The organism is Citrobacter sp. FP75 (genome assembly GCF_018342065.1).
In the GTDB taxonomy this organism is placed as follows: Bacteria; Pseudomonadota; Gammaproteobacteria; order Enterobacterales; family Enterobacteriaceae; genus Citrobacter.
In genome coordinates, this window is sequence record NZ_JAFDOE010000010.1 from 1 (window position 1) to 109,309 (window position 109,309).

At 50.2% G+C, this 109,309-nt stretch carries 103 protein-coding genes, 2 tRNA genes, 1 rRNA gene and 3 pseudogenes; 65 read left to right on the forward strand and 44 right to left on the reverse strand.

The window, feature by feature from the left end:
- Both JQ822_RS21805 and dkgB read left to right on the forward strand, forming a co-directional pair.
- Positions 1–194 (forward strand): 23S ribosomal RNA (locus JQ822_RS21805); the annotation flags it as partial.
- Between the two features lie 300 nt (positions 195–494).
- Complete coding sequence (gene dkgB, locus JQ822_RS21810; protein WP_213135216.1) at positions 495–1,298, forward strand: 2,5-didehydrogluconate reductase DkgB; 804 nt, start codon at positions 495–497, stop codon at positions 1,296–1,298.
- Here dkgB and yafC read toward each other — a convergent pair.
- Positions 1,295–2,206, reverse strand: coding sequence for a DNA-binding transcriptional regulator YafC (gene yafC / locus JQ822_RS21815; protein WP_213135217.1), 912 nt, complete (start codon positions 2,204–2,206; stop codon positions 1,295–1,297). The genes dkgB and yafC overlap by 4 nt on opposite strands.
- 104 nt (positions 2,207–2,310) lie before the next feature.
- Between yafC and JQ822_RS21820 the strand changes: the two genes are divergently transcribed.
- From JQ822_RS21820 to JQ822_RS21830, 3 genes are all read left to right on the forward strand, one after another.
- The gene (locus JQ822_RS21820) at positions 2,311–3,486 is read left to right on the forward strand and encodes an MFS transporter (protein WP_213135218.1); all 1,176 of its coding nucleotides are present in this window, start codon (positions 2,311–2,313) and stop codon (positions 3,484–3,486) included.
- 131 nt (positions 3,487–3,617) lie between these two features.
- Positions 3,618–4,418 carry an endonuclease/exonuclease/phosphatase family protein gene (locus tag JQ822_RS21825; protein WP_213135219.1) on the forward strand — a complete coding sequence of 267 codons (801 nt, stop codon included), beginning with the start codon at positions 3,618–3,620 and terminating at the stop codon, positions 4,416–4,418.
- Positions 4,419–4,494: 76 nt separating this feature from the next.
- Complete coding sequence (locus JQ822_RS21830) at positions 4,495–5,265, forward strand: class I SAM-dependent methyltransferase (protein WP_213135220.1); 771 nt, start codon at positions 4,495–4,497, stop codon at positions 5,263–5,265.
- 48 nt (positions 5,266–5,313) lie between these two features.
- Here JQ822_RS21830 and mltD read toward each other — a convergent pair whose 3' ends face one another.
- Positions 5,314–6,672 (reverse strand): murein transglycosylase D, encoded by a 1,359-nt coding sequence (mltD, locus tag JQ822_RS21835; protein WP_213135221.1) that lies wholly within the window; start codon positions 6,670–6,672, stop codon positions 5,314–5,316.
- A gap of 71 nt (positions 6,673–6,743) precedes the next feature.
- Complete coding sequence (gene gloB, locus JQ822_RS21840; RefSeq protein ID WP_213135222.1) at positions 6,744–7,499, reverse strand: hydroxyacylglutathione hydrolase; 756 nt, start codon at positions 7,497–7,499, stop codon at positions 6,744–6,746.
- A 33-nt stretch (positions 7,500–7,532) separates the two neighbouring features.
- Between gloB and JQ822_RS21845 the strand changes: the two genes are divergently transcribed.
- Entirely contained in the window at positions 7,533–8,255 is a 723-nt protein-coding gene (locus JQ822_RS21845; RefSeq protein WP_213135223.1) for a class I SAM-dependent methyltransferase, read from the forward strand.
- Here the strand turns inward: JQ822_RS21845 and rnhA are convergent.
- Positions 8,252–8,834: pseudogene (gene rnhA / locus JQ822_RS21850) on the reverse strand (ribonuclease HI). The gene JQ822_RS21845 and the pseudogene rnhA sit on opposite strands and share 4 nt — an antisense overlap.
- On the opposite strand from rnhA, the gene dnaQ reads away from it, so the two are divergent.
- Both dnaQ and JQ822_RS21860 read left to right on the forward strand, forming a co-directional pair.
- Positions 8,782–9,510, forward strand: a complete 729-nt coding sequence (gene dnaQ, locus JQ822_RS21855; protein ID WP_075551413.1) for a DNA polymerase III subunit epsilon — start codon at positions 8,782–8,784, stop codon at positions 9,508–9,510. The pseudogene rnhA and the gene dnaQ overlap by 53 nt on opposite strands.
- 134 nt (positions 9,511–9,644) lie before the next feature.
- Positions 9,645–9,721, forward strand: a tRNA-Asp gene (locus tag JQ822_RS21860).
- Between the two features lie 49 nt (positions 9,722–9,770).
- Here JQ822_RS21860 and JQ822_RS21865 read toward each other — a convergent pair.
- From JQ822_RS21865 to fadE, 8 genes are all read right to left on the reverse strand, one after another.
- On the reverse strand, positions 9,771–10,721 hold the full coding sequence (locus JQ822_RS21865) for a phosphoglycerate dehydrogenase (protein WP_213135225.1): 951 nt from the start codon (positions 10,719–10,721) through the stop codon (positions 9,771–9,773).
- A 73-nt stretch (positions 10,722–10,794) separates the two neighbouring features.
- Complete coding sequence (locus tag JQ822_RS21870) at positions 10,795–11,391, reverse strand: KpsF/GutQ family sugar-phosphate isomerase (protein ID WP_213135226.1); 597 nt, start codon at positions 11,389–11,391, stop codon at positions 10,795–10,797.
- Positions 11,384–12,568, reverse strand: a complete 1,185-nt coding sequence (locus JQ822_RS21875; RefSeq protein WP_213135227.1) for a MalY/PatB family protein — start codon at positions 12,566–12,568, stop codon at positions 11,384–11,386. The genes JQ822_RS21870 and JQ822_RS21875 overlap by 8 nt, the downstream gene beginning before the upstream one ends.
- Positions 12,568–14,154 (reverse strand): PTS transporter subunit EIIC, encoded by a 1,587-nt coding sequence (locus JQ822_RS21880; RefSeq protein ID WP_213135228.1) that lies wholly within the window; start codon positions 14,152–14,154, stop codon positions 12,568–12,570. Before JQ822_RS21880 ends, JQ822_RS21875 begins: the two co-directional genes overlap by 1 nt.
- Before the next feature lie 31 nt (positions 14,155–14,185).
- Positions 14,186–15,010: a PRD domain-containing protein gene (locus JQ822_RS21885; RefSeq protein WP_213135311.1), complete on the reverse strand. Its 825-nt coding sequence runs from the start codon at positions 15,008–15,010 to the stop codon at positions 14,186–14,188.
- A gap of 287 nt (positions 15,011–15,297) precedes the next feature.
- Complete coding sequence (locus JQ822_RS21890; protein WP_213135229.1) at positions 15,298–15,708, reverse strand: Spy/CpxP family protein refolding chaperone; 411 nt, start codon at positions 15,706–15,708, stop codon at positions 15,298–15,300.
- 152 nt (positions 15,709–15,860) lie between these two features.
- Positions 15,861–16,628: an amidohydrolase gene (locus JQ822_RS21895; protein ID WP_213135230.1), complete on the reverse strand. Its 768-nt coding sequence runs from the start codon at positions 16,626–16,628 to the stop codon at positions 15,861–15,863.
- A gap of 111 nt (positions 16,629–16,739) precedes the next feature.
- Positions 16,740–19,184 (reverse strand): acyl-CoA dehydrogenase FadE, encoded by a 2,445-nt coding sequence (gene fadE, locus JQ822_RS21900; protein WP_213135231.1) that lies wholly within the window; start codon positions 19,182–19,184, stop codon positions 16,740–16,742.
- A gap of 239 nt (positions 19,185–19,423) precedes the next feature.
- Between fadE and lpcA the strand changes: the two genes are divergently transcribed.
- The gene (gene lpcA / locus JQ822_RS21905) at positions 19,424–20,002 is read left to right on the forward strand and encodes a D-sedoheptulose 7-phosphate isomerase (RefSeq protein WP_096758199.1); all 579 of its coding nucleotides are present in this window, start codon (positions 19,424–19,426) and stop codon (positions 20,000–20,002) included.
- Positions 20,003–20,285: 283 nt separating this feature from the next.
- Complete coding sequence (locus JQ822_RS21910; protein WP_213135232.1) at positions 20,286–21,053, forward strand: class II glutamine amidotransferase; 768 nt, start codon at positions 20,286–20,288, stop codon at positions 21,051–21,053.
- Here the strand turns inward: JQ822_RS21910 and dpaA are convergent.
- On the reverse strand, positions 21,024–21,764 hold the full coding sequence (gene dpaA / locus JQ822_RS21915; RefSeq protein WP_213135233.1) for a peptidoglycan meso-diaminopimelic acid protein amidase: 741 nt from the start codon (positions 21,762–21,764) through the stop codon (positions 21,024–21,026). The genes JQ822_RS21910 and dpaA overlap by 30 nt on opposite strands.
- Positions 21,765–22,112: 348 nt before the next feature.
- On the opposite strand from dpaA, the gene JQ822_RS21920 reads away from it, so the two are divergent.
- The gene (locus JQ822_RS21920) at positions 22,113–22,874 is read left to right on the forward strand and encodes a C40 family peptidase (protein ID WP_213135234.1); all 762 of its coding nucleotides are present in this window, start codon (positions 22,113–22,115) and stop codon (positions 22,872–22,874) included.
- Between the two features lie 38 nt (positions 22,875–22,912).
- Here JQ822_RS21920 and JQ822_RS21925 read toward each other — a convergent pair whose 3' ends face one another.
- From JQ822_RS21925 to JQ822_RS21955, 7 genes are read right to left on the reverse strand one after another with little or no spacing between them, the layout of a single operon-like run.
- Positions 22,913–25,006, reverse strand: a complete 2,094-nt coding sequence (locus JQ822_RS21925; protein ID WP_213135235.1) for a flagellar biosynthesis protein FlhA — start codon at positions 25,004–25,006, stop codon at positions 22,913–22,915.
- The gene (gene flhB / locus JQ822_RS21930) at positions 24,990–26,129 is read right to left on the reverse strand and encodes a flagellar type III secretion system protein FlhB (protein WP_213135236.1); all 1,140 of its coding nucleotides are present in this window, start codon (positions 26,127–26,129) and stop codon (positions 24,990–24,992) included. Before flhB ends, JQ822_RS21925 begins: the two co-directional genes overlap by 17 nt.
- Positions 26,119–26,901 carry a flagellar biosynthetic protein FliR gene (gene fliR / locus JQ822_RS21935; protein WP_213135237.1) on the reverse strand — a complete coding sequence of 261 codons (783 nt, stop codon included), beginning with the start codon at positions 26,899–26,901 and terminating at the stop codon, positions 26,119–26,121. The genes flhB and fliR overlap by 11 nt, the downstream gene beginning before the upstream one ends.
- Before the next feature lies 1 nt (position 26,902).
- A complete protein-coding gene (locus JQ822_RS21940) occupies positions 26,903–27,175 on the reverse strand; it encodes a flagellar biosynthetic protein FliQ (RefSeq protein ID WP_045440110.1) in 273 nt (90 codons plus the stop codon).
- A 2-nt stretch (positions 27,176–27,177) separates the two neighbouring features.
- A complete protein-coding gene (fliP, locus tag JQ822_RS21945) occupies positions 27,178–27,936 on the reverse strand; it encodes a flagellar type III secretion system pore protein FliP (RefSeq protein ID WP_213135238.1) in 759 nt (252 codons plus the stop codon).
- Complete coding sequence (locus JQ822_RS21950; protein WP_213135239.1) at positions 27,933–28,304, reverse strand: FliM/FliN family flagellar motor switch protein; 372 nt, start codon at positions 28,302–28,304, stop codon at positions 27,933–27,935. Before JQ822_RS21950 ends, fliP begins: the two co-directional genes overlap by 4 nt.
- Complete coding sequence (locus tag JQ822_RS21955; RefSeq protein ID WP_213135240.1) at positions 28,297–29,160, reverse strand: FliM/FliN family flagellar motor switch protein; 864 nt, start codon at positions 29,158–29,160, stop codon at positions 28,297–28,299. Before JQ822_RS21955 ends, JQ822_RS21950 begins: the two co-directional genes overlap by 8 nt.
- Before the next feature lie 592 nt (positions 29,161–29,752).
- Here JQ822_RS21955 and JQ822_RS21960 point away from each other — a divergent pair.
- From JQ822_RS21960 to JQ822_RS22005, 10 genes are read left to right on the forward strand one after another with little or no spacing between them, the layout of a single operon-like run.
- Entirely contained in the window at positions 29,753–30,739 is a 987-nt protein-coding gene (locus JQ822_RS21960) for a sigma-54 interaction domain-containing protein (RefSeq protein WP_213135241.1), read from the forward strand.
- Between the two features lie 47 nt (positions 30,740–30,786).
- Positions 30,787–31,149, forward strand: coding sequence for a flagellar hook-basal body complex protein FliE (locus tag JQ822_RS21965; protein WP_213135242.1), 363 nt, complete (start codon positions 30,787–30,789; stop codon positions 31,147–31,149).
- 4 nt (positions 31,150–31,153) lie between these two features.
- On the forward strand, positions 31,154–32,833 hold the full coding sequence (gene fliF / locus JQ822_RS21970) for a flagellar basal-body MS-ring/collar protein FliF (RefSeq protein ID WP_213135243.1): 1,680 nt from the start codon (positions 31,154–31,156) through the stop codon (positions 32,831–32,833).
- Entirely contained in the window at positions 32,811–33,827 is a 1,017-nt protein-coding gene (locus JQ822_RS21975; RefSeq protein WP_213135244.1) for a flagellar motor switch protein FliG, read from the forward strand. The genes fliF and JQ822_RS21975 overlap by 23 nt, the downstream gene beginning before the upstream one ends.
- Positions 33,828–33,830: 3 nt before the next feature.
- Positions 33,831–34,541 carry a flagellar assembly protein FliH gene (gene fliH / locus JQ822_RS21980; RefSeq protein WP_213135245.1) on the forward strand — a complete coding sequence of 237 codons (711 nt, stop codon included), beginning with the start codon at positions 33,831–33,833 and terminating at the stop codon, positions 34,539–34,541.
- On the forward strand, positions 34,534–35,874 hold the full coding sequence (gene fliI / locus JQ822_RS21985) for a flagellar protein export ATPase FliI (protein ID WP_213135246.1): 1,341 nt from the start codon (positions 34,534–34,536) through the stop codon (positions 35,872–35,874). The genes fliH and fliI overlap by 8 nt, the downstream gene beginning before the upstream one ends.
- A 2-nt stretch (positions 35,875–35,876) precedes the next feature.
- Positions 35,877–36,320 (forward strand): flagellar export protein FliJ, encoded by a 444-nt coding sequence (fliJ, locus tag JQ822_RS21990; protein ID WP_213135247.1) that lies wholly within the window; start codon positions 35,877–35,879, stop codon positions 36,318–36,320.
- Positions 36,317–36,775, forward strand: coding sequence for an adenylyltransferase/cytidyltransferase family protein (locus JQ822_RS21995; protein ID WP_244849084.1), 459 nt, complete (start codon positions 36,317–36,319; stop codon positions 36,773–36,775). The genes fliJ and JQ822_RS21995 overlap by 4 nt, the downstream gene beginning before the upstream one ends.
- 20 nt (positions 36,776–36,795) lie before the next feature.
- Complete coding sequence (locus JQ822_RS22000) at positions 36,796–37,989, forward strand: sulfatase-like hydrolase/transferase (RefSeq protein ID WP_213135248.1); 1,194 nt, start codon at positions 36,796–36,798, stop codon at positions 37,987–37,989.
- Positions 37,990–38,042: 53 nt separating this feature from the next.
- On the forward strand, positions 38,043–38,879 hold the full coding sequence (locus JQ822_RS22005; RefSeq protein WP_213135249.1) for a methyltransferase domain-containing protein: 837 nt from the start codon (positions 38,043–38,045) through the stop codon (positions 38,877–38,879).
- Positions 38,880–38,936: 57 nt separating this feature from the next.
- Here JQ822_RS22005 and JQ822_RS22010 read toward each other — a convergent pair whose 3' ends face one another.
- The 8 genes from JQ822_RS22010 to flgA form a co-directional block, all read right to left on the reverse strand.
- Positions 38,937–40,205 (reverse strand): ATP-grasp domain-containing protein, encoded by a 1,269-nt coding sequence (locus JQ822_RS22010; RefSeq protein ID WP_213135250.1) that lies wholly within the window; start codon positions 40,203–40,205, stop codon positions 38,937–38,939.
- The gene (locus JQ822_RS22015; protein WP_213135251.1) at positions 40,202–41,317 is read right to left on the reverse strand and encodes a DegT/DnrJ/EryC1/StrS family aminotransferase; all 1,116 of its coding nucleotides are present in this window, start codon (positions 41,315–41,317) and stop codon (positions 40,202–40,204) included. Before JQ822_RS22015 ends, JQ822_RS22010 begins: the two co-directional genes overlap by 4 nt.
- The gene (locus tag JQ822_RS22020; RefSeq protein ID WP_213135252.1) at positions 41,314–42,390 is read right to left on the reverse strand and encodes a glycosyltransferase family 2 protein; all 1,077 of its coding nucleotides are present in this window, start codon (positions 42,388–42,390) and stop codon (positions 41,314–41,316) included. The genes JQ822_RS22015 and JQ822_RS22020 overlap by 4 nt, the downstream gene beginning before the upstream one ends.
- 31 nt (positions 42,391–42,421) lie before the next feature.
- A complete protein-coding gene (locus tag JQ822_RS22025) occupies positions 42,422–44,977 on the reverse strand; it encodes a glycosyltransferase (protein WP_213135253.1) in 2,556 nt (851 codons plus the stop codon).
- A gap of 57 nt (positions 44,978–45,034) precedes the next feature.
- The gene (locus tag JQ822_RS22030) at positions 45,035–45,979 is read right to left on the reverse strand and encodes a lysine-N-methylase (protein WP_213135254.1); all 945 of its coding nucleotides are present in this window, start codon (positions 45,977–45,979) and stop codon (positions 45,035–45,037) included.
- A 129-nt stretch (positions 45,980–46,108) separates the two neighbouring features.
- Positions 46,109–46,537 carry a flagellar export chaperone FlgN gene (flgN, locus tag JQ822_RS22035; protein ID WP_213135255.1) on the reverse strand — a complete coding sequence of 143 codons (429 nt, stop codon included), beginning with the start codon at positions 46,535–46,537 and terminating at the stop codon, positions 46,109–46,111.
- Between the two features lie 12 nt (positions 46,538–46,549).
- Positions 46,550–46,837 carry a flagellar biosynthesis anti-sigma factor FlgM gene (flgM, locus tag JQ822_RS22040; RefSeq protein WP_213135256.1) on the reverse strand — a complete coding sequence of 96 codons (288 nt, stop codon included), beginning with the start codon at positions 46,835–46,837 and terminating at the stop codon, positions 46,550–46,552.
- Between the two features lie 96 nt (positions 46,838–46,933).
- Positions 46,934–47,704 (reverse strand): flagellar basal body P-ring formation chaperone FlgA, encoded by a 771-nt coding sequence (gene flgA / locus JQ822_RS22045; protein ID WP_213135257.1) that lies wholly within the window; start codon positions 47,702–47,704, stop codon positions 46,934–46,936.
- 82 nt (positions 47,705–47,786) lie between these two features.
- Here flgA and JQ822_RS22050 point away from each other — a divergent pair, with 82 nt between their 5' ends.
- From JQ822_RS22050 to JQ822_RS22105, 12 genes are all read left to right on the forward strand, one after another.
- Complete coding sequence (locus JQ822_RS22050; RefSeq protein ID WP_213135258.1) at positions 47,787–48,134, forward strand: flagellar basal body protein; 348 nt, start codon at positions 47,787–47,789, stop codon at positions 48,132–48,134.
- A 2-nt stretch (positions 48,135–48,136) separates the two neighbouring features.
- Entirely contained in the window at positions 48,137–48,568 is a 432-nt protein-coding gene (gene flgC / locus JQ822_RS22055) for a flagellar basal body rod protein FlgC (RefSeq protein WP_213135259.1), read from the forward strand.
- Positions 48,568–49,431, forward strand: coding sequence for a flagellar hook capping FlgD N-terminal domain-containing protein (locus JQ822_RS22060; protein WP_213135260.1), 864 nt, complete (start codon positions 48,568–48,570; stop codon positions 49,429–49,431). The genes flgC and JQ822_RS22060 overlap by 1 nt, the downstream gene beginning before the upstream one ends.
- Before the next feature lie 26 nt (positions 49,432–49,457).
- Entirely contained in the window at positions 49,458–50,690 is a 1,233-nt protein-coding gene (gene flgE, locus JQ822_RS22065; protein WP_213135261.1) for a flagellar hook protein FlgE, read from the forward strand.
- Between the two features lie 11 nt (positions 50,691–50,701).
- Positions 50,702–51,439: a flagellar basal body rod protein FlgF gene (locus tag JQ822_RS22070; protein ID WP_213135262.1), complete on the forward strand. Its 738-nt coding sequence runs from the start codon at positions 50,702–50,704 to the stop codon at positions 51,437–51,439.
- A 30-nt stretch (positions 51,440–51,469) separates the two neighbouring features.
- On the forward strand, positions 51,470–52,255 hold the full coding sequence (gene flgG / locus JQ822_RS22075) for a flagellar basal-body rod protein FlgG (protein ID WP_003838810.1): 786 nt from the start codon (positions 51,470–51,472) through the stop codon (positions 52,253–52,255).
- 67 nt (positions 52,256–52,322) lie between these two features.
- Positions 52,323–52,988 (forward strand): flagellar basal body L-ring protein FlgH, encoded by a 666-nt coding sequence (gene flgH / locus JQ822_RS22080; RefSeq protein ID WP_213135263.1) that lies wholly within the window; start codon positions 52,323–52,325, stop codon positions 52,986–52,988.
- Positions 52,989–53,002: 14 nt separating this feature from the next.
- Complete coding sequence (locus tag JQ822_RS22085) at positions 53,003–54,124, forward strand: flagellar basal body P-ring protein FlgI (RefSeq protein ID WP_213135264.1); 1,122 nt, start codon at positions 53,003–53,005, stop codon at positions 54,122–54,124.
- Between the two features lie 8 nt (positions 54,125–54,132).
- Positions 54,133–54,435 carry a rod-binding protein gene (locus tag JQ822_RS22090; protein WP_213135312.1) on the forward strand — a complete coding sequence of 101 codons (303 nt, stop codon included), beginning with the start codon at positions 54,133–54,135 and terminating at the stop codon, positions 54,433–54,435.
- Between the two features lie 98 nt (positions 54,436–54,533).
- The gene (gene flgK, locus JQ822_RS22095) at positions 54,534–55,910 is read left to right on the forward strand and encodes a flagellar hook-associated protein FlgK (RefSeq protein ID WP_213135265.1); all 1,377 of its coding nucleotides are present in this window, start codon (positions 54,534–54,536) and stop codon (positions 55,908–55,910) included.
- Positions 55,911–55,927: 17 nt separating this feature from the next.
- Positions 55,928–56,857, forward strand: a complete 930-nt coding sequence (gene flgL / locus JQ822_RS22100; RefSeq protein ID WP_213135266.1) for a flagellar hook-associated protein FlgL — start codon at positions 55,928–55,930, stop codon at positions 56,855–56,857.
- Positions 56,858–56,882: 25 nt separating this feature from the next.
- Entirely contained in the window at positions 56,883–57,884 is a 1,002-nt protein-coding gene (locus JQ822_RS22105) for a flagellar hook-associated protein (protein ID WP_213135267.1), read from the forward strand.
- On the opposite strand, the gene JQ822_RS22110 is transcribed toward JQ822_RS22105, so the two are convergent.
- Positions 57,881–58,360 carry a hypothetical protein gene (locus JQ822_RS22110; protein WP_213135268.1) on the reverse strand — a complete coding sequence of 160 codons (480 nt, stop codon included), beginning with the start codon at positions 58,358–58,360 and terminating at the stop codon, positions 57,881–57,883. The two genes, JQ822_RS22105 and JQ822_RS22110, sit on opposite strands and share 4 nt — an antisense overlap.
- Entirely contained in the window at positions 58,338–59,300 is a 963-nt protein-coding gene (locus JQ822_RS22115; protein ID WP_213135269.1) for a winged helix-turn-helix domain-containing protein, read from the reverse strand. Before JQ822_RS22115 ends, JQ822_RS22110 begins: the two co-directional genes overlap by 23 nt.
- 567 nt (positions 59,301–59,867) lie before the next feature.
- Between JQ822_RS22115 and lafA the strand changes: the two genes are divergently transcribed.
- The 13 genes from lafA to prfH all read left to right on the forward strand — a co-directional run bounded on the left by lafA (position 59,868) and on the right by prfH (position 71,155).
- The gene (lafA, locus tag JQ822_RS22120) at positions 59,868–60,770 is read left to right on the forward strand and encodes a lateral flagellin LafA (protein WP_213135270.1); all 903 of its coding nucleotides are present in this window, start codon (positions 59,868–59,870) and stop codon (positions 60,768–60,770) included.
- Positions 60,771–60,966: 196 nt separating this feature from the next.
- Positions 60,967–62,307 (forward strand): flagellar filament capping protein FliD, encoded by a 1,341-nt coding sequence (gene fliD, locus JQ822_RS22125; protein WP_213135271.1) that lies wholly within the window; start codon positions 60,967–60,969, stop codon positions 62,305–62,307.
- A gap of 33 nt (positions 62,308–62,340) precedes the next feature.
- Positions 62,341–62,733, forward strand: coding sequence for a flagellar export chaperone FliS (fliS, locus tag JQ822_RS22130; protein ID WP_213135272.1), 393 nt, complete (start codon positions 62,341–62,343; stop codon positions 62,731–62,733).
- 4 nt (positions 62,734–62,737) lie between these two features.
- Positions 62,738–63,055 carry a flagellar protein FliT gene (locus JQ822_RS22135; RefSeq protein ID WP_213135273.1) on the forward strand — a complete coding sequence of 106 codons (318 nt, stop codon included), beginning with the start codon at positions 62,738–62,740 and terminating at the stop codon, positions 63,053–63,055.
- Complete coding sequence (locus tag JQ822_RS22140; protein ID WP_213135274.1) at positions 63,052–64,227, forward strand: flagellar hook-length control protein FliK; 1,176 nt, start codon at positions 63,052–63,054, stop codon at positions 64,225–64,227. The genes JQ822_RS22135 and JQ822_RS22140 overlap by 4 nt, the downstream gene beginning before the upstream one ends.
- A gap of 7 nt (positions 64,228–64,234) precedes the next feature.
- Positions 64,235–64,705: a flagellar basal body-associated FliL family protein gene (locus tag JQ822_RS22145; RefSeq protein ID WP_213135275.1), complete on the forward strand. Its 471-nt coding sequence runs from the start codon at positions 64,235–64,237 to the stop codon at positions 64,703–64,705.
- 20 nt (positions 64,706–64,725) lie between these two features.
- Positions 64,726–65,442 (forward strand): FliA/WhiG family RNA polymerase sigma factor, encoded by a 717-nt coding sequence (locus JQ822_RS22150; protein ID WP_213135276.1) that lies wholly within the window; start codon positions 64,726–64,728, stop codon positions 65,440–65,442.
- A 29-nt stretch (positions 65,443–65,471) separates the two neighbouring features.
- Positions 65,472–66,335 (forward strand): flagellar motor stator protein MotA, encoded by an 864-nt coding sequence (gene motA, locus JQ822_RS22155; RefSeq protein WP_213135277.1) that lies wholly within the window; start codon positions 65,472–65,474, stop codon positions 66,333–66,335.
- Between the two features lie 2 nt (positions 66,336–66,337).
- Positions 66,338–67,336: a putative lateral flagellar export/assembly protein LafU gene (lafU, locus tag JQ822_RS22160; protein ID WP_213135278.1), complete on the forward strand. Its 999-nt coding sequence runs from the start codon at positions 66,338–66,340 to the stop codon at positions 67,334–67,336.
- Positions 67,337–67,392: 56 nt separating this feature from the next.
- Positions 67,393–68,040, forward strand: a complete 648-nt coding sequence (locus tag JQ822_RS22165; protein WP_213135279.1) for a DNA primase — start codon at positions 67,393–67,395, stop codon at positions 68,038–68,040.
- A 67-nt stretch (positions 68,041–68,107) separates the two neighbouring features.
- Positions 68,108–69,163: a DNA polymerase IV gene (dinB, locus tag JQ822_RS22170; protein ID WP_213135280.1), complete on the forward strand. Its 1,056-nt coding sequence runs from the start codon at positions 68,108–68,110 to the stop codon at positions 69,161–69,163.
- A 244-nt stretch (positions 69,164–69,407) separates the two neighbouring features.
- Positions 69,408–70,544: an RNA ligase RtcB family protein gene (locus tag JQ822_RS22175; protein WP_213135281.1), complete on the forward strand. Its 1,137-nt coding sequence runs from the start codon at positions 69,408–69,410 to the stop codon at positions 70,542–70,544.
- Positions 70,541–71,155 carry a peptide chain release factor H gene (prfH, locus tag JQ822_RS22180; RefSeq protein WP_213135282.1) on the forward strand — a complete coding sequence of 205 codons (615 nt, stop codon included), beginning with the start codon at positions 70,541–70,543 and terminating at the stop codon, positions 71,153–71,155. Before JQ822_RS22175 ends, prfH begins: the two co-directional genes overlap by 4 nt.
- Before the next feature lie 61 nt (positions 71,156–71,216).
- Here prfH and pepD read toward each other — a convergent pair whose 3' ends face one another.
- Positions 71,217–72,674, reverse strand: coding sequence for a cytosol nonspecific dipeptidase (pepD, locus tag JQ822_RS22185; RefSeq protein WP_213135283.1), 1,458 nt, complete (start codon positions 72,672–72,674; stop codon positions 71,217–71,219).
- Positions 72,675–72,935: 261 nt separating this feature from the next.
- On the opposite strand from pepD, the gene gpt reads away from it, so the two are divergent.
- The 3 genes from gpt (at position 72,936) to crl (ending at position 75,197) form a co-directional block, all read left to right on the forward strand.
- Positions 72,936–73,394: a xanthine phosphoribosyltransferase gene (gene gpt, locus JQ822_RS22190; RefSeq protein ID WP_115259349.1), complete on the forward strand. Its 459-nt coding sequence runs from the start codon at positions 72,936–72,938 to the stop codon at positions 73,392–73,394.
- Between the two features lie 99 nt (positions 73,395–73,493).
- On the forward strand, positions 73,494–74,738 hold the full coding sequence (gene frsA, locus JQ822_RS22195) for an esterase FrsA (protein WP_213135284.1): 1,245 nt from the start codon (positions 73,494–73,496) through the stop codon (positions 74,736–74,738).
- Between the two features lie 57 nt (positions 74,739–74,795).
- Positions 74,796–75,197 (forward strand): sigma factor-binding protein Crl, encoded by a 402-nt coding sequence (gene crl, locus JQ822_RS22200; RefSeq protein WP_213135285.1) that lies wholly within the window; start codon positions 74,796–74,798, stop codon positions 75,195–75,197.
- Positions 75,198–75,253: 56 nt separating this feature from the next.
- Here crl and phoE read toward each other — a convergent pair whose 3' ends face one another.
- Positions 75,254–76,309 carry a phosphoporin PhoE gene (phoE, locus tag JQ822_RS22205; protein WP_213135286.1) on the reverse strand — a complete coding sequence of 352 codons (1,056 nt, stop codon included), beginning with the start codon at positions 76,307–76,309 and terminating at the stop codon, positions 75,254–75,256.
- A gap of 289 nt (positions 76,310–76,598) precedes the next feature.
- Here phoE and proB point away from each other — a divergent pair, with 289 nt between their 5' ends.
- The 3 genes from proB (at position 76,599) to JQ822_RS22220 (ending at position 79,156) form a co-directional block, all read left to right on the forward strand.
- Entirely contained in the window at positions 76,599–77,702 is a 1,104-nt protein-coding gene (gene proB / locus JQ822_RS22210; protein WP_213135287.1) for a glutamate 5-kinase, read from the forward strand.
- Between the two features lie 11 nt (positions 77,703–77,713).
- Entirely contained in the window at positions 77,714–78,967 is a 1,254-nt protein-coding gene (proA, locus tag JQ822_RS22215; protein ID WP_213135288.1) for a glutamate-5-semialdehyde dehydrogenase, read from the forward strand.
- A 113-nt stretch (positions 78,968–79,080) separates the two neighbouring features.
- Positions 79,081–79,156: transfer RNA gene (locus JQ822_RS22220), tRNA-Thr, on the forward strand.
- Positions 79,157–79,275: 119 nt separating this feature from the next.
- Here the strand turns inward: JQ822_RS22220 and JQ822_RS22225 are convergent.
- The gene (locus JQ822_RS22225; RefSeq protein WP_213135289.1) at positions 79,276–79,812 is read right to left on the reverse strand and encodes a tetratricopeptide repeat protein; all 537 of its coding nucleotides are present in this window, start codon (positions 79,810–79,812) and stop codon (positions 79,276–79,278) included.
- Between the two features lie 162 nt (positions 79,813–79,974).
- Complete coding sequence (locus JQ822_RS22230) at positions 79,975–81,087, reverse strand: agmatine deiminase family protein (protein ID WP_213135290.1); 1,113 nt, start codon at positions 81,085–81,087, stop codon at positions 79,975–79,977.
- Between the two features lie 396 nt (positions 81,088–81,483).
- Here JQ822_RS22230 and JQ822_RS22235 point away from each other — a divergent pair, with 396 nt between their 5' ends.
- Entirely contained in the window at positions 81,484–82,053 is a 570-nt protein-coding gene (locus JQ822_RS22235) for a DJ-1/PfpI family protein (RefSeq protein WP_135322968.1), read from the forward strand.
- Between the two features lie 57 nt (positions 82,054–82,110).
- On the opposite strand, the gene JQ822_RS22240 is transcribed toward JQ822_RS22235, so the two are convergent.
- Positions 82,111–82,857, reverse strand: a complete 747-nt coding sequence (locus tag JQ822_RS22240) for an SAM-dependent methyltransferase (protein ID WP_213135291.1) — start codon at positions 82,855–82,857, stop codon at positions 82,111–82,113.
- Between the two features lie 10 nt (positions 82,858–82,867).
- Positions 82,868–83,125, reverse strand: a complete 258-nt coding sequence (locus JQ822_RS22245; RefSeq protein WP_213135292.1) for a YjhX family toxin — start codon at positions 83,123–83,125, stop codon at positions 82,868–82,870.
- 1,310 nt (positions 83,126–84,435) lie between these two features.
- Here JQ822_RS22245 and pepT point away from each other — a divergent pair.
- From pepT to foxA, 7 genes and pseudogenes are all read left to right on the forward strand, one after another.
- Positions 84,436–85,692 (forward strand): peptidase T, encoded by a 1,257-nt coding sequence (gene pepT / locus JQ822_RS22250; protein ID WP_213135293.1) that lies wholly within the window; start codon positions 84,436–84,438, stop codon positions 85,690–85,692.
- The gene (dcuC, locus tag JQ822_RS22255; protein WP_213135294.1) at positions 85,689–87,050 is read left to right on the forward strand and encodes a C4-dicarboxylate transporter DcuC; all 1,362 of its coding nucleotides are present in this window, start codon (positions 85,689–85,691) and stop codon (positions 87,048–87,050) included. The genes pepT and dcuC overlap by 4 nt, the downstream gene beginning before the upstream one ends.
- 127 nt (positions 87,051–87,177) lie before the next feature.
- Positions 87,178–87,807, forward strand: coding sequence for a DUF2913 family protein (locus JQ822_RS22260; RefSeq protein ID WP_213135295.1), 630 nt, complete (start codon positions 87,178–87,180; stop codon positions 87,805–87,807).
- Between the two features lie 91 nt (positions 87,808–87,898).
- Positions 87,899–88,096, forward strand: a pseudogene (locus JQ822_RS24715) (HAMP domain-containing protein); the annotation flags it as partial.
- Positions 88,097–88,153: 57 nt separating this feature from the next.
- Positions 88,154–88,876, forward strand: a pseudogene (locus tag JQ822_RS22265) (methyl-accepting chemotaxis protein); the annotation flags it as partial.
- Between the two features lie 201 nt (positions 88,877–89,077).
- Positions 89,078–90,061, forward strand: coding sequence for a helix-turn-helix transcriptional regulator (locus tag JQ822_RS22270; protein ID WP_213135296.1), 984 nt, complete (start codon positions 89,078–89,080; stop codon positions 90,059–90,061).
- Between the two features lie 121 nt (positions 90,062–90,182).
- The gene (foxA, locus tag JQ822_RS22275; RefSeq protein WP_213135297.1) at positions 90,183–92,291 is read left to right on the forward strand and encodes a ferrioxamine B receptor FoxA; all 2,109 of its coding nucleotides are present in this window, start codon (positions 90,183–90,185) and stop codon (positions 92,289–92,291) included.
- A 92-nt stretch (positions 92,292–92,383) separates the two neighbouring features.
- Here foxA and JQ822_RS22280 read toward each other — a convergent pair whose 3' ends face one another.
- The 4 genes from JQ822_RS22280 to JQ822_RS22295 all read right to left on the reverse strand — a co-directional run bounded on the left by JQ822_RS22280 (position 92,384) and on the right by JQ822_RS22295 (position 96,392).
- A complete protein-coding gene (locus JQ822_RS22280; RefSeq protein WP_244849095.1) occupies positions 92,384–92,893 on the reverse strand; it encodes a hypothetical protein in 510 nt (169 codons plus the stop codon).
- A gap of 184 nt (positions 92,894–93,077) precedes the next feature.
- Complete coding sequence (locus tag JQ822_RS22285) at positions 93,078–94,172, reverse strand: 4Fe-4S binding protein (protein ID WP_213135299.1); 1,095 nt, start codon at positions 94,170–94,172, stop codon at positions 93,078–93,080.
- A gap of 118 nt (positions 94,173–94,290) precedes the next feature.
- Positions 94,291–95,679: a diguanylate cyclase gene (locus JQ822_RS22290; RefSeq protein WP_213135300.1), complete on the reverse strand. Its 1,389-nt coding sequence runs from the start codon at positions 95,677–95,679 to the stop codon at positions 94,291–94,293.
- 80 nt (positions 95,680–95,759) lie between these two features.
- Positions 95,760–96,392: a LysE family transporter gene (locus JQ822_RS22295; protein WP_213135301.1), complete on the reverse strand. Its 633-nt coding sequence runs from the start codon at positions 96,390–96,392 to the stop codon at positions 95,760–95,762.
- 284 nt (positions 96,393–96,676) lie between these two features.
- Between JQ822_RS22295 and yahO the strand changes: the two genes are divergently transcribed.
- Positions 96,677–96,952: a DUF1471 family periplasmic protein YahO gene (gene yahO / locus JQ822_RS22300; RefSeq protein ID WP_213135302.1), complete on the forward strand. Its 276-nt coding sequence runs from the start codon at positions 96,677–96,679 to the stop codon at positions 96,950–96,952.
- A gap of 48 nt (positions 96,953–97,000) precedes the next feature.
- Here yahO and prpR read toward each other — a convergent pair whose 3' ends face one another.
- Positions 97,001–98,596, reverse strand: a complete 1,596-nt coding sequence (gene prpR / locus JQ822_RS22305; RefSeq protein ID WP_213135303.1) for a propionate catabolism operon regulatory protein PrpR — start codon at positions 98,594–98,596, stop codon at positions 97,001–97,003.
- 250 nt (positions 98,597–98,846) lie between these two features.
- Between prpR and prpB the strand changes: the two genes are divergently transcribed.
- From prpB to prpE, 4 genes are all read left to right on the forward strand, one after another.
- The gene (prpB, locus tag JQ822_RS22310) at positions 98,847–99,728 is read left to right on the forward strand and encodes a methylisocitrate lyase (protein ID WP_213135304.1); all 882 of its coding nucleotides are present in this window, start codon (positions 98,847–98,849) and stop codon (positions 99,726–99,728) included.
- Positions 99,729–99,808: 80 nt separating this feature from the next.
- Complete coding sequence (prpC, locus tag JQ822_RS22315) at positions 99,809–100,978, forward strand: bifunctional 2-methylcitrate synthase/citrate synthase (protein WP_213135305.1); 1,170 nt, start codon at positions 99,809–99,811, stop codon at positions 100,976–100,978.
- A 38-nt stretch (positions 100,979–101,016) separates the two neighbouring features.
- A complete protein-coding gene (locus tag JQ822_RS22320) occupies positions 101,017–102,468 on the forward strand; it encodes a bifunctional 2-methylcitrate dehydratase/aconitate hydratase (protein WP_213135306.1) in 1,452 nt (483 codons plus the stop codon).
- A gap of 26 nt (positions 102,469–102,494) precedes the next feature.
- A complete protein-coding gene (prpE, locus tag JQ822_RS22325; RefSeq protein WP_213135307.1) occupies positions 102,495–104,381 on the forward strand; it encodes a propionate--CoA ligase in 1,887 nt (628 codons plus the stop codon).
- Positions 104,382–104,418: 37 nt separating this feature from the next.
- Here prpE and JQ822_RS22330 read toward each other — a convergent pair whose 3' ends face one another.
- From JQ822_RS22330 to JQ822_RS22340, 3 genes are all read right to left on the reverse strand, one after another.
- Positions 104,419–104,691 carry a YceK/YidQ family lipoprotein gene (locus JQ822_RS22330; protein WP_213135308.1) on the reverse strand — a complete coding sequence of 91 codons (273 nt, stop codon included), beginning with the start codon at positions 104,689–104,691 and terminating at the stop codon, positions 104,419–104,421.
- A gap of 155 nt (positions 104,692–104,846) precedes the next feature.
- Positions 104,847–106,100 carry an MFS transporter gene (locus JQ822_RS22335; RefSeq protein ID WP_213135309.1) on the reverse strand — a complete coding sequence of 418 codons (1,254 nt, stop codon included), beginning with the start codon at positions 106,098–106,100 and terminating at the stop codon, positions 104,847–104,849.
- A gap of 54 nt (positions 106,101–106,154) precedes the next feature.
- Positions 106,155–109,232: a beta-galactosidase gene (locus tag JQ822_RS22340; RefSeq protein WP_213135310.1), complete on the reverse strand. Its 3,078-nt coding sequence runs from the start codon at positions 109,230–109,232 to the stop codon at positions 106,155–106,157.
- Positions 109,233–109,309 lie beyond the last annotated feature (77 nt).

Genomic DNA, 109,309 nt, shown 5'->3' on the forward strand with positions numbered 1-109,309 from the left:
ATTGCCCGGTAGCTAAATGCGGAAAAGATAAGTGCTGAAAGCATCTAAGCACGAAACTTGCCCCGAGATGAGTTCTCCCTGACCCTTTAAGGGTCCTGAAGGAACGTTGAAGACGACGACGTTGATAGGTCGGGTGTGTAAGTGTAGCGATACATTGAGCTAACCGATACTAATGAACCGTGAGGCTTAACCTTACAACGCCAAAGATGTTTTGGTGAAGAGAAAGACATCAATCTCAGCTTGATACAGATAACATCAGAACGCAAAAAGCGGTCTGATAACAGAATTTGCCTGGCGGCTGTAGCGCGGTGGTCCCACCTGACCCCATGCCGAACTNAGAGCCCTGAGCTAACGCTCAGGGCTTTTTCTTTACCTGCGATTTAATTGTTGCTCAATCCGCAAAAATCCTCTGCATTTTACACCCTTTTTCTCTCTAAATTAGAAGGTCATACTCCTCCCAGTTAACGAATACTGTGATTAAAAAGAGGAATTTTATGACTATCCCTGCATTCGGTTTAGGTACTTTTCGCCTGAAAGACGACGTGGTTATTGCTTCTGTTAAAACGGCGCTTGAGTTGGGCTACCGTGCTGTCGACACCGCGCAAATCTATGATAATGAAGCCGCTGTTGGTCAGGCTATCGCTGAAAGTCAGGTACCCCGTGATGAATTATTTATCACCACTAAGATCTGGACGGAGAACCTGGGCAAAGACAAGCTGATCGCCAGCCTTAAAGAGAGCCTGCAGAAGCTACGTACCGACTACGTTGACCTGACGCTGATCCACTGGCCATCACCAAATGATGCCGTGGAGGTTGAAGAGTTTATGGCTGCGCTGCTGGAAGCGAAAACGCTGGGTTTAACTCGTCAGATTGGCATCTCTAACTTCACCATTACGTTGATGGAACGTGCAATCGCTGCCGTTGGTGCCGAGAATATCGCGACTAACCAGATTGAGCTGTCGCCGTATCTGCAAAACCGTAAGGTTGTTGATTGGGCTGCCGAACACGGTATCCACATCACTTCCTATATGACATTAGCCTATGGCAAGGCATTGAAAGACGAAGTGATTTCACGTATTGCAGTGAAACATAACGCGACGGCAGCACAGGTTATTCTGGCTTGGGCAATGGGAGAAGGATACGCGGTGATCCCATCTTCCACTAAACGTGAAAACCTGGCGAGCAACCTGCTGGCGCTGGATTTGAAGCTTGATGCAGAAGATAAAAAAGCGGTCGCTGCACTGGAGTGCAACGACCGCCTGGTGAGCCCGGAAAGCCTCGCGCCAGCCTGGGATTAATAGCCTGATGTGCGGGTGGCAAAGCTGCCCGCATATTCACTCAGAAAATCGATAAATGCGCGGATCCTCGGACTTACCGCTTTGTCGCTGTAATAGACTGCGCTGAATGGCATTTCTACCGGAATGCGTTTATCTGCCAGCAGTTCGATAAAATCTCCCCGCTCTAACTCCCTTGCAATCATATAGTCTGACAAGCATGCGATGCCATTGCCAGCCAGGCATAGCTGCTTAATGGTTTCTCCGCTATTGGATGATAACCCACTCGTAATTTCAAAGAGTTGCCCATCGCAACAGGATACTGGCCAGGTATTTAATGAAGCCGGTTCGGTGAACCCTAAGCAGATATGATCTTTAAGATCGGCCACGGTTTCAGGTTTGCCGCAGCGATCGATATAATCCGGCGATGCGATGATTTTCCGATAGCTGGTAAATAAAGGACGAGCTCGAAGGCTGGAATCACTCAATGCGCCAGCGCGGATCGCGACATCCACTTTTCTCTCGATCAAATTGATAAACGTTTCGGATGACACCAGAGAAAGGGTGATCTCCGGGTAACGTTCACGAAAAGGTTTGATCAACGGCGTCAGGAAGTTCAACGTCACCGGTGTGGCCGCATCTACGCGCAGCAGGCCGCGCGGAACACGACGCGTCTCCATTACCTCATCTTCCGCTGCTGCCATCTCCTGCAAAATCACCTGAACGCGACGGAAATAACGTTCACCTTCTTCCGTCAGGCTAAGCTGTCGGGTTGTGCGATTGAGTAACCCTACGCCAAGCTTTGATTCCAGCTTTTTAACGGCGCGGCTAACCGCGGAGTTAGCCTGCCCCAGTTGTTCGGCAGCACGACTAAAGCTGCCGCTCTCGACCACAGCGACAAAAATGGCAATTTCTTCTGATGTAGCTTTCATTTTTGCACCTGAAGCAAAATTATATTGAGATTTTGAATATTTTTGTTATTAAAACATCCCGGCATACTGCGTGTCATCTGATTACTGATGATATGGAGTTAATTATGCCTCTCGCTTTATTTGCGCTGACAATAAGTGCCTTCGCTATTGGCACGACTGAATTTGTGATTGTTGGCCTGGTGCCGACCATTGCTGAACAGCTGGCGATCTCTTTGCCTTCTGCGGGGATGTTGGTTTCAATTTATGCGCTGGGTGTGGCAATTGGCGCGCCGGTACTGACCGCCCTGACCGGGAGCCTGCCACGAAAACAGTTGCTGGTTGCGTTGATGGTGTTGTTTACCGCCGGTAATTTGCTGGCATGGCAGGCGCCGGGCTATATGACATTAATTATTGCCCGTTTGCTGACCGGCCTTGCACACGGCGTGTTCTTCTCGATTGGTTCTACCATCGCGACAAGCCTGGTGCCAAAAGAGAAAGCGGCTTCCGCTATCGCCATTATGTTTGGCGGCTTAACGGTCGCACTGGTGACGGGGGTTCCGCTGGGCACATTCATTGGTCAGCATTTTGGCTGGCGCGAAACCTTCCTTGCAGTATCAATGTTAGGTGTGATTGCGCTGATCAGTAGCCAACTGCTGATTCCGGCCAATATTCCTGGCCGGGCAGCTGCCAGCATTCGCGATCAGGTGAAAGTCTTAACCCATCCTCGTTTGTTGTTGATCTATGCGGTAACAGCGCTGGGCTATGGTGGTGTCTTTACGGCGTTTACCTTCCTTGCACCGATGATGCAGGATTTGGCTGGCTTTTCACCGACAGCGGTAAGCTGGATTTTACTCGGATACGGTGTCTCTGTGGCTATCGGTAATATTTGGGGTGGAAAACTGGCGGATAAACATGGTGCCGTCCCGGCACTGAAATTCATTTTTGCCGCGCTGTTTGTTCTGCTGATGATCTTCCAGTTAACGGCTTCCACGCACTACGCTGCGCTGGCTACCATTCTGGTGATGGGGATCTTTGCCTTCGGTAACGTGCCCGGATTGCAGGTCTATGTTGTTCAGAAAGCGGAACAATTTACCCCCAATGCGGTTGATGTCGCTTCAGGACTGAACATTGCAGCGTTTAATGTTGGTATTGCATTGGGATCGGTGATTGGTGGGCAAACGGTAGAGCATTACGGTCTGGCACAGACGCCGTGGATTGGCGCGCTAATCGTGTTGGCTGCTTTCTTACTGATGGGCGTCAGCGGTCGTCTTGATAAACCTGCGCGTATCGCGCTGGGATAAATCATTGATGTAAGTACCCACTTACAAAACAAACTGCAATTGTTCGTTGAAAGTGAGTGCTAAAATCCCTATAACAGAAGAACCAGTCCGGCTGCGGACTGGTTGACGTTACAGAGGTTTGAAAGTCTACAGTGCGAAAAAACACCTATGCCATGCGTTATGTTGCCGGACAACCCGCTGAGCGGATTTTGCCGCCAGGGTCGTTCGCGCATATTGGCCAGGCATTACCCGCCGGCATTCCGTTAAGCAGCGAAGACCGTATTCGCGTGCTGGTATGGAATATTTTTAAACAGCAGCGGGCAGAATGGTTGTCGGTGCTGAAGAATTTTGGCAAAGACGCGCATCTGGTGTTACTGCAGGAGGCGCAAACCACCCCTGAACTGGTGCAGTTTGCGACCACTAACTATCTTGCTGCTGACCAGGTTCCCGCCTTTGTACTGCCTCAGCATCCCTCTGGCGTCATGACGCTCTCCGCCGCCCATCCAGTGTACTGTTGTCCTCTGCGCGAGCGTGAGCCTATTCTACGGCTGGCAAAGTCCGCGCTGGTGACGGTATACCCCCTGCCTGACTCTCGGCTATTAATGGTGGTGAATATCCACGCGGTTAACTTTAGCCTTGGCGTTGATGTTTATAGTAAGCAGTTACTTCCCATTGGCGATCAGATTGCTCATCACAGCGGTCCGGTGATTATGGCTGGTGATTTTAATGCCTGGAGCCGTCGACGGATGAACGCGCTGTACCGTTTTGCGCGTGAAATGTCGCTGCGGCAGGTGCGCTTTACCGACGATCAGCGCCGACGCGCGTTTGGTCGCCCTCTCGATTTCGTGTTCTATCGCGGTCTGAACGTGAGTGAAGCCTCTGTGCTGGTCACCCGCGCATCCGATCACAACCCGCTACTCGTTGAATTCAGTCCCGGCAAACCTGAACAATAACGGTGTGTCAGGTCTGCCATAGGGCAGGCCTGTGATGGTTGCCCTTCATATTTCACTACAACCGAAGGACAACACAATGACAACACGCTCTCATCACGACAACGTCGAAAAACAGTTTGGCTCTCAGGCTAATGCCTATTTAACCAGCGCGGTACACGCCTCTGGACGTGATTTACAACGCCTGGGGGAAAGATTGTCGGCATTTCCACAGGCCTGGGTTCTCGACATGGGATGCGGTGCGGGGCATGCCAGCTTTACGGCGGCGCAAAACGTCGAGCAGGTCGTGGCGTATGATTTATCGGCACAAATGCTTGAAGTGGTCGCGCAGGCGGCAAAAGAGAAGGGGTTAGATAATATCGTAACCCGACAGGGATATGCCGAAAGTCTGCCGTTTGAAGATAGCGCCTTTGACCTGGTGATTAGCCGCTATTCTGCGCATCACTGGCATGATGTCGGGCGCGCACTGCGGGAAGTGAATCGTGTACTGAAACCCGGTGGGGTAGTGATTGTGATGGATGTGATGTCGCCAGGCCATCCTGTACGTGATATCTGGTTGCAAACCGTGGAGGCGTTACGCGATACCTCGCACGTACGCAACTATTCCAGCGGAGAGTGGCTGTCGTTAATCAATGACGCCAATCTGATTGCCGATACCTTGTTAACCGATCGTCTGCCGCTGGAGTTCAGCTCATGGGTAATGCGGATGCGAACCCCTGAGGTACTGACCGAGGCAATTCGTTTATACCAACAGAGTGCTTCTGCTGAAGTGAAAGACTATTTTGCGTTGCAGGAGGACGGTTCGTTCACCAGTGACACGATAATGGTTGAAGCTCATAAAGCGGGATAAATAAAAAGGCACTGGGGGGAAACCAGTGCCTTCATTTCTACAATGCTATCAGGAGTCCGGCATGCCGTTGTCCTTCACAAACAACGTCAGCTGATCGCCTGGCTGCAGATTGTCGGTATCGCTGTTCCAGCGCATCACATCCTTGATGTTAACCCCGTGACGCTTGGCAATGCTCGAAAGCGAATCGCCCTTACGTACACGATAGGTGATGCTATCGCTGTTTTTTGCCAGTCGCTGTGCGCTGGTTCCCGCGCCAACAGTCAGACTTTGGCCCACTTTCAGAGTCGAACTACGCAGATTATTCCACTGCTTTAGCTCATTCGCATTCACGCCAAGACGTGAAGCGATGCCGGAAAGCGTATCGCCAGAGCGAACCTTGTAGCTACGGCTGTTCAACGGCGTATTATCCGCGATCAACGTTGACTGTACGGCTGCAATTTCGCCTGAAGCCAGAGACTCACGCAGCTTCTCTGCATGCTTCTTTGGCACCATCACGTATTGCGGGCCGCTGACACCCAACGTGGAGCCTTTCACGCCAGCATTGAAGGTCTTCAGTTTGCTGACGGAAATACCCGCCATATCGGCAACCTGAGCCATCTCAACCGGACTGTTCAAGCGAACGCGTGCCAACGCGCGGCTTTCGTCTGTGGTTGGCAGACGCACGCCATAGCGTTTGCTGTTTTTGAGTATATCGCTCAATGCCAGCATTTTGGGCACATACTGCTTCGTTTCCTGAGGCAAAGGGAGTGACCAAAAATCAGTGGGCTTGCCACGAGATTTGTTCGCTTTCATTGCCTTCATCACGCGACCTTCACCGCTATTATAAGCGGCAACGGTCAGCAGCCAGTCGCCATCAAACATCTTGTTCAGACGCTGCATCATGTCCAGCGCGGCAGTGGTGGAAGCCACAATGTCGCGACGTGCATCATAATTGCGGGTCTGCTTTAAACCATAATTGCGCCCCGTGCTCGGAATGATCTGCCAAATACCTGCGGCATTGGCGCCAGACGTTGCGTGAGGATCAAAAGCGCTCTCCACTATGGGTAGTAGTACCAGTTCCATCGGCATGTTACGTTTCTTAACCTGCCCGGCTATCCAGTACATATACGGCTCTGCCCGTAAAGTTACATCGTGGAGATAGCTCTTATTGCGTAAATACTTCTGTTTCTGTTCGCGAATCCGGTTGTTTTCCGGAATTCCCATCTTTAGCTCGTCACCAATGAAAGCCCACAAATCCTGATCGGCAGCGATAGATGTCCCATCGTCCATCCACCGCGCTTGGCTTGTAAACTTTCCTGCTTCCCCTTGACCAGCTGCAGAAAGGCTCTGTGCGTGTTGTTGGACGTTACCAGTATTCTGGCACCCAACAAGCAGGACAGAGGCGAGTAATATCGCTTTTGCCTTCATGTGTGTGTCAATAGTTGCTTAAAAGACGACCGATCATAACGGCGAAGTTTTCAAAAGGCAACCCGGAATTGTCAGAACGTATCTTTCTTTGACCTTAACCATGCAAAACGCGCTTCAGGTTGTTGCAATATTGTTTCTTTGTTTATTTCATTAATTAAATCAATATCTTCCGTTCTTAAAAAGATATTATTTCTCCGCTCATTTTTCAGAATTACGGGGAGTGTCATTTGTTTTTTTACACGTAACTCATTAACTTTACGATAATAATCATTTATAAACGAATCATGCGGGAGGATGCTTAAGGCAAACTTCATGTTTGCTAAAGTGTACTCATGTGCGCAACAAATTAACGTATCATCAGGAAGCGCACTTATTTTTTTAAGTGATTGATACATCTGCAATGCTGTACCTTCAAAAAGCCGACCACAGCCACCGGAAAAGAGAGTGTCGCCGCAAAACAGATAAGGACGGCTGAAGTAACAGATATGTCCTAAAGTGTGACCCGGAGTGGCAATTATCTTAAATTCATGCCCTAAAATGAGTGCAGTATCGCCATCTTCGACTATATGCGTCGCCCCCTTATCTTGCGTTTCTACCGGACCGTAAACCACTATTTGTGGGAAATGTTGCTTGAGCTCTTTCACGCCGCCCACGTGATCGTGATGGTGATGGGTCAGGAGAATGGCCTCAGGCACCCAGTTGTGCTCAGCAATGGCTTGCAGCACCGGAGTCGCCTCGCCAGGATCGACAATCAGGCAACGGTTCTCATTATTTGTCAGGACCCAGATGTAATTGTCCTGAAAGGCGGGAATACTGTTAAGATTCATAAATTACCTCTCAATGCGAAACGGAAGGTTGTGATGAAACCGGCAAGGATCCCTCAAGCTGTCGTAGCGCCCGTTAGCTGGGATGATTTACCCTGGGGTGAGCACTATCGTGAGGCGCTGGAGCATCAGCTTAACCCGTGGTTCGCAAAAATGTACGGTTTTCATCTGCTTAAGATTGGTAATTTAAGCTCAGAAATCAATTCCGAAGCGTGCGCGGTTTCTCATCAGGTGAATGTTTCTTCGCAAGGCTCGCCAATGCAGGTGCTGGCGGATCCTCTGCATCTTCCCTTTGCCGATAAATCCGTTGATGTTTGCTTGTTGGCCCACACGCTGCCGTGGTGCTCCGATCCGCATCGGTTACTGCGCGAGGCCGATCGTGTACTTATCGACGATGGCTGGCTAATTCTGAGCGGATTCAACCCGGTCAGCCTGATGGGTTTGCGCAAGCTGGTGCCGGTATTACGTAAAACGTCACCTTATAACAGCCGAATGTTCACACTGATGCGCCAACTGGACTGGCTCTCTTTGTTGAATTTTGAAGTACTGCACTCCAGCCGTTTTCACGTTTTACCCTGGAAGAAACACGGGGGACAAATGTTAAGTGCGCATATTCCGGCGTTGGGATGTATGCAACTGGTTATCGCGCGTAAGCGAACCATCCCGCTTACGCTTAACCCGATGAAACAAAATAAAAGCAAAGCGCGTATCCGCCAGGCCGTTGGTGCAACCCGGCAATACCGGAAACCGGATGCTTAAGCCTCGGACTGATACCCAACATCATCCTGAGTGGGACTCATCGCCGCGGCGCGCGCAAGCTCGTCGCAGCGTTCGTTTTCCGGGTGGCCCGCATGGCCTTTGACCCATTCCCATTTGATTTGGTGCGGCCCTAGCGCGGCATCCAGACGTTTCCACAAATCGACATTTTTGACAGGTTTTTTATCTGCCGTTTTCCAGCCGCGTTTTTTCCAGTTGTGGATCCACTGGGTAATACCCTGACGCACATACTGGCTGTCGGTACTGAGCACCACTTCGCATTGTTCTTTCAGGGCTTCCAGCGCAACGATGGCCGCCATCAGCTCCATGCGATTATTGGTGGTGAGGTTGTATCCTTCGCTGAAGGTTTTTTCTCGTCCGCGATAGCGTAAAATAGCCCCGTAACCGCCGGGGCCTGGATTTCCCAGACAAGAACCATCGGTGAAAATTTCTACCTGTTTAAGCATCTCTGGTAGACTTCCTGTTTTAGAGATCGAAATAAACGATAAGTCTGACATAAATGACCGCTATGAGCACTGGAATTACACGGCAGGTAGTCCTTGATACCGAAACTACCGGTATGAACCAAATAGGCGCTCACTACGAAGGCCACAAGATCATTGAGATCGGTGCGGTTGAAGTCGTGAACCGACGCCTGACCGGCAATAACTTCCACGTTTACCTGAAGCCCGATCGGCTGGTGGACCCGGAAGCGTTTGGTGTACACGGTATCGCAGATGAGTTCCTGCTCGATAAACCCACTTTTGCTGATGTTGCCGATGAGTTTCTCGACTATATCCGCGGTGCGGAGCTGGTCATCCATAACGCATCGTTTGATATCGGCTTTATGGACTACGAGTTCGCTAAGCTCCATCGTGATATCCCGAAAACCAACACTTTCTGCAAAGTGACCGATAGTCTGGCGCTGGCAAGGAAAATGTTTCCTGGCAAGCGTAACAGTCTTGATGCGCTATGTTCACGCTATGAGATAGACAACAGCAAACGTACTTTGCACGGCGCATTGCTTGATGCCCAGATTCTGGCCGACGTTTATCTGATGATGACCGGTGGGCAGACCACCATGGCATTTTCAATGGAAGGCGACAGCCAGCAGCAGAATGATACCGGGATCCAACGTATTGTCCGTCAGTCCAGCAAGCTACGCGTTGTTTTTGCCACTGATGAGGAGTTAGCTGCCCATGAGTCGCGCCTTGATCTGGTACAGAAGAAGGGCGGAAGTTGCCTCTGGCGGGCATAGTTTGCGCGTTTACCGTGCAGAAATGGCTATTCGGGTGATTTTTGCAGCAAACGATTAAAAAACGTGAGAAAAAGCGTTGACGAGGCGTGAGGCAATCCGTAATATTCGCTTCGTTCCCAAGCGGAACACAACGCGGAGTGGTAGTTCAGTTGGTTAGAATACCTGCCTGTCACGCAGGGGGTCGCGGGTTCGAGTCCCGTCCATTCCGCCACTATTCAGAAAGCCTGAATCAGCAATGATTCAGGCTTTCGTCGTTTTAATCACTGCAAAATATTATCTATCGTTTTACCATCAAAAAAATCAATAACTGACCTCGCGGTATGAATACCTGTCTGGTGGTACGATTCAACCGTTGCAGCGGCGATGTGCGGGGTCGTGATTATATTTCTAGAATGCAGCAGAGGGCTGAATTGTGGCAAAGGTTCATGCTGAAATACATCGAGAGCGGAAAACACATTCCTTTCATCAATCACCTGCAACAGTGCGCGTTCATCTATTAATTTTCCTCGAGCTGCATTGATGAGCAAGGCGCCATTTCTCATCATAGAAAGGTATTTGTGACTGATAAAATTCTCTAATGACGATGTATAAGGGAGAAGCACGACAATAACGTTAGACTGCATGAAGATGTCATCAATCGACACAAACTTAACAGCCATTTTTTCAGCTATCTCATGATCCGGTTTTTTGTCGTATGCGAGAATTTCAATCTCGAAGCCGGACAATCTCTTAACCAACGTTTTAGCAATATTTCCAAAACCTAATAATCCTACTCGTTTACCATTTAATTCATTTCCCAGCGAGTATCCCCAATAGCCATTTTGCATGTCCATATGATTACCGGGAATATTTCTCAGACCAGAAAAAATAAGACCGATGATAAATTCGGCGACAGCGTTGGCATTGATTCCACGGGAGTTATTAACCACAATGCCTGATTTTTTTGCCGCGTCCGTATCTATATTATCAACGCCGGTACCAAATCTTGAGATGATTTTCAGTTTTGGTAGAAGAGAATACACGCTGGTGTCATAACAATCCGCTCCGGCAATGACAGCATCAATAGACGCTCTCAACTCATCTGATTCTGATGTGATAAGATGATTAACACTATTCTTGAAAATGAGATTAAATTGGTTATCGCGCAATAATTTGCAACCGGTTACACAACGAGCCGAAAAACTAGAAACGGTGATTAATACATTTTTCATATCTGTTACCTCGTACCTGAGAACGCCATCAGGTTGTGATGGCGTAGACCGGTTACTATAAAAATGACACAAGTTATGAATTTACTTTAACGCCGAGAGCACCTCCTGGATGAAATAAACCAAAATCGGTTCGGGTAAACTGTTTGAGCTCTGACAGAGTGAGGGCCACCGCATCTCCCACGACGAGCACAGCAGTAGAAGAGCAGGATGGAGCAAGACCTAAGTTGTCGGCTTCACTCCTTACGGGTATTTCAATAGATAAATCACAGCAGATAGCCAGCGACGAATTGTGGCTTCGGGTAAATGAGACCAGAAAGTTTTTCATTTTTTTCAGACTTGGCAGCGTAGCTAACAGTTCTGCTGTCTCACCACTATTGGATATCAGAATAACGACGTCTTCGCTGGTAACCATACCCAAATCACCATGAACAGCTTCTGTGCCATGAATAAAAAAAGAAGGGGTACCGGTGCTGGCAAATGTCGCTGCCAATTTTTTAGCAATAATTCCTGATTTTCCTACGCCGATAAAGACAACTTTCCCTCTACAGGATTGCAGTATTTTGATCAGATTTGCGGTTTCTGAAAGTGGTGCGTTAATGATTTCCTCAACTGCTTTTTGTTCATTACGCATAAAGCCTTTAATGAGAGAGATGACGTCAGTATTATTCATGTCTGTTTTCCTGATTAATTTTATCAATAACGTAAGCCACCCGACATAAGCCCTGGTATAGTTTTTCTCTGCTGCAAGCCAGATTTAGCCGTAAATAATTTTCTCCACCTGGTCCATATACGTTGCCTGCCATGATCCCCACTTTCCCTTCATTAATTAATCTGGCGTAGAATTTATCGAATGAACAACTGATGTGTGAACAGTCTATCCACGCAAAATAACAACCTTCGGACTCTTTGAGTAGCAGAGGTGAAAGATTCTCTTTCACATAATGAACAGCAAAATCAATGTTTGATTGAAGGTGTGACTTCAACTGTTGTAACCATACATCACATTCATTGTAGGCAACGATAGTGGCAATAACATTCAATACCGAAGGTGAATTCACAAAATCCCGATAACGAGTTATCACCCTGAATTTTTCATTAAAGGAAGTATCAGGAGCGATAAGATACGAGCCCGTTAGAGCAGGGACATTAAATGTTTTTGAGATAGAGTTAAAAACAACCGTTTTACCGTAGTGTAATTTAAGTGCAGACGTAAATTTATGGCTAAAAGTGAAATCGCTGTGGATCTCATCGGATAACAGCCAGCAGTTGTTTTTTATACATATCTCTGAAATTTTAATTAACTCATGCTCAGACCAGACTTTTCCTGTTGGATTGTGAGGATTACATAATAAAATTATCTTCGCATATTTGGCTTTCGTATTAAAATCACTCCAGTCTATGCCATACCGACCGTCATCATCTTTAATCAATGTTGAAGTGAGCAATTTTCTTCCGCTATTTTTGATAACATCAAAGAAAGCATTGTATGCTGGTGTGAAAGTCAGAACGCCATCTTCAGGTACTGTTAATAACTCTAGCGTTTTGGCGATGGAGTACATCACGCTTGGGCTATAAGTAATCCACTCAGCATCGATTGCTGCATCATATTTTTGACCATACCAATGACATATCGCATTGAGATATTCGCTATGTTGCCAGCGACTGTATCCGAGGACAGGATGTTCCAGTCTTTTCTGTAGCGCTTTGGTAATCGCTTTCGGTATGGGTAAATCCATATCAGATATGGAAAAAGGAATAATATCATGTACACCGAATCTGTCTTCGCAGAAGTCCCATTGGGTACAGTAAGTTCCTTTTCGCGAAATGGGGGCATTAAAAGTATCCATCAACATAACCCCATGCTTTTATCCATTTCTTTACGCAACGCGATGACTTTTGTACCAATAATGACCTGCAGGGTGTTTTTATCAAGTTTGACAATTGCGATCCCTCCCTGCTTTTTAATAGCTGCCTCATCAATTGCTTCTATATCTTTTATTGTTAGCCGTAAACGTGTAACACAGTTATCCAGAGATGTAATATTATCTTTACCTCCGAGAGCCGCAATCATATTTTTAGCGGTGCTGGAACCCATATTCATATTTGCCACCGGTTGTGCAACAGGTGTTACCATCTCTGTTGCTGTTACCGTTGGAATTATGTCACTTTCTTCTCTGCCGACAGTCATTAAGTTGTATTTTATAATGGCCCATTTAAAAACCATGTAATAAATGAAGAAGTAGGCGATTTCTACACAAACGGCTACTGGCCATCCAGTTCTTGTGCCGCGTAATACGCCAAAGCTTATAAATTGAATCAAATCACCTGTGAACCCCATTTTCACGCCGAGATACGGTAAAAACATATTCGCGAAGCCGTTCATGAACGCATGGAATACAAATAAGATGGGGCTAACAAACAGGAATAAGAATTCAATTGGTTCGCTAACGCCGCCAATAATCACAGTCAGTACCGCAGAGATTAATAGTGCTTTAATAGCCTTGCGATTTTGTACATGAGCAGTCTGATACATAGCAAGAGCCGCACCCGCTAAACCATACTGGATCATTAGCTTACCTTGTTCCATTTTTCCTGCAAGGTCTAAGGGAATGACGGCGTTTTCTTTGACGTAGGCCATAAACATATTGAGGGTACCGTAGTATTCCTCGCCGTTGATGATCGCTGAGCCGCCAATCGGCGTAAATCTGAATACGGATGTGACTAAGTGATTTAGCCCGAAGGGAATCGTTACGCGCTCTGCAACGGCATAGAAGAAATAACCTACCGGGCCAGATGTGGATATCCAATGGCCGATTAACATAAACATGTTAAAGAAAGGAGGCCAGACAAAAGGGATTATGATGCCGAAAACACTCATGACAACTAACGTAATGATAGGAACAAGGCGCGGGCCACTATAGAATCCCAATGACTCTGGGATGCGCAGATTGACGATCCGTTTGTACATGGCGAATACCATCAACCCTGCAACGATTCCCCCCAATACGCTGGTGTTATATGACTGAATACCCAGAATAATGGTTTGTCCATGGGTCGAGATCTGATCTGTGGGGACGAGTAGACCGTGACTTTTAAGATAAAAATTTGTTCCCAAATGCATTGCCATAAACCCGACCAGGCCAGAAAATGCACCATACGCTTTATCTTCTTTTTCTTTCAGCAGACCCAATGGGATGGCGATTGCAAATAATACCGGTAAATTAACAAAAGCGAATAAACCCAGGCTAACAATAAAGTCTAAAAATGATTTAACAACTGGGTACCCTAATACAGGAATTAATTTAGCCATTTCCTCGCTGGCTAATCCACTTCCCAGACCTAACATCATGCCGCATACGCTTAGCAGAGCGATTGGATACATAAATGCCTTACCCAGGCTCTGAAAAAAACTCCAGGCTTTTTTCTGTTTCATATTAACTGTCTCGTGATAAGGTGAAATATAATCAGTCCATCAATACCTTAATGCGAATTGAAAGATACAACTTTTCTTCCATCGCCAGTTCGTAGTTAAATTCTGATTTTAAATACTCTTCTATTTTTATAATAGAATGCTGGAGGGTTAGATCCTTCTCCAAAAAATGTTCATAGATATCTCCGATGTCTTTGTTCTTTATCTTTTCGTTGCATAGCACCCGACAGGAGAAATACTTTAAATGAGTCATGAAGCGAGAGTAGTTGAATGCGTTACGGTCTACTCTTTTTTCGTAAACTTTTTCAATAATATCTGTGATTTGTTGTGAGAACTCTATAATTCTGAGCGATTCATAGTTGGAGGTGTTTTCATAGTTATTTAAAATATGCAGGGCAATGAAACCAATCTCATCATCCGGAAGTCGGATATTAAAGTGTTCATTGACGATGGATAAAGCATCCCGGCTAATAGCATACTCTGACTTATACAATGCTTTTATCTCATCAAGGAATATATTATTGATTTGGATACCTGCAGCGCATCGAGAGATTGCGTTGGAAATATGATCGGCAAGAATGAGTAAAAGTGATGGATTCAACTTTTTGTCAAGATTCATCTCTGCATAACGGACTATATTTTCAGATACAAAAACATAATCGATGTCCACTCGTTCTATCAGTTTGTACAGCTTACCTTTCTCTTCATTTCTGACATAAAAAAACCGGTTAGCAGGATGAGTCGAAACTGGCATACCATTCTTTTTATTGTAACCAACACCGGGACCTGAAATGATGACTTCCTGACCATTCATCGATGCCAGCACACAATTATTGTTCATGACTTTTTCGATGATCATTTCATGGCTCCAAAAAAAAAGGCAAGACAAGTAAGAAGTAATAATCACTTCAAACATTGTCTTGCCTGATTTAACAGTTACAAGATTACTCACTGATGGGTATACCCTACACAGGATTATCTTAAATAAATGAGATGCATGTCCTGTTTTGGGATCAGAATGCCAAATTTAAGGTGCCAACCACACATACAACATACTAATAATTCATATGGTGACTGCATAGGTTAAATATATAATATTTTCCTATGTATAGAGTTGTTCGTCCTTCCTTCAGCAGTGTGTAAATATTACTCGCCAAGCGTCTGTGCAATGTCTTTTTGTACCAGCTTACGCTGCTCAGGCGTGAGGACTTTGCTCAGGTCAAAGTAGTATTTTACGCGGTAATAGCGCGCCTGCTGTTCGATGTTGCCAAACGCGGCAAGCTGCTTCTTGACGGCGGCTTCATCCCATTTTCCGGACTTAATCACGTCAATCAGTACGCCGTCTTTGACGTCGTTCACCGAAATCTGGCTGACATTGGTTTCCAGCTGTTGGTGCAGTTTTTTGATCTGCGCCACCTGGTCGTTGCTCAGTTTAAGGTGTTGTACTATCGGATCCTGGGCTGGAGCCGGGACATTAGATGTGGTTGCTGCAAACGTGCTAAAAGAGGCTCCTGCGAGGGTAGCTGCCAGCAAAGTCATGCGTACGAATTTCTTCATTTTGATATCCTGATAAGGAAATTTACGTGTGATTATCCTGTTCAGAATACGTTGCCTGAGGCATGTCGCCACGCGAATTTGTTTTGCGGTGAGTTACGGAGTGAAACAATCCCGCTACGTGAAAAACGTTCCGTAGCGGGAGAACGGGGGAACTAGAGCATGAAAGCGTCGGCATCCTGCCAGGCAGGAAATTTCTCGCGATACTCGCGCAATGCTGCAAGCGACAGCTCTGCATCAATCCGCGTGGCCTGATGTGGCTCGGCGGTGGCAATGATCTCACCCTGCGGATTAATCACCCGGCTGTCACCGCGATAATGATGGCCGTTACCGTCAGTTCCCACCCGGTTACATCCTGCTACATAAGCCTGGTTCTCAATCGCCCGTGCGGCGAGCAGAACCTGCCAGTGCAGCGAACGCAGTGCAGGCCAGTTGGCGACATACAATGCGAGGTCGTAGTCGTTGCGATTGCGCGACCATACCGGAAAACGCAGGTCGTAACAGACTAATGGCAGAATGCGCCAGCCGCGCCATTCAAAGATAACGCGTTCCTCGCCAGCCTGATAATGCTGATGCTCATCCGCCATTCGGAACAGATGGCGTTTGTCATAGAAATGGACATTGCCTTCGGGTTCAACCAGTAAAAAGCGGTTTACCGGGCCGCGTTCAGACTGGATTGCGGCGCTGCCCGCTATCAGGGCGTTGGTCTGTTGCGCTTTGACGTGCATCCAGTCAACAACCTCTTCCTGCGAAAGCGACGTACTGGCCGCTTCCATCGCAAACCCGCTGGTAAACATCTCGGGCAATACAATGACGTCACGTCCGGTGATGGTTTCAAGCTGTCGGTCGAAATGGCGTAGGTTGGCAGGGCCATCCATCCAGATCAGCGGTTGTTGCAGAAGCGTAATTTTCAAACCTGGCACGATCGAGGCTCCTCGTTGAACAGCATTTTGACACTGTAGCATGAGCATTCGCGAAAATGTGGCAATAAAAAGCCCCGCGTTAAGCGGGGCTAAAAAGTCGTGCGTGTGTCGTTATGCGGCTTCGACTTTACGCACTTTCTCTGGCAGCTTTACTGGCTGAGTCGCCAGCTCCTCTGGCGCAAAATCATCCACGTTGATACTGCGCAGACGGCTTTCTTCGGCTTTCACCAGAATGGCGGCCTCGTCTTTATCAATCAGCCCTTTTGCCAGCGCGTTACGAGCCAGTTCATCCAGGCGGGTAAACGGCAGGTTTTTACCCAGCTCTTTGCAAATGCGCTGGTGGATAGGGTCGGCGGCAATCACATCCAGCAGTGCTTCTTCCAGTAGGCCGACCGGATTGTATTTGCTCGGCGTCAGGTACTGACCCCGACCGATGCGTGAGCGGGTCGCGCTCGGCACCTGCAAAATCTTCGCAACTTTATGATCCAACTTATCAGAAGGAGCCTGATAGTGGCGACCGGTCGGGAAGATAACCACATTAAGCAACCCGGCAACTAAACGGTTCGGGAAGTTTTGCAGCAGGTCGTCCATCGCCTGTTCCGCTTTATACAACGCATCCTGTACGCCCCAGTGAACCAGCGGCAGGTCGGCTTCATTACGGCCTTCATCGTCATAACGTTTCAGCACGGCAGACGCCAGATACAGCTGACTTAACACATCGCCCAGACGTGCGGAGATACGCTCGCGACGCTTCAGGCTACCACCCAACACGGCCATGGAGACATCCGAGAGTAAGGCCAGGTTGGCGCTCAGACGGTTCAGGTGCTGGTAGTAACGTTTGGTCGCATCGCCGGTTGGCGTGCTGCTGGTGAGTCCGCGCGTCAGGCCGAGCCAGAAACTGCGTACCTTATTGCTGCCAACGTGACCAATATGTTTAAACAGCAGTTTGTCGAACGCATTCACATCGTTATTTTGTGCCGCAGCCATCTCTTCCAGAACGTACGGATGGCAACGAATCGCCCCCTGGCCGAAGATCATCATGCTACGGGTCAGGATGTTGGCGCCTTCAACGGTAATGGCGATTGGCGCGCCCTGATAAGCACGGGCGAGGAAGTTACTTTCGCCAAGCATAATGCCTTTACCACCGGTGATATCCATCGCATCGATGATTGACTGCTGCCCGCGGTGGGTACAGTGATATTTTACGATAGCGGACAGGACCGCCGGTTTTTCACCGAGCATAATGCCGTAGGTAATCAGCGACGCCGCAGCGTCCATCACGTAGGCGTTGCCAGCAATACGCGCCAGCGGCTCTTCAATACCTTCCATCTTGCCGATAGAGATTTTGAACTGGCGACGAATATGCGCATAGGCACCCGTTGCCATAGCGACCGATTTCACGCCACCCGTAGAGTTTGACGGCAGAGTAATACCGCGACCGACAGACAGACATTCCACCAGCATACGCCAGCCCTGACCGGCCATTTTCGGACCACCGATAATGTAATCAATCGGTACAAAGACATCTTTACCCAGCGTCGGACCGTTCTGGAACGGGACGTTCAGCGGGAAGTGACGACGACCAATTTCCACGCCCGGCGTTGAGGTTGGGATCAGCGCACAGGTAATGCCCAGATCTTCTTCACCACCCAGCAGTTTTTCCGGGTCGGAGAGTTTAAATGCCAGGCCCAGTACGGTGGCGATAGGAGCCAACGTGATATAGCGTTTGTTCCAGGTCAGGCGCATACCTAGCACCTGCTGGCCCTGCCATTCACCCATGCAGACCACGCCGGTATCAGGGATCGCCCCTGCATCGGAGCCGGCTTCCGGGCTGGTCAGCGCAAAGCAGGGGATTTCCTGACCACGCGCCAGACGCGGCAAGTAATGATTCTTCTGCTCTTCGGTGCCGTAATGCTGCAACAGTTCACCTGGGCCTAATGAGTTAGGTACGCCGACGGTGATCGCCAGGATCCCAGAAACGCCGGAGAGTTTCTGCAAAACGCGAGCCTGTGCATATGCGGAGAATTCCAGACCGCCATATTCTTTCTTGATGATCATCGCGAAGAAGCGGTGTTCTTTCAGATACGCCCACAGTTCCGGCGGCAGATCCGCTAATTCGTGGGTGATCTGGAAGTCGTTTGCCATGCGACACGCTTCTTCGACCGGGCCGTCAATAAAGGCCTGCTCTTCTGCCGTCAGGCGCGGCTGCGGATAACTGTGCAATTTCTTCCAGTCAGGTTTGCCCTGGAACAGATCGCCTTCCCACCAGGTAGTACCGGCATCAATCGCTTCTTTCTCGGTGCGCGACATCGGCGGCATGACTTTACGAAAACCGCGGAACACCGGCGCAGAGATCATTGATTTACGCATTGGCGTAAAGTTAAACGGAACCAGAATAATGGCCAGAGGAACCAGCAGCCAGACTGACCACAGGCCCGCGACGCCAAGCGCCGCCGTCCATGCGAGCAAAATTACGCTGCTGAGAAACAAGCTCACGCGGTGATAAAACAGGACGCCGAGCAGAACAATCGTTGCGAGAATACTCAAAATCATCATATCGAAAAGCTCCCTTGCTTGTAGGAGGTCTGACCACTTGTGATGATATGGTTGTAGTGTATGTGAATTCTTTTAGCAATGTGTTTACAAAATAATTACAACAACGCTCACATTGTTGTTGTTTTTACCGGCACAAAAAATCAAAAGCCCACTGCATTCCGGCGGCTTGTGCTTCTCGCGTGTAGCGCTATCCGGTACACTGCATCTTGTCATTTACATTCATGCTGAAGGATATCCTCATGTACCAGGATCTTATTCGTAACGAACTGAGCGAAGCGGCGGAAACGCTGGCTAATTTTCTTAAAGATGACGCCAATATTCACGCCATTCAGCGCGCGGCGGTCCTGTTGGCAGACAGCTTTAAAGCCGGTGGTAAGGTACTTTCCTGCGGTAACGGCGGCTCTCACTGCGACGCGATGCACTTTGCTGAAGAACTGACCGGACGCTATCGCGAAAACCGCCCAGGCTATCCGGCAATCGCCATTTCTGACGTTAGCCATATCTCCTGCGTCAGCAACGATTTCGGTTACGATTATATTTTCTCTCGCTACGTTGAAGCGGTAGGACGTGAAGGGGATGTCCTGTTAGGCATTTCGACTTCCGGTAACTCGGCAAACGTGATTAAAGCAATTGCTGCTGCACGCGAGAAAGGAATGAAAGTCATCACCCTGACCGGGAAAGATGGCGGCAAAATGGCCGGCAGCGCAGATATTGAAATTCGTGTCCCGCATTTTGGCTATGCTGACCGTATTCAGGAAATCCATATCAAAGTGATTCATATCCTGATTCAGTTGATCGAAAAAGAGATGGTGAAGTAACTCTACCCGTCATACTTCAAGCTGCAGGTGCGTTGGTTTCACTCAGAAACCCCAGTCACATAGTTATCTGTGCTCCTGGGGATTTAATGAGGGACATCCATGTCCCTCACCGAAGGTAGCCTTTGGCTGTTCAAATTCGTTCCAGACGAATTTGTCCTTCCCTTATCGCCTTCCTGCAACTCGAATTATTTAGGGTATAGCATATTGTTTTATATGCTATTTTAAGTTCTCATTGGCTGTAACAATTACGCCTTCCCGCTTAAGGCGTTTGTGGAGGTGATGTATGTGCGAACTGCTCGGGATGAGCGCCAATGTGCCAACCGATATCTGCTTTAGCTTCACCGGGCTGGTTCAGCGCGGGGGAGGTACCGGGCCGCACAAAGACGGCTGGGGTATTACGTTTTATGAAGGTAAGGGCTGCCGTACGTTTAAAGATCCGCAACCCAGCTTTAATTCGCCTATCGCCAAACTGGTACAAGACTATCCCATCAAATCCTGCTCCGTAATTGCCCATATTCGTCAGGCGAATCGGGGGGAAGTGGCGCTGGAGAATACCCATCCGTTTACGCGCGAACTGTGGGGACGCAACTGGACCTACGCACATAACGGACAGCTCGGCGGCTACAAATCGCTGGAAACCGGTAATTTCCGCCCGGTCGGTGAAACCGATAGCGAAAAAGCGTTCTGCTGGCTGCTACATAAACTGGTTGAGCGGTATCCGCGCACGCCTGGTAACATGGCTGCGGTGTTTAAATATATTGCCGTGCTGGCCGGAGAATTGCGTGAGAAGGGCGTTTTCAACATGTTGCTGTCCGACGGTTGCTACGTGATGGCCTTCTGCTCGACCAATCTGTTTTGGATCACGCGTCGTGCGCCATTCGGCGTGGCAACGTTGCTGGACCAGGATGTGGAAATTGACTTTAGCTCAGAGACCACACCCAATGATGTGGTCACCGTGATTGCCACTCAGCCGCTGACGGGCAATGAAACCTGGCAAAAGATTATGCCAGGTGAATGGGCGCTATTTTGTCTCGGGGAGCGCGTAGTTTGACGCCAGCTGCGGCTGGACGACTTCATGACTCAACGGCTTGCTGACGACGTAACGGCCATCGATGACGGAAACGGTCGGTGGTTTACGCGTCTGTTCAAAGTAGTCGTATCCCGGTTTTAGCTGCGTCCAGAACTCTTTGTAATACGAAAACTTATGACGCTGCATATTGGCGTCAGTCATGCGGAATGGGTAAATGCTCACCTGAACGCTTGACTGTCCGAACACCAGTGCGCCGGTGACAAACTGGAAGATCTCATCAATGCCATTATCGGTCATCGCGTAGCAGCCGACGGAAACGCAGGCGCCGTGGATCATCAGGTATTTACCTTCGTAGCCGTGAGCGCGATCGTAGGCGTTAGGAAAACCGATGTTAATCGCTTTATAGAAGCGGCTATCCGGTTTGAGCTGCCCGCGCTGTACGCTGTAAAATCCTTCCGGGCTTTTAAAATCACCCTGACGCTGTTTCGGTCCTAGCCCGCCGGAATAGTTACAGATCTTGTAGCTGTCGAGCAATTGATACTGTTCGCCCATCTTGACGTACAGATCCAGCGTGCGTTCTTCTTTGAAGATCTGAATATAGACAGGAGAACCCATCAATTGCTGCTTATATTCTTTGCTGACAGGCGTGGTCGGGCTGCTACTGCTCAGCAAACCGGCAAATGAAACGCACGGTAATAAAAGCATCGCAAGAAAAAATGCGATTTTACGCATACTGCTTATTCCTTGATAAAACGGTTACACACGCCAGGACGGCAAATAGAGTCCCCAAATCGGATAAATCTGGATTTGGAGCGCTCACATTAGCACCAAGAGAGTTTTTCGCAAGTCTCTCGTGCTGCGTTTACACTTTAGTTTCTCTTTATACGGAAAATTGGACTTAAAGGCAGTCAGACACTGGCCTATTTTGCTGGCTACCACACTTCATTGGGTCTTATTAATGCAGAATCGCTAATATATTGAATTTAAAAAATTAATTATTTAATAATCGAATATTAAAACGGAACTCCCGGCAATGGCGGTAGACTGCGCCGAACGTGTTTGATCAGGTATTCTTTTTTCATGTCTTTTGCCGCTGCACCCCGACGCCTTTTGCCGGGTCTGCTGTCTTTGTGTGTTGTGTTTTCACTACCGTCTGTCGCCAAAGTTCAGCCTTCCTTATCCGACGCGCATGTAAGCTATGCGGCGCAGTCGCGTATGCGTAACCGTGCCCGACTGCTGAAGCAGTATCACACACGGTTAAAAAAGCAGGCGAGCTACATTGTGGAAGGTAATGCGGAAAGTAAGAAAGCGCTACGCCTACAGAACCGGAGCCTCATTAAGCAGCACCCGGAATGGTTCCCCGGTCCGCTAAAAGCCAGCGATCATCGTTGGCAGGAGCTGGCTGAGAACGATCATTTTCTTAGTAGCGATCATTTGCACAACATCACCGAAGTGGCTATCCATCGTCTTGAGCAGCAACTGGGTAAACCTTACTTGTGGGGAGGGACGAAGCCTGAAGACGGCTTTGACTGTAGCGGGCTGGTGTTCTACGCCTACAATAAAATCCTGGCGGCGAAACTGCCCCGTACCGCGAATGAAATGTATCACTATCGGCGGGCGACGATCGTCGCTAATCGCGATCTGCGTCGCGGTGATTTACTGTTTTTCCATATTCATAGCCGGGATATTGCCGATCATATGGGCGTCTATTTGGGGCAGGGACAATTTATTGAATCGCCACGCACCGGCGAAACGATTCGGGTAAGCACATTGTCCGAACCTTTCTGGCAGGATCATTATCTCGGTGCCCGTCGTATTCTTACGGAAAATACGATTCTTTAATAAATAAGGCGGTACTTTCAGCACCGCCTTACCCAGCGTCAGCTCAATGCCCCCATGATTTTTAATTCCAGCTCATCAGGAACTTCATTATAAGACAGCACCTGTAACCCCGGCGCGAACAGGCGGGCGTAACGTGCGAGCAACGGACGTAACTGCGGTGCGACCAACAATACCGGTTCTTTACCCGCGGCTTTCATTTGTTCTTTTATCTGCGGCATATTGGTCTGGAACTGATTAAGCATATTCGGATCGACCGGTACGCTGTCGAGCATCACTTTGCCACTTTGCTGTGCCTGATTGACCACGTTTGCCAGCAAATTCTCTAGCTCGTTATTGAGCGTGTATACCGCCAACTCATCTTTGCGCACAAATGGATGGGTAATACTGCGACGTAGCGCCAGGCGGACATCTGCCGTCAAAAGAATATGATCTTTGGTGACGGCGCTACTGGCGACCAACACCGTCGCAATTGTTACGATATCGCGTAATGAAACGCCTTCGATAAGTAGCGTCCGATAAACCTTCAACAATTGGCTGTAGTTCAATGCTGCGCTGAGATCTTCCGCCAGTCGTGGGGCCATTGAAGACAGTCGGTTATGCAGTTGGGTAATATCGTCGTAGTTAAACAAGTCGGGAATATAGCTGCGAATGACCTTATTCACATGCGTAGCAATAACGCTGGCGCTATCAATTACCTGATACCCCATATTTAACGCTTTTGCTTTTTGCGCCGCGACTATCCAGGTGACGGGCATGCCGTAAGCCGGATCGTGACCTAAAACGCCGTCTATCTCACCATAGGTTTCGCTGGACGGCAGCGCCATCAGCTTATCCGATGGGATATCCGCTTCATCCGCTTTAATACCGTTTATAAAAATGGCGTACTGGCTGGGTTTAAGCCTGAAGTTTTCGCGGATGCGAATTTCAGGCAATAGCACGCCGTTGCCGTCAGAAATCACCTGTCGCACGCCGCGAATACGCTGGGTCAGCGGATTTCCTTTGGATTTATCTACCAGCGACACCAGCTTATATCCCAGACTCAGGCTAATGGGTTCAATCAGCGGAATGGTTTCCCAACTGACCTGTTGCTCGGTGGTTTCAACGATGGTTTTGGTCAGCGTTTCGAGGTTTTTCTCTTCAGTTTCAGCGACTTTCGGGCGCTTGCTCATACGCCAGGCAGTAAACCCCAGCAGGGCAGTGAAAATCAGGAAAGGGAAGTGAGGCATCCCCGGCACTACCGCCAGCACGAACATAATGCTGGTGGCGGTATAGAGCACGGAAGGGCTGGCCAATAACTGACTACGCACATCAGTCGCGATATCGCCGCTGTCGCTCACGCGGGTAACGATGATTGCCGCCGCCGTCGACAGCAGCAGAGACGGGATCTGCGCGACCAGGCCGTCACCGATGGTCATCAGTACGTATTGCTGGAACGCGGCTTCGGCGCTTAAATCATATTTAAAGATCCCAATGCACACGCCGCCGATCAGGTTGATCGCCAGAATCATCATCCCGGCGATGGCGTCACCACGCACGAACTTCGACGCACCATCCATTGCGCCATAGAAATCTGCTTCACCCGCCACGTCTTTACGTCGCGTTTGCGCCTGTGCCTGGTTAATCAACCCTGCGTTCAGATCGGCATCAATCGCCATCTGCTTACCGGGCATGGCGTCCAGAGTAAAGCGGGCAGACACTTCAGAGATACGTTCCGCACCTTTGGTGACAACGATAAAGTTGATGATCATCAGGATGATGAACACCACAAAACCGACCACAAAGTTACCGCCGATCACCACCTGACCAAAGGACTCAATCACTTTACCGGCCGCGCCTGCGCCCATATGCCCATGCAGTAAAACCACGCGCGTTGACGCCACGTTCAGCGTCAGTCGCATCAGGGTGGTTATCAGCAAAATGGTCGGAAAAAGGCTGAATTCGAGTGGTCGTTTTGCAGAAACGGCCACCAACAGCACCATCACCGCCAGCACGATGTTAAAGGTGAACAGAATATCCAGCAAGGCGGGCGGTAACGGCAGGATCACCATCGCCAGAATACACAGGATCACCAGCGGCACGCCGATATTACCGTTACGCAGCAGTGCCAGGAATTGCTTAGTTGTTTTCGGCATCCAGTTTAAGAACCTCTTTTGGAATGGAAATATGTCTGTTCAGTGAAGGGCGCGCTTGTGAGCCGTCACGCCAGTGTTTCATTTGCAGGACGTAGGTCAGAACGTGGGCAATCGCCCGATAAAGCTGAAACGGAATTTGTTGATTCACCTGGGTGGTGTAATAGACCGAACGTGCCAGCTTTGGAAATTCAACGATTTCAATGTTGCTCTCCGTCGCCACCTGGCGGATAAACAGCGCAATTTCATCTGTTCCTTTGGCGATAACGAAAGGCGCAGCGGCGCGCGACTGGTCATATTGCAATGCCACGGCGTAGTGCGTCGGGTTGACGATCACCACGTCGGCTTTCGGTACAACTTTGCGTATTTGCCCCATCGCCATTTGACGCTGTAAACGTCGGATCCTGGCTTTAACTTCCGGCTTACCTTCCTGATTTTTATATTCTTCTTTAACTTCCTGTTTAGTCATCTTCAGCCCTTTGGTGAACATTTTCTTAGCCAAAGGAACATCGATCAGGGCGAAAAAAATAAACAGGATGACGAAATTGCGCATCACGCTGCTATAAAGCGACAAACCATCGACAATCGCCTGCTTAAAGAACAACTCCTGTAGTCCGAGAAACGCCGCGAAGTTATTGCGCAGGCTAATCCACAGCATGACCAAAAGCACCAGTGCCTTCAGCGTCATCTTGCCGGTATCAACCAGGTGGTCGGTTGAAAGCAGACGCCCGATCCCTTTGAGCGGACTTAACTTGCTGAAGTCCGGTAAAATTTTCTTCGGCAGGAATAACCATCCGCCAGGTACCAGTGAGGCAAACAGGGCGGCGACCGGCATCGGTAACAGCGTCAGGATAAATTTCGCTAAAATCAGCAGATGATGTTCGAGGAACTGGCCGATGATGTCCGGGTCATTAATGTTCTGCGCGTACTGATGTACGCTGATAAAACTTTCGCGTACGAAATCTTCATACCAGGGGAAGCTGCTGGAAATCACCATAAACGCGGCAAACAGACTGGCGGCAAGCCCCATGTCCTTTGAGCGTGGAATCTGACCCTCTTGTCTGGCCTTGCGAAGTTTTTGCGCCGAGGGTTTTTCTGTTTTTTCTTCGCTGCTGTTATCCGCCATAGTGCCCCTTCAGCGCGTCAAGTTGCTGTAAGACGAAATTCGCCAGGTGCAAATAGTGGTCGGGCAGGTTGTAAAGCAAAGTCGCAAAGCAAACCAGCCCTGCCAGCATATTGATAGGAAAACCTAAGGAGTATAGGTTGAGCGGAGGCGCAATGCGGTTAAGCAGGCCAAAGCAGCCCTGTACAATCAGCATGATAAAGGTAGTCGGCAGCGCCAGCAGTGTGGCTGCAGCGAACACCCACCCCAGCGCCAGGGAAATGGTGCGAAGAGATTGTGGATGCAGCGCATTGCCAATCGGCCAGTAGGTAAAGCCTTTGAATAAAATGCTCACCAGCAGCAGATGCCCATCCATCGCAAAGAACAGGATCACCGCGTAAATGTTGATCATTTCCGCCAGTACCGTCGTCGATGCACCGCTGCTGGGATCGTTCATCACCGCCATACTCATCCCCATATTAAACGAGAGGATTTGCCCCGCCAGCTGCAGTGCCAGAAACAAAAACTGCAGCATCAGGCCGAAAAGCATGCCCCACAGGATCTGTTCCACGCTCAGAATAATACTGTTCATCGACAGCAGGCTGGTGGGCACGGGATGCGGGATCAACGGTGTAATAATAAAGGCCAGCGCCAGTGACAAAATAATGCGTACACGCACCGTCAGTGCCGCGTTATCCAGTACCGGCGCGTAGCGAATAAACGCCATAATGCGCACGAAAGGGAACCACATGCCCAGGATCAGGTTGCTTAGCTGCGTAATGTCTGTTTCGCGCATGTCAGTGCACCAGAATGGCGGCCTGAGTGAACAAATGCACGCAGAGATCGCTTAACTGGACGATCATCCATTTCCCGCAAATACCCAATACCGCCAGGGTAACAATTAGCCTGGGTAAAAAGCTGAGCGTTTGCTCGTTAATCTGCGTGACCGCCTGGAAGATGCTGACCAGAATACCGACCAGCAGGCTGGGAACGACTAATACGCAGACCAGGATAATCACGACTTTTATACCGCTGGCGACGATATCGGCTGCTACATCAATAGTTAACATACTTATCCCAGCCCCAGACCGCGAATGCTGGAGGTGAGCGTGCCGACGGTAAGCCCCCAGCCATCAATAAGCACAAAAAGCATCAGCTTAAAGGGTAGGGAAACGATCAGCGGCGATAGCATCATCATCCCCATTGCCATCAACACGCTGGCGACGATCAGGTCGATCACCAGGAATGGGATGTAAATCATAAAGCCTATCTGAAAGGCCGTTTTCAGCTCGCTCAGCACGTAGGCAGGAACCACAATGGAGAGATCCTGATCGGCGGCATTCCCTTTCGCATTGGCGATCGTCATTACCTGCGCTATCGCTTTTTTATTCGTCTGTGCCAGCATAAAGCGCTTCAGCGGCGAGGCCGCGGTGCTCAGTGCGTCAGGAAGCGTTATCTGGTCGTTTTCGAAAGGCACCACGGCGTGATCGTAAATGTTGATCCAGACAGGGCGCATAACCAGCATGGTTAAGGACAGCGCAATGCCAAGCAGGATGCGGTTAGGCGGTGTTTGCTGCAGGCCCAGCGCCTGGCGCAACAGAGAAAGAACAATAATAAAACGTGTAAAGCAGGTCATCATTAGCACCAGAGTAGGCAGGATGCCTACCAGCGTCATCAGAAGCAGGACCTGAATCTTGACGCTGTATTCCTGGCTGTTACCGTGCGAAATCACATTCAACAACGGGATATCTCCCCCTTGCGCGCAGGCAAAGGGCGATAGCAGAAGTAAAGAGATACCCACTATAAGAGTGAGTTTTGGAGCGATTTTCATGGTGCCAGGTCGTTGATTTCATGGGTGTTGAATTCAAGGACGCGCAGGCCATATTTTTCATTGACCACCACCACTTCGGCCTTGCCTAACAGGATATTGTTCACCTTAATATCCAGCGGCTCGCCTGCGAGTTTGTCCATCTCAATGACGGTGTCATCATCAATGTTTAGCAGGTCGGACAGCATAACCTCCACTGAAGAGACTTCCAGCGTTAACGTCACCGGAATGCGTTTGAGTAGAGACATGGACTCGGAAAAACGATCCTCTAACCGTGCGACCAGCTTTTCGGTAACTGACGGTGCTGGAGAGGTGCTGGCTTCAGGGGCTAATTCAAAACCTTGCTCTAAAATATCTTCTTGCTTACTCATAGGATTTCTCAGTCTTACTCGTTAACTCGGATAAAAACAGTTTGTCTTTATCTTCTACGATCAGGGCATTAAATAATTCGGATTTCCCGATATAAACAGGGAAACTATCAGGCATCGCAATAGGTAAAATGTCCCCTGGCTTAATCGTTGTCAGGTCGGCAACGTTTAAGGGGATCTCTGCAATCTTGACGTTCATGGTCAGTGGTAGCGTATTGATAATTTCTTTTATCAGCGTTTTTTTACGCGTTTCAGCATTGGCTTTATCAATCTGCTTTTTTTTATCGCCGTGTTCGCTACGACGAATTAAGTTCAGAATGTAATCGGTGTGTGAATCATCCAGTAAGATTCTAAAACTGCAATTCTCATCATCACCTAATATAAACGTCAATTGATAGGCCCAGTGAGTTTGGACGGTACTGCTATCAGGTTTGAGCGTCAGTGGGATACCTGAGATATTTTTATTAAATATGAGATTGCTAATATCCTGGGCCAGTCTACCTTTCAATCGGATTTCTGTTTTAGTCGGTAAATCATCCTGTGGTTTTTCATCAGCAAGAGATGATACCAAACCATAGAAATTACCTAATAGCATTAACAATAATGCGCGATCGATATCGAAAGCCAGATGGCCGACCTGAGAAACCAATAGCTCAGCGCTTTTATTGATAACATCCATCTCACAATGTATTTTTCTGAGTGTTATATTTGTGCGATGTTTTTTTAGGAAATAGTTTCCGAGATGTGATTCAATTGTATCAAAATTACCTGTGAACATAGTCGGTAAACGATGATATGGACGCCCAAGTCGGTTTCCTTCAAGTTTAAAGATCCCGGGCGTTTGACTATATTTCAGCATGGTACACTTTCTCAGCTGTAATTTTTGGAGCGGATGAATTGAGATCAAGTCCCGCGGTTATCAAAGAAAATACAAATCCATTTAATTTATTGCTCATCCTTGACGCTATTCTCATATTGTTGGAGTCCATTAGGTATGAAATGCGTTGCCTACAATCTTCTCTGATGTAGGGCTGGATATTAGATAGTTTGTCCTGTTTCTCTGCAAGTTATTAATGGCGTTGAACTGTAATTAAAAAATAATTAATTGTATAAGTGCGATGTTTCTCTCTCTCTTGGTCATACCTTTCATCTCATTCTTGGTGCTTGTTTTTCACTCTGATTTCTGGTTAACTCATTGTTTTTTATGTGATAATATTTTTATAATCTTTTAATTTAAGATTGTTAACAGGACTAGTGGTAGTATTTTTTTAGGAAAAACCTTACTTAAGTTTAGTCTTTGGTAGGCCGTTATTGGGATAACGGTAAAACATGAGCAAGGATGGGATTGAAACATGGCACGAGCGATATCTATTATTCGGTAATTGTGCTTTGGAATGATTTGTATATTTCTCGTAATGGATGTTAACTTTACTTCTAAGTGTAAAATAATCATGTTTGAACTTATTGCCGAAGCGGCTTCCAGCATCAATGCCTTTGCACTGGCCAGGCGTATTGCCGCTTTTAATGTGCCTGTCCTTATTCATGGTGAAACGGGTACAGGTAAAGAATGTGTTGCAAAGTTTATACATTCTATTGCGTTCGCGCAGGAACCCTCCGCACCTTATATTGGTGTTAACTGTGCCGCTATTCCTGAGAATATGCTTGAAGCGACTTTGTTTGGCTATGACAAAGGTGCATTTACGGGGGCTGTAGCGACCGTACCAGGGAAAATGGAATTAGCCAATAATGGTACATTACTGCTTGATGAGATCGGTGATATGCCTTTAGCGCTACAGGCAAAGATATTACGTGTATTGCAGGAGCAACAGGTTGAGCGTTTAGGCAGTAATCGTGTAATCCAACTTAACTTCCGCTTAATTGCGTGTACGAATAAAAATCTTGAGGAAGAAGTGGCTGCAGGCCGTTTTAGAGAAGATCTCTATTATCGGATGTCGGTTATTCCTGTAACCATGCCGCCGCTGCGTGAGCGCATGGAAGATATTATTCCATTGGCTGAATCCTTCATAAAAAAATACTCAACGGTGCTGGTCAAGAATATCAAACTCTCTGAGTCCTCGCGCCGTGCATTACTCAGCTATGCATGGCCGGGCAACGTGCGTCAGCTCGAAAACGCAATTCAACGAGGGATGATCCTTAATCGTGATGGGGTGATATATCCCGATACTTTAGGTCTGCCATCAGTGGGATCGGATTCCTGGAGCGAGCCGGAATGGCAGCCTAAACCGAACCTGCAAATTACCCACAGCGACAACCTGGGCCAGCATGGGCGCAGTGCGCAGTATCAATATATCGCCGACCTGATGCGCAAATATCAGGGCAATAAAACCAAAATTGCAGATTTATTAGGAATTACCCCGCGCGCGCTTCGCTATCGTCTGGCGTCAATGCGAAAACAGGGAATCGAAATCTTCTCCTGAATCCGTCTGTGGTACAGAGAACGCATTTTTCATTTTAAGAGTAGGTCATGAGCATAAATACGATAGCCCCAGCCAGTACGATGCAGACGCAGATGATGCAGGACATGCAGCAGATGAAAGCGGTCGCCCAGGCACCCGTACTCTCGCCGATGCAGATTAACGCCGTCGGCGCGCAGTTGGCATCATCTCCGGTCTCATTCGACCGTGTCCTGCAAGGCGCACTCAATCATGTTGATCAATTTCAACAGGTTGCGGAGCAAAAACAAACGGCCATTGAGATGGGAAAAAGCGATGACCTGGCAGGGGCAATGATCGCCAGCCAGCAGGCATCGTTATCGTTCTCCGCACTGGTGCAGGTACGAAATAAAGTCGCTTCCGGATTCAATGACCTGATGAGCATGTCAGTCTAACGTTATGAATGAATTAATAAAAAAAATCACTCAGTTTTTACCGTCGTTCTCTTTCAAACTGGATGGTAATAAACGACTGGCGTTACTGGCGGCCGCCGCTATTGCGGCCACGGCTATTATTGTCAGCGTGCTGTGGAACGGGAACCACGGCTATGTTTCGCTCTACGGTCGCCAGGAGAATCTCCCGGTTTCGCAGATCGTCACCGTGTTAGATGGCGAAAAGCTGGAATACCGTATTGACCCTGAAAGCGGGCAAATTCTGGTGCCGGAAGATGCGCTTTCCAAAACCCGGATGGCGCTCGCAGCCAAAGGCGTTCAGGCGATGTTGCCCAGCGGTTATGAACTGATGGACAAAGATGAAGTGCTGGGTGCCAGCCAGTTTGTACAGAACGTCCGTTATAAGCGGAGTCTGGAAGGCGAACTGGCGCAGAGCATCATGACGCTGGATGCTGTCGAAACCGCCCGCGTGCATCTGGCGCTGAATGAAGATAGCTCATTTGTCGTCAGCGACGAGCCGCAAAACAGCGCTTCGGTTGTTGTTCGCCTGCATTATGGCAGCAAACTGGATATGGACCAGGTTAATGCTATCGTGCATCTGGTATCCGGCAGTGTCCCCAATCTGAATGCCTCGAAGGTCAGCGTTGTCGACCAGGCGGGAAATTTACTGTCCGACGGCATTGGCGCAGGTGAAGCGATTTCTGCGGCAACGCGTAAGCGCGACCAGATCCTGAAAGATATTCAGGATAAGACCCGCGCCAGCATGGCGAATGTCCTCGACTCCCTGGTCGGGCCGGGAAATTATCGGGTGAGCGTGATGCCGGATCTCGATCTGAGCAATATTGACGAAACCCAGGAACATTACGGTGATACGCCGAAGGTTAATCGTGAAGAAACGGTTCTTGATAGCGATACCAACCAAATTGCCATGGGCATTCCCGGCTCGCTAAGCAACCGTCCTCCGCTGGCGGCAAATCAGATCGGAAATGGTGCCAACCCGAATACGCCTGAGGAACCTCGCGAACCTGCTGCCCTGTCGAAGCACAGTGAAAACAAGCGCGACTACTCCTGGGATCGTAGCGTTGAGCATATTCAACATCCTGGATTTGATATCAAGCGTTTGAACGTGGCGGTGGTGCTCAACCAGAGCGCGCCAGCGTTGAAAAACTGGAAGCCGGAACAAACTACGCAGCTGACGGCGCTGTTGAATAATGCCGCCGGGATTGACGCTAAGCGTGGCGATAATCTTTCACTCTCGTTGCTCAGTTTTGTTGTGCAGGCAACCCCTGTCGAGCCAGCGCTCCCACTCTGGAAGGATGACAGCATTCTGGCATGGGTACGTCTGATTGGCTGTGGCCTGCTTGCTCTGCTGCTGCTCCTGTTTGTGGTTCGCCCGGTAATGAAACGTCTGACCGCAGAACGTCGCCGGACTTCGGCACCAGAGCTGGCGCTGGATGCCGTACCGATAGCTATTCCTGCGGATAAACCCCATTTTGCGGCTGCTGAAGATGAACGCAAAAATATCGAACTGCCTTCTTTCCCTGGCGACGACAGCCTGCCTTCGCAGAGCTCCGGTCTGGAAGTGAAGCTGGAGTTCCTGCAAAAACTGGCGATGAGCGACACCGATCGCGTAGCTGAAGTTCTCAGACAATGGATAACCAGCAATGAGCGAATTGACAACAAGTAACGGCGGAAACAACAGCTACCTGGAACAGGCCGCAATTTTATTGTTGTGTCTGGGCGAGGAGGCGGCTGCCACGGTGATGCAGAAGCTCAGCCGCGAAGAGGTGGTTCGTCTGAGTGAAAATATGGCACGTCTGTCTGGGGTGAAAACCAGCATGGCGAAAAAAGTAATCAATAACTTTTTTGATGAGTTTCGCGAGCAGAGCGGCATCAACGGCGCGTCGCGTTCTATGCTGCAAGGGATCCTCAATAAAGCGCTGGGAACAGAAATCGCCAGCAGCGTGATCAATGGGATCTACGGCGATGAGATCCGCTCCCGAATGGCGCGTTTGCAATGGGTAGAGCCGCGTCAACTGGCGATATTGATCTCAGAAGAACATTTGCAACTGCAGGCCGTATTTCTGGCCTTTTTGACACCGGAGATCTCCGCCACGGTGCTGTCCTATATGAGCGAGTCGGTGCAAAACGAGATCCTCTATCGGGTTGCCAAGCTGAACGATGTGAACCGCGATGTTGTGGATGAACTGGACCGTTTGATTGAGCGCGGACTGTCGGTGCTGTCCGAACATGGTTCGAAGGTGAAAGGCATCAAGCAGGCGGCGGATATCGTCAACCGTTTCCAGGGCAACCAACAGCTGATCCTCGATCAGCTTCGCGAACGCGATGAAGATGTCCTCGAACAGTTGCAGGATGAAATGTACGACTTCTTTATTTTGAGTCGCCAAAGCGACGAAGTGCGTCGCCGGCTGCTCGACGAAGTGCCGATGGAAGACTGGGCGGTGGCGTTGAAAGGCACCGAAGCGCTGTTGCGTCGTTCTATTTATGCCGTCATGCCTAAGCGTCAGGTGCAGCAGCTGGAATCGATTACCTCACGTCTTGGCCCGGTACCAGTCAGCCGTATTGAACAAATCCGCCGTGAAATTATGGGGATTGCCCGTGAGCTTGAAGAAGCGGGTGAAATTCAGCTACAGCTATTTGCTGAACAGACTGCGGAGTAAAACATGGCGATTGAAACCATTCGTGGTCGTTACCGACTGCACCGCTTTCCTCCGCGTCAGCGTCATCTACAGTCTGAACAGCTTACACCGGGGATCACGCCGGCGGATTATCAGCGCCAGTTAATGGACGGTTTCCAGGAAGGGCTGCAAAAAGGCTTCGAGCAGGGTATGACGGAAGGTCAGGAGCAGGGCTTTCAGGAAGGGCATCAAAAGGGCCACGAAGAGGGTACGCGCCAGGGATATACCGAAGGCAGCCTTGCGGGTCAGCAGGAAGGGCGTAAGCAGTTTACCCAGGCAGCACAACCGCTGGATGGCATCTCCGGCAAAGTGAATGACTATCTGGCGCACATTCAGCGTAAACAGCGGGAAGATCTGTTGCAGCTGGTTGAAAAGGTCACCCGTCAGGTGATTCGCTGTGAACTGGCGCTGCAACCGACACAGTTATTATCGCTGGTAGAAGAGGCGATCTCGGCCTTTCCGACCACGCCCGAGTCACTACAGGTTCTGTTGAGTAACGAAGAGTTTAACCGTATCAAAGATGCCGCGCCGGAAAAGGTCACCGAATGGGGGCTGACGCCATCACCTGATTTACATGCGGGTGAGTGCCGGGTGATTACCGATAAGTCCGAGCTGGATATTGGCTGCGAGCATCGGCTTGAGCAATGCATGACGGCACTCAAAGAGACACTGCTGCCGGAGCCGCAGGGTGAGTGACCTTTCCGTCTTTGACAACGCGCTGCGCTCCATTGAGTCGATACCGCTTGCCCGGGTTGCCGGGCGACTGGTAAGGATGAACGGCATACTGCTGGAGAGTGTGGGCTGCCCGCTAATGACCGGGCAGTTGTGTCGCGTCGAAAGCGCCAACCATACGCTGATCGATGCGCAAGCGGTTGGTTTCAACCGCGATATTACCTATCTGATGCCCTTCAAACACCCCGTCGGTCTCATGGCGGGCGCGCGCGTATTCCCCGAAGAAAAAGCACAAGAGATCCTGATAGGCGAAAGCTGGTTGGGTCGGGTGGTGAATGGTCTGGGCGAACCGCTGGATGCCAAAGGGCGCCTGACCGGCAATGACGTGCTGCCACCACAAGCGCCGTCGATTAACCCCCTCACGCGTCGGTCGGTGAATCAACCGCTGGACGTCGGTGTAAAGGCGATCAATGGGTTACTGACCATCGGTAAGGGCCAGCGCGTAGGGTTAATGGCCGGTAGCGGCGTAGGGAAAAGCGTGCTGTTAGGGATGATCACCCGCCAGACCAAAGCCGATATCGTCGTTGTTGGGCTCATCGGTGAGCGTGGTCGTGAAGTGAAAGAATTTATCGATCACTCGCTGGGCGCGGAAGGGCTGGCAAAATCTATTATTGTGGCGGCTCCCGCGGATGAATCGCCACTCATGCGCCTAAAGGCGACAGAGCTTTGTCACTCGATTGCCGCCTGGTTTCGTGACCGTGGTCATCACGTACTACTGCTGGTGGATTCGTTAACGCGTTATGCCATGGCGCAGCGTGAAATTGCCCTCTCATTGGGTGAGCCACCGGCGACCAAAGGCTACCCGCCATCGGCGTTTGGTATGATCCCGAAACTGGTGGAAAGCGCGGGCAACAGCGAAAGCGAAGGGTCAATGACCGCCATTTACACGGTACTGGCAGAAGGGGATGATCAGCAGGATCCGATCGTTGACTGCGCACGTGCGGTGCTTGATGGACACATTGTTCTGACCCGCAAACTGGCGGAGGCTGGCCATTACCCGGCTATCGATATTGGACAGTCAATTAGCCGATGTATGACCCAGGTGACTCCCCATGAGCACCAACAGTCGGCCCGGCTACTCAAGCAAAACTATGCCGCCTATATGGAAATTAAACCGCTGATCCCGCTAGGTGGATATGTGGCAGGCGCCGATCCCGGCGTCGACAAGGCCGTTAAAGTGTTCCCCGCCATAGAGCGCTTTCTGCGTCAGGAAGTCAGCGAACCCGCTTCCCTTGAACTGGTGCAAAGCCGCTTGCAAACCCTTTTCCCGGTGGCTAAGAAGACGGAAGGTAAATAATTATGCGGCAAATTATTGATACCCTGGCGCAACTGCAGCGTCTGCGGGATAAATCAGTAAAAGACATGACGGTACAGCTGGCTAAGCAGCAGCAGGTTTGTACGGGGTTTGAAAATAACATCAAAGCTCTCGGCTATCTTATCCAAAAAACCGGTACCGGCGTTGATGCCCCTTCTGTTGAATCACTCAAAAATGTGACCGGATATAAAGGTACGCTGCGTACGGTCATTGCCTGGCAAGAGCAGGAAAAAACGCTGGCGAAAATCAAAGAATTACGTATTCAGAAAAACCTGGTGTCGGCGGCGTGTGAAGAGAAAATTGTCGCCATGACGCTGGATGATAAACGTTACGAGCTGAGCAATGAGGCGCTGGTAAAAGAACAAAAAGCTGTGGATGAAATTGCTGCGCAGTGCTGGTTAAGACAGAAGACGCTGGGACTGGTATGAAAACAATAATTACTTTCGGCACGTTTGATGTATTTCACATTGGTCATTTACATATTTTGCAGCGCGCTGGGCAGTTGGGAGAGCGGTTGATTGTCGGCGTCTCTTCCGATGCGTTAAATATGCAGAAAAAAGGCAGGATGCCGGTCTACAGCCAAAGCGATCGCATGAGGATTGTTGCCGGGCTGAAATGTGTGGATAGCGTGTTTCTCGAAGAGTCGCTGGAGAAAAAAGCGGATTATATTCGCCAGTTTAAGGCTGACACACTGGTAATGGGCGATGACTGGGCCGGGCGCTTTGACAGTTTCTCTTACCTGTGTGAAGTGGTGTATTTTCCCAGAACGCCTTCGGTATCCACCACCTCAATTATTGAGGTGGTTAAAAATGGGACCTGTATTACTACTGGTATTGAATATCCTGTTTTTTCTTATAATCCAGATGCTACCGAATTACTCTAGCTTGAATAATGGGTGCTTAAATGCGTAAAAATATTGTCTTCCTCCATATGGAAAGCCTTAATCAGCAGGTTTTTGCAAATCGGCAGTGGTTTCCAGCAATTAATTTAATATATGGGAAGTCTCTGCGGTTGACTCGTTTTATTTCGAGTGCTACATCAACTTTTATGGCCTTGAGTGACATGTTGCATGGGGATGATATGTTGCTGGAGCACAATGAAAACTATGATGACAATATGACTGTAAATAAATCTTGTCGTAGTATTTTTGATATTCTTGAAGAGAATGGGTATGAAACATTGGGGACGGAATCCCCTACTGGATGGGATAGATTTAATCATATCTGGAATGATCATAACGATAAGAAACAGCAATGGGATGATGTTTGTCATGACATGATGGAGAAAATTGAAGATAAACTCAAAAATTTAAAAGCTCCATTGGGTCTTTATTTTTGGAATCCAACTAGCCATATTTGTTGTTATGATAAGTATAAGTTTGCTGAACATGGTTTTGATTATTGGCGAAGAGGATGGTCTAATCTTGATCGTTCAATAAATGAATTAATTAGACTCCTTTTAAAATATAATCAACTTTCGAATACTATTATTGTAGCATTTGGAGACCATGGCGATGATTTTTGGACGCATGACAGTAATGGCGGGTTTGCTCATGCGATTGAACCATATATACCTTTAATTCATACTCCAGCATTTATTTTTGGAACAGGTATGCCGGCTAATGATGTTAACCATTTGGTTAGTATGGTTGACTTAAAAAAAATATCACTTCAACTGCTTAATATACCAGATAATGATTCCGTTTCTTCACCAACATATACATTGAGTGGCGGGCGAAAATATTGTTTTAGTAGAAATATATCTGCGGCTCAGAATGATAGCAAAAAAAATGATTTACGAAAAGGCTATAGCATAACATCAGATTATCTACATTTGATGAAATTAAGAGGTAAGTATGAACTTTTTTCCTGGAATTTAGACCCATGCAATCATTTTAATCTGCTAAAACTGTTTTCTGTAAATAAAAATGACCAACTGATCTATACTCCAGATAAATACATGAAAAAGTCACATGAAAAATGCCATGTACACTATAAAAGTATAATTTATTCTACGACGATAGACTATATCACTGAAAGTTATAGCAGAATGAAACAAGAGTTGGATTCTTTTATTGAAAGAAAAAATAATTATTAGCATGAAATAGCAAAGATTAAAAATTTATAGCCAGTGTTAATTATAGGTATTGTATGAATAAAAATAATTGCATTATCTGTGGCACAGATATGGAGTTTTACTTTAATAAGGAAAAATACCGCTCTTTATCTCTTGCCAGTTTTACTCGTTCTCTTGGTCCAATCAAATACTATAAATGTCCTGCTTGTGGTTTTGTTAGTTCCAGAACACATCAGGAATTAAGTGTCGAGGAGTGGAGTAATTTGAATATGAGTTTTCATCATTATAATGAAAGTTGTGATCGGGAATCACTTGGTTTCAATCAACCCCCTTACGCAGAGCAAGCCTTTATGATTGAACTGCTCGCGAAAAATGATATTGTCAATGCAAACGCTATTCTAGATTATGCTGCTGGATATGGCACTCTTAGTAATGTTAGTCGTAAGTATTTTGGTCGAGAAATCAATTGTTATGATAAGTATGTCATTAATGCTGAATTGAACTATATTAAGAACCCTCAACAAAAAAAATGGTCAATGGTGATAAATTCCGCGATGTTTGAACACATTCTATATAGGGAGGATCTTGAAGCTGTAAATGATTTAGTTTCTGACACAGGATCATTATTTGTTCATACAGTTGTGGTGGAAGATATTCCTAACAATCCAGACTGGTTTTATATAGATGTTCCAGTACATACAGCAGTACATACTAATCGAAGCATGGAGGTTTTGATGAAGCAATGGGGATTTAGTTCCTCAATTTACAGTCCAAAAAGCAAATCATGGGTATTCTTAAGAAAAAATTATGATGAAATAAAACCAACTATTGATAAGATAAATAAAGAATTGCAAACTGAATATTTATTTGGAAAAAAAGGGTTTATGGACTATTGGAAAGTAGCCTGTTGATTTTTATCTATCTCCCCGCCAATATACTGGCGGGGGATAATGTATGTAGTCAGATGCTCATGATTCGATAAGTATTTCAATCATGCTAACATCAAATACAGGAATATCTTTATTTTTAGATACCTCTGACCGCTCACTGAAACTGTCATCAATGAATATAGCATTAGATTCGAGAATGTAATCGCTTTTTTTATCATTACAGTTTATTTTTGAAATTGTTTCAAAAATACTATGGATGCGACGTTGTTGCAGTTCATGAGTAATATTTTTAGCGTGGCGGGTAATTAAATGTATTTTTATTCCATGATTAATGCATTGATATAAAAAGGTAACTATGGGTAGGCATAACTTGTTTTTAACAACAATAGTGTCATCATAATCTATATAGACATGTTCAAAATTGATATTGTGTTTATATTTGTTTGATAAACTCCTTGTGATTTGAATATCTTTATAGGTTGGCAGAATGTTAATATCAGTTCGCATGCTTTCATAAATAGTAAGCATCGAAAAATTTATTCCAGCAACCCTGTTGAGCGCCATAGTTCCTGCGATACGTGGAGCAACCTCCAGTAATGTTAAAACACCTGAGGTAGAACGCTTCAACTGAAAAAACCATGCGCCGTAAAGCTGTAATTGCTGAGAAATAGCGCGAGCATAAGTTTCAACTTCCGGCAGGCTGACTAACGTTGAGGTCATCGCAATTCCGGCACGTATTCGCGAGCGTACGCGAGGCTGGCAGAACAGTAACCCGCGAGCGCGATCGGAAAAACAATCAACGGTAAACTCATCCCCATTTAAATATTCGCAAACAATCAGGTTATCTCTTTCTGCCTGCAATGATGTCAGCATTGCTGGTGTATCAACACGCACGGCTCCCTGTGCTCCCTGACCACGATCCGGTTTAACAAATACGGGCCATTGTTCGATCTCAGTAACGTCGTTAAAGATCCGCGGGGTGGGAATTGAATGTTTCAGAACCTGGTATGTTTTACTTTTAAAGCGCGTAATTTGGCATGTTTTCTGCGATGGACAGAGTACCGTGGCGGAAAGTGCCTCCCGGTTTTCAGACAGAAAAAGAAGAGCGTCATCATGAGCTGGGAAAATATAATCAATGCTTTCTTGTAGAAGTAATGCCTGCAAGGCGAGTAACCCGTCCTGATGTGTAACATCAGGCACGATATGGTATCCGCATGCGTAATGGCGGGCATGGCTATCGTAGTCGGCACCGGCTAACACCAGGTTAATGTTTTTTTCGTATTGGAGAGAGAGATAGATCTCTCTGCCAATCTCGGTCCCCGCAGGGAATATAAGGACATTGATCATGAGGTAATCAGCTCGATAATGGTACTGAGTTCGACGGATGTCATATCAGGATAAATCGGCAGGCAAAGCACCTGTTCGGAGATTTGGTTCGCAACGCTCAATGTCTCTTTATTGGCGCCAGACATGTTTTTGTACATGTTGAGATTAGACAGCAATGGATAGAAATAACGTCGTGTTAAGATATTATGACTTTTTAGATGATCATATAACGCATCTCGTGACATTTTATAGTCAGGGCGGACCAGTATCGGGAAATAACTGTAGTTGCTCTTGTGATTAGCATTACTTGCAGGAATGAAGATCCCTTGCGTATTGGCTAGATGCTCTCGATAACACCGATCTATTATTTGGCGTTTAGATATCGCCTCATCAATATACTTTAATTGCAAAAGACCAAAAGCAGACTGAATTTCATTCATTTTTCCATTGAAGCCGGGGGCTACAACGGTTAACTCATCAGCAATACCGAAGTTTTTCAGATAATCGATTCGTTGCTTTGTTTTTTTATCGTAGCTAACGATAGCACCACCTTCAAATGTGTTGAAGACTTTGGTTGCATGGAAACTCAGTACGGAAAGGTCACCATGACGCAAAATACTTCCTCCAATATCTTCTACAGCAAAAGCATGTGCTGCATCATAAATGACGGGAATACCGTAATTATTAGATATTTTTTCAATTTCAGTGGTGTTACAGGTTTGGCCGTAGACATGCACCGGCATGATCAATCCTGTTTTGGGGGTAATGGCAGATTCAATCAGATGTGGGTTGATATTAAAGCTGTGTGGATCAATATCAACAAATACCGGTGTTAATTGATTCCAGAGAATGCTATGCGTTGTGGCAACAAAAGAATAAGGGGTAGTAATGACTTCCCCCCTAATTCGCAACGTTTGCATCGCGGTGATTAGTGCGATGGTGGCATTACAAAATAACGAGATATAAGGTACATTCAAATAAGAGGCTAGACTTTCCTCTAGCAGTTGATGCATGATGCCATTATTTGTTAATTGCTTACTTGACCAGATTTCCTGTAGAAATGGCATAAACTCCTCCAAAGGAGGAAGGAAAGGTTTGGTAACTGTGATGATGTTTTTTTCTGCTTGTTTCATAACTGAAAGTCCTGAGAATAATTCTCGCTAATATATAGATATTGTTCTGGTAGTCGGTGTTTCAGGCTGATAAGGATAGTGCTCCTTATTCTACTATCAGTAATGCTTTTTAATGCAGCGGAGTATAGTTTAGGTAATACCTTGAGGCGTATATCACAATGAATTATAGCTTGTAATATATGATACTGAACTTTACTCAGGTCTCTGTTCTGAATAGCTACCAAAAATCCCTGAAAATGTAATAATGGATCGGTTGGCTGTCTAATCAATAGTTCGTTAATATCGTCTTTGGCCAGTGTATGATTGGGATGGGCATACTGTTTCCAGCGATTGTTCATCGCATCTACCCAGGCATCTTCATGTTTCCACTGATTAATGATCATCATTCTGTTTCGGTACATTAATTTGCTATTATCTTTTCTGTACCAGGTATTATTGTCATGTCGACGGTAGTAAGCAACTAAACGTCGGGATGAAATAAAATGGCCCTGCCGGGAAAGTTTCAAAAACATATCCCAATCCTCCTGTACCAGGTCTGGAGGAGAACGTTCTATCTTTAAGTATGCCTCGCGACGAATTAATGAACCGATATAAAGACTAAGATTCCCTGAAACAAGTAAATGATGGAAAACATCGCCATCAAGAAATAAATCACTGTAGGGAAAATGTGAACCGTTAGGCATAATGACCTGAATGGCGCTATAGCACATTACGCAATGCGGGTTTTTCTCTAAGATATTAACCTGATGAGAGATTTTTGTGGGGGCAATAAGATCATCTGAGTCGACGACGGCAATATATTTTCCCGAGGCCATATTCATTGCTTCTATGATCGGTTTGTCACCAATTTTATCCTTCTGAGAGTAATAGTTAGTATTTCGCAGTATCGTTTTGCAATTATATTTCTGCTGATATTTTTTTATGATATCGACAGACTGATCGGTAGACGCATCATCGACGATGATAACTTCGGTATTTTTCCATGTCTGGTTAAAGACGCTATCCAGCGCCTCTTCGAGGAAAGCATCGTGATTATAGCTGGTAACGATAATACTCACTAAAGGTGTTGGCATAGATTAATCTCTGGCGAAAATTATTGTGTAATCAACTAAATAACTTCTGTTGCAGACTAAGTAGCAACGTATTGTTTTGCTTCGGGGTTTCAATGACGTTCACAATCTCCTGCGCAGCCCTCTCACCCGCCTTACCATCCATAAACGCATCGCAATAGCGGTGGCGAATGTCGTCCAGGGGAGCTTCCAGCGAACCCCAGTCAAAAGTGTCAGATAGCGCGGTGCGTAATGCCTGCATATCGTGTGCAACCGGGAGAATGTCCCGAATACGCTGATCGGCGCTATCTGGTGTGGAGAAACTTTGTTGCCCATCCAGTAGTGAGGTCATACCAGGCCAGCTCAGTAAAATGACGCGTTTATTCATATGAATCGCATCAAAAATAAACCCGCTGCTATCCGTCAGGATGTAATCCGCGCGTGCAATGAGCGCCAGTAAGTGTTGAGGGTTATCGACTCTTTTCTTTAAAAACCGCTGCGCTAATGCCAGAGAGGCGGCTTCTTCCGGTCTGTGCAGGGTGCCATGATGCAGTTTGGTGACGACATTGTATTCATGGCTTAATCGGCTGAGCGATTCGGCCCACTGCGGAAGAGAGCTTAGTGCGCCATAGGTTGGCGCATACAGGATGGTCGGTTTTTTCGCATCCAGCTTCAGGCTTTCTGGAAGCGTTTTATCATAAGTCGCGTTATGCCACTCATCGAAACGGGGATTACCCACCACTTTTGCACTGCCGCCGATATCGAGCGCCTGCTGGCTATAGTCGCTGTAACAAAGAATGCGATGATAGAAAGCGTTCCACCAGGCATGATTCCACTCCTCTTTTGCCAGCCCATACATCGTGCGTACCTGAACATCCGCCAGCCCGTTCAGTAACGGCGTGTAATAAGGGCTAACCAGGCATTTATAGCGCTGATGTTTCTTAATAACTTCAGAAAGGCGCGCCCCGCCCAGCGCGGGGTCGTTAATGGTTTTCAGCGTTGCGGTCATTTCATCGAGAAACGATTTGTGTATTTTGTCGCTCACCAGCAGTGAACAGGTATGACCCATTCCCTGCAGCGCGGTAATAATCGGACGATAGACCGCATAATGCAGCGACGTTTCCATATAGAAGCCAATGGCGTCGTGAGATGTGGAGGTCAGGCGAATCGGATGCTGGACAGGATCGTTGAGTTTGTCTGGATTTTTATTAATTTTATTGAAGTAATAACCAATATTATCGGTGTCTTTCTTCTCTATATCGCTATATCCCGCGCGTTGGTAGCAAATGCTGGGATAACAGGAGAGCCATTTATCTTCACGTAGCAGCGGTTGCCATTGCTCTTCAACGGTATCTGAGAGGTCATGCTCCATTTGCTGAGCCAGCCTCGGGTAATAACCGCTGTTGACCAGATAGGCACACACCTTATTGCAGTCACGGGCATGGATCATGCCATTGAGGCTTTTTAGTTCGTTACCGCGTTTAATTTCCCCTCCAAGGATAACCACTTCCCATGGAAAATTGGGCAGCGCATTCAGCAGTGAATTGAGTACTCGAATATGCTTTTCCTGTTTCAGGATCACGCTATCGTCTTCGAGTAACAGGTAGTTTTTCCAGCCCTTAAGCTGCGCCAGTTGCAGCGCCTGTCTATGAGACTGGCGGCGACCCGTCTGTCCGTTGGTGGCAACACTGGCGGCCAGACGGGTTATTTTTTCCGCTGGAAAATTGAGTTGTGCCAGTTCTTGCTGAATAAGCGCCAGACGATCCGTACGTGAATCCAGATTCACGATCACCACCTGATCGATATAATCCCACGCGATCGGTTGGTTATGCGTGGCGTTATGCAGGCTTTGATACCAATTTTTGAGCATTGGGTCTGCAACAGACTGCGTCAGCGGCGTATCCAGAGCTTCGCTTGTCCCCAACACAAAATCTTTATCAAACGTATTGTGGCTGTGTGAGATACAAATAATGGTGCGATCGCCCGGTAATTGCAGTGGGTTAGCAGTGAATTTATGGGTGAATCCCTCTTCTTCGCCTAAGTTGCACTCATCATCGTAGCGGTGCTTTTTCAAATAGTTTCGATGATAGCAAAAGGTGCCATTAAGAATATTTTGTGGGCCAAAACTGCGGGTTTTGAAGATCCGGTTTATGTGGCTGTACCAGATTGGAATCTGATCGGAACCGGATATTAATGCGCGGTGGCGCTGCATCATCTCAATGGTGTAAGAGATTTTATCTGCCGGATAATAGTCGTCATCATCCATACAGAGAATATATTCCCCTTGGGCCAATCCATTGAGCATATTGCGCTTTTTACCCAGATCGAGTTTTTCCGGGTGATAAATATAGCGAATATTAAATTTCTCGGGATGATTCTGCGTCAACCTGTCGATGATCGACTGGTGGCTCTGGGGGGAATCATCGAGGATCACCAATTCCCGGCGGTCGGCGGGATAATCCTGATACCGGTACATGTACAGTAAGTAGGGTAAAAATGCGGCGCGGTTCCACGTTGGGGTGATGACGCTGACAAAGGGCTTTTCGCGGCCAGTATCCAGGGTTTTGACAATGCCAGTCAGGGCGGCGTGTGCTTTTGAGGATTTTGACATTTTGATGTGTATTCGCGGTTCGAAAAAGGACCGGGCATGACGCCCGGTCAACAGGCGCTAACGTGTAAGCAGGGAAAATGCCGAGAGCAGATGGTCTCCCGGCAGTAGATTCTGAATCTGTTGACGTACTGATACGGCATCGCTGCTGTTTCGCCAGTCTTCAACTATCGCGAACAGGGCATAAATATCGTCATGACTGAGCTCGGAATCATCCATTGTCCACAGACAAAATAATGTACGAATCATAAAGACATCGGCGACCAGCCAGAAGTGACGCTGGAGGGCGCTTTCGCTGTCATGTTGCGGGAAAACATCATGGTAAAGGCGATAAATCAGGTAGTTACTGAAAATCCACGGCGCTTGCGCGAAATAGCGTTCATCGGTTTTCAGCCATTGATCCTGGAGCTGCTGCTGGAGTAAGGCTTCGCTGTTAGCATCTTGCAGCATCAGCAGGCTTACCTGCAGAGGTAATGTCAGTTTACGCGTACTTTCCGGCAGCAGATCCCAGTTGAATTCACAGCTGCCCATGCGGGTGATGAATTCACGCTGAAGCTGGGGCAGGCTGGGCAATTGTGCAAACTGTTCCTGCAGTTTTCCCTCTTGCACGTAGTTCGCCAGAATCTGCGGTAGCGAGGCCAGTTTCTCCAGAACCTCTTTATTGTCACCGGGGCATTTATCGGAAAAAGAGAGCATGATGCCCAGCGCATACAGGCGCAGCTCCGGCGACAAACCGGGGAGGGTGATGGTATTCAGGGCTGACTGATTTAACACCTGATCGCGTGGCGATAGTGCCGCGCTTTGCGCGTCAGATTCACATTGCGTGGTATGCAGGATAAAAGCGTTGGGATCGCCTAACGCAGCCTGACAGCTTGCCGGGGAGGTGAGCGCCAGACTCTGACGAATTTCCGTGTCCCAGCACAGTCTGACATGTAACGCAGAATCCGGCTGACGGGATAAAAACAACCGGACAAAGTCAGGCTCATAGCAGTCAATCATACTCATAATCTGTTCTCAGCAATCCCAATATTCTAATCTGGCTAATGCAATATCCATGCCTGAATTATATTTTTAATTATATCAACGAGTTGAGTTTTGCGCGGAAAGCTCGTTTCCGCGACGAGGAAGGAAGTTTTAACGGTGGTAAATAAAATCTGGCTCAGTGCCTAAAAAGGTCTGAATAAATTCATACTGGCGGATCAGCAGCTCGCCGTTCTTTTCGTTGTAGGCTTTGCAGCGTTCTGCTTTTTGCTCAAGATTTTGCCACCAACCGTGTGCGGCATTTTTTTGCGGCGTGGGTAACCAGCTAAACACCTGTTCCAGCCCGGCGCGATTGATGCTCACGCCCAACATTTGCAGGATTGAACGACGCTGCTGGCTGCTGTTTTTCAACTGCTCATAGTGCTGTTGAATGATGTCATTTACCGCCAGTAACTCTTCGCTGGCGCGACGGATCATACACAGACGCTGTTGCTCAAGCTGGGCCCGAAGCGTGTCATACAACATCTCGTCTTCACGAATGCCCTGAAGCAGGCTCTTCACCTGCTGTAGCCTGGTGCTCACTTTTCTGGCCTCTTATTTCTGAAAAAAGCTGAGCATATCGCCAGCCAGTTGATCGTTATCAACCTGCATGTCGCCTGAGGCCAGCATGGCCTGCATTTGCGCCACTTTGTCGTAATCAACATCGCTTTGCGTATCGCTGTCCAGCGTTTGCTGTGCCGTTTGCAATCCGGCCTGGGTAATATCATCGGCGGAAATCACCGTGGCACTGGTCGTGCTGGTCGGGGCGCTGCTCTTGTCTGAACGTTCCGTTCCGCTCGCCGTTGTCGGGCGATCGCCTGGCAGAGTAGGTGTAATTTTCATATCAACCTCGTACATCTTCCGTTGGGCTGTTTATCTGTTATTGGGTATAAGCGACTGCTCCGCGGGAAAACTTTAATCCCGTCACAAAAAATCGCCTTACTGCTCTGTCGCAAGCGTAGTGACCACACCCGTATCATCCACCACGCCGCTGATTACCCGCTGGCTGCTGCTGTTACGGATTTTTATCACATCCCCTTTACGACCATTCTTCAATGCCACCCCGGGCATGGAGGCGGTGATCCCTGCCGTACGGGACACGATCATCACCGGTTGGTCGCGTTTGACCAGTACGGGCAGGACCAGTTCGCTGCGGGTAAGTGGTTTGCCTGGCTGCAGGGCGCGCTTACTGGTGAGACCAATGGCCTCATCCATATTCATCATCAGCCCTTCGCGTTGACTGCTGATATTGAATTTTTTGAGCTGCAGGTCGTCGGCGGCGATCACCGTATCGCGTGCAATCAGCGATTTTGGCATCACTACCGGAACCGACACGTCGGGACGCACCGCAACGTTGAATTGCCAGCCCGCGCTGCCAGGGCAGCTCACGACAAAATTCATTCGCGTTAGGGCCTTCTCCGCAGAAGCGCTGGAGGTGACCTGTGGTGGCGAAGGGCATAGTGCGCTGGTGCTTACCGCGGAGGGGATATAGATATTGAAGGTGTAGCGATAGTCATGCCATTGCTGCTTCTGCGCTAAAGCGTCAATGACATGGCTGGCGGCATTGAGTACCTGCGCGTTGATTTGCTCCCGGGCGCTGTGCTGAACGGGATGCACGGCGGCGTGCACGGGTAAGGCACAGCATAACGCCAGCAGGATTTTCGCGACAAAGGGGAAAGAAGATTTCCTTCGGGGCATCGGTAATTTCATAAAATCATTTCTCATCAATCACTTAAAAGTTGGCATATATATTGCTTATAACAGCAATATTGATGCAGGAGTGACGTAAGAAATGGGAATCAGTTTTCAGCAGGCATTGGGTGTACATCCGCAGGCAGTGAAGTTACGTCTTGAGAGGACCGAGCTACTGACTGCGAATCTGGCAAACGTCGATACACCAAATTTCAAAGCTAAAGATATTGATTTTGCCGCTGAGATGCAACGGGCAAGTCGATCAAATGTTTTGCCCGAGGTTGACGTGAAATACCGCGTACCCATGCAACCCTCAGAGGATGGCAATACCGTTGAGCTGAATACCGAGCAGGCCCGGTTTTCGCAAAATAGTATGGATTATCAAAGCAGTCTGACCTTTTTGAACCTGCAACTTAGCGGTGTCAAAGAGGCCATTGAAGGGAAATAACGATGTCGTTTACTGATATTTATCAGATTTCCGGTTCGGCAATGACGGCGCAAACCATTCGCCTGAATACCGTCGCCAGTAACATGGCGAATGCGGAATCTCCGGCCAGCAGCGAGGCGCAGGCCTACAAAGCGCGCAGCCCTGTGTTTGCTGCGGTTTACAACAATAGTCTGATTGGTGGGCACAACCGTCACGCCATTGATGGCGCCAGCGTTCAGGTCCAGGACGTGATGCAAAGCGGCGGCGCGGTGAAGCGTTATGAGCCTCATCATCCGATGGCGGACCAGAACGGCTACGTCTGGTATCCGGATGTCAACGTGGTCGAGCAAATGGCTGACATGATGTCTGCCTCGCGCGATTTCGAAACCGATGTTGATGTGCTCAATAACGTCAAAAGTATGCAGCAAAGCTTACTCAAACTGGGAGAAGTGTAATGAATACCCTGGCTCTGTATGCCCAATCTCAGGTGCTGACTTCCTCTCAGGAGAAGACGGCGGTTGCGGAAAATAATGTAAGCACCACGTCGCAAAGCACCAATCTTGGAGACAGCAGTTCTGCGCCAACGACCGACACCAGCGGTACCAGCGGCACCAGTGGTACCCCAACGACGACGACGTCCACGGAAACCTCTGCGGTCGATACGTTCCTGACGCTGTTCGTGGCGGAAATTGAAAACCAGGACCCGACCGATCCGACCGATCCAACCGCCTACATCGACCAACTCTCCTCAATGGCGCAGGTCGCCATGATGGAAGAGATGAGCGTTCAGGCGAATACCAATGCCGTACTGATGAGCAACATTCAGGTCATGGCGCTGGGGAATCTGGTCGGCGACGACATCATGGTGCAGACCACCACGCTGGATATTGCAGACAACACGAAAGATATCCAGGGCCGCGTCACGCTTGACGATAGCTGTACGGATGTTGATCTGCATTTCACCGATGAGGCCGGCGATGACTACACCGTATCGTTGATCCCTGAAGGGGAAACGTCCGTAGGGCCAGGGTCGGTTGATTTCGATATTAACCCTGCTGATTACGGTATTCCGCCGGGGGATTACAGCGTCTCGGTCGTAACTAATACCGGGGAAGAAGAAGTGCCGATTGAGGTGACGGGGGAGGTTGAAGATGTGCGCATTCCGCTTGATGGCAGTACTCCGGTACTCAACATTGACGGCGTCGGCGAAGTGCCTTTCACCATGATAACCCAGTTTGGCGTACCGGATAGCACCGATGACACCACGCCGCCTGATACTGACGGCGGCGATAACGCCGACAGCAATACCGTCATCTGATCTAGTTAATATTACAGGAACAAACAATGAGTTATGAAATTGCAGCGACGGGGCTGAACGCCGTCAACGAACAACTTGATGGGATCAGTAACAACATCGCTAACTCCGGTACGGTCGGTTACAAATCAATGACCACCCAGTTCTCCGCGATGTACGCCGGGACGCAGGCCATGGGCGTAAGCGTGGCGGGTTCCGCACAAAGTATTTCCAGCGGCGGCTCGATGGTTTCTACCGGCAACGCGTTGGATCTGGCGATCAACGATGATGGCTTTTTCGTCATGTGCGACAGTGCGGGCAACATTTCCTATACGCGCGCCGGGTCTTTCGTTACCGATAAAAACGGCTATATCGTCAATGCGTCCGGTGATTATCTGCAAGGTTATCCGGTCGATGACAGCGGCACGCTGCAAACCGGTACCGTGACCGACATTCAGATTAAAACCGGCAACATCCCGGCGCAGGCCACCGACAGCATGACCTTTACGGCCAACTTTGATGCCAGTGATGACATTATTAGCCGTACAGGTGACTCTACGGCTGACCCTGCAGTACCTGCTGTGCCCTTTGATCCGAACAACAGCGATACCTACACCGACAGCTACACCACCACCGTGTATGACTCACTGGGCAATGAGCACTCGGTCAGCCAGTACTTTACCAAAACGGCGGATAACACGTGGGAAGTGCAGTACACCTTTGATGGCGAAGCGCAGAGCGGCGTGCCACCGACTACGCTGACGTTCGATCAGAATACTGGCAAGCTGACAGACCCGACCACGCCGCAAACCATCACCTTCACCACCGACGAAGCCGCACCGATCTCGATGACCGTTGACTACTCTGATTGTACTCAATACGGCTCTGATTTCTCGGTCACCACCAACTCCGCAACCGGTTATGCCTCCGCAACCCAAAACGGCGTGCAGGTTGATGACGACGGTAAAGTGTACGCCACCTACAGCAACGGCGAGCGCATGTTGCAGGGCCAGGTTGTGCTGGCGACCTTCCCGGACGAGAACGGACTGGAAGCGGTAAGCGGTACTGCCTGGGTACAGACGGGTGAATCCGGTACGCCGCTGATCGGCACTCCGGGTTCCGGTTCCTGCGGCACGCTTTCTTCCGGCATGCTGGAAAGCTCCAACGTCGATATCACCAACGAACTGGTCAACCTGATGACGGCCCAGCGTAACTACCAGGCGAACACGAAAGTGATTTCGACCAGTACGCAGTTGGATCAGGCTCTCTTCCAGGCGATGTAAGGCGTTAAGAAATGGATCGGTTGATATATACCGCACTGAGCGGAGCCACCCAGACGTTGCAGGAGCAGCAGATTAGCGCCAACAACCTCGCCAACGTGAACACCAATGGTTTTCGCGCCGATATGGCGATGGCGAGTAATGACAAGGTGAAGGGCGGCGGGTTCGATACGCGTTTTATGGCGAAGGAAAGTCCAAGCGGCGTCAATGACAGTACCGGTGTGGCGGAGAAAACAGAGCGTCCGCTGGATGTGTCTATTCAGGGTACTGGCTATATCGCTGTGCAGGATAAAGCCGGAAACGAAGTCTATACCCGTAACGGCAATATTCAGCAGGATGACCAGGGGCAACTGACCATCGACGGCAATATTGTCCTTGGCGATAACGGCCCGATTATTTTGCCGCCAAACGCAATTGCCTCTTTCGGCAGCGACGGCACGCTTTCAGTCACGCCCGATGATGGTGATGTCACCGCCACAATGGATATCGACCGCCTGAAGCTGGTGGATATTCCGGTCGCCAATCTGGCGAAAAACGGTGAAGGCATGCTGGTGACGGCAGATGGCGTACCGGCGCAGCGCGATGAAAACATCAAAGTGAGCGGCGGTTTTCTGGAAAGCAGCAATGTGTCTGCGGTCAGCGAAATGATGTCGTCCATTGCGATGAACCGCCAGTTCGAAGCGCAAATCAAGATGATGAAAACCGCTGAAGATCTCAGTGACTCGGGCAACAGGCTGTTACGCGGCTCCTGAGTCGCTGCCTTTAATCAGGAATAAAGCTTTATGAATGCAGCGTTATGGATCAGTAAAACCGGCCTGTCGGCACAAGATGCTGAGATGAGTGCGATTGCCAACAACATCGCCAACGTCAACACCACGGGCTTTAAGCGCGACCGCGTGATGTTCCAGGATCTGTTTTATCAGACTCAGGAAGCACCGGGCGCAATGCTCGATCAAAACAACATCATGCCGACCGGAATGCAGTTCGGTAGCGGTGTGCGCATTGTCGGTACGCAGAAAACCTTCACCGAAGGGAATGTGGAAACCACCGACAATACGATGAACGTGGCCATTATGGGGCAGGGGTTCTGGCAGGTGCAAAAGGCCAACGGGGATATTGCTTATACCCGCGACGGCAACATGCAGGTTAACGCTGACGGAGTGTTAACTAACTCTGAAGGCTTGCCTCTGCAACCGGAAATTGATGTGCCGTCCGGTGCTACCAATGTGGCATTTGGTGAAGATGGCACCGTAACGGCGATCCTTCCCGGCGACAGCGACCCGACTGAACTTGGGCAGTTGACGCTGGTGAATTTCGCCAACCCGGCAGGGCTTTCCGCAGAAGGCGACAACCTGTATCTGGAAACCGCAGCCAGCGGTCAGCCGACGGAAGGTATTCCGGGGGAAGATGGCCTGGGTACCTTGCAGGACAGCGCGCTGGAAGGCTCGAACGTGGATATCGTCAACGAAATGGTGGCGATGATCAACGTGCAGCGCGCCTATGAGATGAACGCCAAAATGGTCTCTGCAGCAGACGATATGCTGCAGTTTATTAGTCAGACGCTGTAACGCAACGTGGTGAAATGCCGGATAAGCGGCAGCGCCATCCGGCAAATTTAAAGTAAACAGGCAGAACGTGAAAAATTATCTCTGGCTGATGGTACTGCTCCCCCTGTTAAGTGGGTGTGAATCGCAGGCCATCATGGTCAAAAAAAATGACGAATTCTTTGCTCCCCCTAAAACGGAGGCACAGCCGACGGCGGATGGCCGGGCGGGGGGCGTGTTTGAAACAGGCTACAAGTGGTCGCTGACGGCGGACCGCCGCGCCTATCGGGTCGGGGATATCCTGACCGTTATGCTGGAGGAATCAACTCAATCCAGCAAACAGGCGAAAACCAATTTTGGCAAAAACAACACTGTCGATATTGGCGCGCCGACCCTCTTTGGTCATACCAAAGATAATTTGTCTGCCTCAGTTGACGCTAATCGCGATTTCAACGGTACGGCAACGTCGCAGCAGCAGAACAGCTTACGCGGCGAAATTACGGTGTCTGTGCACTCGGTACAGCCGAACGGCATTCTGGAAATTCGCGGTGAAAAATGGCTCACCCTCAACCAGGGGGATGAATACATCCGCCTGAGTGGACTGGTGCGGGCCGATGACATTCAGAACGATAACTCGGTCTCCTCGCAACGTATTGCCGATGCGCGAATCTCGTATGCAGGGCGTGGGGCACTCAGCGATGCCAACGCGGCGGGCTGGCTGACGCGTCTGTTTAACCATCCTCTCTTCCCGATCTAATGCAGGATTTTGATATGCAACACTTAAGCGGGCGCTGGATGAAGGCGTTAAACGGCATTGTTATCGCCCTGAGCCTGATTCTGCCCGGCACGACGCAGGCACAATCTCTGGAGTCGCTGGTTAACGTCCAGGGCGTCAGGGAAAACCAACTCGTCGGCTACAGTCTGGTCGTCGGCCTGGACGGCACCGGCGATAAAAACCAGGTCAAGTTCACCAACCAGACTATCACCAACATGCTGCGTCAGTTCGGCGTTCAGTTACCGAGCAAAATCGACCCGAAGGTGAAAAACGTCGCGGCGGTGGCGGTCAGCGCGATGTTACCGCCAATGTACTCGCGTGGGCAAACCATTGACGTTACGGTCTCTTCTATTGGCGATGCCAAAAGCCTGCGCGGTGGCACGCTATTGCTCACCCAGTTGCATGGCGCAGACGGGGAAGTGTACGCCCTTGCGCAAGGTAGCGTGGTGGTCGGCGGGATGAATGCGACCGGGGCCAGCGGCTCCAGCGTTACCGTCAATACCCCAACCGCCGGGCTTATTCCTAACGGTGCATCGGTAGAACGTGAGATCCCCAGCGACTTCCAGATGGGTGACACCATCACGCTTAATCTGAAGCGTCCTTCTTTTAAAGATGCGAACAACATTGCGGGGGCGATCAACGCCGCGTTTGGCGGTATTGCAACGGCACAAAGCTCGACCAACGTCAGCGTACGCGCGCCGACCAGCCCAGGCGCGCGCGTCGCCTTTATGTCTCAGTTAGATGATGTTCAGGTTCAGGCCGAAAAAGTACGCGCTCGCGTGGTGTTTAACTCGCGTACCGGCACGGTGGTGATGGGGGACGGTATCGCCCTGCACGCCGCGGCGGTGTCGCATGGCAGCCTGACGGTTTCCATTAATGAAAGCAGTAACGTCAGCCAGCCGAATGCCTTTGCCGGCGGTCGTACGGCGGTGACGCCGCAAAGCAACATTTCAGTGAATCATGCCCGACCTGGAATGATTACCCTGCCGGAGTCCAGCAGTCTGAAAACGTTGGTTAATGCTCTCAATGGTCTGGGCGCAACGCCGGACGACATTATGTCCATTTTACAGGCCCTGCATGAAGCCGGTGCGCTGGATGCCGATCTGGAGGTGATTTAATGTCCGATATCAAGGTGAACCGTAGCGGCGGCATTGACGGCAGCGATGCGTTAATGGGCCCCAAAATCAAAGACAACGATTTGCAAAAAGCTGCCCAGCAGTTTGAAGCCATTTTTTTACGCAACATGCTGAAAGAGATGCGTAAAACCAATGAGATCTTTGACTCGAAAGATAACCCGTTTAACAGCGACTCGGGGCGCATGATGCAGGGGTTTTATGACGATCAGCTATGCAACAGCCTTGCCCAGCAGCACGGTATCGGGATTGCGGCGATGATCGTCAAACAGCTCTCTCCGCATCACAAAGGATAAAGGTTGCCCGGCGGCTTAAGAACCGTGGTTTTTAAGCCGCTCTTAATCGGCAAGGTTGTTAACGACAGACCGGGTGACTGACCGGCAAGGACTCTTTGATGGATATGATTAACATTGGCTACAGCGGCGCATCTACGGCGCAGGTGGAGCTTAACGTTACCGCGCAGAACACGGCAAACGCCATGACGGACGGTTACACCAGGCAGGTTGCCATCACCAGCACCATTGGCTCCAGCTCGGGTTCAGCCAACAGTGCCGGTAACGGTGTGCAGGTTGACAGTATTCGCCGCGTTTCAAACCAGTATCAGGTGAATCAAGTGTGGTATGCCGCCAGCGATTACGGCTACTACAACACCCAGCAAGAGTATTTAACTCAGTTGGAAACGGTGCTCAGTGATGACAACAGTAACCTGAGCGGGGGATTCGACAATTTCTTCGCGGCCCTGAATGAAGCGACAACCAGCCCGGATGATTCCGCGCTGCGCGAACAGGTGATCAGCGAGTCCGGCGCGCTGGCGCTGCGCGTGGATAACACCCTGGATTACATCGACTCCCAAAGCAGTGAAATCGTTAGTCAGGAGCAGGCGATGGTTGCTCAGGTGAATACGCTAACCAGCGGTATTGCCAGCTACAACCAGCAGATCACTGAAGCGGAAGCCAACGGTGATAACGCGTCTGCTCTGTACGATGCTCGCGATCAAATGGTGGAACAGCTTAGCGGCATTATGGATGTGCAGGTCAATATTGATGATGAAGGCAACTACGATGTCACGCTACAAAACGGTCAGCCGTTGGTCAGCGGTCAGGAGAGTTCCAGCATTGAACTGGAGGCTAACGCTGACGGTACGCAGAGCATGTCGCTGACCTTTGCCGGGACCACATCGTCTATGGACACCGATACCGGTGGCTCGCTGGGGGCGCTGTTTGATTATCAAAATCAGGTACTGACGCCGCTGACGGGAACGATTAACAGCATGGCGGAGCAATTTGCTGATGCGGTTAACACCCAGCTTGCACAGGGCTTTGACCTGAACGGCAACCCCGGTGAGCCGCTGTTTATTTATGATGAAAATTCATCTGATGGCCCGCTGGAAGTGAACCCCGATATCACCGCCGATGAGCTGGCGTTTTCCAGTTCGCCGGACGAAAGCGGCAACAGCGATAACCTGCAGGCGTTGATCAACATCTCTACCGAGCCGCTGGAAATTGACGGTCTGGGAAGCGTCACCGTGGGCGAGGCCTGCTCGTCGATCATCAGCAACATTGGTATCTACAGCCAGCAGAACCAGACTGAAGCCGAAGCGGCGGCAAACGTCTACTCCGAAGCGCAGAACCAGCAGAGCAGCGTCAGCGGGGTCAGCATGGACGAAGAAGCGGTGAACCTCATTACCTATCAGCAGATTTACGAGGCCAACCTGAAAGTTATCTCAACGGGCGCAGATATTTTCGATTCTGTGCTGGAAATGTGTAGCTAACCTGGAGAGGAATGAATATGCGTGTGTCTACCCAGCAATCTTATGTGTCTATGACGCAGAGTTTTAATGATCTCTCCAGCGATCTGTCCCATGTCGTTGAGCAAATGGCGACCGGAAAAAGTATTTTGTTGCCGTCTGACGATCCCATCGCGGCGACCCGTATCACCCAGTTGAACCGCCAGCAATCGGCCCTTGACCAGTATCAGAGCAATATTGACTCCGCGACGGCAGGCATGAGCCAGCAGGAGTCGATCCTTGATGGCGTGAATAACGATCTGTTGGCGATTCGCGACGATCTGCTGGAAGCGGCGAACGGCACCAATACCACCGATTCGTTAGCCAGTCTGGGGCAGGATATTCAGTCGATGACCGAAGCGATGGTCTCGGCATTAAATTACCAGGATGAAGACGGGCACTATGTGTTTGGCGGGACGGTCAACGATCGGCCGCCGATTGTTGCCGTGGACGACGACGGTGATGGTGTCACCGACAGTTATACCTACCAGGGGAATGACGACCATCGTCAAACCACGGTATCGAATGGCGTGGATGTCGATACCAACGTTGCGGTCAGCGATTTCTTCGGCGATAGCCTGGACGTGCTGAACACGCTTACGTCGCTGTCGAAAGAGCTACAGGATCCGTCGGTTGACCCTGCCGATCCACAGGTACAAAGTGATATTGAAAATGCTATCAATACGGTGGATGACGCCTCCGACTCGCTCAATGCTTCTATTGCCACCATCGGTGAAACGCAAAATACGATGAGCATGCTGAGCGGCGCGCAAACGGATATCACCACCTCTAACGATCAGTTGATTGGTCAGTTGAGCGATCTGGATTACGGCCCGGCCTCCATTACTTTTACCGGTCTGGAAATGGCGATGGAAGCCACTTTAAAAACCTACTCCAAAGTGAGTGAGTTAAACCTTTTCAGTGTGATTTAACAGTAAGCAGCAGCCCAGGAACAGTATGCAGGTCGGTTTAAATACAACGTCACTCTCCGGTAACGGAGCACTTAATCATTCTGTTCAACCGCATACGGTTGCGCAGAATGCCCCTGTCCGTCAAAAGTTACCCGCTACGGCGAGTGATTATCCGGCCTCTCCACTTATTACTACCCGGCCTCAGCGCTACAGCGTTCAGCTCAACGATCAGCTCACGACGTTGCAACAGGCCGATCACTATCTTGGTCAACTGGAGCAGCATTTATTGGACTATCGCCACGCTTCGCGCCGGGGTGGGCAGGCCCAGCAGCAGAAAGGGGCCGAACTCAGCCAGTGGCTGGAAAAACGGCCGGCATTATCTGGTAGCTCGGTTGACAGACAGTTGCGCCCGGTATTGCAAGGTGAGGCGCGGGTGACCTTTCACTCGCCTGAACTGGCGCAGATGCTACAAAAAGGCACCATGAGTTCGCGGATGTTTAGCCTCTCTGATGGACGGCAAACGCAGCACTCTGCGGTTGTGGCCGGTGAAGATCTTGCCCCTGGCCAGTACAAAATGTTGATGAGCAATGCGCTGCGTCGTGTTGGTGTGCAGGTGCACGACCAACAGGGCGCACTGACCTTCTCCACCACGGAAAAACAGTGGCCGCAGATCGAACAAACCCTGAGTGTGCGTGATATGGACGCAAAGTCTTCGGCGTATACGCTGCTGACAACTTTTGCCGATCCTTGCCGTACGGACGAATTACTGCAGAGCGTATCGCAGGGCAGTTCCCGCACTCAGGATGGGTTACAACAGGCGCTGGATGTCATTGGCGATCAGCGCGCGCAAATGGCCGCGCAGCAGGAGAAGGCCCGGCAGCTGATTGACGGTATGGCGCGTTTTCCGCAGGCAGAAAGTGCGGTAAAAGCCTCAGAGTCACTCGGTGGGGTATTAGATCATGCTAATCACAACTATCAGGTATTAGCACAGGCGGTAAATGGACAGGCCCGGCTTTCCAGCCAGACTGTCCGTAGTTTATTAAGTTAATTTTTCTGGCAGGGTTTTGTTGAGAATGTAAAGGCAGAGGGGTCTGTGATTAACAGGCCTCCCACATCCTGGGTAAACAGCAAATTTTGCTGCGGGTTTAAATGAATCCACCATGTATGCAGGTTGTGCTCATCAACAAAGGTACTGAAATTTGATAAGCGATGGTCATTTTTATCTGCTTTGGCAGTACTAAAATGAAACTCGCCCTGCTTAGATGTTCCCGCCAAACGATTAATACACGTTAAAATTTCGAATGTTGACGGCGCTTGATTATTTTGTTCCTGGGGGATGAGCGTAAGTGAGGTGCTTTTGCTCTGCGGACTCATAATCAGTTCGTAATGAAAATTCTTGCCGGTGTTAAGATCGTAATTGGCAATAACCGTTTTTTCAATATGGGCATGAGCCATGAAGGTACAGAATAAAGGGAAAATGGCCACGGAATAGAAAAAGTTATTATTTGCATTTTGGTATTTCATTTAACATTTTCTCCACTTCTTTAATTAAAATACCATTCATTTCATTATCTTTATTTAGCCAGTTATCAAAGCTCAGTGCTAACTGCCAGCTATCATTGCATTGATTACTTAGTACAATATCAAGCGTAAGTTTGTTTAATGCGACTCTGTAATATAGGGTCATTGAGGCATTATGCGTAACCAAAAGTTGATCAATTTGTTGTATTCCAGGGAAAATATGTTGTGAAACAACAGGTAGATTTTTCTTGTTTTCACCTGGATCGTAAAGATGATAAACCGCAATACGGCTGATATTTTCAATGTTTTCTTTAACTAGCTGTGGCGTTTCTTCCGGTTTCGTGGCCGACGGCGCTTTAAAATAAGAGATCAGCGCGAACAGCGATAGTGCGATAATGATAACGGGTAGCGTAATCCGAGCGGCCCGGTAAGTGGGATGTTTTGTTTCAGTTTTTCTCCGAGCGCTCAGCGGTAATGTTATGTTAACTAATGGTTTTTCTTCATGATTAGACACGTTGTGAATCGTGTCTATGATTTCATCTGACGTACCGGTTTCGACAATAACCGTATTCTCTTCTGTTTCATCATGCGCGCCGCTATCAACCGTATTTAAATTGTGGTTAATGGTCTCTGACAGGTAATCTTTATTAAATAAATACCCTTTTTTGGGGATGGTTTTTATAATTTCCTGTTGTTTTCCATCATCATCGATAGCGACTCGTAAGGCATGAATGGCAGTTGGTAAGCTGTTTCCACCGACGATGCGATTCTTCCAGACTGCGGTCATTAAAAATGAACGAGATAAGACGACATCGGCATTTTTAGCTAATGTTTCTAAAAGAATAAAATGGTATTCGCCCAGGCGACGCGTTTCACCTGTTTCACAGTGGATTAATGCATTAAGCGAAGAATCCATCCGCCAGTTGTTGACTACAATACTCATAGTTTTGTCTACCCGTGCAAGATTTTTTTAAATCCTTGATGCCACACCGTTAAAAATCAGTGCATTAAAATTCTGAAGAAATTGAGATATCTTTTGTGGCTGACTGGATGAGAAGCGGCAGCCTGATTGGCATTGGGTGTTTTTTGCGCTGTCCGAAAAAGGACTGAAAATGTAACTAAAGTGTCCTTGACTCACAATATAAAAGTGCATTGTATTTGCAACTAAATGTAAATTCATGCGTGAGTGAGGTGAGTTAAGCTGTTTTTGATTAAGTATAATCTTATTGATTTCATGGTGTTAATAATCAGTGTTTGATGGTGATCGTTTCATTATTAGACATTTCTAATAATCTTTTAATTAAAAATTGATTGAGCTAATTCTTATGCTAAGGGGGGTGAAAAATAGCACGGGATGCTAATAAAGGTAGCCCTTAGCGTTTGTTTATATCCCCTGAACTGATTTTTTAAACGAGTGAAAAAATTTTTCTCAGGGCTTTAAGTTTTACAAACGGATGGTCGTTTTTACAGGGTATCGAAACGAACACGATTATTCCCAAGGAGCAGTACCATGTTATCGATTAATACTAATACCGCATCAATGGCAGCTGTTAACGCTATCAACAAAAGCAGCGCATCTCTGTCTACTTCTATGGAACGTCTGGCGACAGGTAACCGCATTAACTCTTCTGCTGATGATGCTGCGGGCAAACAGATTGCCAGCCGCCTGACTGCACAATCCAGCGGCATGGGCGTTGCACTGAGCAACATTCAGGACGCAACCGCAATGCTGCAGACCGCAGATAGCATGTTTGATGAAATGACCGACGTGCTGGGCCGCATGAAAGACCTGTCCACGCAGGCAGCGAACGGAACCTACAACAGCGACGACCTGCAGGCTATGCAGGATGAATACGACGAACTGGGCCAGCAGATGTCCGACATGCTGCAGAACACCACCTACGGCGGTACTAACCTGTTCGGTACGGCTTCTGGCAGCAACACCGGTACTGCTGGCCTGTTCCAGGGCGCAGTGACCTTCCAGGTTGGTGCAGAGTCTTCTGACACCATGACCGTGGATATCTCCAGCCAACTGGGCGACCTGGTGAATGATCTGGGTAGCGTGAGTGCTTCTTTCACTTCTGATCAGGCTGGTACTGCTGGTACTGGTGGTACGGAGCTGACCACTTCTGGTTCTGCTAACACCATGATCGGCAGTATCCAGACTGCCATGGACGACGTGTCCAAGATCCAGTCCAAACTGGGTGCGTCTATCAACCGTCTGAACGACACCGCAGCTAACCTGACCAGCATGCAGGACAACACTGAAGTCGCTATCGGTAACATTATGGATACCGACTACGCGACGGAAGCCTCCAACATGACTCAACAGCAGGTGCTGATGCAAACAGGTATCACCATGCTGAAGCAGTCCAACAGCATGTCCAGCATGGTTTCCAGCCTGCTGCAGTAATGCCTGAAGTGATGCCATGAACAACACCGCCGCCTGGCGGTGTTGTGCTTTCAGCAACTGAGAATATTTCAGGAAACCTTCCTGGATAAGGGAAAATTCATTTCCTCTCATGAGGTAACTTACTGAATATAAAGTATAAAATATCTTGGCATGTATTTTGCTATCACATCAATAACGTTACACGGGGTTATTAATTATGAGCTTTACGAGTCCGATTCAAAAGTTAGCACAACAATTTGCCTACGCTGATATCGCCACGCAGGCTGCTAACTTGCAGAACGAGCAGGCCGATCTGGATGCGGAGAGCAGCGGTCTGGACTCGTTAAGTACAGCGCTCACCGACTTTCAGTCAGCAATTGACGCACTGAACAGCGACACCGATGGCCCGCTAACATTCTCTGCGACGTCAAATAATGAATCAAATACGGTGTCAGCAAACTCGCAGGCGCAGGCGGGTACTTATTCTTTTTATGTCGAGCAATTGGCGCAGGCGCAACAATCAACGTTCAACATAAACGACGATACTTTAACCGCCACCGGAACATTTGAGCTCACCATGGGCGATAGCACCATGGATATCGATCTGACAACAGCGGATCAGAACGGTGATAACGATGGGTTTATTGATGCCAGCGAACTGGTTGATGCCATTAATGACTCAGATGACAACCCTGGCGTTTCGGCGGCGCTGGTCAAAACCGATGGCACGACGACGATTATGCTGACGTCTGATGCAACCGGTGCGCAAAGTGCGTTCTCCATGAGCGTTACAGGTAATGATGGTTTCGCTACCGCATTGACGCCGCAAACGATGACTAATGCGCAAGATGCGATAATTCATCTGGGTGGCCCAACAGGGCAAGTAATAACCAGCAGTACCAATACGTTTGATGATGTGATCCCTGGCGTAACGATGACCTTCTCTGAGGTCAGTACACCTTACGTAGAGGGGCAGCCTTATGACTCGTCTGATTTAACCACCTTTACCGTTGCGGAAGATTCCAGCGGATCGCAGGCGAAGGTGCAGACCTTTGTGGATGCCTATAACACGCTGATCGACACCATCGACTCTCTCACTAGCTATGGCGATGACGACACGGCTGCCGGGGTTTTTGCCGGTGATGCGGGGATGAACTCTCTGGCAAATCAGATGGATGATATTGCCCATGCCTCTTATGGCGGTGTGTCGATTGTCGATTATGGCATTACGCTGGATTCCGACGGCCATCTACAGATTGATTCAGACCAATTTAATGAAGAGATGGACGAAAACCCGGACGGTTTGACCTCCATCTTTGTGGGTGAGGACAGCATGGTCGCGCAGATGGATGAACTGATGGAAAGCTACCTGGATTCCAGTAACGGCATCATCGCTATGCGCCAGGAAAACATCGATGACCAGCAGAGCAAAATTCAGGACGAAGGCGATCAGCTGACTGAAACCTATAACACCAACTACGAGCGTTACGTAGAAGAGTACACCAATACGCTGGTTGAGACGTACACCATGAAAGTGAGTATGGCCGCATTTATGTAAGCGTCCGGTTTAGTAAAAGAATAGAGAGTCAATATGTACGACACGCAGGATGGTTATTCGCAATACAAAGAGATAGATCTTGCTGCACGTACGGCGGCAGCGTCACCTCTTGAACTGGTGCTGGTGCTGTTTTCCGGTTTGATGGACGAACTGGAACGCGCCAAAAGCCATATTGAAAACAAACGTTATGAGAAGAAAGCGCAGAGCATCAATAAATGCATCGATATTCTCAATGCCCTGACCAGTTCACTGGAGTTTGAAACGGGGGGAGAGCTGGTGGTGAACCTGTCCCGGCTTTATGACCACTGTGTCTACCGTCTGTATGAGGCCAGCGGTGAATTGTCGTTAGACAAAATCGATGAAGTGATCCTCATCCTGACGAATCTGCGGACAGGCTGGGAAGGCTTGTCGGCCAAACTGGGATAAGGCGATGGAAAGAGAGCGTCAGCAACAACAACTCTACGCCCTGGTCGGGGAAATGAACGAAGCTCTCGACCAAAAGCGCTGGCGACGGTTACCGGGGCTACACCAGCAGGTGATGAAGGTTTTTCACCAATATGCTGCCTGGGAGACCGATGCTAGCGCGTTGCGAGAGGTAAAGGCCAACATGCTGGCGGCATTTGAGACGCTGATTGAACGACGTACGCAGCGTGCACAAGAGCTTAAAGCATGTATGGATAAGCACCAGCAGAACCTGGAAGGCGTGTTGGCGTATTCAATGGTTAATTTAATTTCGGAGAAGGCATGAATCCTGTATTACTGGCCTCGGCCAGTGCGCTGGCTGAGGCTACGCCGGAAAAAGCGGCTATTTCGGCCCCAGCAGCGTCTGCGAGCGGTAGCACAACTACGTTACCGCAGGCTGGCTTTAACGCCGTGGTTGAACGCCTGGTCGGGGCAAAAGTTAACCAGCAGCAAGCGTCGATTGCTCAGCATCAACATGACGACGCCGACCCGGCTGCAATGCAGGCGTTGCTGGCTATGCTGCTGGCACAACCGGTCCAGACGGCGGCTCCCGCGGCTTCACAACATCAGCCTGAGGGTGAAATGTTGAAAATGCTGGCGCAGGTGCAATCCGGTAATACGCAGTCACCGCTGCTGCGTCAGCTGGCGAGCGCAATGACCCAGCAGGGAAAAACTGCGGCTTCAGGGGAACAGCCCGCGCCGGATTTAGCCGCGCTGCCACCTAAATTGCAGGCGCTACTGACGTCATTAACTGAGGATTTGCCGCCGGCTACTGCGGAACAGCAGGCCAAACTGGCAACGTTATCTGCTCAGGATTTGCGCGCGATCGCGCCTGAATCGGCATCGCTCTCGACCTCGAAGCAAATTTCTGCCCAGGTGAAATCAGCGGAACACGCTGTTCCTCACCCGATGGTAGTGAAAAAAACGGGCGGTCTGGCGGTTAATCAGTCGGTTTCCACACCGAACTTGCTGAATACGGCCGTGCAGGGGAATCAACCGGGGAGCGCCCTTACTGACCGCAGCATCGTGTCGACGCAGGCATCCACTCCGGTGGCGATGTCGACGGATGAACTGGGTGAAAAACTCACTGCATTATTGAAAGACCGAATTCAGTTTCAGTTGGGTCAGCAGCAGCAAATTTCTACCATTCGTCTTGATCCTCCGTCGCTTGGCAAACTGGAAATTGCCGTGCAACTGGATGCGGGAAAACTGATGGTTCATATCGGCGCCAATCAGAGTGATGTCTGTCGGTCGTTGCAGCAATTTAGCGAGAACCTGCGCCAGCATTTGACGGCGCAGAACTTCATGGAAGTCAATGTTCAGGTCTCTTCTGAGGGACAGTCGCAACAGCAACAACAGCAGCAGTCGGGCCATCAACAGGACGAGGTCATGTCGGCGTTAACGCTTAATGATGAACCTCAATTTCAACAGAACGAATCCGTTCTGATCAAAGTGTAAAAGAAAGATGAAGAAAATCGTTATCGCATGTGTGATCAGTTCCGTTGTTGCTCTGGGTATTGCCGGGGGCGCAGGGTGGGGCATTTATCATTCTATGGCTAAGAGAGGCACGGTTACGGCCGAAAAAACCACTGATGAAGCCGAAGAACATCAGGATGAGACCAGCAGTATTTTTGTCTCCCTGCCGGAAACGGTAGTGACGCTTCATGATAATGAAGGCGGGGATCGTTATATGGTTGTAGAGCTGGTGATGGTTGTTGATTCAGATAAAGATGCTGAAAAAATAAAGAAAGACGAACCGCTCTATCAAAGTATTACGGTCAACGAACTCTCAGATATGAAATATGAAGATGTTCGTGCGCTTAAAATCTCTGATATCAGAAAGAACATTTTTGATACGCTGAAAACTGAATTAGTGAAACGCAAAATGGCGACACCCTATAAGGATCTGTTGGTGAAAAAAGTCGTGTTTCAATAAGCGATGCGCCAGGAAATAACATGATACAGGATGCTTACGAGTCAGATGACTTTAATGCGACACCCGTGCTAACACCACAACAGGAGAGCCATTACTTACAGGCTTATCTCCCGTTGGTGCGCAAAGTGGTGCGTCAACTTGCGCCACAATGTACCTGCGTTATGGACAGGCAGGACATGGAGCAAACGGCACTGATGGGATTGCTGAATGCGATTCGCCGCTATGGCTTGCCAGATGAAAGTTTTGCAGGTTATGCGGTACATCGCATACGCGGTGCCATACTGGATGAGCTGCGCAGTCTCGACTGGCGGCCCCGCCAGTTACGACAGAAATACCATCAGATTAAAGACTTGATTCGTGAAGCGCGCACAAAACTCGGCCATGAACCCGGATGGGAGGAACTCTCTCAATTGGGGTTATCGTCTGAAGATTATCAGGAATACCAGCAGCTGGAAGGTGCCGAAACGCTGGCCAGCCTGGATGAAATGCTGAGTGGGGAAATGCCAATTGCCCCGCTGGAAGGGCGAGGTCTTGAGGAGCAATTTGTCACTCAGGAAATGCTACGACACGCCCTGAATCAACTCAGTGAAAAAGAGGGCCTCGTGCTCTCAATGTATTACCAGCACGATATGAATTTAAAAGAGATTGCGCTGGTGTTGGGGCTGACTGAAGCCCGAATTTGTCAAATGAATAAAAAAATCACGCAGAAGATTCGTGATTGTTTATATCCAGACTAACAATTCCGAATCGAAATGCGGAGGATGTAATGCAAAAGATTTTTGGTTTACTGGTGGTTGTCGGCTGCGTATTTGGTGGCTATTTTGAGGCGGGTGGGCAATTAATTGCGATTTGGCAACCGGCGGAGATTATCATTATTATCGGTGCAGGCTTGGGGGCCATGATTATTGGTAACCCGATGCATGTGTTGAAAGAGATCGTCCGCCAAATTAAAGGCGTGATCAGTAAAAAGAAAATGGGGCCGGAATTTCAGCGCCAGCTACTGATGTGCCTGTATGAACTGCTGGAAATGGTGCAAAACGGTGGTCTGCGCATGCTGGATCAGCATATCGAACAGCCGGAAGAGAGTACCATCTTCCAGAAATACCCGCTGGTGCTGACGCAGAAACGTCTGGTGACGTTTATCGCGGATAACTTCCGTCTGATGGCGATGGGGAAAATTGATGCCCACGAGCTGGAAGGTATTCTCGATCAGGAACTGGATACGGCTGAAGAGTCGCTATTAACCCCTTCACGTTCGTTACAACGTACCGCAGAGGCGATGCCTGGATTTGGCATTTGCGCGGCAGTGCTTGGAATTATCATTACCATGCAGTCTATCGATGGCTCAATTGCGCTTATCGGTTTAAAAGTGGCCGCCGCGCTGGTGGGAACTTTCTTAGGGGTGTTCATCTGTTATTGCCTGATGGACCCGCTGGCGAATGCCATGGAACAGCAGGCCCGGGCTGAGCACTCTCTGCTGGAGTGCGTGCGTACCGTGCTGGTTGCACAAGCGGGTGGTAAGCCGACTCTGCTGGCGGTTGATGCGGGTCGTAAACTTCTTCATCTGGCTTCTAAACCCACTTTCGCCAATCTTGATGCGTGGGTTAATGCGATGCTGGAGCAAGAATAAGCATGAGGAAGGGGCCAAATCGTCGCGATCGCGGCGCAAAGACCACCATTATCCGGCGGCAAATTAAAAAGAATCATGCAGGTCATCATGGCGGTGCATGGAAGGTTGCATTTGCCGACTTTACGCTGGCGATGATGGCGTTATTTATGACGCTGTGGATTGTTAACAGCGTCAGTAAGGCCGACCGCGAAAATATCGTGGCGGCGCTGCATGGTCAGTCGATCTTTAACGGTGGCGGTATGGCGCCGTTAAACAAGCTGGGCAAGCAGCCGATAGCGCCGGGAGCCCAGCAGAAAAACGTCACACGCAATAAGCAGGATAAAGCGACACGCCCGCAAGAGACTGCACAGATCACAGAAGAAAACGCCAAAAAGGCGATGGATGTGAATGAAAAAAACGCGTTGCTGAAGAAAAAATCGGCGCGTGAACTGGGAGAACTGGCTACCAATATTGACGTCATTGCCCGTAATGCGCATATGGAAACCAACCTGGAAATGGAGATCGTTCCCCAGGGGCTGCGCGTACTGATTAAAGATGACCAGAACCGGAGTATGTTTGAACGCGGCAGCGCTAAAATTATGCCGTTCTTTAAATCGCTGCTGGTTGAGCTGGCACCGGTGTTTGACTCGCTGGACAACAGGCTCATCATCACCGGACACACGGATGCGATGAGCTACAAGAGTAACATCTACAACAACTGGAACCTCTCCGGCGATCGCGCACTGTCGGCTCGTCGCGTTCTGGAAGATGCCGGCATGCCGCAGGATAAAGTCATGCAGGTTAGCGCCATGGCGGACCAAATGCTGCTGGATGCGAAAAATCCTGAAAGCGCAGGTAACCGTCGTATTGAGATCATGGTATTGACGCAAAGTGCATCCGATACGCTGTATCAATATTTTGGTCAGCACGGAGAGAAGGTGGTGCAACCGCTGGTGGACAAGTTGGATAAGCAAAAGCAGGTAACCTCTTTACGTCAACAACCCAATTCTGTACCGCAATAATTCCGTTCCCCGTCCCCCACGCAACGTGGGGGCATATTATCCCTCAGGAAGGCAATATGATAGATGTAACCCATATCATTCCATTGGATATTCATGACGATAGCATTACGGATGTAGCCTGCCAGGGGGCGCATTTCGATGATGTTTCAGGTATCTGGTACACCGAACCTCATGAGCTAAATGGGGCGCTCAGTGATTATGTTTACCACACCGACAGTTTTAATATTGTCGCCCCTTACTATCTGGTTATTACCTCGAAGATGCAGTGCTGGAGCTGCCACCAGATTACCCGTATTCATGGGGTAATGTTTACCCGATTTATTAAGAGAAATCAGGATGGTGAAGGCTGGAAATCGGTCAGGCGTAATACCTTTCTGTTCCATATTAATTCTCTGCCTGAAGAGATAAAAAAGAACATCAAAGCCAGTAATTACTATCTGGATAAGAGTAAAACAACCGGGCTTCGCTACTGGATGAATCACTGTGAAGTTTGTGGGGAACGCTTAGGTGACTACGAACTTTTCTGCGTTGAAGATGACGCCTTCCGCCTGATGACAATTGAAAAACTGCTGCGGTCAAATGTACGAAAAGTGAATAAACTGTTTGTCAGTACAGCAGGCAATCCCGCAGACCATGCGCCAAAGGACATTGTGCGTTACTTGTGTGATGCCCACTTTGTTATGAATGGGCCAGCGCCCGCGTAAGGCACATTCATACTTCTCACTGTATAAAAATACTGTATACTTAAACAGTATTTTGGTGAGGTGAGCTATGCGTAAAATCATACATGTCGATATGGACTGCTTTTTCGCGGCGGTGGAAATGCGCGATAACCCCGCCCTGCGTGACATTCCCATTGCTATCGGTGGCAGCCGCGAGCGCAGGGGAGTCATTAGCACCGCCAATTACCCGGCGCGAAAATTTGGTGTACGCAGCGCGATGCCTACGGGGATGGCACTTAAGCTGTGCCCACATCTCACCTTACTACCCGGTCGCTACGAGGCTTATAAAGAAGCCTCGCGTCAGATTCAGGCGATTTTCTCTCGCTACACTTCGCTTATTGAACCCCTTTCGCTGGATGAAGCCTACCTGGATGTTACCGACAGCACCCATTGCCACGGCTCTGCCACGCTGATTGCCCAGGAGATCCGCCAGACGATTTTTAACGAGCTACAGCTTACCGCGTCTGCGGGAATTGCGCCGGTCAAGTTTCTGGCAAAGATCGCCTCCGATCTCAATAAACCCAACGGACAATATGTGATTACGCCCGATGATGTGCCGGAATTTATCAGAACGTTACCGTTGGCGAAAATTCCCGGCGTCGGCAAAGTTTCCGCCGCCAGGCTGGAATCCATGGGATTACGCACCTGTGAAGATGTGCAAAAATGCGACCTGGCGATCTTGCTTAAGCGCTTTGGTAAATTTGGTCGGGTACTGTGGGAGCGCAGCCAGGGTATTGACGAACGGGATGTGAACAACGACAGGCTGCGCAAATCCGTCGGCGTTGAACGTACGCTGGCCGAGGATATTCATGAGTGGTCAGAGTGTGAGGCGATTATTGAGCGGCTCTATCCCGAACTGGAACGGCGTCTGGCAAAGGTAAAGCCGGATCTGCTGATCGCCCGCCAGGGTATCAAATTAAAGTTTAATGATTTTCAGCAGACTACGCAGGAACACGTCTGGCCGCGCTTAAGTAAAGACGATTTAATTGCAACGGCGCGCAAAACCTGGGATGAGCGTCGGGGTGGGCGTGGGGTCAGACTGGTAGGGTTACACGTTACGCTGCTGGATCCACAGCTTGAACGACAATTGCTGTTAGGGCTGTGAAGCAGTAAATTGCCAGGGAGTCGTTTTTATATAGAGTATGAAACCAGACAGTAAATCTGTCTTGCAATGTGAATTGCGTCTGATTAATATACGCGCACTTTATATCCAGCCAATTTAACTGCAAAGGGGGTTAATCATGATGACAAATTCTAAAAACTCAATTTGCAGACATTCCCAGGAATAACCTTTCTTTTTGCCCTGGTAACGTCTGCCATATCCTAATTTAATTTTCCAGGAATGGTATATGGGCATTTATCATAATGTCTCTGATGCGATCGCTTATATTGCATCAGACGATCTGTGGATCGAAGGTTCTGCGATCCAACAATTACACACAACGGCAAACTTACCCGGCATGCGTCGCGTAGTGGGGATGCCAGATTTACACCCCGGTCGCGGCTACCCGATTGGTGCTGCATTCTTTTCACTCGGCCGTTTTTATCCGGCGCTGGTCGGCAACGATATTGGCTGTGGTATGGCGCTGTGGCAAACGGACATCCTCACCCGCAAATACAACGCAGATAAATTTGAGAAGCGACTGGCAGAACTGGATGACAGTGCGGAAGAAGCATGGCTTGAAGAGCATCTGCCAGAGGGCCTGATACAACACCCCTGGCGCAGCGCATTGGGGTCGATTGGCGGTGGTAATCATTTTGCCGAACTGCAGCAAGTGGATCAGGTCTTCAATACTGAACGCATCAATTTCGCCGGGCTTGATACGCAACATCTGTTGCTGCTGGCACACAGCGGTTCACGTGGTCTGGGACAATCAATTCTTCAGCATCATATTGCCTCTTTTTCGCATAACGGGCTGGAGGAAGGGAGTGACGACGCGATGCGCTACCTGACAGAACATAATGATGCGCTGGCGTTTGCTCGCGTAAATCGTCAGTTGATTGCCAGCCGCATTCTGCAACAGGTTAGGGCAACGGGGCATTCCGTGCTGGATGTGGCGCATAACTTTGTTGAGTCGTGCTGCATCGGCGGTCAGCAGGGTTGGCTGCATCGTAAAGGCGCAACGCCGGACACATGTGGACTGGTGATTATCCCGGGATCGCGTGGTGATTATAGCTGGCTGGTTCAGCCGGTGCCGAGCGAAGCCTCGTTATGCTCACTGGCGCACGGTGCGGGACGCAAATGGATGCGTACCGAATGCAAAGGGCGCCTGTCCGGTAAATTCAGCCCACAGCAACTCTCCCGTACTGAACTGGGAAGTCGGGTAATTTGCCGTGACAAACAGCTGATCTACGAAGAAGCGCCGCAGGCGTATAAATCGGCAGAAAGCGTGATTAACTGTCTGGTACAAGCTGGATTAGTGGAACCGGTAGCGCGTTTGCGCCCGGTGTTGACGCTGAAAACCCGCGGAGGAAAAAGCGCATGATGTTATTGCAACTCTCTTCCGCTCAGGGGCCAGATGAGTGTTGTCTGGCGGTAAAAAAAGCGCTGGAGCGGCTGATAAAAGAAGCGGCTCAGCAGGATGTAGCCCTTACACTGCTGGAAACGGAGCAGGGCAGGCATCCCGATACGTTACGTTCAGCGCTTGTGTCGCTGGACGGCAACAATGCGCTGACATTAAGTGAACGCTGGTGCGGTACGCTGCTGTGGATTTGTCCCAGTCCGTATCGTCCAAATTACGGGCGTAAAAACTGGTATGTCGGCGTCGGGCGCTTTGCCGCTGATGAGCAGGCGCAATCAGATGAAATCCGCTTCGAAACGTTGCGTTCTTCTGGTCCCGGCGGGCAACACGTTAATAAAACCGACTCGGCGGTGCGGGCCACGCATCTGGCGAGCGGGATCAGCGTGAAGGTTCAGTCGGAACGTAGCCAGCATGCTAACAAGCGGTTAGCGCGACTGTTAATTGCCTGGCGACTTGAACAGCAACGGCAGGATGATAGCGCTGCGCTGAAGTCTGAGCGGCGTATGTTCCATCATCAGATTGAGCGCGGAAATCCGCGGCGGACGTTTAAAGGATTGGCGTTTACAGAACGGTAACGGGGAATGAAATAACCGGATGGCGCCGTTCACAGCGCCATCCGGCATTGAGTGTGGAGACTTACTTCGCCGGAATAGACTTCAGCAGTTCAGTCAGAAGCCGCCAGTAATGACCAACGCTTTCGATATGAACCTGCTCATCCGGGGAGTGCGGACCAGTGATAGTTGGCCCGATGGAAACCATGTCCATCTCCGGATACGGCTTCTTAAACAGGCCACATTCCAGACCGGCGTGGATAATCTGAATGTTCGGCGTCTTGTTGAACAGACGCTGATAGGTTTCGCGAACCAAGTGCATCACCGGAGAGTTCGCATCCGGCTGCCAGCCAGGATACGCGCCTTTGGCTTCCGTTTTGGCACCCGCCAGCTTACCCAGAGAATCCAGCATGCTCACGACATAGTCTTTACCGCTGTCGATCAGCGAGCGAACCAGGCAGTGAATCTGCACGTTGTCGTCAGTCATGGTGACAACGCCGACGTTCAGTGAGGTTTCCACCACGCCTTTGGCCACGTCGGAATTGCGGATCACGCCGTTTGGCGTAGCGTTCAGCAGGCGAACAAAAGTATCGCGAGACTGCGCGGTCAACGCGGCTTTGTCGTTAGTTACTGCATCCAGCAGCAGCGCCAGATTCTTCTCTTTTGCTGCCAGCTCGTTTTTCAGGATTTCCTGGTAAGTGCTGACCAGCGCTTTTAGCGCATCGACTTTGTCTGCGGCAACGGCAAGGGTAGCGAAGGCTTCACGCGGGATTGCGTTACGCAGCGTACCGCCGTTGAAGTCAACCAGGCGTAGATCCAGCTCTTCAGCGTGTCCTGCCAGGAAACGCACCAGCAGCTTGTTGGCATTGCCGAGGCCGACGTGGATTTCACCGCCAGAGTGACCGCCTTTCAGACCTTTTAAGGTCAGCTTAAAGCTCTGGAAGCCAGCAGGAACTGCTTCACGCTCGAGCTTCAGGTTCGAGGTAAAGTCGATGCCCCCCGCGCAACCCATGTAGATCTCACCTTCTTCTTCAGAGTCGGTGTTGATCAGAATGTCCGCCTGCAGCCAGTTAGCCTGCAGACCAAACGCACCGTCCATGCCTGCTTCTTCGGTCATGGTCAGCAGCACTTCCAGCGGGCCGTGAACCACGCTGTCATCAGCCAGAACGGCCAGCGCAGAGGCCATACCGATGCCGTTATCCGCACCCAACGTGGTGCCACGGGCTTTCACCCACTCGCCGTCAATATAAGGCTGGATAGGATCTTTGGTGAAGTCGTGTACGGTATCATTGTTTTTTTGTGGCACCATATCCAGGTGCGCCTGCAGAACAACCGGCTTGCGATTTTCCATTCCTGCGGTAGCGGGTTTGCGAATCAGGATATTACCAACCTGATCGCGCTCGACGTGGAAACCTTTCTCCTGGGCCCAGCTCAGAATGTGTTCAGCGAGTTGCTCTTCATGGTAAGACGGATGAGGAATAGAACAGATTTTGGCAAAAATATCCCACAGCGGTTGCGGGGATAATTGAGACAGTTCAGACACGTTGAGTCTCCTTGGCGATGTCCTGTAAAACTTACTTACAGTCCACGAGGTTAGCAGAATTAAAAACACCACAAGCCTGGCTTGCGCGATGCGATCGAGAATACCACTTTCTCTGCTCACGGCTAGCAAAAAGCATGCAAAAAGAGGCGCGGATTCCGCGAAACACTGGTTTTTAGCGCGCCAGATCTCTATAATCTCGCGCAACCTATTTCCCCCTCGAACACTTTTTAAGCCGTAGATAAACAGGCTGGGACACTTCACATGAGCGAAAAATACGTCGTCACCTGGGACATGTTGCAGATCCATGCACGTAAACTGGCGAGCCGCCTGATGCCTTCTGAACAATGGAAAGGCATTATTGCCGTTAGCCGTGGTGGTCTGGTGCCGGGAGCACTGCTGGCGCGTGAATTGGGTATTCGTCATGTCGATACCGTATGCATCTCCAGCTACGATCACGACAATCAGCGCGAACTGACCGTGCTGAAGCGTGCCGAAGGTGACGGTGAAGGTTTCATCGTCATCGATGATCTGGTTGACACCGGTGGTACCGCGGTTGCGATTCGCGAAATGTACCCTAAAGCGCATTTCGTCACCATCTTTGCTAAGCCGGCAGGTCGCCCGCTGGTGAATGATTATGTGGTTGATATTCCTCAGGATACCTGGATTGAGCAGCCGTGGGATATGGGCGTCGTGTTCGTTCCACCGATCTCTGGTCGTTAATCTAAAAAGTTTTCAACGCCTGGCTATGCCGGGCGTTGTTCTTTTTGTGCTGTGTCAGGTTACACTATGCCTTAGTGAGTACTCATGGAGGCCGTAATCATGTCACAGGCTAACCTCAGCGAAGTCCTGTTTAAACCCCGCTTCAAACATCCTGAAACCTCAACTCTGGTTCGTCGATTTAATCACGGCGCGCAGCCGTCTGTGCAATCTGCCCTGGATGGCAAAACAATCCCGCACTGGTATCGCATGGTGAATCGCCTGATGTGGATCTGGCGCGGCATCGATCCGCGCGAAATCCTTGAGGTGCAAGCGCGTATCGTGATGAGCGAAGCCGAGCGCACGGACAAAGAACTCTACGACACGGTCATTGGCTATCGTGGCGGCAACTGGATCTACGAGTGGGCGAAGCAGGCAATGGACTGGCAGCAGAAAGCCACTGTGGAACAGGACCCGCAAATTAGCGGACGCCACTGGCTGCATGCCTCTACGCTGTACAACATTGCTGCGTATCCGCATCTGAAAGGCGACGAATTAGCTGAACAGGCGCAGGCCCTGGCGAATCGCGCGTATGAAGAGGCGGCTCAACGCTTGCCTGGCACTCTGCGCGAGATGGAGTTTCCTGTTGCTGGCGGCTCGCCGATTACTGGCTTCCTGCATATGCCAAAAGGCGACGGCCCGTTCCCGACGGTGCTCATGTGCGGTGGTCTGGATTCCATGCAAACGGACTACTACACCTTGTATGAGCGCTATTTTGCTCCGCGCGGTATTGCCATGTTGACGCTGGATATGCCTTCGGTTGGGTTCTCGTCAAAATGGAAACTGACCCAGGATTCCAGCCTGCTGCATCAGCACGTATTAAAAGCGCTGCCTAACATTCCCTGGGTCGATCACACCCGCGTGGCGGCATTTGGTTTTCGCTTTGGCGCTAACGTGGCGGTACGGCTGGCGTACCTGGAATCTTCGCGTCTGAAAGCGGTTGCGTGTTTGGGACCGGTGGTGCATGCGCTGCTCAGCGACCCACAGCGTCAGGCAAGCGTCCCGGAGATGTACCTCGATGTGCTGGCCAGTCGTCTGGGCATGCACGACGCCTCCGACGACGCTTTGCGCGTCGAACTCAATCGTTATTCATTAAAAGTACAAGGCCTGCTGGGCCGACGTTGTCCAACGCCGATGCTGTCAGGATTCTGGAAAAACGATCCGTTTAGCCCGGAAGAAGAGTCCCGCTTAATCACCTCGTCATCTTCTGACGGTAAGCTTTTGGAGATCCCGTTTAACCCGGTGTATCACAATTTTGATAAAGCGCTGCAAGAAATAACCGGATGGATCAGTCATAGATTGTGTTAATAGATTGCTAAATTTTATTGATTTGGTAAAACAGTTGCTTCACCTAAGGAGATCGCAATGACGTTACCGAGTGGACACCCGAGAAGCAGATTGATCAAGAAATTTACCGCGCTTGGCCCTTACATCCGGGAAGGGCAGTGCGAAGATAATCGATTTTTTTTCGATTGTCTGGCTGTTTGCGTCAACGTGAAACCCGTTCCGGAGAAACGTGAATTCTGGGGCTGGTGGATGGAGTTAGAAGCACAGGAAAAACGCTTCACGTACAGCTACCAGTTTGGTTTGTTTGATCAAGACGGCAACTGGACTGCCGTGCCCATCAAAGAGACTGAAGTGGTAGATCGACTGGAGTACACCCTACGTGAGTTTCATGAAAAATTACGAGGGTTGCTAACGTCGCTCAATCTGGCGCTGGAGCCTGCGGACAACTTTAAGGATCAGCCGGTTAAATTAACGGCATAGTGAACAGCAAAATGCCGGATGGCGGCGCAACCCCATCCGGCATTTTTTACGTTACATCAGAACTGATAGGTCATGCCCACAGCAACGATATCATCATTGTTGATGGCCAGCTTATTATCGCTATCGAGCTGGTTGATTTTATAATCAACAAACGCCGACATATTCTTGTTGAAATAATAGGTCGCGCCAACGTCGATATAATTCACCAGATCTTCATTGCCGATACCTTCAATATCTTTACCTTTTGACAGCACATACCCCAGGGACGGACGCAGACCAAAGTCAAACTGGTACTGAACTACCGCTTCGAAGTTCTGTGTTTTATTGGCAAAACCACCGGAAACCGGCGTCATATTGCGTGTTTCAGAATAGAACGTTGCAATATAAATATCGTTGGCATCATATTTTAAACCCGTCGCCCAGGCTTCGGCTTTATCACCCGTACCGCGAACTTGCAGATTCTGTTGGTTGGTGCGATCGGAGTTGGTATAGGCGCCGCTGATGGCGAAATCGCTGCCGCCAAAATCATAGGTTACAGATGTACCAAAACCATCACCGTTCTGTTTTTTCACATCGCGATCCTGGTTTTTACCTTGATATTGCAAGGTGAGATCCAGTCCGTCGACGACGCCGAAGAAGTCGGTGTTACGATATGTCGCCAGACCGCTCGCGCGTTTGGTCATGAAGTTATCGGTCTGCGCGGAAGAGTCACCGCCGAACTCCGGGAACATATCGGTCCACGCTTCCACATCGTACAGCGCACCCAGGTTACGACCGTAGTCGAAGGAGCCGAGGTTTTTTAATTTCAGGCCCGCGAAGGCCAGACGTGTTTTTTGCTGGTTGGAATCGCTTTCGGCTTTATTACCGGCGAACTCGGCTTCCCAACGGCCATAACCCGTCAGTTCATCGTTAATTTGCGTTTCGCCTTTAAAACCTAAACGGATATAGCTCTGGTCGCCGTCTTTGCTGTCGTAATCCGTCATGTAATGCATGGCTTTAACTTTGCCATACAAGTCCAGTTTATTACTGTTCTTGTTATACACTTCCGCTGCCTGTACGGATGCCGATGCAACAATCCCCATCACCACTAATGCCAGAGTGCTCTTTTTCATTTTCATTCCTGATTAAAAGTACGCGCGAATATTTACTGGGTGTGATCCCCGTTAAAAGACAGGAGGGTTTTTAACGTCTGGCAATGAACGTTTTATGACAAAGTAAGAATATTTTTAAAAAAAGATGTTTATTTGTTTCTGTAATAAAAGCATCAAAATTTGCCGCTACGCTTGCTGATCCTGCGCAATAAAATTCCATGCTTTGTGCGCTGGCTGTTGGCAACCGGGGCCAGTCCTGCTAAAACGTTCGTTTGATATCATTTTCCCCAATCTTGAATGGCAGAGAATCATGAGTGACAGCCAGACGCTGGTGGTAAAACTTGGCACCAGTGTGCTAACGGGCGGATCGCGCCGCCTGAACCGCGCCCACATCGTAGAACTGGTCCGCCAGTGCGCACAGCTACATGCCGCAGGGCATCGTATTGTTATTGTTACCTCGGGCGCGATTGCCGCCGGACGTGAGCATCTTGGTTACCCTGAACTCCCGGCAACCATCGCCTCAAAACAGCTGCTGGCTGCGGTAGGGCAGAGCCGACTGATTCAACTGTGGGAGCAACTGTTCTCCATTTACGGTATTCATGTCGGGCAGATGCTGCTGACGCGTGCGGATATGGAAGACAGGGAGCGTTTCCTCAACGCCCGCGATACCCTGCGTGCGCTGCTGGATAACAACATCGTTCCTGTCATCAATGAGAACGACGCGGTGGCGACCGCCGAAATTAAAGTCGGTGATAACGACAACCTGTCGGCGCTGGCGGCAATTCTTGCCGGGGCTGACAAGCTGCTGCTGCTTACCGATCAACAGGGCCTGTTCACAGCCGACCCACGCACCAATCCGCAGGCTGAGCTGATTAAAGACGTCTACGGGATTGATGATGCGCTGCGTTCTATCGCCGGAGACAGCGTTTCTGGTCTGGGAACCGGCGGTATGGGGACGAAATTACAAGCCGCCGATGTGGCCTGTCGTGCCGGTATCGACACCATTATTGCCGCAGGCAGCAAGCCTGGCGTGATTGGCGATGTGATGGAAGGTGTGTCCGTGGGGACGCGTTTTCATGCACAGGCTTCTCCGCTGGAGAACCGAAAACGCTGGATCTTCGGCGCACCGCCAGCCGGGGAAATTACCGTCGATGAAGGCGCAACCGCCGCTATCCTGGAGCGCGGCAGTTCGTTGCTGCCAAAGGGCATTAAAAGCGTGACAGGCAACTTCTCTCGTGGTGAAGTGATCCGTATCTGCAATCTTGAAGGGCGTGATATTGCCCACGGCGTGACCCGCTATAACAGCGACGCGCTACGCCGTATTGCCGGACACCACTCTCAACAGATTGACGCGATCCTCGGCTATGAATATGGCCCGGTTGCCGTCCATCGCGATGACATGATCACTCGTTAAGGAGCAGGCATATGCTGGAGCAAATGGGCATTGCTGCCAAAGCAGCGTCATATAAGCTGGCGCTACTCTCCAGCCGCGAAAAAAATCGCGTGCTGGAAAAAATAGCCGACGAACTGGAAGCGCAAACGGAAAGCATTCTCCACGCTAACGCACAAGACGTTGATCAGGCGCGGGAAAACGGTCTGAGTGAAGCGATGCTTGACCGTCTGGCGCTGACCCCGGCGCGTCTGAAAGCCATCGCCGACGACGTACGTCAGGTGTGTAATCTTGCTGACCCGGTGGGGCAGGTAATTGACGGTGGTCTGCTGGATAGCGGCCTGCGTCTGGAGCGTCGTCGCGTCCCGCTGGGCGTGATTGGCGTGATATATGAAGCGCGTCCTAACGTCACCGTTGATGTCGCCTCCCTGTGCCTGAAAACCGGCAATGCGGCGATCCTGCGCGGTGGGAAAGAGACGTACCGGACGAATGCGGCAACAGTGGCGGTGATCCAGCAGGCGCTGGAAGCTTGCGGTTTACCGGCTGCTGCCGTGCAGTCGATAGATAACCCGGATCGCGCGCTGGTTGCTGAAATGCTGCGCATGGATAAGTACATCGATATGCTGATCCCTCGCGGCGGTGCGGGCCTGCACAAGCTGTGCCGTGAACAGTCGACCATCCCGGTCATCACTGGCGGCATTGGCGTATGTCATATCTATGTTGATGATACCGCTGAGCCAGGCCCGGCATTGAAGATTATCGTTAACGCCAAAACCCAGCGTCCAAGTACCTGTAACACCGTAGAAACCCTGCTGGTGCATCAGGATATTGCTGCGCGTTTTCTGCCGGCGCTGAGCCAGCAAATGGCGCAAAGCGGCGTCACGCTGCATGCAGACGCGACGGCGCTGGCCACATTGCAGGCAGGGCCTGCTAACGTGGTCGCGGTGAAAGCCGAAGAGTATGACGACGAGTTTCTGTCGCTGGATCTGAACGTGAAAATCGTGACTGACCTGGACGATGCCATCGCCCATATCCGCGAACATGGCACTCAGCATTCCGACGCGATCCTGACGCGCACGCTGCGTAACGCCGATCGCTTCGTGAATGAGGTGGACTCTTCAGCCGTGTACGTTAATGCTTCTACTCGTTTTACCGACGGCGGTCAGTTTGGACTGGGTGCGGAAGTGGCAGTGAGTACACAAAAACTGCACGCACGTGGCCCAATGGGACTGGAAGCACTGACCACATACAAGTGGGTAGGCTTCGGTGACGACACGATTCGTGCGTAATTGAAACCGGGTGATGCAAAAATAGGCGTTTGATTCGCAAGGCCATTGACGCATCGCCCGGTTAGTTTTAACCTTCTACCCCGTGTTCACAATCGTGGGCATGTTCTTTCAGTGCCGATATAGCTCAGTTGGTAGAGCAGCGCATTCGTAATGCGAAGGTCGTAGGTTCGACTCCTATTATCGGCACCATTTCAAACTCTTCCCAAGTCTACCGAACTCAACTAAAAGCCCGTACCTTGTGGCTTCAGGTCGTTTTACTACATTTCCAGTGTTAAGCAGGCTCAGCCAACCCCACGCTCCCCTCTGGTTTATGACTCAGGGTGTCCGTCGATAGCGGCTTTCAGGTCACGGTACTCTTCGCAGTTGGTGCCGCAGAGGTTTTTAATGGTGGCCAGTTCCGCTTTTGCCAGATCGGGGCGGCCTTTAACCATCCATGCCTCACCGAGGTATTCGCGTACTTTGGCATAGTGCGGATCAAGAGCAATCGATCGTTGATAATAGCTAATTCCTTCATCCGTACGACCCAGTTTACGTGTGGCATAACCCCGATAGTTCCAGGCCTCACGCGTGTTGGGTTGCTGTAAGGTATCAAGTAAATTGATAGCGTCCTGATAGTGACCGGTTTTCGCCAGGTGATACGCATACTGCGTTTTATCCTGATCGTCGATCATACTGCTTTTTTCTGGCAAACAGTTTTTGGTTTTGTTGTCATAAACCTGACCCTTCGGGCATGTTGGCGTCGTGGTATCGTCATTTCCCATGGCGTTTACTGAGGCCGAATAGAGCAGCCCGCTTGAGACCAGACAAATCAGCGGCAGAAATTTCGTAGCGAATTGCATTCTCATGATCCAGTCCTGTAAGTGTGTGAAGGGTGACTCCGACATGCTGTAAACAGCACATGCTTATATTCATTATTGATGTCAATAAATTGACCTGCCGTTTATTTTTATAGTGGTTCACTGAATTGGGTTATGGGACGTGGTGAGCTGACTCTGGCAGAAACTTCGCTAGCGAGGCTGCTGCTGCGTTGCGCAGTGAATACCGCCGCCGCCTGCCGCGATACCATCGATATTCAGTTGAATAATTTCACGTTCAGCAAACAGCTCCTGCAAAATAGCGCGGGTATTGCGGTCGGTTCGCTTATCACCAAACTCCGGCGCAATAACGGCTCCGTTGCAGACATAGAAATTGATATAGCCGGCGGCGAAATCATCACCCGCATAAGTCTGGCGGATGGTGGAAGGCCCTTCCAGCGTAACGACCTTCAACCGTCGACCCTTTGCGTCCGTTGCGGCGCGTAAGATCTCGAGATGACGCCGGGTGATGGGATAATCAAAGGACGACGGATCCAGCTCAAGACCGGCCACCACCGTACCCGGATGTGTGAATCTTGCATAAAAATCCGTGTGCCCATCGGTAATATCTTTTCCGGCAATGCCGGGTAGCCAGATGATTTTTTCCAGCCCCAGCAGACGCTTCAGTTCAGCCTCACACTCTGCTTTACTCACACCGGGGTTACGGTTCGGGTTGAGAACGCAGCTCTCGGTAATAATCGCCGTACCTTCGCCGTCCACTTCGATACCACCGCCTTCCAGAGTGAGCGACGAGCGGATAAATTCAGCCTTAACGTCATCAGTGACGAACTCTGCCACCTCAGCGTCGCGCTCATGTTCCTGTTTATCGCCCCAGCCGTTGAAATTAAACCCGACGCCGCCGAGCGTACCGTGGGCGTTTTTTACAAACACTGGCCCCGTGTCACGGATCCACAGGTCGTCAATTGGGTGAACCAGCAGATTAACCGACGGCCCGCACAGGCGCGCGGCGACGTCGCGGTCCTCTTCGCGTACCAGCATATTCACCGGTTCAAACGTGGCGATGGTTTTGGCGATCAGGCCCAGATTTCTCTGTACCACCGACAGCAGATGAGGTTCCCAGATTTCCGCACTGGCGCCAAACGCCATCCAGGTCGCCGCATGGGGCGCGCCTTCATCTGGCATCTGCCAGCGCCAGGTCTCTGTTGCGCTCGCGAGCTTGCTGAAGGTGCAGCCCATCATACTGGCGAGCAACATACTCGTTGAAGTGACCAGACTCTGCCTGACGAACGAACGTCTTGTTATCATGGGAAAACCTTTTGTGTCTATTCACCTGATTCACGCTGAACAGAATAATAATAGATGATAAATAATAGACAGCATTTATTTATTAGATAATAAATAATTTATGCGTCGAGAAAGTTCAGGTGAAATATATCATGAGACTGATGATCTGCAATTCATTTACCATTGATTAATGAGTAAAACTGGCCAGTATTAAAACTTCTCAACTATATATTTATGTATAAATTATATTTATTAGCCGTGTATTGCCTTGCCGCTTAAGCTGAGAGCGCCCTTCTGGCGCGTCTCTACGCAGATTGTGATCTGACCGATTGTTCTGCGCTATTTATTAATGACGTGTGGCCCGTGGACTATAGTAAAGAGGGCCGTTATTTCTGAACTTAATAACAATGGGCGGGGATGTTAATGAAGAAAATACTGATGCTGGTTGGAGATTATGTCGAAGATTATGAAACGATGGTGCCTTTTCAGGCGCTGAAAATGTTAGGCCACCGCGTTGACGCCGTCTGCCCGGATAAAAGCGAGGGAGACTATGTGCAAACCGCCATTCATGATTTTGACGGGGCGCAGACGTACAGTGAAAAACCCGGCCATCGTTTTACCTTGAATGCGAATTTTGCTGATGCGCGAGCTGCCGATTATGACGCGCTACTGATCCCCGGTGGACGGGCCCCGGAGTATCTACGGCTGAACCCGGATGTGATTCAACTGGTACAGGACTTCAACTCGGCGGGTAAACCTATCGCCGCCGTCTGTCATGGCCCACAGCTGTTAGCAGCGGCGGGAGTGTTAGAAAATCGTACCTGTAGCGCCTATCCGGCCTGTGCGCCTGAAATTCGCCTGAGCGGTGGGCATTACGCGGACATTGGCATTGACCAGGCCCACGTTGATGGCAATTTGGTAACAGCGCCAGCATGGCCAGCGCATCCTGAATGGCTGGCCAAATTTGTTGACGTGTTAATGAAGTAACTGCCTGCTAAGTCTGCACGTCGGTATACCCTGTTCGGCTATACCGACGGTATTGTTTTACCGCTGCATGAGAGCGAACACACCCCAGCCGATGTACTCCCGGGTGAAGGTGACGTGGCATTCCGGTAATGTCCTCAACAACTCCCTCACTTCCTGCGCAAAATCATCGTCCGGATTGGTCTCCAGCCATCGACGCATAGTCAACCACTTAGCTGCTTCGTATCTGTCCCAGCCTTCCTGATCAGCCAGTACCATTTCAATAACGTCGTAGCCGAGCTTACTGAAAGACGACACGAGTTCTGGAAGGATAAGAAAATCGGCGACTGAAGTGGCACCACATGCCTGAGCAATATTCTCCGTGGCTGGCAATTGACGCCAGTACGGTTCGCCGATCAATATTACCCCGCCCGGCTTGAGACTCTTTGCCAGTAGCTCGACCGTTCCGGCGACGCCGCCGCCAATCCAGGTTGCGCCAACGCAGGCGGCAATATCGTATTTTTCAGCGGCGATATACCCTGTCGCATCGGCGTGAATAAAACGCACGTGCTCAGTGACGCCCAATTCACTTGCCCGCAGGGTGGCCTGCTCGCTGAAAAGTAGGCTCATATCAATACCTACGCCACAAATGCCGTGATCGTGCGCCCAGGTACACAGCATCTCACCCGAACCGCTGCCGAGATCCAGGATACGGGTTCCCGGTGTCATCCGCAAAACCTGACCTAACGTGGCATATTTCTGCGCAGTGAACGGATTATGAATGCGGTGTTCGCTTTCACTGATCGTAAAAATACGTGGAATATCCATCACTCTCTCCTTAGCGATTATCTAGCTGGGCGCGAACGTTATTCAACCCGGTGGTGTTGATGCGGTAGGGCTGGCCCTTAACGGATTTGATCAGTTTTTTGGTTTTGAGCTTTTTGAATACCTCAAGTGTGCAGTCGCTGAGCAGAAGCCCTTCGCGGCTGTAACATTCAATGGAGGTGACGCGGCCTGAAGAATCGCGGACGTGCGCAATACGACCACCTTTGGCGAGAACGTGTAAAGTACGTTGTTCCTTACGGGATAAATTCATACTGGAAAACCTGTTTAATCATCATGTGCAAAATGTGCAAACACACAGCGGTGTCCGCATTCGATTTCGGCGCATTGATAACCAGTCCGGCCTGAGAAGGTCGGTAAGCTGATTATCGGATGATTACATTCTCCAGCATCAAAGCCTCGGGTTGAGTTGAAAGGTATTTACCTGACGTATCATACCAGTCAGGACGTGTAGGAGAATCCCCTTGTAGAAGAAGTGTGATCTGTAACGAGTAATTGCGTTTAGCGTAGGGAATAACTTTAAATTCTTGTTATGTGAGGCGTGTATTAATAGATTAAACTAATTTTATATTTTTTCACTGCCAGTAGCGGAAGCTATGGCAAGGCCGCATTGTTGGTTCAGCCTGTGTGATGTAACTTATTAGTAAAACTTGATTTTTTCGCTGCTTTATTTTGTTTTTTTTTGATAAGTTTTATTTTATTATGATGGATTATTTAAATTAAATTTTCGATTAATTGGTTTTAAGAATTTTCTTAATGCTGTTAAGAGTGTATACTCATCCTGCAAGAAGCTCTTTTGTTATCATTAAAACTATAACTATCTCCTTAACACCCGTATTGCCTCTGTCCTGAATCTCTTCTCAGGGGAGAGGTTTTTTTGCGTAAAATTTATTGTATGAGTTATCATAAATATAAATATTAAAATATCTAATGCAATGGTGTGTAATATTTAAAAATTAACGCTGCCGATATTTTTATTCAACCGATAATACAGGTAATTCAAATAGTCCCGTGGTGAAGCTATTTTTTTATGAATGATTTAATTTCAGTATTGTTTGCATGGGTATTATACAAGGTTTCTTATAATTGTCTTTTTTTCAGTGTGATAGAGTTTTTTGTTGTTGAGGTAAATGTGACGTTGTTCACGGATTTTAGTGCGTTAAGTGGCTATTTGTAGAGGGGTGCAAACGGTTGCATTCGGTTGTAATAGTATTCGTTCATTAAAAAAATATAACGACGGTATACCTTGTGACGGTATGGGATAGACAAACTTAAATGATTTCTATTCTCTCTTAGGTATACGGAACCCGCTTATGACTTCTGTTAGCTCAACACCATGGAAATTAGCAGTAGAAACAGGCAATATCAAAAAAGCACTTGTTAATACCTGATGTAATTATTGTTTTTTATCTTCCTTATATAATCGTTGTCATCATAATCATAAAATCAGCGTTCAGGGATGTGCGCTGGTTTTATCTGGTTTTTATGATTAATCCTACTCGCGCTGCATGCAAGCTTCCTCCCGCAGTACCTCGTAAATAAAATATTAAAGGATCTCCTACAATGGATATTGTTGAACGCTTTCTTAACTACACCAAAATCAATACCACGACTTCAAGAGAGAACGGTGCTAATGGCATCATGCCATCCTCTCCTGGCCAGATGGTGCTGGCAAAACTGCTGGCAACAGAACTTGAAGCATTAGGTATGGAAAACATTGAGGTCCGGGATACCGCCATTGTGACGGCAACACTGCCAGGAAATACAGAGGATAATATTCCCGTCGTTTCTTTCTTCGGTCATCTGGATACCAGTGCGGAACAGACTGCGGACACCAATGCGCAACGCCTGCATTATCGCGGTGGGGATTTGTGTCTGAACAAAGAACTGAATATTTATCTGCGCGAAAGTGAATTTCCGGAACTGAAAAACTATATCGGCGATGACCTTCTGGTGACTGATGGAACCAGCCTGTTAGGGGCTGATGATAAAGCGGCCATCGCCGCAATTATGAATGCTTTACAGTATCTGGTCGCGCATCCGGAGATTAAGCACGGGCCTGTGAAGGTCGGTTTTGTTCCAGATGAGGAACAGGGATTACGCGGCGCGAAAGCCTTTGATGTTGCCAGCTTTGGCGCTGACTTTGGCTATACCCTGGATTGCTGCGGCATCGGTGAGTTTGTCTATGAGAACTGGAATGCAGGTGATGCAGAAATCATTTTTACCGGCCAGTCTGCACATCCTATGTCAGCCAAAGGCAAGCTTAAGAACTCTTTGCTGATGGCCCATAAGTTCATTGCTATGCTACCAGGCGGAGAAGCTCCTGAATATACAGAAGGCCGCGAAGGGTATTACTGGGTAAAACAGTTGCAGGGTAACAGTGCCCGCACAGTGCTTAAGCTGGATATTCGCGATTTCAGTGAAGAAGGCTATAAGGCACGTATGGCATTTATTCGCCAGCTGGCTGTCAGCACCTGCGCGCTGTGGGGTGAAAATAGCGTGGTCTGCCACTTAGCCGATCGTTATGCAAATGTGTTCAACAGTCTGCAGGGCAACGCGCATTATCCTGTTGATATTGCGATGCGCGCCTATCAGAAATGTGGCATTACTCCGCAGCCTGTCGCCATGCGTGGTGGATATGATGGCGCGGTGCTGTCGCAAAAAGGATTGCCTTGTCCGAATATTTTTACCGGTGCCCATAATTTTCATTCAATTTATGAATACCTGCCGGTACGTTCACTGCGTGCAGCCAGTAATGTCGTGGTGGCGGTGATTGAGGAGACGTTCGCTGAGTTTGCCACAGGGAGAGCTCAGTCATGATCCAGGTCTTTATTGCCCTCCTGGTTATTGTGGTGGTCGCCCGACTGATCCTCAAAGGTTATCGTGCTGAGCCCGTGTTATTCATTGCGGGTTTGGTGTTGATGATTTGTACTGGCTTAACCGGATGGGGTTCCGTATTGCCAAAGGGGGTTGCTGGTACGGGAATTTCATTTCTCGATCCATTTGAAGTTATGCGCGATCTCTTCAGTACGCGTGCCGCCGATCTCGGTTTGATGATTATGGCGCTAATGGGATTTGCACATTATATGGATTACATCGGGGCAAATGAGGCCGTGGTGCGTGTCGTGACGAAACCATTACGCACACTGCGGTCGCCATATATTTTGCTTTTTTTCTCCTACCTGCTCGCCAGCCTCCTGCAACTGGCCATCCCTTCAGCTACCGGACTCGCCGTGTTACTGATGGGAACAATGTTCCCGATTATGCTGGGGTTAGGTCTCTCTGCGGCCTCTGCTGCTGGCGTTATTGCCACCTCGCTCGGGGTCGCGTACACCCCGACGGCAATTGATGCTATTCGTGGCTCTAAAGCGGTCAATATGGATGTGGTGGAATATGTTGTTTACCATCAGGGACCTGCGGCTCTGGCAACCGTACTGGTGGTGGGAGTTTGCCATTTTTTCTGGCAGCGGCATTGTGATCGCAAGGCAGGGACGCTACCACGGGAAATAGGCCTAACGGAGGTGACTGACTCAGGAAAAGCACCGGCTTTTTATGCGTTACTCCCCATGCTTCCAATACTGATGGCGGTGGGATCATCCGCAATGTTCGTCAGTGGTATTAACCTGAATATCATCACCATTGTCCTCATTTCAATGGCCATATGCATGCTGATTGAGTGGTTACGGGCGCGTGATTTAAAGTCAGTATGCGAAGGATTCAGCCATTTCCTTAAAGGAATGGGCTCCGCGTTTACCGGTGTGGTTGGGTTGCTGGTTGCTGCCGGGGTTTTCGCGCATGGTATTAAAGTTATTGGCGCAATCGATCAATTAATTCTGATGGCAGAACACGTGGGATTACCACCATTTGCCATGGCGGTGGTATTTGCGCTGGTGACGCTTGCCGCAGCTATCATCATGGGATCGGGCAATGCGCCGTTCCTGGCATTTGTTGAGCTTATCCCGCAAATTGCCGCCAGTATGGGCGCTAACGCCGTGGCGATGATCCTGCCAATGCAGCAGGCATCTCATATGGGGCGGGCGATTTCACCTGTCTCCGGCGTGGTGATTGCCGTTTCAAGTGGCGCGAAGATTACGCCATTCGATGTGGTAAAACGTACCGTCGTACCGTTAATTGTGGGCTTTATTACCCATACCCTTATCATCGGTATTTTCTATTAACAACAACTGCCACTAGCAAACCTCCGGTCGCAGAATCAGGAGGTTTGCTGGTTTTGGTTGTCGTCATTTTCTACATGGCGTTATACAAAATCAAAATATTATTACGATATATCTGGGTGGAGTCTAAGTGGTAAGGAATTTAGCAGCAGTGAGTCAGTTGAGACATAATTATCAGGATGAACTTGAAACGTTTACCTGGAGTGCATTAGTCGCCGTTGGTATCGCCATACATGATAATAAGATTTACTCTAAAATGTCAGAGCACCTTTTTATTATGAACTGGTTGGCAACAGCAAAAAAGAGGAAGGTATTTTCGAAGGTCGTCGCGAATGAACTTCAGTGGTTAATTGATGAAGGTAAGAAGAAAAGCATCAATGCTCAACTCAAATTTAAAATAGAGTATTTGTACGCTACATCAAGTGGTGATGTGACAATGCAGAATTACTATTTTAAATTTACCCATGTTATTGAATCTCTGAGGAATAATGGTTGGGAAAACTTCCTGCTTACACCTGGAAAGTGGCGCGATCTGAGTGAGAGTATTAAAGTCAGGAAAGGTAATTTTATCTTTATGGATGATGCCCGGTTGCAGGAGTGCTTTGGTATTCAGGGGCAGATTTTAAAACCTTTCTGCCTGCGGGTATATGGCGATGTTGAATTTGCAAAGTCGCTTTTTATCAAGAATAACCTCCCGGTTGAGTTTGTGATGCATGCTTCAAATGAGTTTTATTATTTCTATTTTCTTTTAGATGAATAATAAGAACCGTTTTCTCATTGCATAAGAAATGTTGATTGGTGAGAAGATCGTAACACAAACGCATTCTCAGTTTAATTCATCAATAATTAAAATGTCAGTGATATTGGCGTTTACGATCCTTATTTTTATTATTTGTAATCTCTGGCTGAGTCGGACAATTATTCAACCGTTGAGAACCGTGTCTGAGCATTTCTCACGGATTGGTAAAGGCGATCTAAGCCATTCCATCAACGTGCAGAGTAACAATGAAATAGGCCTTCTGTGTCTGAATTTACAAAATATGCAGAACGGGCTTCGGGATACAGTTAAAACTATTCGTGACGGTGTCGAGTCTATTAATGTCGGTATGCAGGAAATTGCTTCAGGTAATAGTGATTTATCTACCAGAACCGAGCAGCAGGCTGCGGCAGTCGTGGAGACAGCCGCCAGTATGGAACAGATATCAGCGACCACAAAAAATAATACCGATAAGTCACATCAGGCATCCGTAATGACCAGTGAAAGCACTGAAATGGCATTGCGCGGTGAGCGCTTAATGAGCGAAATGGTTGAGAAAATTCACCTGATCCGCCGTAATGCACAAAGCGTGAATGAAATATCGAATGTCATTGATAGCATTGCTTTTCAGACCAATATCCTCGCACTCAATGCTGCGGTAGAAGCTGCACGTGCCGGTGAATCAGGGCGCGGGTTTGCCGTTGTCGCGAGTGAAGTCAGGACTCTTGCACAACGCAGCGCGGCATCGGCGAAGGAAATCAGTGAACTGGTTGCCAAAGCTGGAATCAGCGTCAAAGAAGGGGTGGAAATAGCCGAAAGCAGTGGTGTCATGATGGCTGACATTGCCGGGGCAATACGCAACATCAATATATTAATGGAAGATATATCCGGAGCATCAGGGGAACAAAGTAGCGGCATAGAGCAGATCCGCGTTGCAGTGACTCAAATGGAGCAAGTGACCCAGCAAAACGCCTCGTTAGTGGAAGAAATTGCCGCGACGACCGGCAGTGTGGAAGAACAATCGGCAATGTTGTCCCAGGCTGTGGCTGTGTTTCAGGTGGAAGAAAAATCGTAGCATAGTATTCAGGACGTTAACCAGGCGCTGCTCATCTCATCAGTTGGTTATTCAGCCTGATGAGATGGCTGGCAACTGAGAGCCTTTTTTATCACTTAATTGATAATAGTTCTCATTATTATTGTTGTGTTCTGCCGGGAATGGTAATGTTGCTATCAGTCATAAACCATTAATTCCATTTTCTGTGCAGAAGAGAGCATGAACAACACCACCGGCCAAAATACATCCGCACGCCTGACACGTACCTTCTCCGTCAGTGAATTTATGGATTTTGGTGAGCGCTACGGGATTGATTACCGCTTTCCGCAGCTGTCGCAAAAGTCGGGTTTACCTCACTCCAGCCCCGTACTGCAGGGAAATGTCGAAGAGATGACGTTACCCTGCGGGATGTGCGTCACTCACTCCGATGTGCAGGTGCTGCAACCCTACGAAACCACCTCCCGCCACAGCAGTCCCCTGTATATGCTGGTGGTGCTGGAAGGTTGCGTAATATTGACGCTCAACGGGCAGGAACACGTGGTGCGTTCTGGTATGGCGTTTAGCTCGCGCCTCAGCGAACACCAGACCATGAATGCTCGTCACTCTGCGGACTGCAAACTGCGAACGTTATCGCTGGGGCTGTATCCTGACGGCGCGTGGCGTACGGGGTTACTTGAGTCGTTAATGGTTGAGTGGGAAAAATGTCAGACGCCGACGCTTATCTGGCAGGTGCCGGGCTTTTTGCTTAGCGGGTTACAGTATGCCCAGCAAAGCACGCTCAGTTACGTTTCCCGTCAACTGATGCTGGAAGGGCTAATTCTGCAGTTGTTCGGCCACGGTCTCAGCGTCTGCCAGGTGGAGAGCGGCAAGCGCCAGGCCGTAAGCGGCGAACAGCAGCGCCTCGAGATCGTGCGCCGCCTGCTGGAACAGACACCAGAAAATGACTACACCCTCAGCGAACTGGCCCAGCGCGCGGCGATGAGCCCGAGCAGCCTGCGCAGTAAGTTTCGTGCGGCGTATGGCTGCTCGGTTTTTGACTACCTGCGCGACTGCCGCCTGGAACGCGCTCGCGGCTATTTACTGGAAGGATACAGCGTACAGCAGGCCGCCTGGATGTCGGGCTATCAACACGCCACCAACTTTTCAACCGCTTTTCGTCGCCGCTACGGTTTTTCACCTGGCGATGTCCTCAAACTTTGCTAATCCATTTTTGCGCTTTGCGCGCGCGCCTGACCCACATTTTGGCGCTGCGCATACGTAACCTGGCATCCGGCATAGCTATCTCCGGCACAAATAGCGCAATAATTCTCATTTACAATTAGAAATGCCTTGGGAGATGTTCATGTTCGCAAAGACTCGGTTGGCGCTGCTGGTGGGATGGGTGACCGGTAGCGTGGCTTTTCCTCTGCTGGCGCAGGAAACAACAAAAAACGATACGGTGGTGGTCACCTCGCAAATGCAGAGCGGGGCCACCAAGCTTGCCACGCCGGATATTGAAACCCCGCAGTCGGTGTCTATCATTACCCGCGAACAGTTTGAAGAGCAGGGTGCTACCAGCGTGCGTCAGGCCGTTAGCTATACACCAGGGGTGTACAGCAACCAAATTGGCGCCTCTAACCGCTTTGATTACATCGTACTGCGCGGCTTCTCCGACGGTAGCCTCGATAACGTTTATCTCGACGGCCTGAAGATGATGGGCGACACCAATTCGCACAGTTCGCTGGTGGTCGATCCGTGGTTCCTCGAAGATATCGAAGTGGTGCGCGGTCCGGCGTCGGTGCTGTATGGTCGCTCTTCGCCGGGCGGTATTGTGGCGCTGACATCGCGCAAACCGTCGTTTGATACGGGCGGCGAAGTGAAGCTGTTCGCCGGCAATAACAATCAGCGCGGTGCGGCGTTTGATGTCACCGGCGCGTTGGATGATAACGATCGCGTGGCGGCGCGTCTGAGCGGGATGACGCGCTACGCGGACTCGCAGTTTGGTCCATTGAAGGAAGAACGCTACGCGTTAATGCCGAGCCTGACCTGGCGCATCACCGACCAGACGCGTCTTGACCTGATGGCCTATTTGCACCGCGATCCGGAAGGCGGCAGCCACTCCGGTCTGCCTTATGACGGTACCGTGGTGCCGCACTACGGGCAAAAGATCTCCAACACCTTCTTTGAGGGCGAGGATGATTACGACAAATACGATCGCCGCGAGAACATGGTGGGTTACAACATTGAGCACATGTTCGATAACGGCTGGTCGGTACGGCAAAAGCTGCGCTATCTGCATACCGACGTTGAGCTGAACCAGGTGTATGCGGCGGGCTGGCTGAATGAAACCGAGCTTAATCGCGGCTATTCCGGCTCCGACGAGAATATGTCGGCCATTACGCTGGATAACCAGCTCGACGGCAGTTTTGATACCTGGCAGGTGAACCATCGCCTGTTGGTGGGGATCGACTATCAGGATCGCAGCAACAACACCACCGGCTATTACGGTGCGTTCCCGCCGATCGACGCCTTTAACCCGGTGTACGGCGCGAAGCCGGATTACATCGATATGTATGCACGCGAGAAGCACAAGCTGCGCCAGACGGGCTACTATTTGCAAGATCAGATGTCATGGGACCGTTGGCGCATTACGCTCGGCGGCCGCTACGATCAGGTCAGCGTCTCTAACATTGATAAGCAAAACGATACCCGCAGCGATCTGGATAAAAACAACTTCAGCACCCGTGCCGCGCTGCTCTATCTGTTCGATAACGGCTTTGCGCCGTATGTGAGTTATTCCACTGCCTTTACGCCAACCAGCTTTGCTGATGAGAACGGCAACTTGTTGGATCCGATGAAAGGCAAGCAGTGGGAAGCCGGGCTGAAGTATGAGCCGGAAGGACTCAACAGCCAGTTCAGCGCGTCAGTGTTCCGCATCAATCAAACCAACATCGCCACCAAAGAAGAGCCGACCGATCCGTACCGTTCGATTGGTGAAATTGAATCTGAAGGGGTGGAGCTGGAGGCGATCAGCCAATTGACGGATAGCTTCCGTCTGCAGGCGGCGTATACCTACACCGACATTCGCTACAAGAAGAGCAGTCCGGAAGAACAGGGCAAGCGCGCCGTATATGCACCGCGTAATCAGGCCAGCACCTGGCTGAGCTACGATGTGAAAAGCGGTCCGCTGGATGGCCTGACGCTGGGCTCGGGCGTGCGCTACGTCAACGGGATCACCAGCGATCGCCTGAATACTCATACTCTGCCGTCGTACACGCTGGTGGATATGGTGATTGGCTATGACTTAACGAATATCGGTATTAAAGGGTTGAGCGCCCAGCTGAACGTCAACAATCTGACTGATAAACGCTACGTGGCGGCCTGCAACTCGCTCTCTTACTGCTACTTTGGTGCTGAGCGCAGCATTGTCGGCAGCATGTCCTGGAAATTCTGAGGTCAGAATTGGGACACCTTACCCGGCCTACAGTTGTGCGCAAATTGTAGGTCGGATAAGTGCTGCGCCATCAGGTAGTAGGGTGGGCGCGACTATTGCGTAAAACCGTTTTGCATACAAATCTGCGCGCTGGTTCTCAGAGTAAAGGCGACTTTGTCTGGGTACTGGCTGTAATAGTTATGCTCTTCTTCCAGCCCTTTCGCCTGCGCCAGACGTACCGTTTCCAGCGAGCAGGTACGGTAGATCAGGTCTTTATTCATATTGGTCTGCTTTTCGCGCTGTTTATCTGCAGACAGCGCCAGCCAGCTCTCGGACAGCGAGTAATCGTAGACCACCCGATTTCCTTTCGCCTGCACGTTCTCAATGGTAATGAATTCATCGATTTTCAGCCTTGGTTGCCCACGCATTTTTTTCTTATCTTCTGCGGCGGCATATTGGGCCAGCGCATTAATATCCATGCCTGCTATTTTCTGCTTATAGATATCGACATAGGCGGCGGGCTGTTGATAATGCTGAGCATAAGCGTTTCTTAATTCTCCGTCGCTCATCGTACAACCCGCCAGAAACAGAGGTAATAGGAGTGCCAGTTTTATTTTAGTCATGATGTTATCCCGTTCATTATTGTGGTCCCAGTCGCCCATAACAAAATAGAAAAAATGATTATGGGTGATATTTAAGGTTGTATAAACGAGGACGCGATGACACAAGTTCAATAGTCTTAAAATGGCGTAACAGGCGGAAAACCCTGCCAGAATTGGCAGGGTTTTTGAACATACAGATAAAGAATTAATGGCCGATCATTTTAGCCTTCGGGATCAGCTGGAAATACATATGTTCCGGTACCGGCGTGTCCCAGACATTGGCATACACAGCATAACCAATAGCGGCAAAAAGAATCCCCAGCACCAGTATTGCCATGACAACACCTGACAATGCCGTCTGTCGCCCTAACGCTTTACCGTTGCCCTGCGCACCCGGCGGCGTCTGCAGCGAAAAGGTCAGCGTCGAGGCGACCGGACAAGACTCTACGCAGGTCATACAGCCGGTGCATTCAACGGTGCGCACCTGAATAAGCCTGTCTACTGGAATCGCCGACGGGCAGTTCTTTGCGCATTTGCCGCAGTCGATGCAGCTTTCTGCATTACGCCGGATTTTAAACGGAGAAAGCAGGGAGAAGAGGCCGAGCAGAGCGCCATATGGACATAAATAGCGACACCAGGCGTTACGAATAAACAGGCTCATGACGCTGATTACCGCCACGAAAACAAGCGTTGCCGTGCCGATATGGCGGAAGAAATCGAGCATCTTGACGTCGATAATCATTCCGTAGGCCGACATCAGAAAGTACTGAATCCCCTGTGCGGGCATCGACAGGGCGATATACAAAAAGAAGCTCAGCAACAAATATTTCAGGCTCAGCAGCGGAATATCCAGCCAGCGCGGCAGCGTGAAATGGCGGTCAAAGCATTTTTTACCCAGATTACCAATCAGCTCTGACAGCGTGCCAACCGGGCACAGCCACGAACAGAATGATTTTTTTAACAGCAGGCTTGTTACGATAAACGCGACGAGCAGTAGCATAGAGGCGGCGTGGATCGGCGGAAGATAACCGGTTTCCAGCGTGTAGCGGATGTTCATCAACCCGGCGATGGGAAGCCATCCTTCAATCCCTCCCGGCCTTGGTATATAAACGCTGGTGCCACCCGTTTCGAAATAGCGGACCCAGTAATAGAACGCCACGCCAATATAGATATTTATCGCCAGCAGAAGAAACTGGGTGGCTCTGCGCCAGGTGCTGGTATTACGCCAGTCATTCCACGGCAGTTTTCCCCCGGTCGTTCCAGGACGGCGCTGCCAGCGCGTTCTCTTTTTCCCGTTCATGGTTTTATCGCATCCCTCATGGTTCCCCACCTACATTCAGTGGGGTTATCTCAGGATATGCTAGCGCTATTTACATATGATGTATTTGATTTGCATCTTATTAAGAGGACGGCAACGATCATTCCTGATACGTTTCTACGCGGTTACGCCCGTTGTTTTTCGCCAGATACAGCGCGCGGTCGGCTTTATCAACCAGCTGTTTGTAGTCCGGATGGTAGTCATATTCGGCGATACCGATGCTGACGGTGATCGAGAATGACTCGGTGGCCTCGGCTCCTAAGCGCAGGTTGGCGATCTTCTTACGCAGTGCTTCCAGAATAATACTGGCCTGTGAAACGTCCGACTCGACCAGCAGGATCATAAATTCTTCGCCACCGTAGCGGAAAACATAGTCGCTGCTGCGGATATGCTCATAAATCACGGCCGCCACGCTTTTTAGCGTTAGGTCGCCGGTGATATGCCCAAAGCGATCGTTGATTTGCTTAAAGTAATCAATATCTAACATCGCAAGGGTAAATGGCTTGCGTGAATGCAATGCCAGCGAGATTTCGCGGCGCATGATGGTCGGAATAAAACGACGGTTAAGCAGTTGGGTCAGCGAGTCTTTGCCGTTTTCCTGTTTGACCAGCGCCTCAAACATCGAGGAGAGAAGGAAATGAATTTTTGCCGACAGTTGGCGAACATCCTGCAATAAGCTCATTCGCGCGGTTTCTGCTGGCTGTTGCTGATTCGACAGCGTCTGGGTCAGACGACTGTCGATTTCTGCGATCAGTAATTCCATTTCTATCAGCAGATTGCTGTTGCCGAGAATGTGTTTTCCCTTATGGGAGAACCACATCCCAAAATCTGAGTTTGCCAGAAAGACCAGTTCCCCGACGGGTAACCCGGTGGCTATGTTGTAAATAAACTGATTTTCCCAGTCGGTAAACGAGCGGATTTGCCGCTCACGCTCGACGTTGACGTCATCATAAATCGTCTGCAGGCGATACTGTTCCTGCGTGTTCAGGGAGTTTTGATAGCTTGGCGAATAGGAGACGGTCATTGCCTCCAACGCGGTATCCATCGCCAGGCTGCTGAAGCAGATAGCATCACTCAACAGGTGAGGCGGGTAATCCGCTTTACTTTTCAACACCCGATACAGCTCATCCTTCAGCTTGCGCGCGCCGCGATTCACCAGATCGATGGGCAGGCCGATGCGCGCATGCACTACGCCTATCTCGCGCTGTTTGGTCAGCAACTGAGAGAGGTCTTCCTGCGCACTGCCGAGCACGCTGCGCAGCCAGCCAAACATACTGCCGCTTAGCCGCGTGCTGACCTGTTCGGTATTCAGGAACAATGCGCTCTCGGCATGAGAGAGCATGTAGTCATAAAAAACGGTCACTAAATGGCGGATCTCATCATCGCTTAACGAGGTCAGCAGCGTATGGACGTCAGGAGACGTCTGGCGCAGCAGCGCCTGCCATTCTGTCAGAAGTAATGTGTTGTTTACGGGGGCAACCTGTTCCATCTCGCAGCCACTCAAAAATACGTTTAAAAATTAAGGCGGTATTACGGACAATTACGTCACGATGGTCAAGTTAAACTCTCTTAACGATGGGTGATGCCTTCATAAATCAGCCTCAGGGCGAAGACACCAATAATGGCACCAATCACCCGACTGGCAACCCGTTGAATTCGACCATACGCGCGGCGTACGGCGGGTAAAGAAAACGCCTGGCTGAGAAAAATACGCCAGATAACGGATGACAACACAATGCCAGCCCAGGCCATCAGCCTGGCCCACGTCGGCGTGTCTGCGCTTAACGTTACCGAGAAAATACTAATGAAAAACAGCACGGTTTGTGGATTGGATAAATCCGTTAATAAGCCACGCCGGAAGAAGACGTACCAGGGCGCGGAGAGCGGCTGCTGTAACGTCGACATCTGTGGGGTCGTCTGGTGCCGGATGCTGTTCCACGCAAACCATAGCAAATAGGCGCCGCCGACCACCTTGATCAATGAAAATAGCTCTTCACACTGGGTAATTAGCGTTGCCAGGCCAAACAGCCCGAGGCCAGAATAAAATGCATCCCCCAGCGCCACTCCCAGGCCGGTCATCACACCCGCCCGGCGTCCCGACGCCAGGCTGGTTTGCACCACCACGAACAGATTCGCGCCGGGGTTAAAAAAGGTTAAGACAAACAGGCTCACCGTAAGCACGACGGCGTGTAGCGGTTCCATAAACAACGATTCCCCTGGTTCTAACGAAGTTAACACTATAATTTCAGTGAGCTGACTATTCTGAGGATCAACTCACATTGGCTAATCATACTGTGATCATGTTAATGCTCCGGATAGCGCAGCAGCATTCGGTTGTAGGCTTTGGTTGCAGCGCAAAACCTCTTTAAATTCTTGCTGGATGTGGATTTTTTATTCAGGCTGGACTAGTTATTAATCATCCTTGAATCGCATTATGAATGTTCAGGGAGCGATGATGGCTTATATAACAAATCTGGAGCTTTTATATGAAAACTGGATACAAGGTATTAATTGGTGCGTTAGCTTTAGTCTTTTCCAACGCGTATGCAGCGGAATTTATGACCAAGGTTGAGTTTGAAAAAGTTGAATCGCAATATACAAAAATTGGCGATATTTCAACGAGTAATGAAGTTTCCGTTTCGGATGCCAAAGAAGAGCTTCTGAAAAAAGCGGAAGAGAAAGGTGCTGACGTGGTGGTATTAACCTCCGGTCAAACGGATAATAAAATCCATGGCACTGCCAATATTTACAAGAAAAAATAACGCGCTGAGCTGAAAGACCCCATACCCGCTGGCTATTACACCGGCGGGTTATTCTTTTAATCGGCGCCAGAATGTGGTTCTGCTGATCCCTAAATACCGCGCGGCTGCGGCTTTATCGCCATTAAATTGCGCCAGCACCTGTTGCGCCGTCAGCGATGATGATGCCTGATGTGCCTCGGGCGCGACGGCCAGTTCCGGTAATCGCTGCTGTAAAAACTGGACGTTCAGCTCAGGCTGCGGTTCTACGCTCAAAAACAGCGCCAGACGCTCCATCATATTACGTAATTCGCGGATATTTCCCGGCCAGCCATAATTGAGCAACGTCTGCTGACTCAGCCCCAGTCCCTTACGTACCACATCAGAAAAGGGTGCCTCAAGTTCCGCCAACGACTGTTTTAAAAATCCCTCCGCCAGCGGCAGAATATCGGACAGACGCTCGCGCAGCGGCGGCAGCGTGAGGCGCAGAATGCTCAGCCGATAAAACAGATCGGTACGAAATTGACCCTGTTTCATCTCCTGCTCAAGATGGCAGTGGGTGGCGCTGATCACCCGCACATCGACCGGGATCGGCTGATGCCCGCCGACCCGTGTCACCTCTTTTTCTTCCAGTACGCGCAGCAATCGGGTCTGTAGCGGCAGTGGCATTTCGCCAATCTCATCAAGAAACAGCGTCCCGCCGTGGGCGATTTCAAACAGGCCCGCGCGTCCTCCCCGACGGGAACCGGTAAAAGCGCCATCCTCATAGCCGAACAGCTCCGCTTCCAGCAATGATTCGGTAATGGCTCCGCAGTTGACGGCGACAAATGGCGGCGAGGGCTTACCACGCCGACGGTCCTGGCGGGTGAAATATTCCCGATGAATCGCCTGCGCCGCCAGCTCTTTCCCCGTCCCGGTTTCGCCCTGAATCAACACCGGCGCACGGGAGCGGGCGTACAGCATAATGGTGTGGCGAACCTGTTCCATCTGCGCCGAATGGCCGCGCATATCGCCCAGCGTATAGCGGGTGCGTAGCGTGTCGCCGCTGGCGTATTGCCCGTTGCGGCGTAGCGTAAGGCGGGTCATATCCAGCGCATCGATAAAGGCCTGACGCACGGTGGCCGCCGAATAGATAAAGATCCCGGTCATCCCCGCTTCTTCCGCCAGATCGGTAATCAATCCCGCGCCAACTACCGCTTGTGTACCGCCGGCTTTCAGCTCGTTGATCTGCCCGCGCGCATCTTCTTCGGTGATATAGCTGCGCTGCTCCAGGCGCAAATTGAAGGTCTTTTGAAAGGCCGTCAATGCGGGCAGCGTTTCCTGATAAGTGACAACGCCAATCGACGAAGTCAGCTTGCCTGCTTTCGCCAACGCCTGCAGCACGTCGAATCCGCTGGGTTTAATCAGGATCACCGGAATTGACAGGCGGCTTTTCAGATACGCGCCGTTGGAGCCCGCCGCGATGATGGCATCACAGCGCTCGGTGGCGAGCTTCTTGCGGATATACGCCACCGCTTTTTCAAAACCAAGCTGAATAGGGGTGATGGTCGCCAGGTTGTCAAACTCCAGGCTGATGTCGCGAAACAGGTCGAACAGGCGCGTGACGGAGACCGTCCAGATGACCGGTTTGTCGTCATTGACCCGTGGTGGAAGATGCGTCTCAGCCATCGCTAACCCCAAAATTAAAGAACCTATATTGGGTTTAGTTGTGTTTCAAAAATGTTGCAATGAAACATTCAGGTCGGTTTCATGAAACGCGTGCTGACACGCTTTTGTACGAAAAAAATGCAGGGACAGAATGTAATTAATTGTTTTAAAAAGAATAAACAAAAATCACGTCTCCAATAAAGGCTTTGGCATACCCCTTGCTTTAGGTTAATCAACGAACGGTAACAAGTTGATAACAAGAGGATGGGATATGTCTCTGCACTCTCCAGGGCTGGCGTTTCGCGCCGCTCTTACCAAAGAAAATCCATTACAAATTGTTGGCACCATCAATGCGAACCACGCCCTGCTGGCCCAGCGCGCCGGGTATCAGGCGATTTATCTCTCTGGCGGCGGCGTTGCGGCAGGGTCGTTAGGGCTGCCGGATCTCGGTATTTCTACTCTCGATGATGTGCTGACCGATATCCGCCGTATCACCGATGTTTGCCCGCTGCCATTGCTGGTGGATGCGGATATCGGTTTTGGATCGTCTGCATTCAACGTGGCGCGTACCGTGAAGTCGATTTCCAAAGCCGGGGCCGCCGCGCTGCACATTGAAGATCAGATCGGCGCCAAGCGCTGCGGGCATCGTCCGAACAAGGCGATCGTATCGAAAGAAGAGATGGTCGACAGGATCCGTGCGGCGGTAGATGCGCGCACCGATCCGAACTTTGTCATCATGGCGCGTACCGATGCGCTGGCGGTGGAAGGCTTAGAGGCCGCCATCGATCGCGCGCAGGCGTACGTCGAAGCAGGCGCTGACATGCTGTTCCCGGAAGCCATTACCGAGCTTGCCATGTACCGCCAGTTTGCCGACGCGGTACAGGTGCCGATCCTCGCCAACATCACCGAATTTGGTGCCACGCCGCTGTTCACCACCGATGAACTGCGCAGCGCGAACGTCGCGATGGCGCTATATCCGCTTTCGGCCTTCCGTGCCATGAATCGCGCCGCGGAAAAAGTGTACAACGTGCTGCGCCAGGAAGGGACGCAAAAGAGCGTCATCGACATTATGCAGACGCGCAACGAACTGTACGAAAGCATCAATTACTACCAGTTCGAAGAGAAACTCGACGCGTTGTATAGCAAAAAGTAACCGTCGTAGGCCGGATAAGGCGTAGCCGCCATCCGGCAATGAATTTGTATCCTACATATTATAAAAATGACGAGGACAACATGAGCGACACAACGATCCTGCAAAATAATACCAATGTCATCAAGCCGAAAAAATCGGTTGCGCTGTCTGGCGTCGCTGCCGGAAATACCGCCCTGTGCACCGTCGGCAAAAGCGGTAACGACCTGCACTATCGCGGCTACGATATTCTCGACCTGGCGCAGCAGTGCGAATTTGAAGAAGTGGCGCACCTGCTGATCCACGGAAAATTACCCACTCGCGATGAACTCAACGCCTACAAGATCAAATTAAAAGCACTGCGTGGCCTGCCGGCAAACGTGCGTACCGTACTGGAAGCGCTGCCTGCCGCCTCGCACCCGATGGACGTAATGCGCACCGGCGTTTCTGCGCTTGGCTGTACGCTGCCGGAAAAAGAGGGGCACACCGTCTCCGGCGCGCGCGATATTGCAGACAAGCTGCTAGCCTCACTCAGTTCGATCCTTCTGTACTGGTATCACTACAGCCATAACGGCGAGCGCATTCAGCCTGAAACCGACGATGATTCTATTGGCGGTCATTTCCTGCATCTGCTGCATGGCGAGAAGCCGTCGGCAAGCTGGGAAAAAGCGATGCACATTTCGCTGGTGCTGTATGCCGAGCACGAATTCAACGCCTCCACTTTCACCAGCCGGGTGATTGCGGGAACGGGCTCTGATATGTATTCCGCGATTATCGGCGCGATTGGCGCCCTGCGTGGGCCGAAACACGGCGGGGCGAACGAAGTGTCGCTTGAGATTCAGCAGCGCTATGAAACGCCGGATGAAGCCGAAGCGGATATCCGTAAACGCGTGGAAAACAAAGAAGTGGTGATTGGCTTTGGTCATCCGGTCTACACCATTGCCGACCCGCGTCATCAGGTGATCAAGCGCGTGGCGAAACAGCTTTCTCAGGAAGGCGGTTCGCTGAAAATGTACAACATCGCCGACCGCCTGGAAAGCGTAATGTGGGACACCAAAAAGATGTTCCCGAACCTCGACTGGTTCTCGGCGGTCTCCTACAACATGATGGGCGTCCCGACCGAAATGTTCACCCCGTTGTTTGTCATCGCCCGCGTCACCGGTTGGGCGGCGCACATCATCGAACAGCGCCAGGACAACAAAATTATCCGTCCTTCCGCTAATTATACCGGCCCGGAAGATCGTGAATTTATCGCGATTGAAAAGCGTTGCTAATGCAAAACCTCTAAAGATAAAAACAGGAAATGTACCCTATGTCCGCACATATTTCGAACGTCCGCCCGGAATTTGACCGTGAAATCGTTGATATCGTTGATTACGTCATGAACTACGAGGTAGCCTCGAAAGTGGCGTATGACACCGCACATTATTGCCTGCTCGATACCCTCGGCTGTGGCCTGGAAGCGCTGGAATATCCGGCCTGTAAAAAATTGCTGGGGCCGGTCGTCCCCGGGACCGTCGTGCCGAACGGCGTGCGCGTACCTGGCACCCAGTTCCAGCTCGACCCGGTGCAGGCGGCGTTTAACATCGGGGCGATGATCCGCTGGCTGGACTTTAACGACACCTGGCTTGCCGCTGAATGGGGCCACCCTTCCGATAACCTCGGCGGTATTCTGGCGACGGCTGACTGGCTGTCACGCAATGCGGTGGCGGTGGGGAAAGCACCGTTGACGATGAAAACGGTGCTGACCGGTATGATCAAGGCTCATGAAATCCAGGGCTGTATCGCGCTGGAAAACTCATTTAACCGCGTTGGTCTGGACCACGTCCTGCTGGTAAAAGTTGCCTCGACCGCTGTGGTCGCCGAGATGCTTGGCCTGAATCGGGATGAAATTCTCAATGCGGTCTCGCTGGCGTGGGTCGACGGCCAGTCGCTGCGTACCTATCGTCATGCGCCGAATACCGGCACGCGTAAATCCTGGGCGGCAGGCGATGCCACGTCCCGCGCGGTCCGTCTGGCGCTGATGGCGAAAACCGGTGAGATGGGCTATCCGTCTGCGCTGACGGCGAAAACCTGGGGCTTCTATGATGTCTCCTTCAAAGGGGAATCGTTCCGCTTCCAGCGTCCGTACGGCTCTTACGTGATGGAAAACGTGCTATTTAAAATCTCTTTCCCGGCAGAGTTCCACTCACAAACTGCGGTAGAAGCGGCAATGACGCTGCATGAAAAACTGCAGGCCGCCGGTAAGACCGCAGTCGATATCGAAAAAGTGACCATTCGTACGCACGAAGCCTGCATTCGCATCATCGATAAAAAAGGCCCGCTGGATAACCCGGCGGACAGGGACCACTGCATCCAGTACATGGTAGCCATTCCGCTGCTGTTCGGACGCTTAACGGCGGCAGATTACGAAGACGGCGTGGCACAGGACAAGCGCATCGATGCCCTGCGCGAGAAAATTAACTGTTTCGAAGATCCGTCCTTCACCGCCGATTATCACAACCCGGAAAAACGCGCCATCGCCAACGCCATCACTCTGGAATTTACCGATGGCACACGCTTTGACGAAGAAGTGGTGGAATACCCTATTGGCCACGCGCGTCGTCGCACTGACGGTATGCCGAAGCTGGTTGAGAAATTCAAAATCAACCTGGCGCGCCAGTTCCCGACCCGTCAGCAGCAGCACATTCTGGATGTCTCCCTGGACAGAGCCCGCCTGGAGCAGATGCCGGTTAATGAGTATATGGACCTCTACGTCATTTAAGCGTGCAGGCTTAACAGGAGAGCATGATGTCTTTTAACGAATTTTATCAGCGTTCTGTTACTCAACCAGAGTCGTTCTGGGCCGAGCAGGCCCAGCGTATTGACTGGCAGCAGCCGTTCACTCAGGTGCTGGATAGCAGCCATCCGCCGTTTGCCCGCTGGTTTTGCGGCGGGACGACCAATCTGTGCCATAACGCCATTGACCGCTGGCTGGAGAAACAGCCTGAGGCGCTGGCGCTGATTGCCGTGTCATCGGAAACCGAAGAAGAGCGTACGTTCACCTTTCGCCAGTTGTATGACGAGGTGAATATCGCGGCGGCAATGTTGCTGTCGCTGGGCGTACAGCGCGGCGATCGGGTGCTGGTGTATATGCCGATGATCGCCGAGGCGCACATTACGCTGCTGGCCTGCGCGCGCATTGGGGCGATCCACTCGGTGGTATTCGGCGGCTTCGCGTCGCACAGCGTGGCGGCGCGAATTGATGACGCCCGACCGGTGGTTATCGTCTCGGCAGACGCTGGGGCGCGCGGGGGCAAGATCCTGCCGTATAAAAAACTGCTCGATGATGCGATCGATCAGGCACAGCATCAGCCGCGCCACGTGGTGCTGGTCGATCGCGGCCTGGCGAAAATGGCGCGGGTAGAGGGGCGTGACCTCGACTTTGCCGCGCTGCGCCAGCAGCATCTCGGCGCGCGTGTGCCGGTGACCTGGCTGGAATCGAACGAAACGTCCTGCATTCTCTATACCTCCGGGACAACCGGTAAACCGAAAGGCGTGCAGCGTGATGTTGGCGGTTATGCGGTAGCGCTGGCGACCTCGATGGACACCATTTTCGGCGGTAAAGCGGGCGGCGTGTTCTTCTGCGCGTCGGATATCGGCTGGGTGGTTGGGCATTCTTACATCGTGTATGCTCCGCTGCTGGCGGGGATGGCGACGGTGGTTTACGAAGGGCTGCCAACGTATCCGGACTGCGGCGTATGGTGGAAGATTGTCGAGAAGTATCAGGTCAGCCGGATGTTCTCTGCGCCGACCGCCATCCGCGTGCTGAAGAAATTCCCGACCGCGCAAATCCGCAATCACGATCTCTCGTCGCTGGAGGTGCTGTATCTGGCGGGGGAACCGCTGGATGAACCGACCGCGAGTTGGGTAACGGAGACCTTGGGCGTTCCGGTTATCGACAACTACTGGCAGACCGAATCCGGCTGGCCGATTATGGCGATTGCCCGTGGCGTGGACGACAGACCATCACGTCTGGGCAGTCCCGGCGTGCCGATGTACGGTTACAACGTACAACTGCTGAATGAAGTCACCGGTGAACCCTGCGCGGCGAATGAAAAGGGCATGTTGGTGATTGAAGGGCCGCTGCCGCCGGGATGTATTCAGACCATCTGGGGCGATGACGCGCGCTTTGTGAATACCTACTGGTCGCTGTTTTCTCGCCAGGTGTACGCCACCTTTGACTGGGGCATTCGTGACGCCGACGGCTATTATTTCATTCTGGGTCGCACGGATGATGTGATAAACGTAGCCGGACACCGACTCGGTACGCGCGAGATAGAGGAGAGCATTTCCAGCTATCCGAACGTTGCGGAAGTGGCGGTGGTCGGCGTGAAGGATGCGCTGAAAGGGCAGGTGGCAGTGGCGTTTGTCATTCCGAAACAGAGCGACAGCCTGGAAGATCGCGACATCGCGCATTCGGAAGAAAAGGCGATTATGGCGCTGGTAGACAGCCAGATTGGCAACTTTGGCCGTCCGGCACACGTCTGGTTTGTGTCGCAACTGCCGAAAACGCGTTCTGGCAAAATGCTCAGACGTACGATCCAGGCGATTTGCGAAGGCCGCGATCCCGGCGATCTCACGACCATTGACGATCCCGCGTCGTTGCAGCAAATTCGCCAGGCGATTGAGGAGTAATTCTCGTTAAATGGCCCGGGGGTACCGGGCCTGCGTCTTAATCCGCTTTCTTATACGGCCCGTGATAATAATCAAACGGCGCATATACCGTATCGGCCACGAATGATAACGGCACATCGATAAATAACAGTGCTAAATCAAAATAGTTATAATCGTAAGCGCCAGGGTTTTTTATTTTATCAACGTCATGGTGCATACCCACGTAATACGTATTTGAGTCCTCACCTTCCGTGCGTGCATTAATGCTGCCACATCCTGAAAGTAATGCGCTGATAAATAGCGCCATTACCGCAACCGTCTTTCTGCTCATGCTATGACCTGGCTTATCGCCCCGTTTTACCATAACGGTAGAAAAGCGGCTTTTTACCCGCAGAACTTAAGCCACCAGGTCAGGACTCATAGAGTGAGGATTGCACGCCGTAGCCCGGATAAACCACGTGAGTGGTGCATCCGGCAAAGAGGTTTTTACAGCGCGACGCTTTCGCGACGACGCAGTAGGGAAAAAGGCCCCGGCCCACTAAGGGTAAATACGGAAATCAACGTGAAGCTCAGCGCAATGATGCCCAGCACCAGATAAGCTCCCTGGAAACCAATACTCTCATACATTTTTCCGGCCAGAACTGACATGAAAATCATGGCTAACTGTTTGAAGAAACAGAAACACACCAGATAAATGGTGGCTGAGAAACGCACTTCAAACTGGCTGGTGATGTATTTGAAGCAACCGACGATCAGGAACGGTATTTCAAACATATGCAGCGTTTTGAGGATAACGACCTCCAGTGCAGAGGTGGCGAAGGAGGATCCGATAATCCGCACCGACATAATCGTACCGGCCAGCAGCAGGGCGTTCTTTCCGCCGATGCGATTCACAATCAGCGGCGCAAAGAACATGATAGAGGCGTTGAGCAATTCCCCCATGGTCGTGACGTAGCCGAACACGCGGGTGCCCTGTTCACCAGAGGCAAAGAATGAAGTAAAGAAGTTGGCGAACTGTTGGTCAAATACATCATAAGTACAGGAAACACCGACCACGTATAGCGAGAGGAACCAGAGTTTCGGTTGTTTAAATAACTCCAGCGCCAGCTTCAGGCTGAATGCCGAGTTGTTGGCACCTACCGCATCGGCGACTTTTGCAGAAGAAGGGGCATCTGTTTTTGAAAAAAGCAGCAGCAATGCCAGAATGACCGCACAGCCGGAACCTAACCAGAAGACAAACTGGTTGTTGATGGTGAACATAATTCCGGCAATCGAGGCACACAGCGCCCAGCCCACGCAGCCAAACATGCGTGCGCGACCAAATTCAAAGTTGCTTCGGCGGCTGGCTTTTTCAATATACGCTTCAATCGCTGGTGCCCCGGCATTATAAATAAAGCCAAGGTAAATCCCGCCGACAATCGAACCCAATAAAATATTAGCCTGTAATAACGGGCCAAAGACGTAAATAAAGAACGGGGCAAACATTACCAGCATGCCGGTAATGACCCACAGCAGGTGTTTGCGCAATCCGAGTTTATCAGACAGCAGACCAAATACTGGTTGGAACAACAAAGAGAACAGCGAAATACAGGCGAAAATGATCCCCGTATCCCCTTTGCTGATATGGTTTACATCGTGTAACCAGATAGGGAAGAAGGGGAAATAAGCGCCCATAATGAAAAAGTAAAAGAAGAAGAAAAAGCCGAACATCCAAAAGTTAGTGTTTTTTAAATAATACATGATGGACTTCCTTAGGCAAAATAAGGGCAGGTTGCAACCTACCCTTTATTATTTTTAACCCCAGATAATCTGGTAGTGGTAATGCCCTGCGCTCAGCAGGTATTCCGGGGAAACGGACGGGCTCCACGAATCATCCCCGCCGACGCCCATATGGAAGCCGTCAATATTGAGCCAGGTGCCCGCCTCCGGCTGCAGCAGGTGGCGGTGGCTGGTTTCCATCAGTTGCTTCTGGCTAAAGTGGCTGATGTTGAACTGAAAGTCGCCGCGCCACTGGTGTGCGCCGTAGCGCAATTCGCGCGTCCCGCAGCGCAGACCGTTTTCGCCTGGGAAAACGTACGGGGTATACATCTCATCAAGCGACACATCCCAACGGTCAAAACAGGCGGCGCTCAGCCTGTCCGGGTAGTTCTCATGCGGGCCGAGACCTAACCAGTTCACCCGCTCAGCGACGTGCGCCAACTGGCAGCTCAGGCCGATGCGGGCCGGATGTGGCGTGCCGTTGGCGATGTCGACATCTACCGTTACCTGCATCTCACCATGACCGTCGATACGGAATGACTTGCGGCTGATAAACAGCGTTTCGCCCTGATGCTGCCAGGCGTGGGCGGTAGTAATCAGTACGCTGTTCGCCAGCGCTTCGGCTTCGCATAGCAGCAGCAAAGGTTCTGCGCAGTAGTGACCGGCGGCCTTCCAGCGTTCGACCCAGGCGTTAGGATCGATGCGGGTTGATTCGCTCACGCCGATGTCGTTGTCCAGTGGCGCGCGGGTGAACTGGTCGGTAATCGGAGTTAACAGTTGGGCTGTATCGCCAATCCAGTACTGTGTCAGCAGGCCAGACTGACGGTCGAATTGCCAGCGCTTGTCGTTGGCTGACGCGATAAAGCTGTTCTCGCTAACGGTCAACTGTGGCGCGGTGCTGGCGCGCGGTGGCTGTGCCAGACTGAGTTTCTCCTCCAGCTTCCACTGCTGCCAGGCGCTGATATGCCCGGCGTCTGACCACGCGGTTGCCTGAGGTTGTTCTACGCGCACCGTCAGCCAGAGCTGGCCTGCGGTGTCCGGCATCGGGACATCTGGCAGGGTAATCACCTGGTGGCCCTGCGGGGCGATATCCAGCTCGATTTCTCCGGCGGCCAGCGGGTTGCCGTCCTGGGCTATCGACCAGTGCAGAACTTCGTTATCGCTGCGGCGGAACAGATACTCACTGGTCACTTCAATCTGGCGTTCAGCGCCCGGCAGTAACGTGAACTGGAAAAACTGCTGTTCATGTTTCGCCTCATATAACGCCGGGTGCGGGGTGCGATCGGCGAACACCAGTCCGTTCATGCAAAACTGACGATCGTTAGGCGTGTCGCCAAAATCACCACCGTAGGCTGACCACGCCTTGCCATTTTCATCATATTTAATTAGCGACTGATCCACCCAGTCCCAGACAAACCCGCCCTGCAGGCGCGGATACTGACGGAACGCTTGCCAGTATTTGGCGAAACCGCCAAAGCTGTTGCCCATGGCATGGGCGTATTCGCAGAGGATCAGCGGACGCTGTTCACCGGGCATCGACAGCCACTTTTTAATCGACCATTTCGGTACGGCGGGGAAGGGCTGATCCTGATCGACGCGGGCGTACATCGGGCAAATGATATCGGTCGCCGCGGTATTTGCGCCGCCGCCTTCATATTGCACCGGGCGTGACGGATCGTCTGATTTTATCCAGCGGTAGAGCGCGTCGTGATTGGCCCCATGACCGGATTCATTGCCCAGCGACCAGATGATAATGCTCGGGTGATTACGGTCGCGCTGCACCATGCGCGTTACGCGCTGGCTTATGGCGGGCAGCCAGGCGGGATCGTCGGTGAGGCGATTCATCGGCACCATGCCGTGGGTTTCAATATTCGCTTCATCCACCACGTACAGACCGTAGCGATCGCACAGGCTGTACCACAATGGATGGTTCGGGTAATGGGAGCAGCGCACGGCGTTAAAGTTATTCTGCTTCATCAGGATGATGTCCTGCACCATCGTCGCCTCGTCCATCACCTGACCGTTGACCGGGTGATGCTCATGACGGTTGGTGCCGCGAATCAGCAGCGGCTTGCCGTTAAGTAACAGCAGGCCGTTTTCAATGCGGACCTGGCGGAAACCGACGTCACAGGCTTCGGCTTCAATTAGCGTACCGTCAGCGGTCTGTAACTGCACCACGGCGCGGTACAAATTGGGCGTTTCCGCGCTCCATAGCGCCGGGCTTTCGATGTTCAGACGCAGAGTAACCCGGTCATGATAAGCGCCGCGTTCATCAATAATCTCGCTGCCGAGCGGGGAAGTCGTTTCGTGAGCAAGCGTCTCACCTTCCCACAATTGCAGGGTGATGCGTAAATCTTCGCTCTCGTTGCCCGCCACCCTGACTTCGGCTTCCAGCGCGGCGCGGCTGAAGTCGTCGTTAAAACGGGTGTTAATACGCAGGTCGCGGATTTGCGTGGTGGGTTTATGCAGCAGGGAGACATCGCGAAAGATACCGCTCATGCGCCACATATCCTGGTCTTCCAGATAGCTGCCGTCGCTCCAGCGCAGCACCATCACCGCCAGGCGGTTTTCTCCGCGCAGCAGATAATCGCTAAGATCAAACTCAGACGGCAGGCGGCTGTCCTGTCCGTAGCCGACCCAGCGACCGTTGCACCACAGATGAAACGCGGAATTGACGCCGTCAAAAATAATGCGCGTCTGACCCTCATCTAACCACGCGTCTTCGACATTGAATGTGAGCGAGTAACATCCTGTTGGGTTTTCCGCTGGAACATACGGAGGATTCACCGGAATCGGGTAGGTAACGTTAGTATAAATCGGCGCATCAAAGCCGTCCATCTGCCAGTTAGACGGCACGGTAATGGTCTCGGCCTGCGCTACATCCTCTGTAAGCCAGCTTTCCGGCACTGCCTCCGGCGCGGCGAACCAGGCGAACTGCCACTGGCCATTCAGAGAGCGCAACTGAGCCGAACGCCTATCGATACGCGCGTCATCCGCTGAACGCCAGCTACAGAACGGCGGGTGCGCCTCCAGCCGGTTAAGCTGCGTGACGCCGGGGTTTTCCCAGTCACGGCGGGCCAGTACGGCGGAGAGTGAATTTGTGTTCAGGTTCATGACGGTATCCTGTTTGAATTTGTTACTCGCTCACAATTCCAATCAAAATACGAATAAGCGATCCCTGCTGTAAAGGA

What these genes read in the sequence shown, in the direction of transcription:
- dkgB (WP_213135216.1), top strand. Translation starts at nt 495, where the DNA reads ATGACTATCCCTGCATTCGGTTTAGGTACTTTTCGCCTGAAAGACGAC.
- yafC (WP_213135217.1), bottom strand. Translation starts at nt 2,206, where the DNA reads ATGAAAGCTACATCAGAAGAAATTGCCATTTTTGTCGCTGTGGTCGAG.
- JQ822_RS21820 (WP_213135218.1), top strand. Translation starts at nt 2,311, where the DNA reads ATGCCTCTCGCTTTATTTGCGCTGACAATAAGTGCCTTCGCTATTGGC.
- JQ822_RS21830 (WP_213135220.1), top strand. Translation starts at nt 4,495, where the DNA reads ATGACAACACGCTCTCATCACGACAACGTCGAAAAACAGTTTGGCTCT.
- mltD (WP_213135221.1), bottom strand. Translation starts at nt 6,672, where the DNA reads ATGAAGGCAAAAGCGATATTACTCGCCTCTGTCCTGCTTGTTGGGTGC.
- gloB (WP_213135222.1), bottom strand. Translation starts at nt 7,499, where the DNA reads ATGAATCTTAACAGTATTCCCGCCTTTCAGGACAATTACATCTGGGTC.
- JQ822_RS21845 (WP_213135223.1), top strand. Translation starts at nt 7,533, where the DNA reads ATGAAACCGGCAAGGATCCCTCAAGCTGTCGTAGCGCCCGTTAGCTGG.
- dnaQ (WP_075551413.1), top strand. Translation starts at nt 8,782, where the DNA reads ATGAGCACTGGAATTACACGGCAGGTAGTCCTTGATACCGAAACTACC.
- JQ822_RS21865 (WP_213135225.1), bottom strand. Translation starts at nt 10,721, where the DNA reads ATGAAAAATGTATTAATCACCGTTTCTAGTTTTTCGGCTCGTTGTGTA.
- JQ822_RS21870 (WP_213135226.1), bottom strand. Translation starts at nt 11,391, where the DNA reads ATGAATAATACTGACGTCATCTCTCTCATTAAAGGCTTTATGCGTAAT.
- JQ822_RS21875 (WP_213135227.1), bottom strand. Translation starts at nt 12,568, where the DNA reads ATGGATACTTTTAATGCCCCCATTTCGCGAAAAGGAACTTACTGTACC.
- JQ822_RS21880 (WP_213135228.1), bottom strand. Translation starts at nt 14,154, where the DNA reads ATGAAACAGAAAAAAGCCTGGAGTTTTTTTCAGAGCCTGGGTAAGGCA.
- JQ822_RS21885 (WP_213135311.1), bottom strand. Translation starts at nt 15,010, where the DNA reads ATGATCATCGAAAAAGTCATGAACAATAATTGTGTGCTGGCATCGATG.
- JQ822_RS21890 (WP_213135229.1), bottom strand. Translation starts at nt 15,708, where the DNA reads ATGAAGAAATTCGTACGCATGACTTTGCTGGCAGCTACCCTCGCAGGA.
- fadE (WP_213135231.1), bottom strand. Translation starts at nt 19,184, where the DNA reads ATGATGATTTTGAGTATTCTCGCAACGATTGTTCTGCTCGGCGTCCTG.
- lpcA (WP_096758199.1), top strand. Translation starts at nt 19,424, where the DNA reads ATGTACCAGGATCTTATTCGTAACGAACTGAGCGAAGCGGCGGAAACG.
- JQ822_RS21910 (WP_213135232.1), top strand. Translation starts at nt 20,286, where the DNA reads ATGTGCGAACTGCTCGGGATGAGCGCCAATGTGCCAACCGATATCTGC.
- dpaA (WP_213135233.1), bottom strand. Translation starts at nt 21,764, where the DNA reads ATGCGTAAAATCGCATTTTTTCTTGCGATGCTTTTATTACCGTGCGTT.
- JQ822_RS21920 (WP_213135234.1), top strand. Translation starts at nt 22,113, where the DNA reads ATGTCTTTTGCCGCTGCACCCCGACGCCTTTTGCCGGGTCTGCTGTCT.
- JQ822_RS21925 (WP_213135235.1), bottom strand. Translation starts at nt 25,006, where the DNA reads ATGCCGAAAACAACTAAGCAATTCCTGGCACTGCTGCGTAACGGTAAT.
- flhB (WP_213135236.1), bottom strand. Translation starts at nt 26,129, where the DNA reads ATGGCGGATAACAGCAGCGAAGAAAAAACAGAAAAACCCTCGGCGCAA.
- fliR (WP_213135237.1), bottom strand. Translation starts at nt 26,901, where the DNA reads ATGCGCGAAACAGACATTACGCAGCTAAGCAACCTGATCCTGGGCATG.
- JQ822_RS21940 (WP_045440110.1), bottom strand. Translation starts at nt 27,175, where the DNA reads ATGTTAACTATTGATGTAGCAGCCGATATCGTCGCCAGCGGTATAAAA.
- fliP (WP_213135238.1), bottom strand. Translation starts at nt 27,936, where the DNA reads ATGAAAATCGCTCCAAAACTCACTCTTATAGTGGGTATCTCTTTACTT.
- JQ822_RS21950 (WP_213135239.1), bottom strand. Translation starts at nt 28,304, where the DNA reads ATGAGTAAGCAAGAAGATATTTTAGAGCAAGGTTTTGAATTAGCCCCT.
- JQ822_RS21955 (WP_213135240.1), bottom strand. Translation starts at nt 29,160, where the DNA reads ATGCTGAAATATAGTCAAACGCCCGGGATCTTTAAACTTGAAGGAAAC.
- JQ822_RS21960 (WP_213135241.1), top strand. Translation starts at nt 29,753, where the DNA reads ATGTTTGAACTTATTGCCGAAGCGGCTTCCAGCATCAATGCCTTTGCA.
- JQ822_RS21965 (WP_213135242.1), top strand. Translation starts at nt 30,787, where the DNA reads ATGAGCATAAATACGATAGCCCCAGCCAGTACGATGCAGACGCAGATG.
- fliF (WP_213135243.1), top strand. Translation starts at nt 31,154, where the DNA reads ATGAATGAATTAATAAAAAAAATCACTCAGTTTTTACCGTCGTTCTCT.
- JQ822_RS21975 (WP_213135244.1), top strand. Translation starts at nt 32,811, where the DNA reads ATGAGCGAATTGACAACAAGTAACGGCGGAAACAACAGCTACCTGGAA.
- fliH (WP_213135245.1), top strand. Translation starts at nt 33,831, where the DNA reads ATGGCGATTGAAACCATTCGTGGTCGTTACCGACTGCACCGCTTTCCT.
- fliJ (WP_213135247.1), top strand. Translation starts at nt 35,877, where the DNA reads ATGCGGCAAATTATTGATACCCTGGCGCAACTGCAGCGTCTGCGGGAT.
- JQ822_RS21995 (WP_244849084.1), top strand. Translation starts at nt 36,317, where the DNA reads ATGAAAACAATAATTACTTTCGGCACGTTTGATGTATTTCACATTGGT.
- JQ822_RS22000 (WP_213135248.1), top strand. Translation starts at nt 36,796, where the DNA reads ATGCGTAAAAATATTGTCTTCCTCCATATGGAAAGCCTTAATCAGCAG.
- JQ822_RS22005 (WP_213135249.1), top strand. Translation starts at nt 38,043, where the DNA reads ATGAATAAAAATAATTGCATTATCTGTGGCACAGATATGGAGTTTTAC.
- JQ822_RS22010 (WP_213135250.1), bottom strand. Translation starts at nt 40,205, where the DNA reads ATGATCAATGTCCTTATATTCCCTGCGGGGACCGAGATTGGCAGAGAG.
- JQ822_RS22015 (WP_213135251.1), bottom strand. Translation starts at nt 41,317, where the DNA reads ATGAAACAAGCAGAAAAAAACATCATCACAGTTACCAAACCTTTCCTT.
- JQ822_RS22020 (WP_213135252.1), bottom strand. Translation starts at nt 42,390, where the DNA reads ATGCCAACACCTTTAGTGAGTATTATCGTTACCAGCTATAATCACGAT.
- JQ822_RS22025 (WP_213135253.1), bottom strand. Translation starts at nt 44,977, where the DNA reads ATGTCAAAATCCTCAAAAGCACACGCCGCCCTGACTGGCATTGTCAAA.
- JQ822_RS22030 (WP_213135254.1), bottom strand. Translation starts at nt 45,979, where the DNA reads ATGAGTATGATTGACTGCTATGAGCCTGACTTTGTCCGGTTGTTTTTA.
- flgM (WP_213135256.1), bottom strand. Translation starts at nt 46,837, where the DNA reads ATGAAAATTACACCTACTCTGCCAGGCGATCGCCCGACAACGGCGAGC.
- flgA (WP_213135257.1), bottom strand. Translation starts at nt 47,704, where the DNA reads ATGAAATTACCGATGCCCCGAAGGAAATCTTCTTTCCCCTTTGTCGCG.
- JQ822_RS22050 (WP_213135258.1), top strand. Translation starts at nt 47,787, where the DNA reads ATGGGAATCAGTTTTCAGCAGGCATTGGGTGTACATCCGCAGGCAGTG.
- flgC (WP_213135259.1), top strand. Translation starts at nt 48,137, where the DNA reads ATGTCGTTTACTGATATTTATCAGATTTCCGGTTCGGCAATGACGGCG.
- JQ822_RS22060 (WP_213135260.1), top strand. Translation starts at nt 48,568, where the DNA reads ATGAATACCCTGGCTCTGTATGCCCAATCTCAGGTGCTGACTTCCTCT.
- flgE (WP_213135261.1), top strand. Translation starts at nt 49,458, where the DNA reads ATGAGTTATGAAATTGCAGCGACGGGGCTGAACGCCGTCAACGAACAA.
- JQ822_RS22070 (WP_213135262.1), top strand. Translation starts at nt 50,702, where the DNA reads ATGGATCGGTTGATATATACCGCACTGAGCGGAGCCACCCAGACGTTG.
- flgG (WP_003838810.1), top strand. Translation starts at nt 51,470, where the DNA reads ATGAATGCAGCGTTATGGATCAGTAAAACCGGCCTGTCGGCACAAGAT.
- JQ822_RS22085 (WP_213135264.1), top strand. Translation starts at nt 53,003, where the DNA reads ATGCAACACTTAAGCGGGCGCTGGATGAAGGCGTTAAACGGCATTGTT.
- flgK (WP_213135265.1), top strand. Translation starts at nt 54,534, where the DNA reads ATGGATATGATTAACATTGGCTACAGCGGCGCATCTACGGCGCAGGTG.
- flgL (WP_213135266.1), top strand. Translation starts at nt 55,928, where the DNA reads ATGCGTGTGTCTACCCAGCAATCTTATGTGTCTATGACGCAGAGTTTT.
- JQ822_RS22105 (WP_213135267.1), top strand. Translation starts at nt 56,883, where the DNA reads ATGCAGGTCGGTTTAAATACAACGTCACTCTCCGGTAACGGAGCACTT.
- JQ822_RS22110 (WP_213135268.1), bottom strand. Translation starts at nt 58,360, where the DNA reads ATGAAATACCAAAATGCAAATAATAACTTTTTCTATTCCGTGGCCATT.
- JQ822_RS22115 (WP_213135269.1), bottom strand. Translation starts at nt 59,300, where the DNA reads ATGAGTATTGTAGTCAACAACTGGCGGATGGATTCTTCGCTTAATGCA.
- lafA (WP_213135270.1), top strand. Translation starts at nt 59,868, where the DNA reads ATGTTATCGATTAATACTAATACCGCATCAATGGCAGCTGTTAACGCT.
- fliD (WP_213135271.1), top strand. Translation starts at nt 60,967, where the DNA reads ATGAGCTTTACGAGTCCGATTCAAAAGTTAGCACAACAATTTGCCTAC.
- fliS (WP_213135272.1), top strand. Translation starts at nt 62,341, where the DNA reads ATGTACGACACGCAGGATGGTTATTCGCAATACAAAGAGATAGATCTT.
- JQ822_RS22135 (WP_213135273.1), top strand. Translation starts at nt 62,738, where the DNA reads ATGGAAAGAGAGCGTCAGCAACAACAACTCTACGCCCTGGTCGGGGAA.
- JQ822_RS22140 (WP_213135274.1), top strand. Translation starts at nt 63,052, where the DNA reads ATGAATCCTGTATTACTGGCCTCGGCCAGTGCGCTGGCTGAGGCTACG.
- JQ822_RS22145 (WP_213135275.1), top strand. Translation starts at nt 64,235, where the DNA reads ATGAAGAAAATCGTTATCGCATGTGTGATCAGTTCCGTTGTTGCTCTG.
- JQ822_RS22150 (WP_213135276.1), top strand. Translation starts at nt 64,726, where the DNA reads ATGATACAGGATGCTTACGAGTCAGATGACTTTAATGCGACACCCGTG.
- motA (WP_213135277.1), top strand. Translation starts at nt 65,472, where the DNA reads ATGCAAAAGATTTTTGGTTTACTGGTGGTTGTCGGCTGCGTATTTGGT.
- lafU (WP_213135278.1), top strand. Translation starts at nt 66,338, where the DNA reads ATGAGGAAGGGGCCAAATCGTCGCGATCGCGGCGCAAAGACCACCATT.
- JQ822_RS22165 (WP_213135279.1), top strand. Translation starts at nt 67,393, where the DNA reads ATGATAGATGTAACCCATATCATTCCATTGGATATTCATGACGATAGC.
- dinB (WP_213135280.1), top strand. Translation starts at nt 68,108, where the DNA reads ATGCGTAAAATCATACATGTCGATATGGACTGCTTTTTCGCGGCGGTG.
- JQ822_RS22175 (WP_213135281.1), top strand. Translation starts at nt 69,408, where the DNA reads ATGGGCATTTATCATAATGTCTCTGATGCGATCGCTTATATTGCATCA.
- prfH (WP_213135282.1), top strand. Translation starts at nt 70,541, where the DNA reads ATGATGTTATTGCAACTCTCTTCCGCTCAGGGGCCAGATGAGTGTTGT.
- gpt (WP_115259349.1), top strand. Translation starts at nt 72,936, where the DNA reads ATGAGCGAAAAATACGTCGTCACCTGGGACATGTTGCAGATCCATGCA.
- frsA (WP_213135284.1), top strand. Translation starts at nt 73,494, where the DNA reads ATGTCACAGGCTAACCTCAGCGAAGTCCTGTTTAAACCCCGCTTCAAA.
- crl (WP_213135285.1), top strand. Translation starts at nt 74,796, where the DNA reads ATGACGTTACCGAGTGGACACCCGAGAAGCAGATTGATCAAGAAATTT.
- phoE (WP_213135286.1), bottom strand. Translation starts at nt 76,309, where the DNA reads ATGAAAAAGAGCACTCTGGCATTAGTGGTGATGGGGATTGTTGCATCG.
- proB (WP_213135287.1), top strand. Translation starts at nt 76,599, where the DNA reads ATGAGTGACAGCCAGACGCTGGTGGTAAAACTTGGCACCAGTGTGCTA.
- proA (WP_213135288.1), top strand. Translation starts at nt 77,714, where the DNA reads ATGCTGGAGCAAATGGGCATTGCTGCCAAAGCAGCGTCATATAAGCTG.
- JQ822_RS22225 (WP_213135289.1), bottom strand. Translation starts at nt 79,812, where the DNA reads ATGAGAATGCAATTCGCTACGAAATTTCTGCCGCTGATTTGTCTGGTC.
- JQ822_RS22230 (WP_213135290.1), bottom strand. Translation starts at nt 81,087, where the DNA reads ATGATAACAAGACGTTCGTTCGTCAGGCAGAGTCTGGTCACTTCAACG.
- JQ822_RS22235 (WP_135322968.1), top strand. Translation starts at nt 81,484, where the DNA reads ATGTTAATGAAGAAAATACTGATGCTGGTTGGAGATTATGTCGAAGAT.
- JQ822_RS22240 (WP_213135291.1), bottom strand. Translation starts at nt 82,857, where the DNA reads ATGGATATTCCACGTATTTTTACGATCAGTGAAAGCGAACACCGCATT.
- JQ822_RS22245 (WP_213135292.1), bottom strand. Translation starts at nt 83,125, where the DNA reads ATGAATTTATCCCGTAAGGAACAACGTACTTTACACGTTCTCGCCAAA.
- pepT (WP_213135293.1), top strand. Translation starts at nt 84,436, where the DNA reads ATGGATATTGTTGAACGCTTTCTTAACTACACCAAAATCAATACCACG.
- dcuC (WP_213135294.1), top strand. Translation starts at nt 85,689, where the DNA reads ATGATCCAGGTCTTTATTGCCCTCCTGGTTATTGTGGTGGTCGCCCGA.
- JQ822_RS22270 (WP_213135296.1), top strand. Translation starts at nt 89,078, where the DNA reads ATGAACAACACCACCGGCCAAAATACATCCGCACGCCTGACACGTACC.
- foxA (WP_213135297.1), top strand. Translation starts at nt 90,183, where the DNA reads ATGCCTTGGGAGATGTTCATGTTCGCAAAGACTCGGTTGGCGCTGCTG.
- JQ822_RS22280 (WP_244849095.1), bottom strand. Translation starts at nt 92,893, where the DNA reads ATGACTAAAATAAAACTGGCACTCCTATTACCTCTGTTTCTGGCGGGT.
- JQ822_RS22285 (WP_213135299.1), bottom strand. Translation starts at nt 94,172, where the DNA reads ATGAACGGGAAAAAGAGAACGCGCTGGCAGCGCCGTCCTGGAACGACC.
- JQ822_RS22290 (WP_213135300.1), bottom strand. Translation starts at nt 95,679, where the DNA reads ATGGAACAGGTTGCCCCCGTAAACAACACATTACTTCTGACAGAATGG.
- JQ822_RS22295 (WP_213135301.1), bottom strand. Translation starts at nt 96,392, where the DNA reads ATGGAACCGCTACACGCCGTCGTGCTTACGGTGAGCCTGTTTGTCTTA.
- yahO (WP_213135302.1), top strand. Translation starts at nt 96,677, where the DNA reads ATGAAAACTGGATACAAGGTATTAATTGGTGCGTTAGCTTTAGTCTTT.
- prpR (WP_213135303.1), bottom strand. Translation starts at nt 98,596, where the DNA reads ATGGCTGAGACGCATCTTCCACCACGGGTCAATGACGACAAACCGGTC.
- prpB (WP_213135304.1), top strand. Translation starts at nt 98,847, where the DNA reads ATGTCTCTGCACTCTCCAGGGCTGGCGTTTCGCGCCGCTCTTACCAAA.
- prpC (WP_213135305.1), top strand. Translation starts at nt 99,809, where the DNA reads ATGAGCGACACAACGATCCTGCAAAATAATACCAATGTCATCAAGCCG.
- JQ822_RS22320 (WP_213135306.1), top strand. Translation starts at nt 101,017, where the DNA reads ATGTCCGCACATATTTCGAACGTCCGCCCGGAATTTGACCGTGAAATC.
- prpE (WP_213135307.1), top strand. Translation starts at nt 102,495, where the DNA reads ATGTCTTTTAACGAATTTTATCAGCGTTCTGTTACTCAACCAGAGTCG.
- JQ822_RS22330 (WP_213135308.1), bottom strand. Translation starts at nt 104,691, where the DNA reads ATGAGCAGAAAGACGGTTGCGGTAATGGCGCTATTTATCAGCGCATTA.
- JQ822_RS22335 (WP_213135309.1), bottom strand. Translation starts at nt 106,100, where the DNA reads ATGTATTATTTAAAAAACACTAACTTTTGGATGTTCGGCTTTTTCTTC.
- JQ822_RS22340 (WP_213135310.1), bottom strand. Translation starts at nt 109,232, where the DNA reads ATGAACCTGAACACAAATTCACTCTCCGCCGTACTGGCCCGCCGTGAC.